117 protein-coding genes, 2 tRNA genes, 1 pseudogene and 1 riboswitch (2 of these 121 cut by a window edge) are annotated in these 110,883 nt (G+C 56.1%); of the genes and pseudogenes, 49 read left to right on the top strand and 71 right to left on the bottom strand.

Annotated features, from left to right (window positions below):
- The 11 genes from tmk to yceD all read right to left on the bottom strand — a co-directional run.
- Positions 1-147, bottom strand: partial view of a dTMP kinase gene (tmk, locus tag AC0TN7_RS19795; RefSeq protein WP_063144628.1) — the beginning only. Its footprint begins 495 nt before the window's first position; only the first 147 of its 642 coding nucleotides appear in the window; its start codon is at positions 145-147; the stop codon falls past the left edge of the window.
- The gene (yceG, locus tag AC0TN7_RS19790; protein WP_032650855.1) at positions 137-1,159 is read right to left on the bottom strand and encodes a cell division protein YceG; all 1,023 of its coding nucleotides are present in this window, start codon (positions 1,157-1,159) and stop codon (positions 137-139) included. The genes tmk and yceG overlap by 11 nt, the downstream gene beginning before the upstream one ends.
- Positions 1,160-1,161: 2 nt before the next feature.
- Positions 1,162-1,971, bottom strand: a complete 810-nt coding sequence (gene pabC / locus AC0TN7_RS19785) for an aminodeoxychorismate lyase (RefSeq protein ID WP_267216708.1) — start codon at positions 1,969-1,971, stop codon at positions 1,162-1,164.
- 120 nt (positions 1,972-2,091) lie between these two features.
- Complete coding sequence (gene fabF / locus AC0TN7_RS19780) at positions 2,092-3,333, bottom strand: beta-ketoacyl-ACP synthase II (protein ID WP_024909028.1); 1,242 nt, start codon at positions 3,331-3,333, stop codon at positions 2,092-2,094.
- Between the two features lie 91 nt (positions 3,334-3,424).
- On the bottom strand, positions 3,425-3,661 hold the full coding sequence (acpP, locus tag AC0TN7_RS19775; protein ID WP_003857954.1) for an acyl carrier protein: 237 nt from the start codon (positions 3,659-3,661) through the stop codon (positions 3,425-3,427).
- A gap of 154 nt (positions 3,662-3,815) precedes the next feature.
- Positions 3,816-4,550, bottom strand: a complete 735-nt coding sequence (fabG, locus tag AC0TN7_RS19770; protein WP_024909027.1) for a 3-oxoacyl-ACP reductase FabG — start codon at positions 4,548-4,550, stop codon at positions 3,816-3,818.
- A gap of 12 nt (positions 4,551-4,562) precedes the next feature.
- Positions 4,563-5,492 (bottom strand): ACP S-malonyltransferase, encoded by a 930-nt coding sequence (gene fabD, locus AC0TN7_RS19765; RefSeq protein WP_024909026.1) that lies wholly within the window; start codon positions 5,490-5,492, stop codon positions 4,563-4,565.
- Between the two features lie 15 nt (positions 5,493-5,507).
- Positions 5,508-6,461: a beta-ketoacyl-ACP synthase III gene (locus AC0TN7_RS19760; RefSeq protein WP_008500797.1), complete on the bottom strand. Its 954-nt coding sequence runs from the start codon at positions 6,459-6,461 to the stop codon at positions 5,508-5,510.
- A 6-nt stretch (positions 6,462-6,467) separates the two neighbouring features.
- A complete protein-coding gene (plsX, locus tag AC0TN7_RS19755) occupies positions 6,468-7,502 on the bottom strand; it encodes a phosphate acyltransferase PlsX (RefSeq protein ID WP_024909025.1) in 1,035 nt (344 codons plus the stop codon).
- Between the two features lie 80 nt (positions 7,503-7,582).
- Positions 7,583-7,756, bottom strand: a complete 174-nt coding sequence (rpmF, locus tag AC0TN7_RS19750; protein ID WP_003857964.1) for a 50S ribosomal protein L32 — start codon at positions 7,754-7,756, stop codon at positions 7,583-7,585.
- Positions 7,757-7,772: 16 nt separating this feature from the next.
- Complete coding sequence (gene yceD / locus AC0TN7_RS19745; RefSeq protein ID WP_014883375.1) at positions 7,773-8,294, bottom strand: 23S rRNA accumulation protein YceD; 522 nt, start codon at positions 8,292-8,294, stop codon at positions 7,773-7,775.
- Between the two features lie 140 nt (positions 8,295-8,434).
- On the opposite strand from yceD, the gene AC0TN7_RS19740 reads away from it, so the two are divergent.
- Positions 8,435-9,019, top strand: coding sequence for a Maf family protein (locus tag AC0TN7_RS19740; RefSeq protein WP_048990193.1), 585 nt, complete (start codon positions 8,435-8,437; stop codon positions 9,017-9,019).
- A 120-nt stretch (positions 9,020-9,139) separates the two neighbouring features.
- On the opposite strand, the gene rluC is transcribed toward AC0TN7_RS19740, so the two are convergent.
- The gene (gene rluC, locus AC0TN7_RS19735; RefSeq protein WP_024909023.1) at positions 9,140-10,087 is read right to left on the bottom strand and encodes a 23S rRNA pseudouridine(955/2504/2580) synthase RluC; all 948 of its coding nucleotides are present in this window, start codon (positions 10,085-10,087) and stop codon (positions 9,140-9,142) included.
- Between the two features lie 572 nt (positions 10,088-10,659).
- Here rluC and rne point away from each other — a divergent pair.
- Entirely contained in the window at positions 10,660-13,779 is a 3,120-nt protein-coding gene (gene rne, locus AC0TN7_RS19730) for a ribonuclease E (RefSeq protein WP_473702365.1), read from the top strand.
- Between the two features lie 41 nt (positions 13,780-13,820).
- On the opposite strand, the gene AC0TN7_RS19725 is transcribed toward rne, so the two are convergent.
- Positions 13,821-14,723: a LysR family transcriptional regulator gene (locus AC0TN7_RS19725; RefSeq protein WP_473702364.1), complete on the bottom strand. Its 903-nt coding sequence runs from the start codon at positions 14,721-14,723 to the stop codon at positions 13,821-13,823.
- Positions 14,724-14,868: 145 nt separating this feature from the next.
- On the opposite strand from AC0TN7_RS19725, the gene AC0TN7_RS19720 reads away from it, so the two are divergent.
- Positions 14,869-16,083: an MFS transporter gene (locus AC0TN7_RS19720; RefSeq protein WP_473702363.1), complete on the top strand. Its 1,215-nt coding sequence runs from the start codon at positions 14,869-14,871 to the stop codon at positions 16,081-16,083.
- A 75-nt stretch (positions 16,084-16,158) separates the two neighbouring features.
- On the opposite strand, the gene flgL is transcribed toward AC0TN7_RS19720, so the two are convergent.
- The 11 genes from flgL to flgB all read right to left on the bottom strand — a co-directional run bounded on the left by flgL (position 16,159) and on the right by flgB (position 26,055).
- A complete protein-coding gene (gene flgL / locus AC0TN7_RS19715) occupies positions 16,159-17,112 on the bottom strand; it encodes a flagellar hook-associated protein FlgL (protein WP_024909019.1) in 954 nt (317 codons plus the stop codon).
- A gap of 14 nt (positions 17,113-17,126) precedes the next feature.
- Positions 17,127-18,767, bottom strand: coding sequence for a flagellar hook-associated protein FlgK (flgK, locus tag AC0TN7_RS19710; protein WP_024909018.1), 1,641 nt, complete (start codon positions 18,765-18,767; stop codon positions 17,127-17,129).
- A gap of 75 nt (positions 18,768-18,842) precedes the next feature.
- On the bottom strand, positions 18,843-19,796 hold the full coding sequence (gene flgJ, locus AC0TN7_RS19705; RefSeq protein WP_024909017.1) for a flagellar assembly peptidoglycan hydrolase FlgJ: 954 nt from the start codon (positions 19,794-19,796) through the stop codon (positions 18,843-18,845).
- Positions 19,796-20,893: a flagellar basal body P-ring protein FlgI gene (locus AC0TN7_RS19700; RefSeq protein ID WP_024909016.1), complete on the bottom strand. Its 1,098-nt coding sequence runs from the start codon at positions 20,891-20,893 to the stop codon at positions 19,796-19,798. The genes flgJ and AC0TN7_RS19700 overlap by 1 nt, the downstream gene beginning before the upstream one ends.
- Before the next feature lie 12 nt (positions 20,894-20,905).
- Complete coding sequence (flgH, locus tag AC0TN7_RS19695; RefSeq protein ID WP_024909015.1) at positions 20,906-21,604, bottom strand: flagellar basal body L-ring protein FlgH; 699 nt, start codon at positions 21,602-21,604, stop codon at positions 20,906-20,908.
- Between the two features lie 57 nt (positions 21,605-21,661).
- Positions 21,662-22,444: a flagellar basal-body rod protein FlgG gene (gene flgG / locus AC0TN7_RS19690; RefSeq protein ID WP_008500810.1), complete on the bottom strand. Its 783-nt coding sequence runs from the start codon at positions 22,442-22,444 to the stop codon at positions 21,662-21,664.
- An 11-nt stretch (positions 22,445-22,455) separates the two neighbouring features.
- Positions 22,456-23,211, bottom strand: a complete 756-nt coding sequence (locus AC0TN7_RS19685) for a flagellar basal body rod protein FlgF (RefSeq protein WP_008500811.1) — start codon at positions 23,209-23,211, stop codon at positions 22,456-22,458.
- A 20-nt stretch (positions 23,212-23,231) separates the two neighbouring features.
- Positions 23,232-24,482 (bottom strand): flagellar hook protein FlgE, encoded by a 1,251-nt coding sequence (flgE, locus tag AC0TN7_RS19680; protein ID WP_024909013.1) that lies wholly within the window; start codon positions 24,480-24,482, stop codon positions 23,232-23,234.
- Positions 24,483-24,508: 26 nt separating this feature from the next.
- Positions 24,509-25,219 (bottom strand): flagellar hook assembly protein FlgD, encoded by a 711-nt coding sequence (gene flgD / locus AC0TN7_RS19675; protein ID WP_048990267.1) that lies wholly within the window; start codon positions 25,217-25,219, stop codon positions 24,509-24,511.
- A gap of 11 nt (positions 25,220-25,230) precedes the next feature.
- The gene (gene flgC, locus AC0TN7_RS19670) at positions 25,231-25,635 is read right to left on the bottom strand and encodes a flagellar basal body rod protein FlgC (RefSeq protein WP_008500814.1); all 405 of its coding nucleotides are present in this window, start codon (positions 25,633-25,635) and stop codon (positions 25,231-25,233) included.
- A 3-nt stretch (positions 25,636-25,638) separates the two neighbouring features.
- Positions 25,639-26,055, bottom strand: a complete 417-nt coding sequence (gene flgB / locus AC0TN7_RS19665; protein ID WP_023311135.1) for a flagellar basal body rod protein FlgB — start codon at positions 26,053-26,055, stop codon at positions 25,639-25,641.
- A 157-nt stretch (positions 26,056-26,212) separates the two neighbouring features.
- On the opposite strand from flgB, the gene flgA reads away from it, so the two are divergent.
- The 3 genes from flgA (at position 26,213) to flgN (ending at position 27,689) form a co-directional block, all read left to right on the top strand.
- Entirely contained in the window at positions 26,213-26,872 is a 660-nt protein-coding gene (gene flgA, locus AC0TN7_RS19660; RefSeq protein WP_024909011.1) for a flagellar basal body P-ring formation chaperone FlgA, read from the top strand.
- Between the two features lie 93 nt (positions 26,873-26,965).
- A complete protein-coding gene (gene flgM, locus AC0TN7_RS19655; protein ID WP_032639635.1) occupies positions 26,966-27,259 on the top strand; it encodes a flagellar biosynthesis anti-sigma factor FlgM in 294 nt (97 codons plus the stop codon).
- 4 nt (positions 27,260-27,263) lie between these two features.
- On the top strand, positions 27,264-27,689 hold the full coding sequence (gene flgN / locus AC0TN7_RS19650; RefSeq protein ID WP_008500818.1) for a flagella biosynthesis chaperone FlgN: 426 nt from the start codon (positions 27,264-27,266) through the stop codon (positions 27,687-27,689).
- 59 nt (positions 27,690-27,748) lie between these two features.
- Here flgN and murJ read toward each other — a convergent pair whose 3' ends face one another.
- From murJ to rimJ, 4 genes are all read right to left on the bottom strand, one after another.
- Positions 27,749-29,284, bottom strand: a complete 1,536-nt coding sequence (gene murJ, locus AC0TN7_RS19645; RefSeq protein WP_024909009.1) for a murein biosynthesis integral membrane protein MurJ — start codon at positions 29,282-29,284, stop codon at positions 27,749-27,751.
- Positions 29,285-29,413: 129 nt separating this feature from the next.
- Positions 29,414-30,337 carry a Gfo/Idh/MocA family protein gene (locus AC0TN7_RS19640; protein ID WP_267216712.1) on the bottom strand — a complete coding sequence of 308 codons (924 nt, stop codon included), beginning with the start codon at positions 30,335-30,337 and terminating at the stop codon, positions 29,414-29,416.
- Between the two features lie 2 nt (positions 30,338-30,339).
- A complete protein-coding gene (locus AC0TN7_RS19635; protein WP_024909007.1) occupies positions 30,340-30,990 on the bottom strand; it encodes a YceH family protein in 651 nt (216 codons plus the stop codon).
- Between the two features lie 9 nt (positions 30,991-30,999).
- Positions 31,000-31,584, bottom strand: coding sequence for a ribosomal protein S5-alanine N-acetyltransferase (rimJ, locus tag AC0TN7_RS19630; RefSeq protein ID WP_008500822.1), 585 nt, complete (start codon positions 31,582-31,584; stop codon positions 31,000-31,002).
- Positions 31,585-31,820: 236 nt separating this feature from the next.
- Here rimJ and mdtH point away from each other — a divergent pair, with 236 nt between their 5' ends.
- The 9 genes from mdtH (at position 31,821) to AC0TN7_RS19585 (ending at position 38,497) form a co-directional block, all read left to right on the top strand.
- On the top strand, positions 31,821-33,029 hold the full coding sequence (gene mdtH / locus AC0TN7_RS19625) for a multidrug efflux MFS transporter MdtH (RefSeq protein ID WP_024909006.1): 1,209 nt from the start codon (positions 31,821-31,823) through the stop codon (positions 33,027-33,029).
- A gap of 123 nt (positions 33,030-33,152) precedes the next feature.
- Entirely contained in the window at positions 33,153-33,713 is a 561-nt protein-coding gene (locus AC0TN7_RS19620; protein WP_045910186.1) for a lipoprotein, read from the top strand.
- 126 nt (positions 33,714-33,839) lie between these two features.
- The gene (pyrC, locus tag AC0TN7_RS19615) at positions 33,840-34,886 is read left to right on the top strand and encodes a dihydroorotase (protein WP_032650832.1); all 1,047 of its coding nucleotides are present in this window, start codon (positions 33,840-33,842) and stop codon (positions 34,884-34,886) included.
- A gap of 74 nt (positions 34,887-34,960) precedes the next feature.
- A complete protein-coding gene (gene dinI, locus AC0TN7_RS19610) occupies positions 34,961-35,206 on the top strand; it encodes a DNA damage-inducible protein I (protein WP_008500826.1) in 246 nt (81 codons plus the stop codon).
- Positions 35,207-35,480: 274 nt separating this feature from the next.
- Entirely contained in the window at positions 35,481-35,735 is a 255-nt protein-coding gene (gene bssS, locus AC0TN7_RS19605) for a biofilm formation regulator BssS (protein ID WP_008500827.1), read from the top strand.
- A 116-nt stretch (positions 35,736-35,851) separates the two neighbouring features.
- Positions 35,852-36,970 carry an N-methyl-L-tryptophan oxidase gene (solA, locus tag AC0TN7_RS19600; protein ID WP_473702362.1) on the top strand — a complete coding sequence of 373 codons (1,119 nt, stop codon included), beginning with the start codon at positions 35,852-35,854 and terminating at the stop codon, positions 36,968-36,970.
- Positions 36,971-37,029: 59 nt separating this feature from the next.
- Complete coding sequence (locus AC0TN7_RS19595; RefSeq protein ID WP_032645429.1) at positions 37,030-37,143, top strand: DUF2770 family protein; 114 nt, start codon at positions 37,030-37,032, stop codon at positions 37,141-37,143.
- 207 nt (positions 37,144-37,350) lie between these two features.
- Positions 37,351-37,917 (top strand): cytochrome b, encoded by a 567-nt coding sequence (locus tag AC0TN7_RS19590; protein WP_208763753.1) that lies wholly within the window; start codon positions 37,351-37,353, stop codon positions 37,915-37,917.
- Between the two features lies 1 nt (position 37,918).
- Entirely contained in the window at positions 37,919-38,497 is a 579-nt protein-coding gene (locus AC0TN7_RS19585; RefSeq protein ID WP_024909002.1) for a YceI family protein, read from the top strand.
- Positions 38,498-38,538: 41 nt separating this feature from the next.
- On the opposite strand, the gene trhO is transcribed toward AC0TN7_RS19585, so the two are convergent.
- Positions 38,539-39,588 carry an oxygen-dependent tRNA uridine(34) hydroxylase TrhO gene (gene trhO / locus AC0TN7_RS19580; protein ID WP_024909001.1) on the bottom strand — a complete coding sequence of 350 codons (1,050 nt, stop codon included), beginning with the start codon at positions 39,586-39,588 and terminating at the stop codon, positions 38,539-38,541.
- Positions 39,589-39,808: 220 nt separating this feature from the next.
- Here trhO and AC0TN7_RS19575 point away from each other — a divergent pair, with 220 nt between their 5' ends.
- The 3 genes and pseudogenes from AC0TN7_RS19575 (at position 39,809) to AC0TN7_RS19565 (ending at position 42,978) form a co-directional block, all read left to right on the top strand.
- Positions 39,809-40,735 (top strand): Kdo(2)-lipid IV(A) acyltransferase, encoded by a 927-nt coding sequence (locus tag AC0TN7_RS19575; protein WP_157188922.1) that lies wholly within the window; start codon positions 39,809-39,811, stop codon positions 40,733-40,735.
- Between the two features lie 140 nt (positions 40,736-40,875).
- Positions 40,876-42,093 (top strand): multidrug efflux MFS transporter MdtG, encoded by a 1,218-nt coding sequence (gene mdtG / locus AC0TN7_RS19570; protein WP_463726862.1) that lies wholly within the window; start codon positions 40,876-40,878, stop codon positions 42,091-42,093.
- 181 nt (positions 42,094-42,274) lie between these two features.
- Positions 42,275-42,978, top strand: a pseudogene (locus tag AC0TN7_RS19565) (integrase core domain-containing protein).
- A gap of 448 nt (positions 42,979-43,426) precedes the next feature.
- Here AC0TN7_RS19565 and AC0TN7_RS19560 read toward each other — a convergent pair.
- Positions 43,427-43,939: a DUF2778 domain-containing protein gene (locus AC0TN7_RS19560; RefSeq protein WP_343582610.1), complete on the bottom strand. Its 513-nt coding sequence runs from the start codon at positions 43,937-43,939 to the stop codon at positions 43,427-43,429.
- A gap of 544 nt (positions 43,940-44,483) precedes the next feature.
- On the opposite strand from AC0TN7_RS19560, the gene AC0TN7_RS19555 reads away from it, so the two are divergent.
- The 3 genes from AC0TN7_RS19555 (at position 44,484) to AC0TN7_RS19545 (ending at position 46,011) form a co-directional block, all read left to right on the top strand.
- Positions 44,484-44,987, top strand: a complete 504-nt coding sequence (locus AC0TN7_RS19555) for a hypothetical protein (protein ID WP_061715554.1) — start codon at positions 44,484-44,486, stop codon at positions 44,985-44,987.
- Positions 44,984-45,184 carry a hypothetical protein gene (locus AC0TN7_RS19550; RefSeq protein ID WP_048990092.1) on the top strand — a complete coding sequence of 67 codons (201 nt, stop codon included), beginning with the start codon at positions 44,984-44,986 and terminating at the stop codon, positions 45,182-45,184. The genes AC0TN7_RS19555 and AC0TN7_RS19550 overlap by 4 nt, the downstream gene beginning before the upstream one ends.
- A 452-nt stretch (positions 45,185-45,636) precedes the next feature.
- Complete coding sequence (locus AC0TN7_RS19545; RefSeq protein ID WP_023311118.1) at positions 45,637-46,011, top strand: MysB family protein; 375 nt, start codon at positions 45,637-45,639, stop codon at positions 46,009-46,011.
- A gap of 6 nt (positions 46,012-46,017) precedes the next feature.
- Here the strand turns inward: AC0TN7_RS19545 and AC0TN7_RS19540 are convergent, their stop codons facing one another.
- The 3 genes from AC0TN7_RS19540 to mdoG all read right to left on the bottom strand — a co-directional run bounded on the left by AC0TN7_RS19540 (position 46,018) and on the right by mdoG (position 50,403).
- Positions 46,018-46,245, bottom strand: a complete 228-nt coding sequence (locus AC0TN7_RS19540; protein WP_024908995.1) for a YceK/YidQ family lipoprotein — start codon at positions 46,243-46,245, stop codon at positions 46,018-46,020.
- 83 nt (positions 46,246-46,328) lie between these two features.
- Positions 46,329-48,857 (bottom strand): glucans biosynthesis glucosyltransferase MdoH, encoded by a 2,529-nt coding sequence (gene mdoH, locus AC0TN7_RS19535; protein ID WP_024908994.1) that lies wholly within the window; start codon positions 48,855-48,857, stop codon positions 46,329-46,331.
- Entirely contained in the window at positions 48,850-50,403 is a 1,554-nt protein-coding gene (gene mdoG / locus AC0TN7_RS19530) for a glucans biosynthesis protein MdoG (RefSeq protein ID WP_021240787.1), read from the bottom strand. The genes mdoH and mdoG overlap by 8 nt, the downstream gene beginning before the upstream one ends.
- A 254-nt stretch (positions 50,404-50,657) precedes the next feature.
- Between mdoG and mdoC the strand changes: the two genes are divergently transcribed.
- Positions 50,658-51,797 (top strand): glucans biosynthesis protein MdoC, encoded by a 1,140-nt coding sequence (gene mdoC / locus AC0TN7_RS19525; RefSeq protein ID WP_473702361.1) that lies wholly within the window; start codon positions 50,658-50,660, stop codon positions 51,795-51,797.
- Positions 51,798-51,830: 33 nt separating this feature from the next.
- Here mdoC and ymdB read toward each other — a convergent pair whose 3' ends face one another.
- The 5 genes from ymdB to csgB form a co-directional block, all read right to left on the bottom strand.
- On the bottom strand, positions 51,831-52,373 hold the full coding sequence (gene ymdB, locus AC0TN7_RS19520) for an O-acetyl-ADP-ribose deacetylase (RefSeq protein WP_024908992.1): 543 nt from the start codon (positions 52,371-52,373) through the stop codon (positions 51,831-51,833).
- Between the two features lie 106 nt (positions 52,374-52,479).
- Positions 52,480-52,800: a type 1 fimbrial protein gene (locus tag AC0TN7_RS19515; protein ID WP_024908991.1), complete on the bottom strand. Its 321-nt coding sequence runs from the start codon at positions 52,798-52,800 to the stop codon at positions 52,480-52,482.
- 164 nt (positions 52,801-52,964) lie between these two features.
- Positions 52,965-53,297, bottom strand: coding sequence for a curli assembly chaperone CsgC (gene csgC / locus AC0TN7_RS19510; protein ID WP_024908990.1), 333 nt, complete (start codon positions 53,295-53,297; stop codon positions 52,965-52,967).
- A gap of 61 nt (positions 53,298-53,358) precedes the next feature.
- Positions 53,359-53,811 carry a curli major subunit CsgA gene (csgA, locus tag AC0TN7_RS19505; RefSeq protein WP_024908989.1) on the bottom strand — a complete coding sequence of 151 codons (453 nt, stop codon included), beginning with the start codon at positions 53,809-53,811 and terminating at the stop codon, positions 53,359-53,361.
- Positions 53,812-53,852: 41 nt separating this feature from the next.
- On the bottom strand, positions 53,853-54,308 hold the full coding sequence (csgB, locus tag AC0TN7_RS19500; RefSeq protein WP_024908988.1) for a curli minor subunit CsgB: 456 nt from the start codon (positions 54,306-54,308) through the stop codon (positions 53,853-53,855).
- A 742-nt stretch (positions 54,309-55,050) separates the two neighbouring features.
- On the opposite strand from csgB, the gene csgD reads away from it, so the two are divergent.
- From csgD to csgG, 4 genes are read left to right on the top strand one after another with little or no spacing between them, the layout of a single operon-like run.
- A complete protein-coding gene (gene csgD, locus AC0TN7_RS19495) occupies positions 55,051-55,701 on the top strand; it encodes a biofilm master transcriptional regulator CsgD (protein ID WP_024908987.1) in 651 nt (216 codons plus the stop codon).
- 4 nt (positions 55,702-55,705) lie between these two features.
- Complete coding sequence (csgE, locus tag AC0TN7_RS19490; protein ID WP_024908986.1) at positions 55,706-56,095, top strand: curli production assembly/transport protein CsgE; 390 nt, start codon at positions 55,706-55,708, stop codon at positions 56,093-56,095.
- A gap of 23 nt (positions 56,096-56,118) precedes the next feature.
- Positions 56,119-56,532, top strand: a complete 414-nt coding sequence (gene csgF / locus AC0TN7_RS19485) for a curli production assembly/transport protein CsgF (RefSeq protein ID WP_032648919.1) — start codon at positions 56,119-56,121, stop codon at positions 56,530-56,532.
- Between the two features lie 26 nt (positions 56,533-56,558).
- Positions 56,559-57,392, top strand: a complete 834-nt coding sequence (gene csgG, locus AC0TN7_RS19480; protein WP_032648920.1) for a curli production assembly/transport protein CsgG — start codon at positions 56,559-56,561, stop codon at positions 57,390-57,392.
- A 43-nt stretch (positions 57,393-57,435) separates the two neighbouring features.
- Here csgG and AC0TN7_RS19475 read toward each other — a convergent pair whose 3' ends face one another.
- The 4 genes from AC0TN7_RS19475 to ghrA form a co-directional block, all read right to left on the bottom strand.
- A complete protein-coding gene (locus AC0TN7_RS19475) occupies positions 57,436-57,918 on the bottom strand; it encodes a DUF1097 domain-containing protein (protein WP_267216716.1) in 483 nt (160 codons plus the stop codon).
- 96 nt (positions 57,919-58,014) lie between these two features.
- Complete coding sequence (locus AC0TN7_RS19470; protein ID WP_202774424.1) at positions 58,015-58,569, bottom strand: TorD/DmsD family molecular chaperone; 555 nt, start codon at positions 58,567-58,569, stop codon at positions 58,015-58,017.
- A 21-nt stretch (positions 58,570-58,590) separates the two neighbouring features.
- Positions 58,591-59,328, bottom strand: coding sequence for a phosphatase (locus tag AC0TN7_RS19465; RefSeq protein WP_024908981.1), 738 nt, complete (start codon positions 59,326-59,328; stop codon positions 58,591-58,593).
- 84 nt (positions 59,329-59,412) lie between these two features.
- Entirely contained in the window at positions 59,413-60,351 is a 939-nt protein-coding gene (gene ghrA / locus AC0TN7_RS19460; protein ID WP_267216717.1) for a glyoxylate/hydroxypyruvate reductase GhrA, read from the bottom strand.
- 232 nt (positions 60,352-60,583) lie between these two features.
- Here ghrA and AC0TN7_RS19455 point away from each other — a divergent pair.
- Positions 60,584-60,671, top strand: a tRNA-Ser gene (locus AC0TN7_RS19455).
- A 132-nt stretch (positions 60,672-60,803) separates the two neighbouring features.
- Here AC0TN7_RS19455 and AC0TN7_RS19450 read toward each other — a convergent pair.
- On the bottom strand, positions 60,804-61,709 hold the full coding sequence (locus AC0TN7_RS19450; protein WP_024908979.1) for a LysR family transcriptional regulator: 906 nt from the start codon (positions 61,707-61,709) through the stop codon (positions 60,804-60,806).
- 109 nt (positions 61,710-61,818) lie between these two features.
- Between AC0TN7_RS19450 and AC0TN7_RS19445 the strand changes: the two genes are divergently transcribed.
- The 3 genes from AC0TN7_RS19445 to AC0TN7_RS19435 all read left to right on the top strand — a co-directional run bounded on the left by AC0TN7_RS19445 (position 61,819) and on the right by AC0TN7_RS19435 (position 63,602).
- Positions 61,819-62,679, top strand: a complete 861-nt coding sequence (locus AC0TN7_RS19445; RefSeq protein ID WP_267216718.1) for a pirin family protein — start codon at positions 61,819-61,821, stop codon at positions 62,677-62,679.
- A gap of 20 nt (positions 62,680-62,699) precedes the next feature.
- The gene (locus AC0TN7_RS19440) at positions 62,700-63,377 is read left to right on the top strand and encodes an isochorismatase family protein (RefSeq protein ID WP_024908977.1); all 678 of its coding nucleotides are present in this window, start codon (positions 62,700-62,702) and stop codon (positions 63,375-63,377) included.
- Positions 63,378-63,514: 137 nt separating this feature from the next.
- A tRNA-Ser gene (locus AC0TN7_RS19435) sits at positions 63,515-63,602 on the top strand.
- Between the two features lie 382 nt (positions 63,603-63,984).
- On the opposite strand, the gene phoH is transcribed toward AC0TN7_RS19435, so the two are convergent.
- From phoH to efeU, 4 genes are all read right to left on the bottom strand, one after another.
- A complete protein-coding gene (gene phoH / locus AC0TN7_RS19430; RefSeq protein WP_024908976.1) occupies positions 63,985-64,773 on the bottom strand; it encodes a phosphate starvation-inducible protein PhoH in 789 nt (262 codons plus the stop codon).
- Positions 64,774-65,272: 499 nt separating this feature from the next.
- Positions 65,273-66,556, bottom strand: coding sequence for an iron uptake transporter deferrochelatase/peroxidase subunit (gene efeB / locus AC0TN7_RS19425; RefSeq protein ID WP_090417395.1), 1,284 nt, complete (start codon positions 66,554-66,556; stop codon positions 65,273-65,275).
- Between the two features lie 5 nt (positions 66,557-66,561).
- Complete coding sequence (efeO, locus tag AC0TN7_RS19420) at positions 66,562-67,689, bottom strand: iron uptake system protein EfeO (RefSeq protein WP_024908974.1); 1,128 nt, start codon at positions 67,687-67,689, stop codon at positions 66,562-66,564.
- A 40-nt stretch (positions 67,690-67,729) separates the two neighbouring features.
- Complete coding sequence (gene efeU, locus AC0TN7_RS19415) at positions 67,730-68,563, bottom strand: iron uptake transporter permease EfeU (RefSeq protein ID WP_045908301.1); 834 nt, start codon at positions 68,561-68,563, stop codon at positions 67,730-67,732.
- 251 nt (positions 68,564-68,814) lie between these two features.
- On the opposite strand from efeU, the gene AC0TN7_RS19410 reads away from it, so the two are divergent.
- Positions 68,815-69,999, top strand: coding sequence for a NupC/NupG family nucleoside CNT transporter (locus tag AC0TN7_RS19410; protein WP_024908972.1), 1,185 nt, complete (start codon positions 68,815-68,817; stop codon positions 69,997-69,999).
- A gap of 70 nt (positions 70,000-70,069) precedes the next feature.
- Here the strand turns inward: AC0TN7_RS19410 and AC0TN7_RS19405 are convergent, their stop codons facing one another.
- Complete coding sequence (locus tag AC0TN7_RS19405; RefSeq protein ID WP_032648964.1) at positions 70,070-70,489, bottom strand: DUF3574 domain-containing protein; 420 nt, start codon at positions 70,487-70,489, stop codon at positions 70,070-70,072.
- A 113-nt stretch (positions 70,490-70,602) separates the two neighbouring features.
- Positions 70,603-72,111 carry a sodium/proline symporter PutP gene (gene putP / locus AC0TN7_RS19400; protein WP_473702360.1) on the bottom strand — a complete coding sequence of 503 codons (1,509 nt, stop codon included), beginning with the start codon at positions 72,109-72,111 and terminating at the stop codon, positions 70,603-70,605.
- Positions 72,112-72,534: 423 nt separating this feature from the next.
- Between putP and putA the strand changes: the two genes are divergently transcribed.
- Together putA and AC0TN7_RS19390 are read left to right on the top strand one after the other, a co-directional pair.
- A complete protein-coding gene (putA, locus tag AC0TN7_RS19395; RefSeq protein WP_473702359.1) occupies positions 72,535-76,497 on the top strand; it encodes a trifunctional transcriptional regulator/proline dehydrogenase/L-glutamate gamma-semialdehyde dehydrogenase in 3,963 nt (1,320 codons plus the stop codon).
- Between the two features lie 101 nt (positions 76,498-76,598).
- Positions 76,599-76,994, top strand: coding sequence for a lysozyme inhibitor LprI family protein (locus AC0TN7_RS19390; protein ID WP_061715563.1), 396 nt, complete (start codon positions 76,599-76,601; stop codon positions 76,992-76,994).
- Here AC0TN7_RS19390 and rutR read toward each other — a convergent pair.
- The gene (rutR, locus tag AC0TN7_RS19385) at positions 76,991-77,629 is read right to left on the bottom strand and encodes an HTH-type transcriptional regulator RutR (RefSeq protein ID WP_025912986.1); all 639 of its coding nucleotides are present in this window, start codon (positions 77,627-77,629) and stop codon (positions 76,991-76,993) included. The genes AC0TN7_RS19390 and rutR overlap by 4 nt on opposite strands.
- Before the next feature lie 245 nt (positions 77,630-77,874).
- Between rutR and rutA the strand changes: the two genes are divergently transcribed.
- From rutA to rutG, 7 genes are read left to right on the top strand one after another with little or no spacing between them, the layout of a single operon-like run.
- Positions 77,875-78,966 (top strand): pyrimidine utilization protein A, encoded by a 1,092-nt coding sequence (gene rutA / locus AC0TN7_RS19380; protein WP_023617762.1) that lies wholly within the window; start codon positions 77,875-77,877, stop codon positions 78,964-78,966.
- Positions 78,966-79,655 carry a pyrimidine utilization protein B gene (gene rutB / locus AC0TN7_RS19375; RefSeq protein WP_473702358.1) on the top strand — a complete coding sequence of 230 codons (690 nt, stop codon included), beginning with the start codon at positions 78,966-78,968 and terminating at the stop codon, positions 79,653-79,655. The genes rutA and rutB overlap by 1 nt, the downstream gene beginning before the upstream one ends.
- Before the next feature lie 11 nt (positions 79,656-79,666).
- Positions 79,667-80,053, top strand: coding sequence for a pyrimidine utilization protein C (gene rutC, locus AC0TN7_RS19370; RefSeq protein ID WP_125914085.1), 387 nt, complete (start codon positions 79,667-79,669; stop codon positions 80,051-80,053).
- A 7-nt stretch (positions 80,054-80,060) separates the two neighbouring features.
- Positions 80,061-80,861, top strand: a complete 801-nt coding sequence (gene rutD, locus AC0TN7_RS19365; RefSeq protein WP_417927211.1) for a pyrimidine utilization protein D — start codon at positions 80,061-80,063, stop codon at positions 80,859-80,861.
- A 9-nt stretch (positions 80,862-80,870) separates the two neighbouring features.
- A complete protein-coding gene (locus AC0TN7_RS19360) occupies positions 80,871-81,461 on the top strand; it encodes a malonic semialdehyde reductase (protein ID WP_407820510.1) in 591 nt (196 codons plus the stop codon).
- A gap of 9 nt (positions 81,462-81,470) precedes the next feature.
- Entirely contained in the window at positions 81,471-81,965 is a 495-nt protein-coding gene (gene rutF / locus AC0TN7_RS19355) for an NADH-dependent FMN reductase RutF (protein ID WP_023327078.1), read from the top strand.
- Between the two features lie 21 nt (positions 81,966-81,986).
- Positions 81,987-83,309: a pyrimidine utilization transport protein G gene (rutG, locus tag AC0TN7_RS19350; protein ID WP_417927209.1), complete on the top strand. Its 1,323-nt coding sequence runs from the start codon at positions 81,987-81,989 to the stop codon at positions 83,307-83,309.
- A gap of 73 nt (positions 83,310-83,382) precedes the next feature.
- Here rutG and AC0TN7_RS19345 read toward each other — a convergent pair whose 3' ends face one another.
- From AC0TN7_RS19345 to AC0TN7_RS19330, 4 genes are all read right to left on the bottom strand, one after another.
- Positions 83,383-83,904: a GNAT family N-acetyltransferase gene (locus tag AC0TN7_RS19345; RefSeq protein WP_417927208.1), complete on the bottom strand. Its 522-nt coding sequence runs from the start codon at positions 83,902-83,904 to the stop codon at positions 83,383-83,385.
- A 6-nt stretch (positions 83,905-83,910) separates the two neighbouring features.
- Positions 83,911-84,180: a type II toxin-antitoxin system TacA family antitoxin gene (locus AC0TN7_RS19340; RefSeq protein WP_008499829.1), complete on the bottom strand. Its 270-nt coding sequence runs from the start codon at positions 84,178-84,180 to the stop codon at positions 83,911-83,913.
- A gap of 61 nt (positions 84,181-84,241) precedes the next feature.
- Positions 84,242-85,159, bottom strand: coding sequence for a DMT family transporter (locus tag AC0TN7_RS19335; protein ID WP_473702357.1), 918 nt, complete (start codon positions 85,157-85,159; stop codon positions 84,242-84,244).
- 117 nt (positions 85,160-85,276) lie between these two features.
- Entirely contained in the window at positions 85,277-85,450 is a 174-nt protein-coding gene (locus tag AC0TN7_RS19330; RefSeq protein ID WP_024909630.1) for a con-10 family general stress protein, read from the bottom strand.
- A 391-nt stretch (positions 85,451-85,841) separates the two neighbouring features.
- Between AC0TN7_RS19330 and wrbA the strand changes: the two genes are divergently transcribed.
- On the top strand, positions 85,842-86,438 hold the full coding sequence (gene wrbA / locus AC0TN7_RS19325; protein ID WP_024909629.1) for an NAD(P)H:quinone oxidoreductase: 597 nt from the start codon (positions 85,842-85,844) through the stop codon (positions 86,436-86,438).
- A gap of 20 nt (positions 86,439-86,458) precedes the next feature.
- On the top strand, positions 86,459-86,686 hold the full coding sequence (locus AC0TN7_RS19320; protein WP_008499832.1) for a YccJ family protein: 228 nt from the start codon (positions 86,459-86,461) through the stop codon (positions 86,684-86,686).
- Between the two features lie 35 nt (positions 86,687-86,721).
- Here the strand turns inward: AC0TN7_RS19320 and agp are convergent, their stop codons facing one another.
- Complete coding sequence (gene agp / locus AC0TN7_RS19315; RefSeq protein ID WP_048989858.1) at positions 86,722-87,963, bottom strand: bifunctional glucose-1-phosphatase/inositol phosphatase; 1,242 nt, start codon at positions 87,961-87,963, stop codon at positions 86,722-86,724.
- A gap of 152 nt (positions 87,964-88,115) precedes the next feature.
- Between agp and AC0TN7_RS19310 the strand changes: the two genes are divergently transcribed.
- Entirely contained in the window at positions 88,116-88,559 is a 444-nt protein-coding gene (locus tag AC0TN7_RS19310) for a winged helix-turn-helix transcriptional regulator (protein WP_417927207.1), read from the top strand.
- A gap of 124 nt (positions 88,560-88,683) precedes the next feature.
- Positions 88,684-89,478, top strand: a complete 795-nt coding sequence (locus AC0TN7_RS19305; protein WP_417927206.1) for an SDR family NAD(P)-dependent oxidoreductase — start codon at positions 88,684-88,686, stop codon at positions 89,476-89,478.
- Between the two features lies 1 nt (position 89,479).
- On the opposite strand, the gene AC0TN7_RS19300 is transcribed toward AC0TN7_RS19305, so the two are convergent.
- Entirely contained in the window at positions 89,480-89,839 is a 360-nt protein-coding gene (locus AC0TN7_RS19300; RefSeq protein WP_024909625.1) for a winged helix-turn-helix transcriptional regulator, read from the bottom strand.
- Between the two features lie 100 nt (positions 89,840-89,939).
- Here AC0TN7_RS19300 and AC0TN7_RS19295 point away from each other — a divergent pair, with 100 nt between their 5' ends.
- Positions 89,940-90,689: an SDR family oxidoreductase gene (locus tag AC0TN7_RS19295; RefSeq protein WP_267216727.1), complete on the top strand. Its 750-nt coding sequence runs from the start codon at positions 89,940-89,942 to the stop codon at positions 90,687-90,689.
- A gap of 1 nt (position 90,690) precedes the next feature.
- Here the strand turns inward: AC0TN7_RS19295 and AC0TN7_RS19290 are convergent, their stop codons facing one another.
- The gene (locus AC0TN7_RS19290; RefSeq protein ID WP_048989864.1) at positions 90,691-91,194 is read right to left on the bottom strand and encodes a DedA family protein; all 504 of its coding nucleotides are present in this window, start codon (positions 91,192-91,194) and stop codon (positions 90,691-90,693) included.
- Between the two features lie 160 nt (positions 91,195-91,354).
- Positions 91,355-91,524, top strand: a riboswitch (M-box (ykoK) riboswitch).
- A gap of 60 nt (positions 91,525-91,584) precedes the next feature.
- On the opposite strand from AC0TN7_RS19290, the gene AC0TN7_RS19285 reads away from it, so the two are divergent.
- Entirely contained in the window at positions 91,585-92,586 is a 1,002-nt protein-coding gene (locus AC0TN7_RS19285; protein WP_029741838.1) for a magnesium transporter, read from the top strand.
- A 46-nt stretch (positions 92,587-92,632) separates the two neighbouring features.
- Here the strand turns inward: AC0TN7_RS19285 and AC0TN7_RS19280 are convergent, their stop codons facing one another.
- A complete protein-coding gene (locus tag AC0TN7_RS19280; RefSeq protein ID WP_024909621.1) occupies positions 92,633-93,709 on the bottom strand; it encodes a LacI family DNA-binding transcriptional regulator in 1,077 nt (358 codons plus the stop codon).
- A gap of 269 nt (positions 93,710-93,978) precedes the next feature.
- Between AC0TN7_RS19280 and AC0TN7_RS19275 the strand changes: the two genes are divergently transcribed.
- Entirely contained in the window at positions 93,979-95,244 is a 1,266-nt protein-coding gene (locus AC0TN7_RS19275) for a maltoporin (protein WP_061715573.1), read from the top strand.
- Between the two features lie 104 nt (positions 95,245-95,348).
- Here AC0TN7_RS19275 and AC0TN7_RS19270 read toward each other — a convergent pair whose 3' ends face one another.
- From AC0TN7_RS19270 to AC0TN7_RS19245, 6 genes are all read right to left on the bottom strand, one after another.
- Positions 95,349-95,591 (bottom strand): PTS sugar transporter subunit IIB, encoded by a 243-nt coding sequence (locus tag AC0TN7_RS19270; protein WP_073961589.1) that lies wholly within the window; start codon positions 95,589-95,591, stop codon positions 95,349-95,351.
- Positions 95,592-95,729: 138 nt separating this feature from the next.
- Entirely contained in the window at positions 95,730-97,787 is a 2,058-nt protein-coding gene (locus tag AC0TN7_RS19265) for a beta-galactosidase (protein ID WP_024909618.1), read from the bottom strand.
- A 29-nt stretch (positions 97,788-97,816) separates the two neighbouring features.
- Positions 97,817-99,019 (bottom strand): glycoside hydrolase family 53 protein, encoded by a 1,203-nt coding sequence (locus AC0TN7_RS19260; protein WP_024909617.1) that lies wholly within the window; start codon positions 99,017-99,019, stop codon positions 97,817-97,819.
- 2 nt (positions 99,020-99,021) lie between these two features.
- Complete coding sequence (locus tag AC0TN7_RS19255) at positions 99,022-99,873, bottom strand: sugar ABC transporter permease (protein WP_042715482.1); 852 nt, start codon at positions 99,871-99,873, stop codon at positions 99,022-99,024.
- Positions 99,874-99,884: 11 nt separating this feature from the next.
- Positions 99,885-101,189: a carbohydrate ABC transporter permease gene (locus AC0TN7_RS19250; protein ID WP_061715575.1), complete on the bottom strand. Its 1,305-nt coding sequence runs from the start codon at positions 101,187-101,189 to the stop codon at positions 99,885-99,887.
- A gap of 57 nt (positions 101,190-101,246) precedes the next feature.
- Entirely contained in the window at positions 101,247-102,461 is a 1,215-nt protein-coding gene (locus AC0TN7_RS19245; protein WP_024909614.1) for an extracellular solute-binding protein, read from the bottom strand.
- A gap of 321 nt (positions 102,462-102,782) precedes the next feature.
- On the opposite strand from AC0TN7_RS19245, the gene AC0TN7_RS19240 reads away from it, so the two are divergent.
- On the top strand, positions 102,783-103,898 hold the full coding sequence (locus AC0TN7_RS19240) for an ABC transporter ATP-binding protein (protein ID WP_167212583.1): 1,116 nt from the start codon (positions 102,783-102,785) through the stop codon (positions 103,896-103,898).
- Here the strand turns inward: AC0TN7_RS19240 and hpxK are convergent.
- The 7 genes from hpxK to hpxU all read right to left on the bottom strand — a co-directional run bounded on the left by hpxK (position 103,895) and on the right by hpxU (position 110,242).
- A complete protein-coding gene (hpxK, locus tag AC0TN7_RS19235) occupies positions 103,895-105,133 on the bottom strand; it encodes an allantoate amidohydrolase (protein WP_417927202.1) in 1,239 nt (412 codons plus the stop codon). The genes AC0TN7_RS19240 and hpxK overlap by 4 nt on opposite strands.
- Complete coding sequence (locus AC0TN7_RS19230) at positions 105,130-106,371, bottom strand: pyridoxal-phosphate-dependent aminotransferase family protein (protein WP_417927201.1); 1,242 nt, start codon at positions 106,369-106,371, stop codon at positions 105,130-105,132. Before AC0TN7_RS19230 ends, hpxK begins: the two co-directional genes overlap by 4 nt.
- Positions 106,372-106,384: 13 nt before the next feature.
- Positions 106,385-107,122, bottom strand: coding sequence for an amino acid ABC transporter ATP-binding protein (locus tag AC0TN7_RS19225; RefSeq protein ID WP_023327069.1), 738 nt, complete (start codon positions 107,120-107,122; stop codon positions 106,385-106,387).
- Complete coding sequence (locus tag AC0TN7_RS19220; protein ID WP_071789398.1) at positions 107,103-107,759, bottom strand: amino acid ABC transporter permease; 657 nt, start codon at positions 107,757-107,759, stop codon at positions 107,103-107,105. The genes AC0TN7_RS19225 and AC0TN7_RS19220 overlap by 20 nt, the downstream gene beginning before the upstream one ends.
- The gene (locus AC0TN7_RS19215; protein WP_024909609.1) at positions 107,759-108,424 is read right to left on the bottom strand and encodes an amino acid ABC transporter permease; all 666 of its coding nucleotides are present in this window, start codon (positions 108,422-108,424) and stop codon (positions 107,759-107,761) included. The genes AC0TN7_RS19220 and AC0TN7_RS19215 overlap by 1 nt, the downstream gene beginning before the upstream one ends.
- Positions 108,425-108,428: 4 nt before the next feature.
- Positions 108,429-109,211, bottom strand: coding sequence for a transporter substrate-binding domain-containing protein (locus AC0TN7_RS19210; RefSeq protein ID WP_008499846.1), 783 nt, complete (start codon positions 109,209-109,211; stop codon positions 108,429-108,431).
- A gap of 191 nt (positions 109,212-109,402) precedes the next feature.
- A complete protein-coding gene (gene hpxU / locus AC0TN7_RS19205; protein ID WP_023311063.1) occupies positions 109,403-110,242 on the bottom strand; it encodes a MurR/RpiR family transcriptional regulator HpxU in 840 nt (279 codons plus the stop codon).
- Between the two features lie 142 nt (positions 110,243-110,384).
- On the opposite strand from hpxU, the gene hpxW reads away from it, so the two are divergent.
- Positions 110,385-110,883, top strand: the start of a protein-coding gene (gene hpxW / locus AC0TN7_RS19200; protein WP_473702356.1) for an oxamate amidohydrolase. 1,085 nt of this gene lie beyond the right edge of the window; 499 of the gene's 1,584 nt are visible here — the first part of the coding sequence; it begins with the start codon at positions 110,385-110,387; the stop codon falls past the right edge of the window.

The following is a 110,883-nucleotide window of genomic DNA, read 5'->3' as shown; positions in this document are numbered from 1 at the left end:
CTTTTCAGCCAGCTGCGTGCCGCCCGGCTCGCGGGTAAATACCATGTCCGCCACGCCCAGCGCTTTTAGCGTATCCACCACCACGTTGCGGGCGGTAGTTTTACCCGCCCCTTCGAGTCCTTCAATGACAATGTATTTACTGCGCATTTTTTTCCTTAAGTGCCTTCAGATAGTCCTGAACAGAGCGATTGTGGCTGGCAAGGTTGGTGTTAAAGGTGTGTCCCCCTTTTCCATCAGCCACAAAATAGAGATACGGTGTTTTTGCCGGATGCGCGGCGGCTTTAAGCGACGCTTCGCTCGGCGTGGCAATCGGACCTGGCGGTAATCCGCTAATCACGTAGGTATTATACGCCGTTGGCGTCTCCAGATCTTTTCTTGAGATCTTGCCGGCATAGCTCTCGCCCATGCCGTAGATAACGGTAGGGTCGGTTTGCAGACGCATGCCGATGCGCAGACGGTTGATAAATACTGACGCCACTCGATCGCGCTCGGCGGCAACGGCGGTCTCTTTCTCGATAATTGAGGCCATGGTGACAAACTGGTTTTGATCTTTATACGGCAGCCCGTCCATTCGCCCTTCCCAGGCGGCATCCACGGCGGCGACCATTTTTTTGTGCGCCCGCTTAAGAATCGCCACATCAGTCGTGCCTGCGGTATACATCCAGGTGTCCGGCCAGAACCAGCCTTCCACCCACTCAGGATGCTCAAACTTGAGCACGTCGGCCACCGTCTGATAGCTGTCATCCTTCAGGGTATGCTTAATATACGGCGCATCGCGCAGCTGTTTGAGGTAATCGCTCAGGCGCATCCCTTCCACAAATCGCAGGGGGAACTGGGCTTCCTTGCCGCTTTCTAGCAGCTGCAGCATCTCTCTGACGGTCATTCCCGGCGTAAAGCGATAGGTACCGGCTTTGAAATGTGACAGCTCAGGCTCCACGCGCAATAACCACTGGAATACCCGTGGACGATTGATAATCTTGTCGCCATAGAGCTGTTCCCCAAGCGCCTGACGGCCGGTTCCCGCTTTCAGGGTAAAGATCGTTTCGTCTTTAACCAGGATCTTGCTGTCAGCCAGCTGGCGAACTTTCCATACGCCAGCTCCGCCAGCGACGCCCAGCGCAACGATGAGGATAAGGACAAAGCGCAACATTTTTTTCATGACTATCTGGTTTGCTCACATATCGGGGCTAAAAACTGAAACAGCTCGCGCGAAGACCAGCGTTGTTGGCCATACGCACGGACGGGTACAACAGGCATCAGCGCATTGCAGATGATGACTTCATCGGCAGTCTGTAGCGCGGCTTCTCCTGCGCTAACTTCGACAACGCGATAGCCAGAGCGTGCCAGCTGTTGCAGACAAAACTGACGCATTAACCCGTTTACGCCAGCGTGTTCCAGCGACGGAGTGAACACCTCTCCCCCCTGCCGCCAGAGTAAATTAGCCGCACAGCATTCCGTAATGAACCCTTCGCTGTCAAGAACCAGCGCCTCATCGGCGTTCGTCTGTTCAAGATGAGTACGAATGAGCACCTGCTCGAGGCGATTGAGATGCTTAAGCCCGGCCAGCATCGGGTTCCGTCCCAGTCGAACCGGGCTCAGCGTCAGCGTGACGCCGTCCTCTCGCCAGCGAGAATAATGCGCAGGATAAGCAGAAACGGAGAGAATACGCGTTGGGTTGATACACGATGCGGCGCTGTAACCCCGGCCACCACTGCCGCGGCTGATGATGACTTTGAGTACGCCGGTGTCCTTCCCGGTTGCCAGCAGGCACATTTCCTGGCGCAGTGTGTCCCAGTGCGTAAAGGGGATCATTAACTTTTCACAGCCATGCTGCAGACGTCGAATGTGCGCCTCCAGCAGGCAGACATCGCCATCCAGAATACGCGCCGTCGTAAAGCAACCATCACCGAACTGTATCGCCCTGTCGCTGGCAGGCAGCGTGTCCTGCTCAAGGCCATTGATTAAAAACATGGTGGCTCCTTATGCGTGGGCATTTAGTCTGGCAGGATGTCATGCAGCCGACAAGAAGATTAGGCTTAATAAAAAAGGCCCGGCAAGCGGACCTTTTTAAAAGCTATCGGGACGTCAGGATCAGATCTTTTTGAAGATCAGAGAACCGTTGGTACCGCCGAAGCCGAAGGAGTTACACAGGGTGTACTCCATACCGCTAACCTGACGCGCTTCGTGAGGAACGAAGTCCAGATCGCAACCTTCATCCGGGTTATCCAGGTTGATGGTTGGTGGAACAGCCTGATCGCGCAGCGCAAGGATGGAGTAGATTGACTCTACTGCACCCGCCGCACCCAACAGGTGACCGGTCATGGATTTCGTGGAGCTCACCATTACGCGGCTGGCAGATTCGCCGAAGATAGACTTAACCGCCTGAGCTTCCGCTTTATCGCCTGCTGGCGTAGAGGTGCCGTGCGCGTTCACGTAGCCAATTTGTGCTGGGGTAATACCCGCATCACGGATCGCGTTTTCCATCGCCAGCGCAGCACCCGCGCCGTTCTCAGGAGGAGACGTCATGTGATAAGCATCGCTGCTCATGCCGAAACCAACGATTTCAGCATAAATTTTCGCACCGCGTTTTTTCGCGTGTTCGTACTCTTCCAGTACGATCATGCCCGCCCCGTCGCCCAGCACGAAGCCGTCACGGTCTTTATCCCACGGACGGCTCGCCGCCTGCGGGTTATCATTACGGGTAGACAGCGCACGCGCCGCACCGAAACCGCCAACACCCAGCGGGGTACTGGCTTTTTCAGCACCGCCCGCAACCATAGCATCTGCATCGCCGTACGCAATAATGCGCGCGGCCTGGCCGATGTTATGTACGCCAGACGTACAGGCGGTGGCGATAGAAATGCTTGGCCCACGCAGGCCAAACATGATGGTCAGGTGACCTGCCACCATGTTAACAATCGTGGACGGAACGAAGAACGGGCTGATCTTACGCGGGCCGCCATTCATCAGAGATGTATGGTTTTCCTCGATCAGGCCAAGACCGCCAATCCCGGAGCCGATAGCGGCGCCGATACGGGTTGCGTTCTCTTCCGTAATCACAAGGCCAGAATCCTGCATGGCCTGAACGCCAGCGACAATTCCATATTGAATGAAGGCATCCATCTTGCGCTGTTCTTTGCGCGAGATGATCTCTTCACAGTTAAAATCCTTTACTAAGCCAGCAAATTTCGTTGCATAGGCGCTAGTATCGAAATGGTCGATTAGGCTGATGCCGCTCTGACCGGCAAGGAGAGCTTTCCAGGTGGACTCTACGGTATTGCCGACAGGAGACAACATGCCAAGTCCGGTCACAACTACACGACGCTTAGACACGTTTGTCCTCCAGGGAGGGATAAAAAAAGAGATTCGTGGGACTAAAAAAGATAAAACTCAGGCGGTCGAATGACCGCCTGGAGATGTTCACTTACGCCTGGTGACCGTTGATGTAATCAATGGCAGCCTGAACGGTGGTGATCTTCTCAGCTTCTTCGTCCGGAATCTCAGTATCAAACTCTTCTTCCAGAGCCATTACCAGCTCAACGGTGTCAAGAGAATCTGCGCCCAGGTCTTCAACGAAGGAAGCGGAGTTCACAACTTCTTCCTGCTTAACGCCCAGCTGTTCGCCGATAATTTTCTTAACGCGTTCTTCGATAGTGCTCATACTCTTAAATTTCCTATCAAAACTCGCTTTCGCGATGGTTTTCGTAGTGTATAAAATGTTGAAAAATTTGCAACTAAATCCCGGCAGTTCGTACCACGATTTTACGTTATTTTGAGGCCATTCGCCCTAATAACGCAAATATTTTTCATCGTGGTTAAACCATATACATCCCGCCGTTGACGTGGAGGGTTTCACCAGTGATGTAACCCGCTTCGTCAGAGGCTAAAAATGCAACCGCACTGGCGATTTCTTTAGGGTCGCCAAGACGACCCGCCGGAACTGCCGCCAGCGTACCCGCACGCTGCTCATCAGTCAGCACACGCGTCATGTCCGTTTCAATAAAGCCCGGAGCAACAACGTTTACCGTAATACCGCGGGACGCAACTTCACGCGCCAGCGACTTACTGAAACCAATCAGACCTGCTTTCGCCGCAGCGTAGTTAGCCTGACCAGCATTTCCCATGGTACCAACCACAGAACCGACAGTGATAATACGACCATGACGCTTTTTCATCATAGCGCGCATTACCGCTTTTGACAGACGGAATACAGATGACAGGTTGGTTTCGATGATATCGTTCCACTCGTCGTCTTTCATTCGCATTAACAGGTTATCGCGAGTGATCCCGGCATTGTTTACCAGAATATCCACTTCGCCAAACTCTGCGCGAATATTTTCCAGAACAGATTCGATAGATGCAGGTTCAGTCACATTCAGTACCAGACCTTTACCGTTTGCACCCAGATACTCGCTGATGGCCTGAGCGCCATTCTCGCTGGTTGCTGTTCCAATCACCTTCGCGCCGCGCGCAACCAGTGTTTCAGCAATTGCACGCCCGATACCGCGGCTTGCGCCAGTGACCAGGGCGATTTTTCCTTCAAAACTCATGGTATTCCTCTTTTATTGCGAGAGTGCCGCTGACATCGCTTCCGGCTCGTTAATCGCCGAGGCTGTCAGGGTGTCAACAATACGTTTTGTCAGACCGGTGAGGACTTTCCCTGGGCCGACTTCATACAGATGCTCAACGCCCTGAGAGGCCATAAACTCAACGGTTTTGGTCCACTGTACCGGGCTGTAGAGCTGGCGAACCAGTGCATCACGGATAGCTTCCGGCGTGGTTTCGCATTTCACATCGACGTTGTTCACAACGGAAATCGTCGGTGCGTTAAACGTAATTTTTTCCAGCTCAACCGCCAGCTTCTCGGCGGCAGGCTTCATCAGCGCACAGTGAGACGGCACGCTGACCGGCAGCGGCAGCGCACGTTTAGCACCCGCAGCTTTACAGGCCGCACCTGCACGTTCAACCGCTTCTTTATGGCCGGCAATAACCACCTGGCCCGGCGAGTTGAAGTTAACCGGAGAGACCACCTGGCCTTCAGCAGATTCTTCACATGCTTTTGCAATTGCAGCGTCATCCAGACCGATGATGGCAGACATACCGCCCGTGCCTTCCGGCACCGCTTCCTGCATGAATTTGCCGCGCAGTTCCACCAGACGTACCGCGTCAGCAAACGCGATCACACCGGCACACACCAGCGCAGAGTATTCGCCCAGGCTGTGACCCGCGAGCAGCGCGGGGGCTTTACCGCCCTGCTGCTGCCAGACACGCCACAGCGCAACGGACGCGGTCAGCAGCGCGGGCTGGGTCTGCCAGGTTTTGTTCAGCTCTTCGGCCGGCCCCTGCTGGGTCAGCGCCCATAAATCATAACCCAGTGCATCAGAAGCTTCACGGAAAGTCTCTTCAATGACCGGATAGGTTGCTGCCATTTCAGACAACATCCCAACGGTTTGAGAGCCCTGGCCCGGGAACACAAAAGCAAATTGCGTCATTTTTTATTCCTTATCCTAGAAACGAACCAGCGCGGAACCCCAGGTGAACCCGCCACCGAAGGCTTCAAGCAAGACCAGCTGGCCCCGTTTGATTCGTCCATCGCGTACCGCTTCATCAAATGCGCACGGTACCGACGCCGCAGAGGTGTTGCCGTGACGATCCAGCGTCACCACAACGTTATCCATCGACATGCCCAGCTTTTTCGCGGTCGCGCTGATGATACGCAGGTTCGCCTGATGCGGCACCAGCCAGTCGAGCGCGGAGCGTTCAAGGTTATTCGCTTCCAGCGTTTCATCAACGATGTGCGCAAGCTCAGTCACCGCCACCTTGAACACCTCGTTCCCTGCCATCGTCAGGTAAATCGAGTTGTCCGGATTAACGCGATCGGCGTTAGGCAGGGTCAACAGTTCGCCGTAGCTGCCATCAGCATGCAGATGCGTCGAGATGATACCCGGCTCTTCGGACTGCCCCAGCAGCACCGCGCCCGCACCATCACCAAAAATAATGATCGTTCCACGATCGGTAGGATCGCAGGTGCGCGCCAGCACGTCAGCACCGATCACCAGCGCATATTTAACGGCACCGGATTTCACGTACTGATCGGCAACGCTCAGCGCATAGGTGAAACCTGCGCACGCGGCAGCGACGTCAAACGCCGGACAGCCTTTAATGCCGAGCATATTTTGCACCTGGCACGCCGCGCTTGGGAAAGCGTGCGTGGCAGACGTCGTGGCGACCACGATCAAACCAATCTGTTCTTTATCAATGCCCGCCATTTCGATAGCACGCTGTGCGGCTTCGTAACCCATGGTCGACACGGTTTCGTCTGGCGCGGCAATACGACGTTCACGGATACCTGTGCGCGTGACAATCCACTCGTCAGACGTATCTACCATTTTTTCCAGATCGGCGTTGGTACGCACCTGTTTTGGCAGGTAGCTGCCGGTACCTAAAATCTTCGTATACATGTACGCTCAGTCACTTTTAGCTAATACAGATTCCAGGCGAGCGGCAATCCGCTGAGGGACTTGTCGCTGCACCGCCTGCACTGCCTGTTCAATCGCGACAGCAAATGCTCGCTGATTGGCGGCGCCATGACTCTTAATCACGATGCCGCGCAATCCTAACAGACAGGCGCCATTATACTGGTCGGGGTTGAGGTGACTGAATCGCCGCGTCAGGCTCTTTTGTAACCAACGCTTCAATAAAATCAGCCACCAGGCGCTTTTTTTGCCTTCTCCCTGAGATTTCAGCAGAGAAAGAAACATGCGCACGACCCCTTCCATGGTCTTCAACGTTACGTTTCCGGTGAAGCCATCGCACACCAGAACATCCGTTTTCCCCGTCAACAACTCATTGGCTTCGAGATAACCAATATAGTTGATGGAGGGAACCTGTTTGAGCAATTCAGCCGCTTCGCGAATGCTGTCCAGGCCTTTGGTCTCTTCTTCACCAATGTTCAGTAACGCAACACGGGGAGTGTTGATCCCGACGACTTCTTCTGCCAGCACCGATCCCATCACGGCAAACTGAGCCAGCATAGTACTATCACAATCGACGTTAGCGCCCAAATCGAGCACTACCGTTTTGCCCTTCTGCTGATGCGGTAACACCGTCACCAGCGCCGGACGCTCAATACCTTCTATAGGTTTGAGCAGTAATTTCGACAGCCCCATCAGCGCGCCGGTATTCCCCGCGCTGACGCAAGCCTGAGCTCGCCCTTCTTTCACCAGCTCCAGCGCTACCCGCATAGAGCTGCCACGACTATTGCGAATAGCCTGCGAAGGTCGGGCATCACTGGCAATAACTGACTGCGCAGGAATAATCTGCAGACGCGAACGTTGTTCAAAGTCAGCTTTTGCGAGTAATGGCGTGATTGCGTCGGGATTGCCGACTAAAAGAAGTGTGAGTTGCGAATTAGAATTCAGTGCCTGCAATGCTGCAGGCACTGTCACGGAAGGGCCAAAATCTCCCCCCATGACATCTAACGCCAGGGTTAGACGTGTCAAGGTATCGTCGCAGCCTGGTTCGGTAAATTCCCCGTTTGCACGGGGAAATCCTCACTAAGCCTAATCACGCTTGCGCGTGATTACTTAGTGATAACCTTGCGGCCGCGGTAGAAACCGTCAGCGGTGATGTGGTGACGCAGGTGTTTCTCACCAGAAGTCTTGTCTACAGACAGGCTGGTAACTGCAGTCAGCGCGTCATGGGAACGACGCATGCCACGTTTGGAACGGGTTGGTTTATTCTGTTGTACGGCCATGGACCTTACTCCTCAATTACTTACGCTTTAAGCTGGCTAATACGGCAAATGGGTTTGGTTTTTGCGCTTCATCAGGCAGTTCCCCAAAGACCATGTCCGCCTCGGACACTTCACAGTGTTCAGAATCATGCACCGGAACCACTGGCAAGGTGAGGATGATTTCATCTTCAACCAGAGCCAGAAGATCGATTTCACCGAATTCGTTAACCTCAATCGGCTCATACGCTTCCGGGAGTGCTTCAGCCTGTTCGTCAGAACGAACCGGACTGAAACAATACGTTGTGTGAACATGCTGTACAAACGGTTTCCCGCAACGCTGACACTCGAGCGTTACCGTCACCTTTGCATCACCGGTTAAAACGGCGAGACGCTGGTTATCGATAGCGAACGACATGGAGCATTCTACATCACTGTCCACACTGACTACGGATTCGGCAATACGCTCAGCCTGATCGGAAGTATAGATACCTTCGTAATCGAGGCGTTTTTGAGCCGTACGAACCGGATCAAGAGTCAGGGGTAATTTTACCTTTTGCATAGGGCGCGCATATTAACTTTGTAACGTCATAGAGTCAAAGAAAAAGGCAACCAGAGCTGCCTTTTGCCAATTATTCGCACACATTGCGGCCTGTAGTTTAAAATGGCTGGCATCGATACGCTATATCTGGTGATAAAAATATGCCAAATCTCGTCCTTGCTTCCACGTCTCCCTACCGCCGAATGCTGCTGGAAAAGCTCGGGATCCCGTTTGAATGCGCCGCGCCAGAGGTGGATGAGACGCCACAGCCGGGCGAGTCACCGCGCCATCTGGTGACGCGTCTTGCTAAAGAGAAAGCGCAGTCGCTGGCCACACGCTATCCTTCGCATTTGATTATAGGCTCCGATCAGGTTTGCGTGCTGGACGGCGAAATCACCGGCAAGCCCCATACGGAGGAGAACGCCTGCCAGCAGCTTCTGCGTGCGCGCGGTACTATCGTGACCTTCTATACGGGCCTGGCCCTCTTTAACTCCGCGTCAGGCCATCTGCAAACCGAGTGTGAGCCGTTCGACGTACACTTCCGCCATCTCAGCGAGCAAGAGATTGTGGATTATGTGCGTCGGGAACGTCCGCTGAACTGTGCGGGGAGCTTTAAAAGTGAAGGATTGGGGATTGCGCTGTTCGACAAGCTGGACGGTCGCGATCCCAACACGCTGGTGGGGTTACCGCTGATTGCCTTGTGTCAGATGTTAAGACGAGAAGAGTGTAATCCGTTGACGGTGTGACCTTCGCCGGGTGGCGCTGCTCTTACATGGGCCTACTACACTGCGGCCTGATGCCCTCTCCCACAGGGAGAGGGCGCAAACATTAAAAACGGCAACATTCGTTGCCGTTTTACGTTTACCTTAGCCGCGCAGAACCTTAAGACAGCGTTTCAACTGCTCGTCCAGCGGCGCCTCAATACGGATGACTTCACCGGTATTCGGATGGGTAAACTTCAGCGCTGCCGCATGCAGGAACAGACGCGACAGTCCCGTCCCCGCCAGCTGCTTATCAAACTCGCGGTCGCCATAGCGGTCATCAAAGGCGATGGGGTGCCCTGCAAACTGCGTATGCACGCGGATCTGGTGGGTACGACCGGTCACCGGACTGCAGCGCACCAGCGTGGCAAACTCATAGCGCTCTTCAACCTTAAAGCGCGTCTCAGACGGTTTCCCTTCCTGGCTCACGCGGACAATGCGTTCACCGCTTTGCAGGATGTTCTTCAGCAGCGGCGCCTGCACCACTTTTACATGGGACTGCCACTGGCCGCGTACCAGCGCCAGATAGTCTTTCTGCATCCCTTTTTCACGCAGCTGTTCATGCAGCGAACGCAGCGCGGAACGCTTTTTCGCCACCAGCAGTACGCCTGAAGTGTCACGGTCAAGACGGTGTACCAGCTCAAGGAAGCGCGCTTCCGGGCGCAGGGCACGCAGCCCTTCAATCACGCCGAAGCTCAGACCGCTACCGCCATGGACTGCCGTTCCTGACGGTTTATTGAGCACCAGAATGTGGTCATCTTCGTAAAGGATGACGTCGCTCAGGGCAGCCACTTTCTGCAGCTTTGGTGAAACGGTCTCTTCTTCACGCTCTGCCACGCGCACCGGCGGAATACGCACTTCGTCACCGGCTTCGAGTTTGTACTCGGGCTTCACGCGTTTTTTGTTAACCCGCACCTCGCCCTTACGCAGGATGCGATAAATCATACTCTTTGGCACACCTTTCAGCTGGGTGCGCAAAAAGTTATCGATACGTTGCCCCGCGTCATCTTCGGCGATGGCAACCATTTTTACGGCTGGAGTCTCTGTTTTCATGGGTGGCGATTCTAAATATCGTCAGCCATTAGCGCCACTCATTTTTCTATGCTTATATTTACTTTTATCCGGCCTGCTCCCCGTTTCGCGCAACCGATTTGGTGGTTATTAAACCAATCGCCATTCTGAAGTGAAGAAACTGTGAGTAACCGGGTGATAATTGGTAAAAGTCATCTTGCTATAACCCGGCGAGCAGTGGAATAATGAGGCTGTTTTCCGTGTTAAATCCTGGTTAAGTAAGGATGTTGACGGAATGACCAATTTTGTCTGACCGATCATCCACGCAGCAATGGCGTAAGACGTATTGATCTTTCAGGCAGTTAGCGGGCTGCGGGTTGCAGTACTTCCCGGTATAAGGATTGTTCTCTGGAGAGTTCTACCCAGGCAATTCCCCTGATAATTGCGCTGTGTTTCCGTATGAAATACAGGCAACCGACACTCTGCGCCTCTTAAGCGAGCGACAACCGTGAGGTTGGCGACGTGAACAGACACGAGGCCATCGGTTCATACCCCGGAAAGCGTCACCTTGCCCGCAGCTTTGTCGTCAATGTAAGAATAACGAGTAAGTTACGATGAAAAGAATGTTAATCAACGCAACTCAGCAAGAAGAGTTGCGTGTCGCCCTTGTGGATGGGCAGCGCCTGTACGATCTGGATATCGAAAGTCCTGGACACGAACAGAAAAAAGCGAACATTTACAAAGGTAAAATCACCCGCATTGAACCAAGCCTTGAAGCTGCATTTGTCGATTACGGTGCTGAGCGTCATGGTTTCCTCCCTCTGAAAGAAATCGCCCGCGAATATTTCCCTGCAAACTACAACGCCCATGGCCGACCAAACATCAAAGATGTTCTGCGTGAAGGTCAGGAAGTTATCGTTCAGATTGATAAAGAAGAGCGTGGCAACAAAGGTGCCGCACTGACCACCTTTATCAGCCTGGCAGGGAGCTATCTGGTGCTGATGCCTAACAACCCGCGTGCGGGTGGCATCTCTCGCCGTATCGAAGGTGATGACCGTACCGAGCTGAAAGAAGCGCTGGCAAGCCTTGAACTGCCTGATGGCATGGGGCTTATCGTGCGTACCGCGGGCGTGGGCAAATCAGCCGAAGCGCTGCAGTGGGACCTGAGCTTCCGTCTGAAGCACTGGGAAGCCATCCAGAAAGCAGCGGAAAGCCGCCCTGCTCCGTTCCTGATCCACCAGGAAAGCAACGTGATCGTGCGTGCCTTCCGTGACTATCTGCGTCAGGACATCGGTGAGATTCTGATCGATAACCCGAAAGTGCTTGAGCTGGCGCGCCAGCACATCGCCGCGCTGGGTCGTCCGGATTTCACCAGCAAAATTAAACTGTACACCGGTGAAATCCCGCTGTTCAGCCACTATCAGATCGAATCCCAGATTGAATCCGCCTTCCAGCGTGAAGTGCGTCTGCCGTCCGGCGGTTCTATCGTTATCGATACCACTGAAGCGCTGACCGCTATCGACATCAACTCCGCGCGTGCAACTCGCGGCGGCGATATCGAAGAGACCGCCTTCAACACCAACCTTGAAGCCGCTGATGAAATCGCCCGCCAGCTCCGCCTGCGCGACCTGGGTGGTCTGATTGTTATCGACTTCATCGACATGACCCCTGTTCGCCACCAGCGTGCGGTAGAAAACCGTCTGCGTGAAGCGGTGCGTCAGGACAGGGCGCGTATCCAGATTAGCCATATCTCACGCTTTGGCCTGCTGGAGATGTCCCGTCAGCGCCTGAGCCCGTCGCTGGGTGAGTCCAGCCATCACGTTTGCCCTCGCTGCTCCGGCACCGGTACCGTGCGTGATAACGAATCGCTGTCCCTCTCTATTCTGCGTCTGATTGAAGAAGAAGCGCTGAAAGAGAATACCAAAGAGGTTCACGCGATTGTTCCTGTGCCAATTGCCTCCTACCTGCTGAACGAAAAACGTGCTGCGGTAAGTGCTATTGAAGCGCGTCAGGGCGGCGTTCGCTGCATCATCGTGCCAAACGACCAGATGGAAACTCCGCACTATCACGTGCTGCGTGTCCGTAAAGGCGAAGAGACGTCCACGCTCAGCTACCTGCTGCCGAAGCTGCACGAAGAAGAGATGGCACTGCCTTCCGATGAAGAGCCAGCGGAGCGCAAACTGCCTGAGCAGCCTGCGTTAGCGACCTTTATCATGCCAGAAGCCCCACCGGAAGCGGCCCTGGAAAAACCTGCGGCTAAACCTGAAGCGCAGAAACCAGCAGCAGCGAAAGCCCAGCCGGCGCAGCCGGGTCTGCTGAGCCGCTTCTTTGGCGCGCTGAAGAAGATGTTTGCTGAAGAAGAAGCTCAGCCAGAACAGCCGAAGGAAGAGCCAAAAGCGGCCAAGCCTGAACGCCAGCAGGACCGCCGTAAGCGTCAGAACAACCGCCGCGATCGTAACGACCGTAGCGATCGTAATGACCGCAGCGAGCGTCGTGACAACCGCGACAACCGTTCTGAAAATAACGAAGGTCGTGAGCAACGCGAAGACAACCGTCGCAACCGTCGCGAGAAACAGCAGCAGAATGTTGAAGATCGTGAAATTCGCCAGCAGGCGGGCGATGAGTCTGAGAAGAGCAAACAGCGTGACGACCAGCAGCCGCGCCGTGAACGCAACCGTCGCCGTAACGACGAGAAGCGTCAGGCACAGCAGGAAGTCAAAAACCTGAACCGCGAAGAGCCTGTTGAACAGCAGGACGGCGAGCAGGAAGAACGTACTCAGGTTATGCCGCGCCGTAAGCAGCGCCAGCTTGCTCAGAAAGTCCGCTTCGCCTCCGAAGCAACCGAAGAGTCAGCCGTTGTCGCAGTTGAAACCCGCGAGAGCGCAACCGGCACGCAGCTGGCGAAAGTTGATCTGCCAGCGGTCGTTGAAAACAACGTTGAGCAGGATGAAAACGGTGAAAACCGTGATAACGCCGGAATGCCGCGCCGTTCACGCCGTTCCCCACGTCATCTGCGCGTCAGCGGCCAGCGCCGTCGTCGCTATCGTGACGAGCGTTACCCAACTCAGTCGCCAATGCCGCTGACCATTGCCTGTGCTTCGCCAGAAATGGCTTCCGGCAAAGTCTGGATCCGCTACCCGGTAGCGCGTCCGGAGCAGGTTGTTGAAGAACAGCCTGTAACCGAAGAGGTGATTGCACCTGCGGCAGCGGTAGAAGACGTTGTGACTGAAGCGGCAACCGTGGTTGAACCTCAGGTTGTTGAAACGGAAGCACCTCAGGCAGTTGAAGTCGAAACCACTCATCCGGAAGTAATTGCCGCGCCGGTTGATGCCGCACCGCAGCTTATTGCTGAAGAAGATGTCGTGGTGGCTGAGGAAGTTGCTGAAGAGGCTGAACCTGTAGCCGCAGTGGAAGACACCGCTGAAGCTATCGTTGAAACCACCACTGAAGAAGTCGTTCAGGACGTTGAGATTGAGGTTGAGGTTGAACCGGTTGTTGAAGAACCGAAAGCGCCTGAAGTGAAACCTGAACCGGTTGTCTCTGCGCCAGCCGCTGCCCACGTGGCGACAGCACCGATGACCCGCGCTCCGGCGCCGGATTACGTGCCAGAAGCTCCGCGTCACAGTGACTGGGTACGCCCGGCATTCAGCTTCGACGGTAAAGGCGCTGCTGGCGGCCACAGTGCAACGCATCAGGCGACTGCACCGGCAACGCGCCCGCAGTCTGTCGAATAACGACGCTGAAAGTAAAAAGCCGACCTTAGGGTCGGCTTTTTTTATGGCTGCTGCACGGGCCTTCTCATCCCGGAGACCTCCGGCATGACCTGCCGCATCAGCTCCAGAAAACGCCGCAAGCGTGCCGGATAATAACGGGACCAGGGGTAAACCAGATGCACCGGCAGCGCCGCTGGCTGCCACTCCGGCAGCAAATGCACCAACCGCCCTTCCCGAATATCATCCTGTACCGTCCAGCTGGATACCACCGCCACACCGAGACCGGTGAGCACCGTATTGCGTGCGACATACAGGCTGTCGGTGCTGAGGCGTGGCGTAATAGCAATCCGCGCGGTGGCGGGCGAGGCATCGTGAAAAAGCTCCACGTGGCGCTGGTAGAAAGAGCTGATCGCTATCCAGGGAAACTGCTGCAAATCTTCCGGCGTATTCACCGCCGGGAAGCGGGCCAGCAGTGCCGGAGAGGCGACTACCGAGCGCGGCACTTCCGCCAGCAGCACGGATACGGTCGCCGGATCGACCTCCACGCCCACCCGAATAGCGCAGTCAAGGTTGTCGCCGAGGAAGTCCGCCGAGCGATCGTTGAGCATCCACTCAATCGAAAGCTGCGGATAGCGTTGCAAAAATTCGGTTACGGGTTTCAGAAGCTGATCCTGACCAAACGCGTGGGGTGCCCGCACCCGCAGCACGCCTACGGGCTCATCTTCCATCTGCCCCACCTCATCTTCCAGCGCCAGCCAGCTGTCAATCACCCGACGAGCGTGCTGGTAGCAGCGTTCGCCATCATCCGTCAGCCGCGTCGTGTGGGTGGTGCGCAGTATCAGGCGCACCCCCAGCATGGTCTCCAGCGACTGTAGCCGTCTGCTCACCGTGGCCTGGGTGGTGGCCAGCTGCCGCGCCGCCGCAGAGAGGGAACCCGCCTCCACTATCCGGACAAACGTCCGCATTAGCTCCACCCTGTCTATACGCTCAGCTCTTTTCATTGCATTTTCACTTATACGTTCAACGTATAAGCGTTTTACCACCGGGCCCGCTACCTTCGCAAGGCGTACTGATAAAAAATAGCCGCACACGACGAATGAGGAACAACTTATGAACACAACAACGACTCCCCATGCTGTAAGCCGCTGGGTGATTTTTATGCTGGCTCTGGGGGCCGGTTTCAGCGTGGCATCAATCTATTACGCGCAGCCCCTGCTGCCGCTGATGGGTGCCGATCTGCATCTGAGCATTGAAGGTATGGGTCTGGTCCCAACGTTAACTCAGGCAGGCTATGCGCTCGGTATCCTGTTCCTGCTTCCCATGGGCGATCGCCACGACCGCAGGACGTTAATTCTGATTAAAAGCGCAGCGCTGGCGCTGTTTCTTCTCGGCTGTAGCCTGACCGGGCAGATCCATTCTCTGTTGCTGGCAAGCCTGCTCATCGGCATGGCCGCCACCATGGCACAGGATATTGTCCCTGCTGCGGCGATTCTTGCGCCAGAAGGTAAACAGGGGAAAACCGTGGGCACGGTAATGACCGGGCTGCTGATGGGTATCTTATTATCAAGAACCGTGAGCGGCGTAGTGGGCGAAGCGTTTGGCTGGCGCGTCATGTACCAGCTGGCGGCGGCGAGCATTGCGTTCATCGGGGTGATGATGTGGTTTGTGCTTCCCCGTTTTGCCATTCACTCCACGCTGAGCTATCCCGCGCTGATGCGTTCAATGGAACATCTGTGGCGTCGTTTTCCGGCGCTGCGCCGCGCGGCGCTGGCTCAGGGTTTTCTGTCGATTGCCTTCAGCGCCTTCTGGTCAACGCTCGCGGTCATGCTGCTGGAACGCTATCACCTTGGCAGTGCCGTAGCGGGTGGATTTGGTATTGCGGGTGCCGCCGGTGCATTAGCCGCCCCGCTGGCGGGTGGTCTGGCGGACAAACTGGGCGCAGGAAAAGTCACGCAGCTTGGTGCCGTCCTTGTGACCGTTTCATTCGCCCTGATGTTCCTGATGCCCGCGCTGAGCGTTCATGGACAGCTGATGCTGATCGCCGTCTCTGCCGTCGGGTTCGACCTGGGTCTGCAGTCCAGCCTGGTCGCTCACCAGAACCTGGTCTACAGCCTTGAACCGCAGGCGCGCGGTCGTCTCAATGCCCTGCTCTTTACGGTGGTCTTTATCGGGATGGCGCTGGGCTCCGCACTAGGCAGCAATATCTACTCGCTGGCTGGCTGGACGGGTGTGGTCGCGCTGGCGACAGTCAGTGGCGCCATTGCGCTGGCCATCCGTCTGATAGAAAGCGCGCGTGTCGCCTCCGTACCGGCAGAGGCCGCATAAAAAAAATGCCCAATCCAGACGGATTGGGCAGTAAAACATGCCCAGTTTCAAGACATGTTCCAAGAGGTCAAGATGTTATTTGTTCAGCTGGAACAGAGACATGCCCTGCATATCGCTAAACGCTTTATAAGACGCCTGCAAGGCCGCCTGCTGCATGGTGTAAGAGGAAATCGCTTCATTCCAGTCGACATCCACCAGATCACTCATCTGCTTAGTCTGACCCAGGGCGCGGTCATCTCCCAGCGTATCGAGTTTTTCCAGCTCGTTCATCTTGGTTCCCACATCCGCAACGACCGTCAGGACGTTGTTCTGGGCGTTTTTGATGCCGATCTGCGCATTGGCAATCACCTGGTTTTGCGCCGTTGCGGCAGCCGGATCGTTCTCAATCGGTGTCTTCAGGGACGCAATGGCAGAATCCAGGATTTTGAACATGTTGGTCTGGCCATATCCACCGCCCGGCAGCTGTTCCGCATTACTGGTAATGCTTTCGAAAATTTGCTGTCCGGTATGGCTAATGGTCATATTTCGCGCCGTATCAACCTGCTGCGAGATGGCCTCTGCGCCGCCGTTATAATCCCCGGTCACGGCATCAAACGGTGCGCTCTCGGTTTTGTATCCGGCGAAGATAAAGCGACCATTGCCATCCGTCGTGTTGGCCAGGTTCATCAGCTGATCGCGGATCCCCTGGATATCGGTCGCCAGAGAAAGACGGTCGTCATCGCTTAATGTGCCGTTGGACGCGTAAACTAACTTCTCGCGCACGCTTGAGATTGCGGTGTTCACCTGGGTTAACACGTTATCTTCCAGCGAGACCTTCTGCGTTGCAAAGGTACGCGCAAGCGCGAACTGGCTGTTTTGCGACTGAGATTGCGACAGAACGATGGCCTGCGACGCGGCGATAGGATCGTCCGAAGGACGGTTAACGCGCTTACCGGTGGACATTTGCTCACCGTAGCTCAGCCATCTGCTCTGGGAATCAGTGATCCCGCGCATGTTCTGCTCATACATCATCTGGGTGCTAATACGCATTATTCACCTCAACCTTAACGAATGTTGATAATTGCATCGAAGAGCGTACTGGCAGTCTGGAGAACCTGGGCGTTCGCCAGGTAATACTGCTGATAACGCTGCAAATTGCCATACTCTTCGTCGAGGTTTACCCCAGAGATGGTCTGCTGCTGCTTGATTAACTGCGTTTCCACATTGGCTTTCGTCTGGCTGCTCACCTTCAGTGACGCCGTGGTGCTACCGACGGTACTGACGAGAGAGGCATACGCATCGTTAAAGGTTTTATTTCCACCCACCACTTTGCCGTTTTGCAGATCGAGCAGTTTCTGGCCGTTACGGTTGTCACTTTCGCCGCCGTTCTGTACCGACGCCATCGCCAGTTTGGACTCGTCGCTGATCGCCAGATCCATGTTCATGATGACGTTGGAAACCGGCTTCACGGTGAAACTGTCTTTGGTATTTGCCGTACCGCTCACGTTGACGTTAAGGCCATCAAACGACAGATTACCGCTGGCATCCGGGCTCATCGTAAAGCTGGTTTTGTCTGATGTGCGGGTGACCGTCCAGTCAGTGCCGTTAAACTGCAGCTTATAGTCAGTCGCCTGGACCTGTTTGCTGTCCGCCACAGAGGCCGTAACAACCGCCGATCCGCCGTTCTTGCTGTTGGACAGCACCGCAGGAGAACCAAAGTTGAACAGCTTACCGCCCGCATCACCGTTTGCATCAAAACCAGCTTCATGCTGCGTGTTCATCGCATCGGCAAAGGCCAGCGCCATCTGGTTCAGAGTGTTACGCGCTTTATCCAGATCTTCATTACGGAAGGTCAGTAAACCGCCTAAAGAACCGGTGGTGATAAATTTCTCGGGGATCTCAATATTACCCGCCACGTCATCGACGTAGGCGACGGTCGTACGCGCCGGATCGGCGCTGGACTTCACGGCAGCCAGCTGGCTGGCTTTGCTGCCCTGCACCAGGCTGTAACCATTGCCGAGAGAGATATTAAACGTGCCGCTATCCTGTACGGAGACTTCCACGCCGACGATTTTGTTCAGTTCAGTCACAAGCTGATCGCGCTGGTCGAGCAGGTCGTTAGGCGAAGCCCCTGCGCCAACGCCGGTCAAACGAGAAATCTGATCGTTCAGATTCGCAATCTGCGTCGCGTAGTTGTTGATCTGAGATACGCTGCTTGAGATGGCGGTATTGACCTGCGTATCCTGGTCACGAAGATACTGATCGTTGGTTTTGAACTGATTGACCAGACCACCCGCTTTCCCCAGCACCGTCTGACGTGCAGCCGGGTCTTCCGCGTTGCTCACCAGGGTTTGCAGGCTTTTGAAGAAGTCCTGCAGCGTGGTGGAGAGCGAGTTGGTAGTATCGGAGAGCACATCGTCAATTTTTGACATCTGCTGATAGCGCGTCGTCAGGCCGCTGCTCTGCGTCTGCGCGGCGCGCAGCTGGTTGGTGATGAAGGCGTCATACTCACGCTGGACACCGGAGACATAGACCCCGTTACCCACCCAGCCACCGCCGGTCAGCGTGCTGTTAGATGCGCCCAGCACCGTGGTCTGGCGGGTGTAACCTGCCACGTTATAGCTTGAAATATTATTACTGACGGTATTGAGTGCCGACTGAGCAGCACTGAGGCCACTCATGGCGCTGTTAATCAAACTGGACATGGGGGTTCCTTTTATACGTTCAGACACGAGTCCTGATGAAGGTTATCGGCAACCTCCACCGGGACTTGAGAACTTTCAGAACAGATTTTCGATATCTGTGCTATAGGCTTTGCTGACCTTCTCGCCCATGGATTTCAGCTGCTGGATCATGCTGGTGAGCTTGCGTGCATAGTTCGGGTCAGTCGCGTAGCCCGCGTTTTGCAGCGCCTGAGCACCCTGCTCCGCCGTCGCCGCCTGCGTAACGGCGGTATAACGCGGATTTCGGCTCAGCAGGCCAACATAATCGGACAAGGCTTCCAGATAAGAGCTGTAGACGCGGAATTTGGCTTTGACCTTCACCGCCGCACCGTTCTCGTATTCGGTGGTCGTGATCTCCGTTGTCGGCCCCTTCCAGCTGGAGGTGGCCTTCACGCCGAAGATGTTGAAGCTCGGCTCGCCGTTTTCCTTGCGGATTTGACGCTGACCCCAGCCCGACTCCAGCGCGGCCTGCGCCAGAATCAGGTGATGCGGCACGCCGCTCTGTTCGCTGGCAAGGCGCGCAGGCAGAGAAAGCTGCGCCAGGAAGTCTTTGCTGTCACCGGAGAGCGGCTCATCGCCGCTGCCCGTGGCTTTTGGCATCGCTTTACGCACCAGCTGCGTCAGGGCCTGGTTCTGATAGCTGGTCACCGTTTCCAGGTCGAACTTCATCGGCACCTGCTGCGGCTGCTCCTGAGGCTGAATGCCCTGCGCGGCTTCGGTCTGTTTGACAATCATGTCAGCCAGACCGAGGCCTTTACCCGCAGTCATCTGCTGCGCAATCTGCTGGTCATACATGCTGGTGTAGAGACGCGTTGAATCACTGCTGAACATCCCGTCTTTCGGCAGGGTTTCGCGCATGCTTTTCAGCATCATCTGTACAAACATCCCTTCCACCTGGCGGGCGACCGGGCGGATATTCGCCGCCGGGTCTTTTCCTGCTTTGGTTTTCAGCTCGTTGAGCGACTGGGCGTCCCAGGCAGCACTGGTCAACAGTTTGCTATCGGTCAGCATTAGATGATTTCCAGTTTGGCGCGCAGGCAGCCCGCACTTTGCATCGATTGCAGGATGGACATCAGATCCATCGGCGTTGCCCCCAGGGCATTCAGGGCACGCACCACGCTGTTCAGGTTGGCGCTGGAGCGAACGCTTTGCAGTGACCCGCCGCTCTGACGCATATCAATCTGCGTTTGCGGCGTCACCACCGTCTGACCGCCACCAAATGGCGTAGTCGGCTGGCTCACGTTCGCGGAGCGGTTTACCGTCACGGAGAGGTTACCCTGCGCCACGGCACAGCTGTCGAGCGACACTTCCCGGTTCATCACCACCGAGCCGGTACGGGAGTTGATGATCACCTTCGCATCCTGGACCGGAACATTCACTTCCATATTCTGGATATCTGCCAGCATGCGCACCTGGTTGCTGCTGCCGGTAGAGGTACGGATCTGTACGGTGCGCGCATCAAGTGCCGTTGCGTTACCGTAGCCGCGGCTGCGGTTGATGGTATCGGCAATCTGCTGCGCCATCGTGAAGTCTTCATTATTGAGCTGCAGGTTGATGGTGTTGCCCGCGCCAAACTGGGTCGGCAGTTCACGCTCAATGATCGCCCCGTTGGTAATCCGTCCGCCGTTCAGCTGGTTCACCTGCACGCTGCTTCCGCCTGCGGATGCTCCCGCACCGCCGACCAGTATGTTCCCCTGCGCCAGCGCATAGACCTGGCTGTCGACGCCTTTCAGCGGGGTCATCAGCAGCGTACCGCCGCGCAGGCTTTTGGCGTTACCCATTGAGGAGACCACCACGTCAATGGTTTGTCCCTGGCGCGCAAACGCCGGGTAGGAGGCGGTGACCATTACCGCGGCCACGTTTTTCAGCTGCATGTTGGTTCCCGCCGGCACGGTAATACCGAGCTGGGAAAGCATGTTGTTCAGACTTTGGGTGGTGAACGGCGTCTGGGTCGTCTGGTCACCGGTACCATCCAGACCCACCACCAGGCCGTAGCCAATCAGGGAGTTTTCACGTACGCCCTGAACGCTGGTGAGGTCGCGAATACGGTCAGCCTGGGCAAACGTTGCCACCAGCGCGAGCGCCACGGCGAAGATCGATTTAAACATGGGTCACCTCGCTTACATCGGCGATAAATTAAGGAAGAAGCGCTGCAGCCAACCCATATTTTGCGCTTCATTGATATAGCCGTTGCCGACGTACTCAATGCGCGCATCCGCCACCTGGGTGGACGGAACGGTGTTGGTGCCGCTGATGGTGCGAGGGTTAACCACGCCCGAGAAGCGAATGAATTCAGTGCCCTGGTTGATGGCGATCTGTTTTTCACCCACAACGTGTAAGTTGCCGTTAACCAGTACCTGGTCAACCGTGACCGTCAGCGTACCGCTGAAGGTGTTGCTGGCGTTCGCGCCGCCTTTGCCGTTAAAGGTGTTGCCGCCGGACGCGTTCACATCAGCACGCGCGTTGCCGAACAGCCCTTCGAGATAGCGTGGCACGGTATCGAAGCCAAAATTGGTTTTGCCATCGCGGCTGGCATTCGCCGACGAGCTCTTGCTCGCGCTGACGTTTTCCTGCAGCACAATGGTCAATGTATCGCCGACGTTACGCGGGCGGCGATCTTCAAACAGCGGTTGATAGCCGTAATTAATCGGCTGCGCGGTCTGGAAAATGGAGCCGTTTACCACTGGCGCAGGGCCAGGAACGGGCTGGGCAGTCGTCGCACCCTGGACCAATGGTTTGGACGGGATCAAAGCACACCCGCTGAGGGTGACAGCCAGAACAGTCAGTATCGGATAACGAAACGCCGCGTTTTTTTGCATTGCCTTCATCTTCGAAAACAGGGAGCCGGCGCGGCGTTTACCGCACCGGGCTACACCTTAGAGTTGCGTCAGTTTCTGCAGCATCTGGTCGGTCGTCGACACTGCTTTACTGTTAATTTCATACGCGCGCTGAACCTGGATCATATTCACCAGCTCTTCCGCCACGTTCACGTTGGAGGTTTCAACATAGCCCTGGTACAGCAGGCCCGCACCGTTCAGGCCCGGGGTGCTCTCATTTGGCGTACCGGAGGATTGCGTTTCGGTGTAGAGGTTCTCACCAATGCTTTCCAGACCGGTATCGTTCATGAAGGTGGTCAGGTTGAGCTGCCCAACCTGAACCGGCGCGGCCTGTCCCTGCTGGGTCACGCTGACCACACCGTCACGCCCGATGGTGATGCTCAGGGCGTTGGCCGGGATGGTGATCGCAGGCTGGACCTGGAAACCGCCCGCCGTCACCAGCTGGCCGTTCTGATCGACCTGGAACGAACCGTCGCGGGTATAAGCAGAGGTACCGTCAGGCAGCTGCACCTGGAAGAAGCCCTGCCCTTTGATTGCCACGTCTTTACTGTTGTTGGTCTGAGACAGGTTGCCCTGACTGTGCAGACGCTCGGTGGCCACCGGGCGAACACCGGTACCGATCTGCAGGCCCGAAGGCAGCGTCGTCTGTTCAGAAGACTGCGCCCCCGGCTGGCGGATGGTTTGATAAAGCAAATCTTCGAAAACGGCGCGCTGACGCTTGAAACCATTGGTGCTCACGTTTGCCAGGTTGTTGGCAATCACGTCCATATTGGTTTGCTGGGCGTCCAGGCCTGTTTTCGCGATCCATAAAGAACTGATCATAAGGAGTCCTGTTAACTCATAGCCAGAAGTTGGTTAGCCTTGCCCGCGTTTTCATCCACGCTGCTGATGATCTTCATCTGCATTTCAAAGCGGCGGGCGCTGGCGATCATGTCGGTCATGGCTTCGACCGGCTTGACGTTACTGCCTTCCAGAACGCCGGACATCACGCGGATGCTCGGATCGGCCTGTAACGTGGCACCCCGCGTCGCCTGCGCCGCCTGGGTCAGACGGAACATGCCGTCATCGCCACGCTGCACCTCTTTGCCTTCCGCCTTAACCAGCTTCAGACGTCCGACGGGCGCAACGGTGTTGGCCGGGTCGCCCGGGTTCAGCGCCGAAATGGTGCCGTCCGCGGCGATAGTCAGCTCAGAGCCTTCCGGCACGGTCAGCGGACCCGCTTCCCCCATTACCGGATGCCCCTGAATCGTCAGCTGGCCCGTCGCGCTCACCTGGATGTTCCCGTTACGGGTATAGCCTTCGCTGCCGTCGGCCGTTTGCACCGCCAGCCAGCCGTCCTGCTGCAGGGCAACATCCAGCGGGCGTGAGGTATAGTCCATCTGCCCTGGCGTCATATCGGCGCCTGGGGTTGATGCCGTCACCAGCGTACGGGTTGGCAGGGAAAGCCCTTCTACCGGCACCGCGCGCAGCGCATTAAGCTGCGCGCGAAAGCCCGGCGTTGAGGCGTTTGCCAGGTTGCTGGCGGTAACGGCCTGCTGATTGAGCGTCTGGCTTGCAGCGCCCATCGCGGTATATATTGCGTGATCCATTGCGCTTTCCTGTTAGCCGCTTAACGCAGGTTAACCAGCGTGTTGAGGATCTGATCCTGGGTTTTGATGGTCTGCGCGTTCGACTGATAGTTACGCTGCGCGACGATCATGTTCACCAGTTCTTTACTCATATCCACGTTGGAGGCTTCCAGCGCGCCGTTGGTCAGCTTGCCGAAGTTACCGGTGCCTGCGGTACCCAGCAGCGCCACGCCGGAGGACTGAGAGGCAGACCAGACGTTGTCGCCTTCTGATTTCAGACCTTCGTTGTTGGCGAAGTTTGCCAGCACGATCTGACCCAGAACCTGAGACTGTTCGTTAGAGTAGCTTCCCACCACGGTGCCATCGTCGTTGATCTGGTAGCTCACCAGATCGCCTGGCTTGTAGCCGTTCTGATTGGTTGCCACCACGCTGTTCGCACCGGTGTTCTGCTGCATGGAGTTCAGGAAGCTCAGGGAGAAGGTCGCCGCCGTCGCACCGCTGACAGAACCCGTGGTGATGTTAATGGCCGGCGTGGCGTTTGGCGTTGCGCTCAGTACACCCGCAGCGTCGTAGTTATAGACACCCGCCAGGTTGCCGTTCGCATCAAAGTTCATCTGCGCCGCTTTCGCTGCTGTAGAACCTGCAACGCTGCCGTCCTGAGTGTAAAGATCCCATTTATTGTTGGCCGTCTTCACGTAGTAGACGTACATGTTATGGGCGTTACCCTGGCTGTCGAATACGGTCACGGTCCCTTTTTTGTTATAGGTGTCCGGGTTGGTCGCATCGAAAGGGGCAGTTTGAACAGGGTCGGTTGAGTTCAGGTTGATCTGCTGCGTCGCGGTGGTGGTCGATTTTGCCGCCATCAGGGTATTCGGGATAGTAATCGCCTGAGGGTTCGCACCGGTCTGAACGGTAGGCGGCGTACCCGCTACCGGGTAGCCCGTCAGCTGCATGCCCTGCATGTTCACCAGCGTACGGTTTTCATCCAGCTTGAACTGGCCGTTACGGCTGTAGAACACAGAGCCGTTGGAATCGACCATACGGAAGAAACCGTTCTGGCTGATGGCAACGTCCAGACCACGACCGGTGTTGGTGGTGGTGCCGTCGCTAAAGTCCTGAGTGATGCCCGCAACTTTCACGCCCAGACCCACTTTGGAACCGGCAAACATGTCTGCAAATGATGCAGAACCGGATTTAAAACCATAGGTCGCGGAGTTGGCGATGTTGTTGCCAATGACGTCCAGGTTGGTGGCCGCAGCATTCAGGCCGCTGACCGCTTGAGAAAAGGCCATGACTTACTCCTGATAAGTGATAAGGCTTAGATAATCTGCCGAACTTCGTCGAGTGTGGTGGAACCCGAGGTTCCCAAATCCAGTTTGTTGCCGTCGCTTCCTTTAATCACGCCCTGGACCAGCGCGAACTGCAGCGGCTGCGCTACCAGCTGGGTTGTCCCGTTGCTGGCGCTGATCGCTACTTTGTAGGAACCGTTTGGTGCTTTCGTGCCGTCGGTCAGGCTGCCATCCCACGTAAAGGTGTGAACGCCCGCCTTCAGCTCACCGATATCAATGGTGCGAACCACCACGTTATTGGCATCCATGATCGTTGCAGTCACCTTCTCAGCCGGCTGCTGGAGCTCAACGCCAAACGGCGTGGTCGTCGTGGTGGTATTGCCGTCGGTGGTGCTGGTGCCTGCCAGAATCGTGGTTCCCGGGATCATCACCCCGTGGCCAATCAGGCTTGCCGCCTGCAGAGACTGGGCGCTGTTAATCTGCCCAGAGACGGAACCGAGGGTGGTGTTCAGTTTCTCAATGCCGCTCACGGTACTGATCTGCGCAAGCTGCGTGGTCAGTTCGTTGTTCTGCATTGGGTTGGTGGGATCCTGGTTCTTAAGCTGCGCCACCAGCAGCGTCAGAAAGCTGCCCTGAAGATCGGCGGCGTTACTCCCCGTCAGGGAGTTAGAACCCGTCGTACTCTTGGTGTTGTTAACACCCGAGTTCGTAGGATCATTCACATTTACGGCGATGGACATGCATGTCTCCTTTACTGGCCGAGAGTGAGTGTTTTGAGCATCATGCTCTTCACGGTATTAAGCACTTCGACGTTGGCCTGGTAGCTACGGGAAGCCGACATGGAGTTCACCATCTCACCCACCACATCCACGTTTGGCATCTTCACGTATCCGCTGGCATCCGCGAGCGGGTTACCCGGCTCATACACCAGCCTGTCAGGCGCCTGGCTCTCTACCACATCAGACACCTTCACGCCGCCCGTCGCCGCGCCCGGCGCAGCATCGACCTGAAAGACAACCTGTTTGGCACGATAAGGCTGGCCGTCGGGTCCGGTGACGCTGTCGGCGTTTGCCAGGTTACTGGCAGCCACGTTCAGGCGTTTGGACTGCGCGGTTAACGCCGAACCGGCGATATCAAAAATATTCAACAAGGCCATCTATCAGTTCCCCCCCTGCAGGACGTTCATCATGCCTTTGATTTGTCCGCCGAGTACGGTCAGGCCCGTCTGGTATTTCAGGCTGTTATCGGCAAACTGCGTACGCTCCCGGTCCATATCCACGGTGTTACCGTCGAGTGAGGGCTGATCGGGAATGCGGTAAAGTAAATCGGTCGCTGGCGCGGTCATCGCCTGAGCAGGAATATGGCGAGAGGATGTCATGGCAAGTGCAACACCCGTTCCTTCGGCACGTCCACGCTCCATCACCTTTTTGAGTTCACTGGAAAAATCAATATCGCGCGCCTGAAACCCCGGGGTATCGGCGTTAGCGATGTTGGCGGCTAAAATCTCCTGCCGCTGGGCGCGTAAATTGAGCGCTTCCTGCTGAAAACGTAACGCGGCGTCGAGTTTATCGAGCATGTCTCCTCCGCTGATGGCAAAATTTCAGTTCACAGCTTAAATCTCACCCGGTCTCCCCTATCGACGGAATAAGCGCAAAATGCGTCGCTATTTATTGCGTTGATGCAAAACCACTGCAGGTAGAATTCATTCAACTCTGGAAACGGTGGAACTTGCGATGCAAACGTTAAAACGTGGCCTGATGGCAATTTTCTGGCTGTTTAGCCCGCTGGTGCAGGCTGAAGGCTTACAGGATCAGTTGACGGCTTTCTTTGCTGAGAAGCTGGCAGGCTTTAGCGATGACGTTACCGTTACCGTGCGCACGCCACCGAATCTGTACCCGACGTGTGACCAGCCTTCGTTCAGCGTGGTGGGGTTCACAAAGCTTTGGGGGAATGTAAACGTGCTGGCACGCTGCGCCAACGAAAAACGCTATTTACAGGTTGCAGTTCAGGCGACGGGCAATTATGTTGTCGCCGCCGTGCCCATTGCGCGCGGCAGCGTGCTGCAGACGAACAGCGTGACGTTAAAACGCGGTCGTCTGGATCAGCTGCCTCCACGCACCATGCTGGAAATAAACCAGGCACAGGACGCCGTCAGCCTGCGTGATGTTGCACCAGGCCAGCCGATACAGCTCTCAATGCTGCGCCAGGCATGGCGGATAAAAGCGGGCCAGCAGGTAATGGTGGTGGCCAACGGAGAGGGCTTTAGTATCAACAGTGAAGGGAAAGCGTTAAATAATGCCGCGGTGGCGCAAAACATCCGCGTCAGAATGTCCTCAGGCCAGGTGGTGAGCGGAACCGTCGATTCTGATGGGAATATTCTGATTAACCTATAATCTTTTTAAAGATTTCGCGGCGCGTGCCGATAAATATTCCACTAATGATGATGTCAGGCGCAAACGCCGCGAACCCTCGATGAGGACAACACTATGAGCATTGATCGTACATCAGCCCTGAAGCCGGTAAGCGCTGTACAACCTCGCGAAACGAATGACGCTCCTGCGCAAAAAACGCGTCTGGAAAAACCGTCAACGTCCAACAGCACCAGCGTGACCCTGAGCGATGCGCAGGCGAAACTGATGCAGCCAGGCACCAACGATATCAATATGGAACGTGTTGAAGCGCTGAAAACGGCTATTCGTAACGGTGAACTGAAAATGGATACCAGCAAGATCGCTGATGCCCTGATTCAGGAAGCACAGAGTTTCTTACAGAGTAACTAACCGTATGAGTCGACTGTCAGAAATACTGGATCAAATGACGGTTGTCCTGAACGACCTGAAAACGGTAATGGACGCTGAACAACAGCATCTCTCTTCCGGTCACATCAACGGCAGCGCGCTGCAGCGTATTACTGAAGATAAGAGTTCGCTTCTGGCGACGCTGGATTATCTGGAGCAACAACGCCGCGCTGAGCAGGATCCGAAGCGCAGCGCCAATGACGATATTATTGAGCGCTGGCAGACCATTACCGAAAAAACCCAGCACCTGCGCGATCTTAACCAGCATAACGGCTGGCTACTGGAAGGTCAGATTGAGCGTAATCAGCAGGCACTTGAGGTGTTGAAACCGCATAAAGAAACCGGACTGTACGGTGCGGATGGTCAGACAGCGACTGCGCGTATTGCGGGTGTGAAAAAGATTTCGATTTGACGCATCAGCGACAAATCATGCAGCGGGGAGCACCATAAGGTGAACTCCCCTTTTGGCGTTTATGCCGTCCGACGGGCAAACTCTTTCACTTTGAAGCCCAGCACCGCGAGCGTGGCAAAGTACGCCACCACCCCGACGCCTACCACGGCCATCAGCCGCATCAGACGGTAGGGCATGGTGCCCTGAGACCACTCCGGCATCACGTACATCATGCCGAGTAGCGCGGCAGACATCACCAGTACCGCCACGATCAGACGCACCAGGAAACTTCCCCAGCCCGGCTGCGGTGTAAAAATATCCTGCTTGCGCAGCTGCCAGTACAGCAGTCCGGCATTCAGACAGGCCGCCAGACCAATCGATAATGACAGGCCCGCATGCTTCAGCGGACCAATAAACGCCAGGTTCATCAGCTGCGTCATAATCAGCGTCACAATGGCAATTTTCACCGGCGTTTTGATATCCTGACGCGAGTAGAACCCGGGCGCCAGCACCTTAACGACGATCAGCCCCATCAATCCGACCGAGTAGGCAATCAGCGCGCGCTGGGTCATGGCGGCATCAAAGGCGGTGAATTTCCCGTACTGGAAGAGCGACACCGTCAGCGGTTTGGCCAGAATACCCAGCGCCACCGCGCTTGGCAGGGCCAGCAGGAAGCAGAGACGTAACCCCCAGTCCATCAGGCGGCAATACTCATCATGATTACCGCTGGCAAAACTTTTCGACAGCGACGGCAGCAGGATGGTCCCCAGCGCCACGCCCAGCACTCCGGACGGGAACTCCATCAGACGGTCGGCGTAGTACATCCAGGAAACCGAGCCGGACACGAGGAACGAGGCAAAGATGGTGTTGATAATCAGCGAGATCTGGCTGACGGAGACGCCGAGAATAGCGGGCCCCATCTGCTTGATGACGCGCATCGCCCCGGCATCTTTGAGATTGATGCGCGGCAGCACCAGCATGCCGATTTTTTTCAGATGCGGCAGCTGATACGCCAGCTGCAGCACGCCGCCCACGGTGACCGCCCAGGCCAGCGCCAGCACCGGCGGGTTGAAGTGCGGCGCAGCGAACAGGGCAAAGCCGATCATGCTGACGTTGAGAAACGTTGGCGCAAACGCCGGAACAGAGAAGCGGTTCCAGGTATTCAGGATCGCTCCCACCAGCGAGGCCAGCGAGATGAGCAGAATATAGGGGAAAGTAATGCGCAGCAGCTGCGAGGTCAGGGCAAACTTGTCGGCCGTATCGGCAAAACCGGGCGCGGTCACCATAATCACCCACGGCGCGGCCAGCATCCCGAGTACCGTCACCACCGCCAAAGCCAGCGTCAGCAGCCCGGAGACATAAGAGACAAAGACGCGCGTCGCGTCTTCACCCTGCTTGCTTTTATATTCCGCCAGGATAGGCACGAATGCCTGGGAAAACGCCCCTTCAGCAAAAATACGACGCAGCAGGTTCGGCAACTTGAACGCGACGAAAAAGGCGTCCGTGGCCATCCCTGCACCAAATACCCTTGCCACAATGGCGTCGCGCGCAAAACCCAGCACGCGGGAAAACATGGTCATCGAGCTGACGGCCGCCAGCGATTTTAATAAGTTCATTAACGTGAATTTCCAGAACCATACGGATTTGTAGGCCAGGTGAGCCTAAGCGCCACCCGGCAAAGCCAACAAGCGGCGCTTAGTCTAACCGGATTTCAACGAATTACTATCCGCAGATGTTACAGCGAGTTATTCGCTCATGGCCTCGCGCCAGAGCCTTTCCACAATGCGCTGCGCCATAATGGCCTGCTCACCGGACGTTTCAGGAACCGTCTGATTTTGCACGCTGGTGATAAAGTGGCGGGCACAACCGGCAAAACCGCGCTGTTCAAGCGTGCTCTGCCAGCCAGGGGCAGGCAGCGTCACCACGCCGCTGCCCTTCTCTTCCCGCCATTCACGCATGTCGGTTATGTCGTACAACGCGCCGTCGGTGACGGCCTGGACGGATTCACGCTGACTCCCCGCACGACGATGCATGCTGGTCGTGATCTGTAGATGGTCAATCGCGAAATGATGTTCGGCGTAGACCATTTCACCCTGCTCGTTCGTAAGTAGCGTGCCACTTTGCAGCTGTGCATTGCCGCTGGCGAGCCACAGCGCCGTATCCACAACGTGCAGATAGTCATCCAGCAGCGTGAAACGCAAATCGTTTGGCCCAATGCTGTCGGTACGGTGCTTATCCATCCGCAGCGAGGCGAGCGTGCCCGACTGCGCCTTCAGCTGTTGATAAAGCGGCGCAAAGCGGCGGTTGAAGCCCACCATCAGCGTCAGTTTTTTGCGCGCGGCCAGCTCAATCAGCCGTTCGGCATCCTGAACATTTTCAGCCAGCGGTTTATCCACGCAGACGTGAACCCCCAAATTGAGCAGCTCGCTCACCACCTGATAGTGGGTTGCCGTTGAGGTATGCACAAAAACCGCATCACACTCGCGGGCCAGATCCTGCAGGGAGGCAGCATACGGCATGCGCCAGGTTTCGCAGATACGTTCTGCCTTTTCTCGGGTGGGTGACCATGCCCCTTGCAGGGTCCAGTCCGTCGCCGCACCTAAAACAGGCAGCCAGGCTTTTTGCGCGATGCCGCCCAGCCCCACCACGCCTACGCGTAATTTTTTCACCGTCAGTCTCCTAAATGTGCCAGCAACGCATCCAGACGCTGTTTCAGCCCGGCGACCTCGTCTTCCAGCGCCTCTACGCGCGCGGCAAGGCTGTCATTGCTTGCTGAGGCTCCCGCGTCGCTCTCCACGGTAGCGACATCGACGTCACCGCTGAACAGATGCATATAGCGGCTTTCGCGTTTGCCCGGCTCGCGCGCCAGACGCACCACGTATGGACCGTCTTCGCGAGAAGCCAGCCCTTCCAGGGTCTGCTCGACCTCCTGCATATCGCTGAACTCATGCATACGGGAAGCGCGCGTGCGCAGTTCCCCCGGTGTCTGCGCCCCGCGCAGCAGCAGCGTGGTGATGACCGCCACTTCCGCACTGCTCAGCTTCAGGTCGCCAAATTCGGAGTTACAAAAGCGCTGTTCGTATTTGGTCACGCGGTTGCCGAAGCCGCTGACGGTGCGCAGATAGTGGCGTTTTACCAATGCATCGAGCACGTCCTGAACCTCATGCTCGCTGAGGTTCATCACCGGCTCGCGGTTGGTCTTCTGGTTGCAGGCCATGGTCACGGCGTTGACGGAGAGCGGATACTGCTCCGGCGTGGTGACCTGTTTTTCGAGTAAGCACCCAATCACGCGCGCTTCTGTACCGTTTAGCTGATACTTCATCATTTCTCCTTAACGACCTGCGGTCCAGTCCCGGGTGGTTAACGCCGTCAGAACGTGGTCGCGCCACTCTCCGTCTATCAGCAGATAGTCTTTGGCGTAACCCTCTTTCTCGAACCCTAAACGCGCCAGCAAATTGCCGCTGCGCTGATTATGCGGCATATAGTTCGCCATGATGCGATGGATATGCTGCGTGCGTTGCATATAGCGGATCGCCACCGTTAACGCCTCGTACATCAGCCCCTGCCCCTGCCATTTCTGGCCGATGGAGTAGCCAAGGTAGCAGGCGTGAAACGATCCCCGCACCACGTTTGAAAAATTGGCGATCCCGATAATCTCTTTCTCTTCAGGATCCAGCAGCGCGAAATAAAACGCGCTGCCCTGCTTGTGAAATTCCGTAATCATGCTGAGGCGCGCCTGCCAGCCGGAAGGGTAACAATGGCTCTCATCCCGAACGGGTTCCCAGGGTTTTAAAAACTGGCGATTCTCGGCGTAATAATCCGCCAGACGCCAGGCATCACGCTCATGCACCAGACGAACGACCAGCCTGTCCGTTGTCAGACGCACTTTTGGCACATTACTGCGATAGCCAAACATCGATACCACTCCTTCCCGTCACTTCTGCTTACCCATTAGCTTTACTATACCTGCGCCTGCGCCGTCTGTGAAAACAGTGACATACCATTTTGCCCTCTTTTCACACTTTTCGATGAGAACTCTCTATCAAAGCACCCTTTTGATAAAAAAATATTGTCGCGTTCAGGGGTGGGAAAAAACGCGGCGACACCGCAGAATGTTAGCGTGCTCACCATCTTATTTTCCCTGGAGGGAAAATGTCCCGCGTATCACAGGCCAGGAGCCTGGGTAAATATTTCCTGCTCGTCGATAACATGCTGGTCGTGCTCGGCTTTTTTGTCGTTTTCCCGCTGATATCGATTCGCTTTGTCGATCAAATGGGCTGGGCGGCATTAATGGTTGGCATTGCCCTGGGGTTACGCCAGTTTGTCCAGCAGGGGCTGGGCGTCTTTGGCGGGGCCATTGCCGACCGCTTTGGCGCTAAACCGATGATCGTGACCGGTATGCTGCTGCGCGCAGCAGGCTTTGCCACAATGGCGGTCGCCCAGGAGCCCTGGCTGCTCTGGTTCTCCTGTTTCCTCTCCGGTATCGGGGGCACGCTGTTCGATCCGCCACGCACCGCGCTGGTGGTGAAGCTTATTCGCCCGCAGCACCGCGGCCGTTTCTTCTCGATTCTGATGATGCAGGACAGCGCCGGGGCGGTTGTCGGCGCTCTGCTGGGAAGCTGGCTGCTGCAGTATGACTTCCGTCTGGTCTGCGCGGCTGGGGCGGTGCTCTTTATTCTGTGCGCGCTGTTTAATGGCCTGTTCCTGCCCGCCTGGAAACTGTCGACAGTCAAAGCACCTGTCCGGGAAGGGCTTGGCCGCGTCCTGCGCGACAAACGTTTTGTCACCTATGTGCTGACCCTGACGGGCTATTACATGCTGGCTGTGCAGGTCATGCTGATGCTGCCGATCATGGTTAACGACATTGCTGGCACGCCTGCTGCCGTTAAATGGATGTACGCCATCGAAGCCTGCCTGTCGTTAACGCTGCTTTATCCGATTGCCCGCTGGAGCGAACGGCGTTTTCGTCTGGAGCATCGCCTGATGGCCGGGCTGTTCCTGATGACGCTGAGCATGATGCCGATCGGCCTGGTGAACTCTCTCCAGCAGCTGTTTACCCTGATTTGCACCTTCTATATAGGGTCGATCATCGCCGAGCCTGCCCGTGAAACGCTGAGCGCCTCCCTTGCGGATGCGCGTGCGCGCGGCAGCTATATGGGTTTCAGCCGGCTGGGGCTGGCGCTTGGCGGCGCATTAGGTTACGCCGGGGGCGGCTGGTTGTTTGATGCCGGCAAAGCGTTAAACCAGCCCGAACTCCCGTGGATGATGCTCGGCGTGGTGGGCTTTATGACGCTCCTTGCCCTGTGGTGGCAGTTCAGCCAGAAACGCAGCGCGAGCGGCATGCTCGAGCCTGGCGCGTAGCCTTTCCCTCGGGCGGGAGTCCCTCCCGCCCCACTTCTCAGTTTTTTCTGCTGGTTTCTGCCCATTCACGCTGACATACTGGCGTAACAGGACAGAAGCGCCGATTTTTCGTTGAGGAACACTATGAAGAAAATTGTCTTAGCCGCGGCATTAGTTGTCAGCGGTCTGCTGGTTGGCTGTAACCAGCTCACGCAATATACCGTCAGTGAACAGGAAATTAATCAGGCGCTGGAAAAACATAACAATTTTTCTAAAGACATTGGCGTGCCGGGGCTGGCGGACGCGCATATCGTGCTCACGAATCTGACCAGCCAGATCGGACGTGAAGAGCCAAACAAAGTCACCCTGGCCGGTGACGCGGATCTTGATATGTCATCCCTGTTTGGCAATCAGAAAGCCAACATCAAGCTCAAGCTGAAGGCACTCCCCGTTTTTAACAAAGAGAAAGGGGCGATTTTCCTCCAGGAGATGGAAGTCGTCGATGCGCAGGTGTCGCCGGACAAGATGGCGCCGGTTCTGCAAACCCTGATGCCCTATCTCAACCAGTCGCTGCGTAATTATTTCAACCAGCAGCCCGCGTACGTCTTAAGCGAAGATAAAAGCAAGGGCGAAGCCTTGGCGAAAAAATACGCAAAAGGAATAGAGGTTAAGCCGGGTGAAATCATCATTCCTTTCACCGATTAACCTGAAGGGCGCTGCGGCGCCCTTTTTTTTACGGAAAAGTGTGCAAACGAAAACGTTTCCGCTTATGATTTGTGTCCGGCAAAAACAGCCATCCTTATGACTGATTCCTGACAAGCCGGAGCTTCCATGACTGCACAACCCCAGGTTCTTAAAATCCGCCGCCCTGACGACTGGCATATCCATCTGCGTGATGGCGATATGCTGAAAACCGTCGTGCCTTATACCAGCGAAATTTATGGCCGCGCGATTGTCATGCCTAACCTGGTTCCACCAGTCACCACCGTCGATGCCGCGATAGCCTATCGCCAGCGCATCCTGGATGCCGTGCCTGCGGGACACGATTTTACCCCGTTGATGACCTGCTATCTGACCGACTCGCTGGACCCTAACGAAGTGGAGCGTGGGTTTAACGAAGGCGTATTTACGGCGGCGAAACTCTATCCGGCAAATGCCACCACCAACTCCAGCCACGGCGTCACCAGCATTGATGCCATCATGCCGGTTCTGGAGCGCATGCAGAAACTGGGCATGCCGCTGCTGGTCCATGGTGAAGTCACGCATGCCGAGATTGACATCTTCGACCGTGAAGCCCGGTTTATCGAGACCGTGATGGAGCCTCTGCGCCAGCGCCTGCCCGCGCTTAAAGTGGTCTTTGAGCATATCACCACCAAAGACGCGGCAGAGTACGTGCGCGACGGCAACGATCTTATCGCCGCCACCATTACGCCGCAGCACCTGATGTTTAACCGTAACCACATGCTGGTGGGCGGGGTGCGCCCTCACCTGTACTGCCTGCCGATTCTCAAGCGCAACATCCACCAGCAGGCGCTGCGCGAGCTGGTTGCCAGCGGGTTCTCCCGCGCGTTCCTCGGCACCGACTCCGCGCCTCACGCCCGCCACCGTAAAGAGGCAAGCTGCGGCTGCGCAGGCTGCTTCAACGCCCCAACGGCGCTTGCCAGCTACGCGACCGTATTTGAAGAGATGAACGCGCTGGAACATTTCGAAGCGTTCTGCTCCCTTAACGGCCCGCGCTTCTACGGCCTGCCGGTCAACGACAGCTTCATCGAACTGGAGCGTAAAGCGAGCCACGTTGAGGAGTCCATTGCGCTGACGGATGACACGCTGATCCCCTTCCTGGCGGGCGAAACCGTTAACTGGACGGTAAAACGTTAAAAAATCAATGCCCCTTGTTGTCAAACCGATAATATACCTGTATAAATAAACAGTATATTACACAGGGGGCATTTATGCGTATTGAAGTCACCATAGCCAAAACAACTGTTCTGCCTGCCGGCGCGCTTGATGCACTGGCAGGCGAATTATCCCGCCGTATTAACAACACCTTTCCCGACAACGCGGGTGCCGTAACGGTGCGTTACGCCGCGGCGAACAACCTCTCCGTCATTGGTGCGGCGAAAGAAGATAAAGATCGCATCAGCGAAATCCTGCAGGAAACGTGGGAAAGCGCAGACGACTGGTTTATCACAGATTAATACTGCTCCCTCATTGTGTTTTTTTGCCGGGTCGCCCCGGCTTTTTTTTGTCTAAAAATACGGTAAGTTCAAATTAATTCGGCATCTTCTTTAAGAATCGTGAACAAGATGGTGTTTTATTGTTCGAACAATCCTAAAAAGCAGAAAAATGTGTTGCCACCTGTTTATTTTTCCCTTCGGAACCCTTATTACTTGGTATACTGAAGATGCTTTCAGAAAAACATGCATTGAACCTCAAAGCCGTTGTCTTCTAACACGCATTAAGGGGGTTATAATGGAAAAGAATAGTGAAGTGATCCAGACCCATCCACTTGTTGGCTGGGATATCAGTACCGTAGATAGCTACGATGCGCTGATGCTGCGTTTGCACTACCAGACCCCGAATCAACTCAACCGTGAAGAAGCGGAAGTTGGACAGACGCTGTGGCTAACAACAGACGTCGCCCGTCAGTTTATTTCTATTTTAGAGGCAGGTATTGCAAAAATAGAATCTGGCGACTATCAGGAAAATGAGTATAAACGGCACTAAGCTTATGCCCACTTTTCTCTCTACAGGCACCCTCGCGGTGCCTTATTTATTTCTCCCTTGTCTAACTCCGCGTTGTTAATTACTCTGCTAACAAAACGTCAGTTTATGAGATGCATATGAGATACGACTTAATCATTATTGGTAGCGGCTCCGTGGGTTCCGCTGCCGGTTATTACGCAACACAGGCAGGTCTGAAGGTCCTGATGATCGATGCCCACCTCCCTCCCCATGCGGAAGGCAGCCATCATGGCGATACCCGCCTCATGCGCCATGCGTATGGAGAAGGCGAGCGCTATGTCCCGCTGGTGCTTCGCGCCCAGACGCTGTGGGATGAACTGGCGAAGCAGACCGAAGAGCGTATTTTCGAGCGTACCGGGGTTATCAACCTTGGCCCGGCTCATTCGGAATTTCTTGCCGGCGTTGAGCGCAGCGCGAAAGCCTTTAATCTGGACGTTGAGAAGCTGGACGCAACGGGCATAACCGCGCGCTGGCCTGAAATTAGCGTCCCGGACGATTATATTGGCCTCTTTGAAGCCCACTCCGGCGTACTGCATTGTGAAACAGCGATCAAAACCTGGGTCGACCTTGCCGCGAAAGCCGGCTGTGCACAGCTGTTTAACTGTCCGGTGGAGGCCATCACCCATGACGAGAATGGCGTCACGGTAACGACCCTTGACGGCGACTATTCAGCCTCTCGCCTGCTCGTCAGCGCAGGAACCTGGGTCACTCGCCTGCTGCCGGAGCTGCCAATCCAGCCGGTGCGCAAGGTCTTCTCCTGGTTCCAGTCAGATGGGCGCTACAGCGCGCAGAATAAATTCCCGGCCTTCACCGGGGAATTACCGAATGGCGATCAGTTCTACGGTTTCCCTTCCGAGAAAGACGCGCTGAAAATTGGTAAACACAACGGGGGCCAGGCGATCACCTCCCCTGAAGAGCGTAAGCCTTTCGGCGCCTTTCCTCAGGATGGTTCGGAAGCCTTCTCATTCCTGCGGAATATTCTTCCGGGCGTCGGTGGCTTGCTGTATGGCGCAGCCTGTACCTACGACAACACACCGGATGAAGACTTCATCATTGATACGCTGCCCGGGCATGACAACACCCTGCTCATCACCGGGCTGAGCGGCCACGGCTTTAAATTCGCTTCCGTGCTAGGTGAAATCGCCGCGCAGTTTGCTCAGGGTATCACGCCGCAGTTTGATCTGACGCCCTTCTCACTCTCGCGTTTTAACGGATAATCCACACGGGCTCCGGACGTCCCGGGGCCCGGTTCACTCACACTGCATTACGGGGCGTTATGCGCAGGATCGTTAGCTTTCTGATGAATAATATTCGCGAGCATTTTATGCTCTATCTCTTATTGTGGGCGCTGTTGGCCATTATTGATTTTGTTTACATTGTATTTTACTGAAAAGCCTTACTGACAATAATTGACGTTAATTTATCTTTACTGAAACTCACCATTTCGCTTGCACGAAGAGATTGAATTAGCGTTAGCGATCCTTTTCAAAATTGCTGAAATAAATAAAATAAAAATCAATAGACAATTATTTCAGTTGCAATATCCCGCCTTCCCGTTCATTTTTACTTTCCGGTTAATTTGAAAATGGACATTCTGATGCAATTGCGTAACTCCTCCCGGCGCTACGGAATAATATCCATAGGTTTGCACTGGATATTTGCTCTTGCCGTCTACGGTATGTTTGGACTTGGGCTCTGGATGGTCACGCTCAGCTATTACGATGGCTGGTATCACCAGGCACCGGAGTTACATAAAAGCATTGGTGTCCTGCTGATGCTGGGCCTGGTTTTCCGCGTGATCTGGCGACATATTTCCCCACCGCCTGCCGCGCCGAAGACCCACAGCAAATTTACCCGCGTCAGTGCAGTCGCCGCGCATATTGCGCTCTATGCGCTGCTCTTCGCCATTCTGATTAGCGGATACCTTATCTCGACGGCGGACGGTAAGCCGATTAGCGTCTTTGGCCTTTTTGACGTCCCGGCAACGCTCAGCGATGCGGGCGCTCAGGCAGACACCGCAGGGGTCGTACACCTCTGGCTTGCGTGGAGCGTCGTGATCCTGTCCGTACTTCACGGGCTTGCCGCCCTCAAACACCATTTTATTGATAAAGACGATACGCTAAAGCGCATGCTTGGCCGCTCGTCAGTTGACTCTGGAGCATAAAATGAAAAAACACCTGCTGGGTATCGCCCTGGGTTCTCTGTTATTCACCGCCGGTTCCGCCGTGGCGGCTGATTATAAAATTGATAAAGAGGGCCAGCACGCTTTCGTCAATTTCCGTATTCAGCATCTGGGATACAGCTGGCTGTACGGTACCTTTAAGGATTTTGACGGCACATTCACCTTTGACGAGAAAAATCCTGCCGCCGACAAGGTCAACGTGACCATTAATACTAACAGCGTTGATACCAATCATGCTGAACGTGATAAACATCTGCGCAGTGGGGAATTCCTCAATGTCGGGAAATACCCACAGGCTACTTTCACCTCCACGGAAGTGAAAAAAGACGGTGATAAGCTGAATATTACCGGCAACCTGACGCTTAACGGCGTAACAAAACCGGTCACGCTTGATGCGAAATTACTGGGTCAGGGTGACGATCCGTGGGGCGGTAAACGTGCTGGTTTTGAAGCAGCGGGTAAAATTCACCTGAAAGATTTTAATATCACAACGGATTTAGGCCCGGCGTCTCAGGACGTGGAGCTGATTATTTCCGTTGAAGGTGTACAGCAGAAATCATAATAGATTCGCCCGGCAGGCTTTTGCCGTGCCGGGCGTTATTATCATTCCGGGTCAGGGATACCCAGTTTGGTATTCAGACGGCCGCGTGATTTATTGAAAATCTTGTTGCCGTTTTCACGTCCTGCACGACGGCGACGCTGTTCTTCTTCCGGCAGGATGCTCTCTTCGCTGCACAATTCGCTACAGCAGCCGTTAAACTTCTCGGCACAGGCCGGGCACTGAATAAACAGCAGATGGCACCCGTCGTTTTTGCAGTTGGTATGGGTATCGCACGGCGCGCCGCACTGGTGGCACTGGGCAATAACGTCTTCCGAGATACGCTCACCCATACGCTCGTCAAAGACAAAGTTTTTCCCGATAAAGCGTACCGGTAAACCCTGTTCACGGGCACGACGGGCGTACTCGATAATGCCGCCTTCAATATGCCAGACCTTATTAAAGCCGTTGTGCTTCATCCACGCGCTGGCTTTCTCACAGCGGATACCGCCGGTGCAGTACATAACGATCTTTTTATCTTTATGTTCCTGCATCATCTCAACCGCTTTGGGCAGCTGCTCGCGGAAGGTGTCGGCCGGGATTTCCATCGCGTTCTCGAAATGCCCCACTTCGTACTCATAGTGGTTACGCATATCAATGAACACGGCATCCGGATCGTCCAGCATCGCATTCACTTCCGCAGCCTTGAGATATTCGCCGACATCCGCCGGGTTAAACTCAGGATCGTCGATACCGTCCGCCACGATGCGTTCACGCACCTTCATGCGCAGCACCCAGAAGGATTTCCCGTCATCATCCAGGGCAATGTTCAGGCGTAAGCCGTCGAGGGCCGGATCGAAGTGATAAAGAACGTCGCGGAAAGCGCTGACTTTGCTTTCCGGTACGCTAATCTGCGCGTTGATGCCTTCACGGGCAAGGTAGACGCGTCCGAAGACGTTCAGGGCCGTGAACGCCTGATAAAGCGCATCGCGGGTTGCCTGCGGATCGTTGATCGTGAAGTATTTGTAGAAAGAGATGGTGGTGCGCGGTTCGGTTTCAGCCAACATACGCGCTTTTAACATCTCATTCGACACGCGGTTGTGTAACACTGGCATGGTGTACAGTCCTGGAATCGTTAGAGAGAATGAAAATCGGTCGGCATCATATAGCAAATAAAACTAATTTACATCCACACAATTTACGCTACATTTCACACACCCTGATTAATCAGGCTTAACAATTGCTGTATTCGTGCACGCTTCGAAAGCAGATATTTTGGCTACGTCTAAAAAAATGAGACACTAGCAAAACAGGACGTTTGAACACAGGAAAGACATGACCCAGTTACCAAAATTTACTGCCGCCCTTTTGCATCCCCGCTATTGGTTGACCTGGCTTGGCATTGGCTTTTTATGGCTCCTGGTACAGCTTCCCTACCCTGTAATTTTTCGGTTGGGTAAATTTCTGGGCCGTTTCGCGCAGCTGTTTATGAAGCGTCGCGCCAAAATCGCGTACCGCAATCTTGAGCTCTGTTTTCCGCAGATGAGCGAGACAGATCGTCACGATATGGTCTCGAAGAATTTCGAATCCGTCGGGATGGGGCTCATGGAAACCGGTATGGCGTGGTTCTGGCCAGACAAACGCATGGCCCGCTGGAGCGAGGTGACGGGAACCGGCATGGATCCGGTGCATACGCTTCAGGCCAACCAGACGGGCGTTCTGCTGATCGGCGTCCATTTTCTGACGCTGGAAATCGGGGCACGCATGTTCGGCATGCAGGCACCCGGCATTGGCGTTTATCGTCCTAACGATAACCCGGTCATCGATTTAATCCAGACCAACGGCCGCATGCGCTCCAACAAAAGCATGATCGACCGAAAAGATCTGAAGGGCATGATCCGCGCGCTGAAATCCGGTGAAGTGGTCTGGTATGCCCCCGACCACGACTATGGTCCGCAGGCCAGCGTATTTGTCCCCTTCTTCGCCGTTGACGAGGCCGCCACAACCACCGGCACCTGGATGCTGGCGCGGATGTCCAAAGCTGCCATCGTGCCTTTTGTTCCTCGCCGTAAACCGGATGGTTCAGGCTACGAGCTGATGATGCTGGAGCCGGAACTCGCGCCGCCGCTTGACGATGCAGAAACCACCGCGCGCTGGATGAACAGCGTTGTGGAGAAGTGCATCATGCTCGCCCCGGAGCAGTATATGTGGCTGCACCGCCGTTTTAAAACACGCCCACAAGGTACGCCGTCCCGCTATTAATCCTCATGCGGTCCTCAGGGCCGCATGCTGTTTTAGCTTTAAAAGCTCCCCCTCATTGCGGCAATCATAACCCAGGCGCATAATTAGCAGGCTTATTACTTCATGCTTCAGGTGCTCAGCACCTCATTATGCGGATTGTTATGTCACCCTCAGATGCCCCCATAAACTGGAAGCGTAACCTCACGGTTGCGTGGCTTGGCTGTTTTCTTACCGGCGCGGCGTTTAGCCTGGTCATGCCCTTCCTGCCGCTCTACGTCGAACAGCTGGGCGTGACGGGTCACAGCGCGCTCAATATGTGGTCCGGCCTGGTATTCAGCATCACGTTCCTGTTTTCTGCGATCGCTTCGCCCTTCTGGGGCAGCCTTGCCGATCGCAAGGGACGTAAAATCATGCTGCTGCGTTCGGCGCTGGGGATGGCCATTATCATGGCGCTGATGGGCGTGGCGCAAAACGTCTGGCAGTTCCTGATCCTCCGCGCGCTGCTGGGCCTGCTGGGGGGCTTTATTCCCAATGCCAATGCCCTGATTGCCACACAAATTCCCCGCCATAAGAGCGGCTGGGCGCTGGGCACGCTCTCAACCGGCGGCGTGAGCGGCGCCCTGCTGGGGCCACTGGCCGGCGGACTCCTGGCCGATAGCTATGGCCTGCGGCCAGTTTTCTTTATCACCGCCAGCGTGCTGTTCCTGTGCTTTATCGTCACCCTGCTCTGTATTCGGGAAAACTTCACGCCTGTCGCCAAAAAAGAGATGCTTCACGCCAGGGAGGTGCTGACCTCGCTTAAAAATCCCAGACTGGTGCTGAGCCTGTTCGTGACGACAATGATTATCCAGGTGGCTACCGGGTCGATTGCCCCTATTCTGACGCTGTACGTTCGCGACCTGGCGGGTAACGTCAGCAATATTGCGTTCATCAGCGGGCTGATCGCCTCCGTACCCGGCGTGGCGGCGCTGCTGAGTGCCCCGAGGCTGGGAAAACTGGGGGACCGGGTGGGTCCGGAAAAAATCCTGATCTGCGCGCTGGTGATTTCCGTCCTGCTGCTTATCCCGATGTCGATGGTGCAAACGCCATGGCAGCTGGGCGTCCTGCGCTTTTTGCTGGGTGCCGCCGACGGCGCGTTGCTGCCCGCCGTACAGACCCTGCTGGTCTACAACTCCACGAACCAGATTGCCGGGCGTATTTTCAGCTATAACCAGCCATTCCGGGATATTGGTAACGTCACCGGACCGCTGCTCGGGGCCGGGATCTCCGCCAGCTTCGGTTTTCGCGCCGTCTTTATCGTGACGGCGGGCGTCGTGTTGTTCAATGCCATTTATTCGTGGTTCAGTTTATCCCGCGCGTTACGGCCCGTGACGGAATAAGACGAACGCCTGAAGCTTATTTTCGCATTCATACTTGCAGAATCTTATATTCAGCTATTCTTTCCCTGAAACCTTCGGGAAAACAGGGAGACACTAATGACCATGTACGCTGACCTGCTCCTCGTTGATTAAGACACCGCGATGTAAGTAATGTCTTCATAAGCCACATGAGGACATCCCCATGAAGAAGCGTTTTTCCGACGAACAGATCATCAGTATCCTCCGCGAAGCTGAAGCAGGGGTCTCTGCCCGTGAGCTCTGCCGCAAGTACGCCATTTCCAACGCCACCTATTATACCTGGCGTAAGAAGCTGCTTGCCGAAGCCATGCTGGATAAGGAGGCTCTTCAGTGGCCCTGGGGCGAAAGTACTGACGACAGACCAGAAGCGGGAAGCCGTGGTATTGATGTGTGATGCGACCGGTCGCAGGATCAAGTGCCTGACCTGTGTGGACGACTTCACGAAGGAGTGCCTGACATTACCATCGCATTCGGGATTTCAGGCGTTCAGGTCACGCGTATTCTGGACAGCATTGCACTGTTTCGAGGCTATCCGGCGACGATAAGAACTGACCAGGGGCCGGAGTTCACCTGCCGTGCAATGGATCAATGGGCTTTTGAGCATGGTATTGAACTGCGCTTAATCCAGCCGGGCAAGCCAACGCAGAACGGATTTATTGAGAGCTTTAACGGGCGATTTCGCGATGAATGTCTGAATGAGCACAGGTTCAGTGATATCGTTCACGCAAGGAAAGTCATTAATGACTGGCGGCAGGATTATAACGATGTCGTCCACATTCAGCACTGAATTATCAGACGCCATCAGAGTTTGCAGCACGGTGGCGGAATGGAAAATGTGAAAGTAAACAAACCGACATTACTAACTGATGGTTGTATCTAATACGGGGGGCAGGTCAGGACGGTTATCGCATTGCCAATAACTTCATAAACAAAATCGTTAATAATATATTTTTCCATAAACTCACCTCATCTATTGTTGATGTATTTATTGTTATAGTCAGTAATTAAGTACCAAAAAACACCCTCACCATATACAGTGAGGGTACTTAATAAAATGAGGTATTAGCGATTGGCCTGAAACTTTCTTAGTACCAAACGTGTGAGCAAGAACAGTATGGTAGCGTAGATAAGTACCATCAGGATTAAGGCGATGAACCTTACCGGATCTGCATCAGCTTCATATGAACCACTCAGGCCGGAACCCAAAGTACTATAGGCGGTATCCATGACCCATTGCGTTAGTCCATTGAGAGGCTTACCGAAACTTGATAGCCACCATGCAAAGACAATACAGATACTGTATATGGCCGCATTCTTAACGAATCCTGCACTTCGCATAGTCGCTCCCCCCTTGCACATCAACATAACCATATGCCATCAATCCAGTCCTTGAACCTGGTACTTTAACCTTTTTAGTACGGAGCAACTGACTACGTACAGTATAGAAATCGGGTCGATTGACGAAAGTAATACACCCCTCAGAGAAACCAGAACCATCCGGCCTGAGTGGATGTAACCGGAAACTACCACGCGATACACCGTTAATCATTATGCTATCTGTCATGGTTTGAGCACTGAAGAGTGCAAACCATTCGGAGTGGTCATTACCTGTGATTGTATCAACGCCCCATGCCCGGATCTTATTCAATGTAGAGCCAGTTGGCCTATCAACTATCCAGTACCGTCCAGTAGGTATTGCACTGTTTGGTAAGTACGCACAGTTGGGATCATTGGTATATGGGTTTTGCCCACTGAATGCAGAGAAAGTTCCTATTCCATAGACGTGTAATTTGGCGTAGCCATTTTTATCAATGTCGTCGTATGTCATCCTCATTATTTGCATTTTGTTTTCCCTGCTGTTTGCATAGGGCGATTCTATCATGTGTCGAGTAATCGAACATCACCACTATAAGGTAGGTAAGTACGCGAAGGGATTCAACAGCCCGCAACCCTGACAAGGAGCAAGGCGACGCGTAATTACTCGCAAAGACTTTAGGTACGTAGTACCGACCCCAATCACTTTGATTCAGTACTATCATCTGTCGAGCAAAGTGAGTAATAACGCCTTGCGGGTTTTCGAGTACTGGCGTGACCTGCCTCCATCGGTAGATACATCTTGTTTATTATTCGGAGGTTTATTACTGTTATGTGGAATATGGATAGGGAGAAACATGGGAAGGATTCATGAGCTACAACTCGCTTATACTGAACAAACTTGATGCTGATCGCTACATGGCTAACCTGCTGGATAAAGCCTTGCTGGTGTTCAACAGCAAGCCGTACAACAGGCTCATTTAATATACTCTGGGGTGGAAAGGCTTTCGTGGTATAGCTCGTGCTTCCTCGACAACTACCAGGACGTATGTACACGTTTGAAGCAAGAAGATAAGAGGTTCTTGAAGGCTCTTGTAGTACTCGTAAAACATCATGACACTATAAGAGAGATGCTTGAAATCTATATCAACTATATGTTTGAAAATCTCTCAGACCAGCGCATCAGGAACATTACGTTAATCTTGTCTAAAGCAGGAGCTGGGTTTACAACTGCCACCCTTACCAAGTTTACCATTGCGTACACTATCGCTACGTTAGCGGCTTCAAGTCTTTCAATGCAAGTATCGATCTCCTCGGCACTCACCAAATGGTCAACGCGTGGTGTAGCTGCGGCGGGAATATATGGGTACGCACAGGTAGCTTCACAGGCTGCGGAACGTCTTTTATATAAACATAGTCGGTACTATAGAGATCTCTATAATCGTGATCTGGAAATGTTATACTTCCTGGTTGAACCAATAATTGATCGTGTTGACGTACACAACCAATACCAAAAAAGCGATAACGATATTGTTTCTGATATTCTTAGGATAGTACGATGAAAAAAATGTTTAGCGTGTGGTGGCAGGAATTAGTTAGGCTTGTTATGCAAGTTTATATACCTATTGGTTTAACTATTATTTTCGGTATGCTCGCCGTCACCTTTTGGGAAGATTATGCATTAATATCTACTGTTATATTCCTGATAGTTGCATTTATTGTCAGTGATCGTTTATTCAAACCAAAAAAGAAGCGTTGATATGGAATCAAGAAAAAGCCCCGCTTAATGGGCAATGCCGTTCAGTTAAGGAGCGGTTGACCGATTCTTTACCGCGGCACTATAACGGCTTCCACTACAGGGAGCCGTTTTCTTATGCCATTTCTCAACGACCTGCTCGTTTTCAGCGACGGTTCGCCCATGTCGTCTTCTGCCGCCATCGGAGATGTCAGTACTGGTGAATACCGTCAATCCAAAAACAATTAGAGCACATGTGTGGAGATCTGGAAGCGGTGTTCATAACAAAACGCCTCCAGCCATTAAGGCCGAGGGCAGTTAAGATGTCAAAAATCCGTTACGCGGTGAACTCTCGTGCCGCACCGCTTAAGTGGGCGGCATTGAATGCGTGACGTCTTATTTTCACATTCATACTTGCAGAATCTTATATTCAGCTATTCTTTCCCTGAAACCTTCTGGAAAACAGGGAGACACCAATGACCATGTACGCCACGCTGGAAGAAGCTATTGATGCCGCTCGTGAAGAGTTCCTCGCCGACAACCCCGGCGTTGAAGAAGAAGATGCTGACGTGCAACAGCTTAATATCCAAAAATACGTTCTGCAGGATGGGGATATTATGTGGCAGGCCGAATTCTTTGCCGATGAAGGTGAAGAAGGGGAATGTTTGCCGATATTGAGCGGTGAAGGTGCGCAGGCCGTCTTCGATGGCGACTATGACGAAATCGAACTTCGGCAGGAATGGCTGGAAGAGAACACCCTACACGAGTGGGATGAGGGCGAGTTTCAGCTCGAGCCACCGCTGGATACGGAAGAAGGTCAAACCGCAGCCGATGAGTGGGACGAGCGTTAATTTACGCTATTCGTAAGGGCCATGGCTGGCATCAATCGGCAGCAACAGCGTGTCGAAAATCAGCGAGAACGGCAGATCGAGCACGGTCAGGTAACGCCATGCGGAATCACGGAGATCCCATTTTACCCCCGGGTAATACTGATTACCGTGGCCTTGCCCTGGAATGGTGCGACTGATGATACTGCCGCAGCCGCTGAGCAGGCATGCCATCATGACGACGATGATTATTCTCATCTCTAACCTCTAAAAAAATACCGGCCTCGCAGCCGGTATTTTATCTGGCGGGTAGCGCTTCGCTACCCGCCCTGCTTAACGACTTACTTCGCCTTCAGTGCAAGCGGATTCAGCTTCACGCCCTTATAGTAGTTCACCCACGAAGAGTATTTCTCCGGAGCGGACCACACGCGGTAGTGAAGACGCGCCATGGTCACCGGGTCGCTCAACAGCACCAGTCGACGGTCGCGGTTGAGTTTTTCCGGGGTCTCGTTAAGCGCCTGCTCAACGTGACGATCGCGGGCAATCTCCAGCACCTGGCTGGCACGGTGGCGCGCAGTGGCCATCGCCGTTGCCAGAGCGTTGAATGACGGGTTAAACACGGCGTGCATAAAGCCATCATCCAGCGTGCGATTGCGGTTCTGCTCGAGATAACGATCGGTATCCACCAGAACCTGCGGCGGGGAATACTCTTCCGGGATCAGGAACAGTTTCCAGCGTTTGGTCCGCAGCCCCACCGTTGAACGGCTGGAGATCACGGAGACAAACGGCGACAGGATCAGCGAGAAGACAATCGGCGCCAGCCAGAACAGGAAGCGCAGATCCAGCCAGGCCATCCCGGCAGCCCACACCAGACCCAGCAGCAGCTGAGAACCGTGGCGCATAAAGGCTTCGCTCCACGGCGTGGAGTCGTCATCACGCTGCGGTGAGTTCCAGACCACTTCCCAGCCCAGGAACGCACTGACCACAAATACGGTGTGGAACAGCATACGCACCGGTGCCAGCAGCACGGAGAACAGCACTTCCAGCAGCAGTGAAAGGGTCACGCGGAAGAAACCGCCGTACTCTTTCGAGCCTTTGCACCAGATCAGGATGATACTGAGCAGCTTAGGCAGGAACAGCAGCACCATGGTGGAGGCAAACAGCGCAATCGCCAGCTCCGGACGCCACTGCGGCCACACCGGGAACAGCTGGCGCGGTTGCAGGAAGTATTGCGGCTCCGTCAGGGCATGGACCACCTGCAGCGCAGTGGAGAGCGCAAGGAACATAAACCACAGCGGTGCGGAGAGATAAGACATCACGCCCGTCAGGAACACCGCGCGGTGAACCGGGTGCATCCCTTTAACGAGGAACAGACGGAAGTTCATCAGATTACCGTGACACCAGCGGCGGTCACGCTTGAGCTCGTCCAGCAGGTTCGGCGGCAGCTCTTCGTACGATCCCGGCAGGTCGTAGGCAATCCAGACGCCCCAGCCAGCACGACGCATTAGCGCCGCTTCCACGAAGTCATGCGACAGAATAGAGCCTGCAAATGACCCCTCACCTGGCAGCGGCGCCAGCGCACAGTGCTCAATGAACGGCTTCACGCGGATAATGGCGTTGTGACCCCAGTAGTGCGACTCACCCAGCTGCCAGAAGTGCAGACCCGCGGTGAACAGCGGCCCGTAGACACGGGTGGCGAACTGCTGGCAGCGCGCATAAAGGGTGTCCATGCCGGACGCTTTTGGCGAGGACTGAATGATACCCGCGTTAGGGTTGGCTTCCATCAGACGCACCAGACCGCTCAGGCAGTCACCGCTCATGACCGAGTCCGCATCCAGCACGACCATATAGCTGTACTGATTACCCCAGCGACGGCAGAAGTCATCGATGTTACCGCTTTTACGCTTCACACGGCGGCGGCGGCGGCGGTAGAAGATCTGCCCTTCGCCCTGCACTTCTGCAATCAGCTCCATCCACGCTTTTTGTTCTGCAACGCAGATATCCGGGTTGTAGCTGTCGCTCAGGATGTAAACGTCAAAATGCTCCGCGTTGCCGGTCGCCTTTACGGACTCCCATGTCGCACGCAGGCCCGCAAATACGCGGTCAACGTCTTCGTTACAGATAGGCATAATCAGCGCAGTACGGTGCTCGGAATTGAGGGGTTCATCCCCGACCGTTGACGCCGAAATGCTGTATTTGTCACGCCCCATCAGCAGCTGCAGGAAGCCCATCAGCGCGGTCCAGAAACCGGCCGAGACCCAGCAGAAGAGAACCGCGAACAGCAGAAGGATGCCGCTCTGCAGAATATACGGCAGCAGCTGCATGAAGGAGACCCAGAGATCCTGGCCCATCATGTCCGTCGGGTTGATGAACGCCCAGCCCTGATAAGGCAGGATGGTTTTCATGTACCAGGTCGCGACGACCGTCTGCGCCAGCGTCAGAAGCAGCAGGATATAGCGACGGATGGTCCCCACGGTACGCCATTTCTGTTCGGACGCCTGCTCTTCTTTTGTCAGGCGCGACAGATAGCGCGGCGTCACATCACGCCCGCGCAGGCGATCCCAGAAGCGGCCCACCGGGTTGGTGCGCCATGGATCGGGGAACATTGAGGAACGCGTGGCCTTCGGCATCGCCTGCAGCTGATCGCGCCCTTCGTCGTCTTTAATCAACTGCCCTTCCGCCAGCGAGTCCGGCCAGGCCTGCTCCAGACGCGCCTTGACTGACCCGAGCGGCGTATCATCATCACGGGAAAACTGACGATGTTCACCATCCAGCGCGGTGTGAACCGCGCGGATGTCGCTCTTAGGCAGTGCCGCTTTTTCGATATCCGTCAGCGGCATGGCATCAATATATTCAGATGTATTATTCATTGGCAGGTAGCTGATAGCTCCAGGTTTCACTCAGCGGCTGATCGTTACTGACCAGCGCAGCACGCATTTCAGTGGTCTGTTTCGGATCTTTCACTTTCACGCGCAGGGTCAGACGCCAGCCTTTGGTTACCGGGTTGTAACGCACGGTATTCTCAACGATTTCACCGTTATCACCGATGCTGGCCTGAGCGGCAACGGCGGTGTCCGGCGACAGTTTCTTCATATCCTGGCCGGTGAAGTCCACGACAAACGCCACGGTCCCGTCAGGCTGACGGATAAGATTAGACTGCTTCACATCACCCGTTGAGCGGCGAGTCTGCATCACATACGCGTTATCCGGCGCATGCAGCTTATCTTCGTCGCGGCTGAAGGTAATGGTGTACTTGAAGTTCATCTCTTTACCGGCTTCCGGCAGCTGATCCGGTGTCCAGTAAGCGACGATGTTATCGTTGGTTTCATCGTTGGTTGGAATTTCTACCAGCTCGACTTTACCTTTACCCCAGTCACCGTTTGGCGTGACCCAGGCGCTTGGACGCTGGTCATAGCGATCGTCCAAATCTTCAAAGCGGGAGAACTGACGACCACGCTGCAGCAGGCCGAAACCTTGCGGGTTTTCCATTGCGAAGCTGCTCACCGCCAGATGTTTCGGGTTATTCAGCGGACGCCAGATCCACTCACCGTTACCGGCATGAATAGACAGACCGTTGGAGTCATGCAGTTCCGGGCGGAAGTTGGTTGCCGGTGACGGCTGGTTCGGCCCAAACAGGAACATGCTGGTCAGTGGCGCAACGCCCAGTTTGCCTACTTTGTCACGCAGGTAAACCTTGGACTGTACGTCAACCACCGTGTCACGACCCGGCATAATCACAAAGCGATAGGCGCCGGTTGCACGCGGGGAATCCAGCAGCGCATAAATGGTCAGACGTTTGTCCGTTGGTTTTGGACGCTCAATCCAGAACTCACGGAAACGTGGGAACTCTTCACCTGATGGCAGCGCGGTATCAATAGCCAGACCACGCGCAGAAAGCCCGTATACCTGCCCCGCGCCAATGACGCGGAAATAGCTGGCACCCAGCATGCTGACGATTTCGTCGTTTTTATCTTTGCTGTTGATCGGGTAAAGCACCTTGAAGCCTGCGAAGCCCAGGTCTTTCACCGTATCTTTATCGTGTTGCACATTGCCAAAATTGAAATAATCCGGGCTGTACTTAATCTTACGAACCGCTGTCGCCGTCACTTCATTGATGGCAACAGGCGTGTCGAAGTACATACCCTGATGATAAAATTCAAGCTTGAACGGGGTTTTGATATTGCTCCAGTACGCTTTATCGTGATTGAACTGGATCTGCTGATAGTCCGCATACTTCATGTCGCGGAAAACGGAGGGCAAGTTACTTTTCGGCGCTTCGTAGCTCTTGCCTGCCATCGATTTTGCCTGTTTTGCGACATCGTCGATGTTAAAGGCCAGTGCCGATGAGGTATACAGTGACAACACCACTGCAGCACCCAACCAACGCATTTTCATCATCTGTGGTTTATGTTTCATAATAAGTAAGCACTTCCCCCTTTGTGTGCTTATATCGATCCGATCCATTTTAATGGAAACTCAGGCAATCCGACAACATTATCACTGCTTTGTTCAGCTGCTGGCTCAGGGATTAAGCAAATGAAAGAACCCGCTATTCACTTTGCGTGCTTATCCTGGAGACAGGGTGTCGGTCTTGGTGTAGGGTTGCCTTCGAATGTAACCATTATGAGTCTTAGGGATAAGACGAAAAGTCTGAGAATGCACAACGTTATATGAGCACAACACCAACAGAACGTGAATATTTCCTCGACTCGATCCGGGCATGGCTGATGCTATTGGGGATCCCCTTTCACATTTCACTGATTTACTCCAGCCACACCTGGCACGTGAATAGCCAGATGCCCTCCTGGTGGCTGACGCTGTTTAATGACTTTATTCACGCCTTCCGTATGCAGGTGTTTTTCGTCATATCCGGCTATTTCTCTTACATGCTGTTTCTGCGATACCCGCTCAAGCGCTGGTGGAAAGTGCGCGTAGAGCGCGTGGGGATCCCCATGCTGACCGCCATTCCGCTGCTGACGCTGCCCCAGTTCATTATGTTGCAGTACGTGAAGGGTAAAGCGGAGAACTGGCCGAATCTGACGCTGTATGAAAAGTACAACACGCTGGTCTGGGAGCTGGTGTCTCACCTGTGGTTCCTGCTGGTCCTGGTGGTGCTCACCACGGTGAGTCTGTTGATTTTCAGCCGCCTGCGCCACCATCTAATTACGAAGGCCGACACCTTTTTCGCCAACGTTACGATGGGCAAACTGTCAGTGCTCTTCTTGCTGTTGGGGATTGCCTATGCCGCTGTGCGACGGACCCTGCTTATCGTCTACCCGCCGATTTTGAGCGACGGGTTATTTAATTTTGTGGTGATGCAGTCGCTGTTCTACATTCCGTTTTTTTTAATCGGCGCGCTGGCGTTTATTCATCCGAAGCTTAAATCGCTGTTTGTCACCCCGTCACCGTGGTGCGCGCTGGGAGCCACCCTCGCGTTCGCGGCCTATCTGCTGAATCAGCGCTACGGGAGCGGCGACGCCTGGATGTATGAAACGGAAAGCGTGATCACGATGCTGTTGGGCCTGTGGATGGTGAACGTAGTATTCGCGCTGGGCCACCGTTTGCTGAACTTTAAGTCCCACCGCGTGACCTACTTCGTTAATGCTTCGCTGTTTATCTATCTGGTGCATCACCCGTTGACGCTTTTCTTCGGGGCTTATATTACACCGCACATCGCCTCCAACACGCTGGGCTTCTTTACCGGGCTGGTGTTCGTTGTGGGGGTGGCGATCGTACTCTACGAAATCCATCTGCGGATCCCGCTGCTGCGTTTCCTCTTTTCAGGAAAACCGCAGGCGAAAGCCTCTTAGAACACGCGGCGCACCGGATGCGCCGCGTTTGTTTCAGCTTTCCAGCTCTTGTCTGCGCTGAGTTAGCAGCCGCTGATAAAGATGCGTGGTGTCGTCGTCGAAACAGACAAAAATCACCTTCTCCGGCAGCGGTTTTAACGACAGGTAGCGGTAAACGGTTTCTACGGCGATCGTTGCGGCGGCGGCCTTAGGGTAACCATACACGCCGGTGCTGATGGCCGGGAACGCCATCGTTTTATAGCCGTTGTCGGCGGCCAGCCGTAAACAGTTCCGGTAAGCCTCTTCCAGAATACTCGCTTCGTGCTGGTCCCCGCCATGCCAGACGGGCCCTACGGCATGAATAACCGCTCTGGCAGGCAGATTGCCCGCAAGCGTAATCACCGCGTGACCGGGAGGACATTCGCCCTGCTGTTGCCGCACGGTTTTACAGGCTTCCAGCAGCTGCGGTCCGGCAGCCCGGTGGATAGCCCCGTCCACGCCGCCTCCCCCCATCAGGGAGGGATTGGCCGCATTGACGATAACGTCGACGTGCATGGTCGTAATATCGCCATGAATAATGTCAATTTGCGGTTTCATAAAGCCCCTCTGCAACCCGCCTTTTTCTTAAGTGTATCGCAGAGGAGACCGGGAGAAAAAACTATCAGAAAAAATCCTCTTCCACCGCTGGGCGGGAGAGTGCGCATTAGCGATACTGGATTTCGACAACCGCGAGCGTTTTTTCAGGATTAAGGTATTTCATATTGAGCGTCGCCAGGTTTGAGTCACTCACTTTCCCGTTAAGCGCCTCTTCATAGCTCACCATACGCGTTTGCATACGGTTATTATCTGGACATGACATTGCAAACTGTTGCTTCTGGGGAGTGACTTCACAGGGGTCTGCGACAATGGCACCGCGAAAATGAATGACACCACCGTTCACAACTGTGGCCGAATAAGCCGGGATACTCAAAGCAGAAACGACCAGACCCAGACCTGCCGCGAGTCGAGCAAAATAGTTATTCATTATAGGTACTCCTCAATGAAAATCGTCCATGAGGGGTAAACGCGCTTCATTTATTACGGCAAACGAAGTCTCACGTTAAGGAACATAATGACCAGGTCCCTGATATCAGCATAGCTCAACGGCACAGACCCGCCACATTCGCAACATATTGATTTCATGAATATTTAGATCGAACTTCCCGCCGGTGACCACTGTTGTGATAAATGAAGCGATTTTCCATCTGAAACGGTGACCACGATTTTTACCGTGTCTCCTGCGTTAATATTTAAACTCAGGCGCATTAAATCAATCGTCTGATTAGCGGGTATAAAAAGGGTATTTTGCTGTCGGGACGAACTTTGTCCCCCCTGCCCTTCCCGAACAGAAACAATCTGAACCTGACAATTACATGATTGCGCCAGAGTGACCTGCGGAATAATGGTGGTCATGTTTTCCTGCTGCGACGTTTTGAACGTTATCTGGCTGGAAAGCGCGGCGAGTAGAATTAAGGTATTCATGATGAACTCCCGAAAAAAAACAGGGCTGATGCCCTGTTTTTTTGTAGCACAGATTTCAGTATCAGTACTGATGAGCTGTCGCGTGGTTACCAAAACCGATCTGGGTAACGTTAACAGTTGAGTTGGACGCAGTCTGGTCTACGAGTGCACCGTTAAAGCCGCCGGACTGGCTAACATTCATGACGGATTTTTTACTGTTCCACTGATCAAGTGTTGCACTGTTGCCAAACCCTTTTTGGGTCAGGTTGATTTTACTGTCATCAGAACCCTGACCAACGTCAGCGCCGTTACCGCCACCTGTCTGGCTAATATTCAGGACAGAATTTCTGGCGTCTGTTTGCAGAGCAACCGCGGAGTTACCGCCACCATTCTGATAAATATTCAGGGTTGAATTTGGGCCACCGTATCCGCCATGACCATGCCCATGACCCCAGCCATCCTGATTAATCAGACCAGCCATAGCACTACCAGAAACTACGATTGCTGCAAGCGCTGCCACTTTGAAAAATTTCATGGTAAACCCCCGTCGGATTGATTAAAGTCGTCGCGAAAGCGCTAATGTTGAATAACGTTAATCGCCATTTGCGACTGTTTCTGCACTACAACTGCGGTTTTCTGCGTACCGTACTGCGTAATATTTGCTCTATTACCCGACCCTTGCTGGATAATTTTCGCGCTATTACCGTATCCATCTTGCGTAATACCTGCATCATTCCCGTTACCGCTCTGATCGATCCAGGCTATATTGTAAGCCCCTGATTGATCGACTCTCGCTCTGTTGCCTGCCCCATCCTGGGAAACAATGGATAAGAGTTTTGAACCGTCCTGGCGAACCTGAGCGTCATTGAAAACGCCCCGTTGACCAATAATGGCTGCCTGATTTAGTGATGAAAGACTTAATTCGTTAACCGCAAAGTTATATTCAGCATTTGCCAAATCTGAATTAGCCGCGGTTACAAATCCAGGCGCACCCAGTAATGTAAACATCACAATTAACGATGTGTTTTTCATGTTGTCACCCTGGACCTGGCTATTTAATTACTCCATGTTTAAACGGCTCGTATGGTGTTAACGCGTCGTTACGGTGAAGAGTATGTCCGCTGAAACATTTTAAATATCTCACCCGCGCGGCTTATTTTTATTTTTCGGGTCACCACAAAGTCGTAATTTACAGTAAAAATCACTTTAATCAGGCCGGCTTATATTTTTTAATAAAGGTGTATTGTGAAAGAGTTGTACAACAAGACAAAGGCTGTCCACGCTTCCTCCCGGGTTGTTTAAACGTAACGGCAGGAAACATTTTTCTCAGTGCGTGACACGGAGCCTCTTTTCTTAAGCCAGACAGACGCTCATTCCTGGGCTTAGAAATCATCTGAAACTCATACTTAATTAGTGCTTTACAAAAATAACAAATATTCTTAATAATCATATCGTTAAAAATATTTGTATGATTTTTAAAATCTGTGCATCTCTATTTAGGTGTACAACTTTCTCATCAATTCTCACCATTCCAAACAATCAAATTTCACAAATTAATATTGATTTTTACGTTCTGTTACATGTTTAACACTTGCTTTAAACTTCGTAAAAGCTAGATTGAAATTAGATGTACGAAATTGGTTTTATATTTACCTCCCTGTGGAGGTTATGGTCTGATTCTACACACAGCAGTGCAACATCTGTCAGTACTTCTGGTGTCCTCTTTTAAACTGGAGGACAGCTGCCAGGTGCCAAAATAAAGTGGGGTTTCATCATGTATAATGAAGTCCATAGTTTACATGGTCATACATTACTGTTGATCACAAAACCTTCTTTGCAAGCGACAGCATTATTACAACATTTAAAGCAATCTTTATCACTGAGCGGGAAATTGCATAATATTCAACGTTCTTTTGATGATATTGCACCTGGCAGCATCATTCTTTTCGATATGATGGAAGCTGATAAAAAGCTTATCCATTACTGGCAGGATATTTTAAGCAGAAAAAACAATAATATCCGCGTGCTATTGTTGAATACGCCTGATGAATATCCTTTCAGAGATATTGAAAGCTGGCCGCATATCAATGGCGTGTTCTACGTCACGGAAGAAGAAGACCGGGTGGTAGAGGGGCTGCAAGGTATATTGCGCGGAGAGTGTTATTTTTCGCAAAAGCTTGCCAGCTATCTCATCACGCACTCCGGAAATTATCGCTATAACAGCTCAGAGTCAGCACTGCTCACGCACCGTGAGAAAGAGATCCTGAATAAGTTACGCATTGGTGCTTCAAATATTGAAATCGCCCGTTCGTTATTTATCAGCGAAAATACGGTAAAGACGCACCTTTATAATCTTTTCAAGAAGATAGCTGTGAAAAACCGAACTCAGGCGGTTTCGTGGGCAAACGATAACCTCAGGCGTTAATCACATGAAGCGCACGTTGAGTTGGATCGCCGCAGCGAGTTTCCTGCTCGCTGCTGGGAATCTGAAGGCCGTCGAGGTCGAAGTTCCCGGATTGTTAACAGACCACACTGTCTCATCGGTCGGGCACAGTTTTTACCGTGCCTTCAGTGACAAATGGGAAAGTACATACACGGGTAATATAACAATCAACGAGCGGCCCAGTGCACGATGGGGAAGTTGGATAACAATAACGGCTAATCAGTCCGTTATTTATCAAACGTTTTTATTCCCGACCAAAATGGACTTCGATAAAAACGTAGTCTTAGCACTGGCACAATCAGAAGACGCTATTAATCGCCTGCAAATAGATAAAGCCCTATTAAGCACCAGCGATTTAGCAAAAGACGAGTTCTAGCGAACCGATATGCGGAGGCTGTCATGCGTATTGCATATGCAGTTGTTTCGATAATGCTGATCACACCCATCAGCTGGGCCGGAAACATGACGTTTCAGTTCCGTAACCCTAACTTTGGCGGTAACCCTAACAACGGCGCGTTCCTGCTGAATGAAGCTCAGGCGCAAAACTCCTATAAGGATCCCAGCTTAAAGAATTTTAGCGTTGATACCCCGTCCGCACTGGATAACTTCACGCAGGCCATCCAGTCGCAGATTTTAGGTGGTTTGCTGACCAACATTAATACCGGTAAACCCGGGCGGATGGTGACCAACGACTTTATCGTTGATATCGCCAACACGGACGGACAGCTTCAGTTGAACGTGACCGATCGTAAAACCGGAAAAATCTCCACCATCCAGGTTTCCGGTCTACAAAACGATTCAACTAACTTCTGAACAACAACGAAATAAGGACAACAATCATGCAGCGCTTCCTGATATTTGTTGCAGTGTGCTTATTGAGCGGTTGTTTAACTGCTCCACCTAAAGAAGCTGCAAAACCAACATTAATGCCTCGGGCCCAGAGTTATCGTGATTTAACGCATTTACCTGCTCCAACGGGAAAAATATTTGTCTCCGTGTACAACATTCAGGATGAAACCGGGCAATTCAAACCTTACCCGGCAAGTAACTTCTCCACGGCAGTGCCGCAGAGCGCCACCGCGATGCTGGTTACCGCACTCAAGGATTCGCACTGGTTTATTCCGCTGGAACGTCAGGGGCTCCAGAACCTGTTGAATGAACGCAAAATCATTCGTGCCGCCCAGGAAAATGGCACCGTTGCGGACAATAACCGGACGCCTCTGCAATCTCTGGCGGCAGCGAACGTAATGATTGAAGGATCGATTATCGGCTACGAAAGTAACGTTAAATCGGGTGGTGCGGGAGCACGTTACTTCGGTATCGGTGCGGATACCCAGTATCAGCTCGACCAAATCGCCGTTAACCTGCGTGTGGTTAACGTCAGTACAGGCGAAGTGCTCTCTTCGGTGAACACCAGCAAAACCATTCTGTCTTATGAAGTTCAGGCAGGGGTATTCCGCTTCATCGATTACCAGCGTTTGCTGGAAGGTGAAATTGGCTACACCTCTAACGAGCCGGTCATGATGTGTCTGATGTCGGCCATTGAAACCGGCGTGATCTACTTAATTAACGACGGTATAGACCGCGGGCTGTGGGATCTGCAAAACAAAGCAGACGTGCAGAACCCGATACTGGTGAAATACCGCGATATGTCAGTCCCTCCGGAATCCTGACAGGAAGCGCATAAAAAAGGCGAGATGATTATCTCGCCTTTTTTTATTCACTCACTGCCGTGATGTTTTGCGCTTTTTCCCGCCGCGCCGCCAGCCATAGGCCGCTGTTTTTCATGGCATAGCCAAACAGCAGCCCCAGCGCCAGTGAAGGGACCACCAGCTTCCAGTCACCCTGCCCTGCAAAGGTCGCGCACGCCCCCATAAAGGTTCCCGGCACAAATGAAAGCAGCAGATGCTTAGCCTGGATGCACATTAAAAAGGCGACGACGCCCGTCATGACGTATCCCAGAATTTCCAGATGCGGCGCCAGCGCGCTGCCTTTCATGATCACCAGCGCCCAGATAACGCCGCTCATCAGCGTGCAGCCTGAGATAAAGAGCCCTTTTACGCCCCCCTGCGGACAGGCGAAATAGGCGGTACAGCCGAGGAATCCGGCCCAGCTGAGCAATCCGAGAGACACGGCTACCCATCCCCAGAGCCCGGAGAGAATACCTGTCGTTATTGCGATACAAAGTAATATGTTCATGGCGCGCATCTTAGCAGAAGCGCACCATAGAAATGAGATCATCAGCACATTACATGCAAAATGAATTGATGAGTTGCAGAATTTATGTGACTTAAATCACCCTTCGTTCTCTTCTTCCAGCTCATCCCACATTGCCGCGATAGCGTCGCGGGTCAGCGGCGCCAGCGTTCTCCAGAATGGCGAGGTGGCATGCGCTTCAACTTTACCCAGGAACGTCCCGACCCACGGCAGCAGGTACGTTTCGAACAAGGTTTCAATGGCTTCGTTCTCATCATCACCGGCGTTATCTTCAATCCAGGACGCTGCCAGCAGCAGCGTACCGATATGATCGGCTGGCGTATCGCTCAGCGGCATACCGCGGGTGGAGAGGAAAGCACGGACTTCCGCTTCCGTCGCCCCTTCCTGCCAGGCAGAACGGTATGGCGAAACGCGGCACTCATCGCCGACAAACAGAGCATTGTAGTCGGTCGCAATCTGCTGCATGTCGCAGCTTTTTTGCAGACGTTCCAGTAAATCATCCTGTTCCAGCGGCCAGTTCTGCGCCAGTTTACCTTCACGAATTAACGTAAAAAGTGGCACCAGCAGCGGGTCTTGCGGCTGGCGATAATAGAGCGTACCCAGCACGCGGCAGAGGATGGAAAACTCGTTCATTTTTTTTATTCCATTACACAATTAAAGATCGGCAAATTCGGCAATCGGTTCCATTCCGCGCGACTCAAGGAAATCGAGCATGCGGCGTGGGGTCACGTTCAGGATTTGCGCTTCCGGGAAGTTAACATCATTCAGCACTTTCAGGCACTCGCTGAAATCACCCAGCGTAAACGCGGTATGAGAGTCTGAGCCCAACGCCACCATGCCACCCGCATCACGCACGGCGGCCGCCACGGCGCGACAGTTGTCTTCGCTGCCCTTACGCGAGTGAACAAAGGAGGAGTTATTAATCTCCAGCGCCACGCGGTGTTTTGCTGCCGCCTGCGCGACAGCCTGAATATCAATCGGATACTTCGGGTTACCGGGGTGGCTGATAATGTGCACATTGCCGCTGGCAATAGTGGCAATCATCGCCGCGGTGTTGGTCTCTTTATCCTGAGGCGGGAAAACCGGCTCATGAAAACCGGCGAGGATAAGGTCCAGAGACGTCAGCATCGGGCCGGTGCAGTCGATCTCACCGTCGATATTTTTGATGTTCGCCTCAATGCCGCGCAGTATCCCAATGCCGTCCACCAGACGTGGCCAGATCCGCATATTCACAAAATGCCAGTAGTGCGGCGCATCCGCCATGTCCGGGCCATGATCGGTGATCGCGAACAGCTTAATACCTTTAAGCTTCGCCTGAGCGATATAATCATGGAGGTTGCTATACGCGTGGGTACTGGCGACGGTGTGCATATGCAGGTCAACGGGATACATCTCTTTCTCCTCTGCGGTTTTTCCAAAGGATAGCAGTTATCAGCGGCGAATATTAGCAAAAACCCGGCGAACGCCGGGTTTCTCTCAGTAGCCGCGCTTTCTGTCGACCTGCCCGGTGACCGCGTTGCCCTTTTCCATTTCGCAGATGGTATGGGATATATAGGCCACCGCTTCTGCCGGACGCGTCACGGCAGCCACGTGCGGGGTCATCGCGACGCGCGGGTGCTTCCACAGCGGGCTTTCCGCGGGCAGCGGTTCACGGCTATAGACATCCAGCATGGCGCCTTTTAGCTTTCCGCTGTCCAGGACCTTCAGCAGATCGCCTTCCACAACATGGACTCCGCGCGCCAGGTTCATCAGGTAGCTCTGATCGACGAGCTGATTGAGCAAGGTTTCATTGATGATCCCTACCGTTTCCGCCGTGTTTGGCAGCAGGTTGATCAGCACGCGCGTGCCGTTCAGAAAGGCCGGAAGCTCATCCGTTCCGGCAAAACTCTCGACGCCCGGATAGTCCTTGCGACTACGGCTCCAGCAGCGCAGGGGGAAGCCCCACGGAGCGAGTGCTTCTGCCACTTTTGAGCCCAGCACGCCCGCACCGAGGATGCCGATCGTAAAGTCTTCGCGACGGTACTCAGGCAGCGGCTCCCAGTGGGCCTGCTGTTTAAAGGCCTGATAGTCATCAAAGCGGCGGAACCAATGCAGCACCTGGCTCACGGCATATTCCTGCATTTGCTGGCCCATTCCGGTATCTTCGAGGCGGAACAGAGGGATCTCTTCCGGCAGCATTTCAGGGTGTGCCTTCAGTTTGCTCAGAATGGAATCCACCCCAGCTCCCAGGGCAAAAACGGCCTTCAGCTTGCGGCCCTGCAGCATCTCAACCGGCGGGTGCCAGACCAGCGCATAGTCGGCATGTTCATTATCGCCACGCTTCCACTCGCGAACGCGTGCGCCGGGCAGCGCCGCCGAAAGTGCGTCAATCCAGTAAGCGGTATCAAATGTAGGGTGATAGAAGAGAATATCCATAGTTATTCCTGCCTTTTATTGCGCTGTTTTGTTTTCATTTTCAAATGGATTGCCAGCATAACAAATTTATCAGGAAACCGCGTTGCTGATAAAAAAGACGCTTTCAGCACATTTAAGAATCATGTTGCCTGAAGTTTGTCTAAACGCGCTAAATTACTGAAAAAGTGGGTTGACGGCCGTTCGGCTTTTCCTTACATTAGCGCCCGTCCCGGCAACAACGGGATGACAATATGGTGAGGTGTCCGAGTGGCTGAAGGAGCACGCCTGGAAAGTGTGTATACGGCAACGTATCGGGGGTTCGAATCCCCCCCTCACCGCCATATTCGAGATGAGAGCTCGTACGAAAGTACGGGCTTTTTTCTTTTATATTCTCCGAAAGGGGGGATTCGAACCTTGAAACTCCCTGCGCTCTTTATGTCGGGTGGCGCTGCGCTTACCCGACCTACGAAAAGCTACTCTTCCACCATCTTCGCATACTCTTCAGTCAGAAAATCCACCAGCGTCCTGACCGATGGCAGCATGCCGCGCCGCGAAGGATAAACCGCGTGAATCACTTCCCGTCGGGGTTCCCACGCGTCCAGCACCCGTACCAGTTCCCCTGACGCAAGCTGATCCTTCACCATCAATATCGGCAACTGTACAACGCCCACGCCCGCCATCGCCGCTTCCCGCAGTGCCAGCATGTCGGTGGTAATAAAGCGCGGTGCGTAGTGGATCTCCGCTTTCGCCCCCTCTGGACCACTGAGCTCCCATTTATGCACCTGTTTACCGGCCCCCATACTTAATCCAGGCCATTCACTGAGCTCGGAAGGCATTCGCGGTTTACCCATACGTTCAATCAACTGCGGACTTGCCACCAGGCAATGCCCCCTGTCAGCCAGCACCCTTAAGACCAGATCGCTGTCATCAAACGGACGCGGACGCACGCGGATAGCGACATCAATACCTTCGCCAACAAGATCGACCCGACGATTGGTGGCCTCAAGCTGGAGATTAATCCCGGGGTAGCGCGCCATAAACCGTGCCAGCATCGGCCCCACGTGGACGTGCAGTAACGTGACGGGACAGGTGATCCTGACGACGCCGCGCGGCTCAGCCTGCAGCGCAGCAACGGCCTCCTCTGCCGCTTCTGCTTCTATCAGCATTGCCTTACAGTGCTGATAGAAAGTGTGCCCCACTTCCGTCACCGTAAACTGCCGCGTCGTACGCTGTATCAACCGTACGCCAAGCCGCTCCTCCAGCTGCGCGATCCTGCGGCTCAGTTTAGACTTGGGTTGGTCAAGCGCCCTTCCCGCCGCCGCAAACCCCCCGTAGTCCACCACCTTCACAAACCAGACGAAGTCATTGAGATCCTGCATAAGTCCTCATTGTTCTATTTTCGGAACAGTGAATGCCATTTTCACTATCTACCGGGATATTAACCCTGAATATAAGCTAATTACATCAACAGAACATCAGGAGTTAATCATGAAAAACGTAACAGGCGTTTATACCGCTCCTCGTCAGCACTGGGTTGGCGATGGTTTCCCGGTCCGTTCAATGTTCTCTTATCAAACCCACGGCGAGCCGCTGAGTCCGTTCCTGCTGCTGGACTACGCAGGCCCGTACACCTTTCCGGCAGATGGTGCGAAACGCGGCGTAGGCCAGCATCCTCACCGGGGTTTTGAAACGGTCACCATCGTTTATTCAGGTGAAGTGGAGCATCGCGACTCCACGGGTAAAGGCGGTGTGATTGGCCCCGGCGACGTGCAGTGGATGACCGCAGGCGCAGGTATTTTGCACGAGGAGTTCCACTCAAGCGCGTTCTCGCAGAAAGGCGGCGAACTGAAAATGATGCAGCTTTGGGTCAACCTCCCTGCGAAAGACAAGATGGCCGCACCGGGCTACCAGAGCATCACGAAAGCCGACATCCCGGTGGTGACGCTGCCTGACAACGGTGGAACGCTGCGGGTCATTGCCGGTCGCTACGACACGGTTACCGGCCCGGCGCACACCTTCTCACCGCTCAACGTCTGGGACATCGTGCTGAACCAGGGAAGTCATCTGGCGCTCAATCAGCCCGAAGGCTGGAGCACCGCGCTGGTGGTGCTTGAGGGCAACATCACGGTGAACGGTACCACTCAGGCAGGTGAAGCCCAGCTGGTCGTACTGAGTCAGGAAGGCGACAAACTGCACCTTGAGGCAAGCAGCGATGCAAAAGTGCTGCTGATGGCCGGCGAGCCGCTGAATGAACCCATCGTGGGCTATGGCCCGTTTGTGATGAACAGTAAAAGCGAAATCAACGAAGCCATTCGTGATTTCAACTCCGGCCGCTTCGGCCAGATCTGAACGTAATAAAGGAGAAGAAGATGTCTACACCTGCTAATTTTAATGGCTCCCGTCCGGTTATTGATGTGAACGATGCGGTGATGTTGCTTATCGATCACCAGAGCGGTCTGTTCCAGACCGTCGGAGATATGCCAATGCCAGAGTTGCGCGCTCGTGCGGCAGCGTTAGCGAAGATCGCGACCCTGGCGAAGATCCCGGTGATCACCACCGCGTCAGTTCCACAGGGACCGAACGGACCGCTTATCCCGGAGATCCACGCCAACGCACCGCATGCGCAATATGTTGCCCGTAAAGGTGAAATCAACGCCTGGGATAACCCGGAGTTCGTGGCCGCGGTAAAAGCCACCGGGCGCAAAACGTTGATTATCGCGGGCACTATCACCAGCGTCTGCATGGCCTTCCCGTCAATTAGCGCGGTGGCGGACGGGTACAAAGTATTTGCGGTGATTGATGCCTCCGGCACCTACAGCAAGATGGCGCAGGAGATCACCCTGGCGCGCGTGGTGCAGGCCGGTGTGGTTCCGATGGATACGGCGGCGGTGGCCTCTGAGATCCAGCGAACCTGGAACCGTGAGGACGCGGCTGAGTGGGCTGAGGTGTACACCCACATATTCCCGGCTTACCAGCTGCTGATCGAAAGTTACGGCAAAGCACAGGAAGTGGTTAAAAACAGCGAAGTGCTCGATTCTCAACGTTAATAACCCGTGCTGCGACAAGAGCTGATTAAGGCTTAACCGAACGCACACGAATACAGAAAATCTGCTTGACCGTTTTAGCGCAACTCCCTATAGTAGCGCCCCGTTGCCCCCCAAGCGGTCAGGCAGCAAAACAATATGGTGAGGTGTCCGAGTGGCTGAAGGAGCACGCCTGGAAAGTGTGTATACGGCAACGTATCGGGGGTTCGAATCCCCCCCTCACCGCCATATTTGAAGAAGAGCTCGCATGAAAATGCGGGCTTTTTTTTCACATGTTGCACGCCTGCGGGGGGATGAGAATCCCCGACCGGGGTTCGACAACTGGCGACAGCCAGTTGGACAGACTGAGAGCGTAGCGAACAGTCTGCCCGCAGGGCAAGCGAAGCGAGTCAATCCCCCCCTCACCGCCATATTTGAAGAAGAGCTCGCATGAAAATGCGGGCTTTTTTTTCACATGTTGCACGCCTGCGGGGGGATGAGAATCCCCCCGGTGCTATATGCAGCTCGATGCGGCCTGAGCCCCTCACCCTAGCCCTCTCCCCAAGGGAGAGGGGATAAAATGCACAAAAAACAAAGCCCGGTTTCCCGGGCCTTGAACACAACAGCAAACTCAATAATACGCTTGCAGCGTGCGCTGGCAGAGCGCCGAACGCACGCAGTCCTCTTTGGTGAAGCGTACCACCCCAATCATCTCATCTTCCTCAAAACGTGACATGGCGTCGCTCAGCCCGGATTTCACGCCGGATGGCAGGTCACACTGGGTAATATCGCCGTTAACGATAACCGTCACGTTCTCCCCGAGGCGCGTTAAGAACATCTTCATTTGCGCAGCGGTCACGTTCTGAGCCTCGTCAAGAATGACGACCGCATTTTCAAATGTACGTCCGCGCATATAGGCGAACGGCGCGATTTCCACCTTGCCAATCTCTGGTCGCAGGCAGTACTGCATGAAGGATGCACCCAGCCGCTTCACCAGCACGTCATAGACGGGCCTGAAGTACGGGGCAAACTTCTCCGAAATATCTCCGGGCAAGAAGCCGAGATCTTCATCAGCCTGCAGTACCGGACGGGTAACAATGATTCTTTCCACGTCCTTATGGATCAGCGCTTCCGCCGCTTTGGCTGCACTAATCCAGGTTTTCCCGCATCCGGCTTCACCGGTTGCAAAGATGAGCTGTTTACTCTCGATAGCATTCAGGTAGTGCGCCTGAGCCTCATTGCGCGCCACAATTGGAGAATTATCACGGCTGTCTCGGGCCATGCCAATTGCTTCTACGCCACTCATCTGCACAAGCGAGGTGACCGATTCTTCTTCACGCTGTTTATGGCTACGTGAATCCCGTCTCAGCACACGTTTTGCTTCGCGACGAGCTTTGATCACTGCTTTTTGTCTTCCCATGGATAGCACCTTGAGTTGTTGGTATTCATCACACGCGCCAGCTTCGGCACGATTATGCGCACGAACATCAGAGGGTTGGCTTCCTTGTAAGCCATTGCTTGCTTTATCGGATGACGATACGGAACAGCTACGCGCACCGTTCTGCACGTCGGTCGAATCAGATTCTTGAGGAAGGGGGGAGAATTTAGTGGTGAGGAAATCGCTGCCGGAGTCTGAGCCTCCGCGCCGGGTGCTGCGGTTGTTATGTTTACCTTGTCCAGTACAGGACGCAACCATTCGCGATCTCCATAGTGATTCAGCATCACTGCCGGGAACTACCGCTGTCTTATCTTAAGTACATCAGGAGTTATCACAAATGCAACATTTATTTTACCTGAATGCAACTTTTAAGACTGCACCTGCAGTGGATTCAGTCTTATATAGAAATATTACAGAAATATAACAACAAGATAGTCATATGAAAAAATAATGTCCCCGCGAACTATCGCAGGGACGATTATCAGGCTTCGATCAGCCCTTGAGCGAGGTACGCGTTACTGTCGCGCGCCCCTGGCAGGGCAAAGAAATAGCCGCCGCCGATAGGTTTAATGTACTCTTCCAGCGCTTCACCGTTGAGCCGCTTCTGCACGGTGAGAAAGCCCTTTTCCAGATCGTGCTGATAGCAGACGAACAGTAGCCCCATATCAAGCTGACCGGAGTTGGTCACGCCGAGCGAGTAGCTGTAGCCCCGACGCATCATCAGGCTCGACTGCGTCTCTTTGGTTCGCGGATTGGCAAGGCGAATATGGCTGTCGAGCGCAATTACATCGCCATTGGGATCGCGGGCGTAGTCAGGCACATCATGCTCGTTCTTCATACCGAGCGGTGCCCCGCTTTGCTTATCCCGACCAAAGATCGTCTGCTGCTCTTTCAGCGGCGTGCGGTCCCAGAACTCCACGTGGAACTGAATAATCCGCACCGCCTGATAGCTGCCGCCCACCGCCCATGCCGGTTCGCCCTGATCGGCAGTGACCCACACCACCTCCTTCATGAGCGCACCGTCGTGGCTGTCCGGGTTGGCCGTACCGTCCTTAAAGCCCAGCAGGTTCACCGGTGTCTCTTTTCCTTTGCTGCGGGCGGCGTGGTCCGAGATAAACCCTTCCCGCTTCCAGCGCACGCTCAGCAGATCCGGCGTGTGCTTGATGATGTCGCGCAGGGCGTGGATCACCGTGTCCTGGGTATTGGCGCAGATCTGCAGGAGCAGGTCGCCATGACACAGCGCCGCATCCAGGGAGTCATTCGGGAAGCGCGTCATTTTTTGCAGCGCCTTCGGCTTCTGTTTTGCCAGCCCATAGCGCGCGTCAAACAGCGATTCACCGAGCGAAACGGTAATGGTCAGGTTATCCGGGGCGATAAACGGCCCCAGAATGCCGGAGTCCATTGGCGGCAGACGCGGGTTCGGCGTATCGGGCGCCGGTCCACCGGCGGTAAGAAACGCGATGCGCGTCGTCAGCAGGCGGAACAGGCGTTCCAGATCGGCTTTATCGCTGGCCAGCGAATCAAAGGCCACCAGCATCATAGACGCCTGCTGCGGCGTCAGGATACCCGACTGATGCTCGCCATAAAACGGCTGCGTCTCCATGCGGGCATTGGGTGACAGCGTGCCGGGTGCGCTTTGCGGTTTCGCCGCATGCGCCACCGGACAACCACCGGCCAGAGCAAGCGCGCCCCCCAGCGCCCCTACTCCCTTTAACAACCGACGACGTGAAGGCTCAACCACGTCGTTCTCGCTATGCTTATTCATCGTGCTTAGTCCAGACCCAGTACGCCACGCAGCAGAGAGAGATCTTCCGCCAGGGCGGTGATCGGACCTTTCAGCGCGTTGCGGTCGGCATCGGTCAGCTTGTCGTAGGTCTCAAACCCGTCTTTGGTGCGGTACTTCGCCAGAATGGTGTCGACCTTTTTGAAGTTGGCATCCACTTTGGCCAGCAGCTCGCCGTTCTCTTTCTGCAGCTGAGGACGCAGCAGGTTAACAATTTTCTGCGCGCCGTCGACGTTGGCCTGGAAGTCCCACAGATCGGTATGGCTGTAGCGATCTTCTTCGCCGCTGATTTTGCTGGCGGCTACTTCTTCAATCAGCCCGGCCGCGCCGCCCACCACTTTTGACGGCGGGAAGGCCAGCTCGCTGATGCGCTTTTGCAGCTCCAGCACGTCGCTGTTCAGCTGGTCGGCATACTTCTCCATCCCTTTGGCAGAATTATCGCCGAACAGGGCTTTCTCCAGACGGTGGAAACCGGTGAATTTCGGATCGGCGGCTTTCTGCTCGAAATCATCTTCGCGGGCGTCAATGCTGCCATCAAGGTCAGAGAACAGCTCGGCGATCGGCTCGATGCGCTCGTAGTGCTGACGGGTTGGCGCATAGAGGGATTTCGCTTTTTCGATATCCCCGGCCTTCACCGCATCGGTAAAGGCTTTGGTTGCCGTCGCCAGGTCCGCCGTCTCTTTGGTAACGTAGGCTTTATACGCGGTAATCGCATCGCCCAGGCTCAGCACCGCAGCGCCTTTCGCCGCATCGGCCGTCGCTTCACCTTTGACGATCAGCTTCCCTTTAGGGTTGGTCAGCAGACCGCAGGTCATTTCATACTCGCCCGGCTGCAGGTTGGCGGTCATCTTCTGGCTGAAGCCAGGGGCGATATTTTCACGCTCTTCCACCACCAGAACGCCTTTCAGGATCTCCCACTCCAGCGCCTTCTGGCTGTGGTTCTGAATAATAAACTGGGTTTTACCACTGTTCACCGTGAGGGTCATCGGCTCACACTGCTTGTCGTTGACGGTGACCTTAACCTGTGGAACATCCGCGCCCCAGGCGGAGAATGCAGAAGCGAACAGCGCGGCAATGCCTGCGCATAACGCACTACGACGGAACTGAATTGCCATGACTCTTCCCTTTAAAAGTATGTTGTTACTCAATCAAAGATTACGGCGCAACGCGCGACGCCTGCGTGCCGGTACGCGGCGGCATTGCGAACAGCACCAGCGCCGGAACCAGATAGATAAAGTACATCGCCACTTCGCTGACGCTCGGCGTTTCCTGATAGCCGAAGATACCTTCGAGCAGGGTGCCGGTCAGAGAGTGCGTGGAGAGAACGTTGCTGAGGTCGAACGCCACGTCCTGGAAATGGTTCCACAGGCCCGCTTCATGGAAGGCGCGAATCGCCCCTGCCGCCAGACCCGCGGCTACCAGCAGAATAAACAGGCTGGTCCACTTGAAGAAGGCGCCCAGGTTCAGACGAATACCGCCCCAGTAGAGCAGGAAACCGAGCACCACGGCCGTGGCGAGGCCCAGCATGGCCCCCAGCGGCGGCCAAATCCCCACATCCTGCTGAAACGCCGCCAGCAGGAAGAAAACAGACTCCAGCCCTTCGCGCGCCACGGCGAAAAAGACCATCATAATGAGCGCCCAGCCGTGGTTGTTCCCCTTCTGTAGGGCGTTATCCACCGCCTGCTCCAGCTGCACCTTCACGTTACGGGAGACTTTACGCATCCAGAACACCATCCAGGTGAGGATCACCACCGCAATCACGGCGACGATACCTTCAAACAGCTCCTGCTCTTTCTGCGGAAACTCGCCGGTGGTTTCGTTGATGAGGACACCTAAGCCCAGGCAGAGCGCCGCGGCAAGGAAGACCCCGATCCACATGACGCCAATCCAGCGCCCGCGCTGGGTTCGCTTCAGATAACTGGCGATGAGGCTCACGATAAGGGCGGCTTCGAGCCCTTCACGTAACATAATGAGAAATGGAACAAACATGCCGACACCTTAAATGTTTATCGCGGTCAACTGATGCAAAGAAAGGTAAATTCCTGTGATAGTGATTATCATTACGGCAGAAAGAAACACAAGCGAAATGTGCGGTGTTTTGATAACGAGTTGTAAACGCCCAGCCTGATAATAGTTTCAGGTGTTATCGTTAAGTTTATAAGTTATAACGAAAATGCCCATTTACGCTGATTCAGGGCTGTGGCTAAATAACTGCCTCAAACACCTGGTGAAAATTAATTATGTTTAAGATTGTCCATTTCCTGCTGGCGCTGGTCATTATTCTCGCGCTTGCCTGGCTGGTGAGTTTCGACCGCCGAAAAATTCGCATTCGTTTTGTTTTACAGCTGATTGTCATAGAAATTGCTCTGGCGTTCTTTTTCCTGCACGCCGAAAGCGGTTTATTCCTGATTAAATACGTCTCAGGATTTTTTGAGTCGCTGCTCAAATTTGCCGGTGAAGGTACCAATTTCGTCTTTGGCGGCATGGGAGAAAAAGGGCTGGCGTTCATTTTCCTCGGCGTACTTTGCCCGATTATTTTTATTTCCGCGCTGATTGGTATTCTTCAGCACTGGCGGATCCTGCCGATTTTTATTCGGGTAATCGGTACGCTGCTGTCAAAACTGAACGGTATGGGCAAGCTGGAATCCTTTAACGCGGTGAGTTCGCTGATCCTCGGCCAGTCAGAAAACTTCATTGCCTACAAAGGCGTGCTGGGCGATCTCTCCTCTCGTCGTCTCTTCACCATGGCAGCCACGGCGATGTCGACGGTCTCCCTGTCAATTGTCGGCGCGTATATGACCATGCTCGACGCTAAATTTGTCGTCGCGGCGCTGATTCTGAACATGTTCAGCACCTTTATTATTCTCACGGTCATCAACCCGACGCGCCCGGAAGCGGAGCCGGATATCAAACTGGAAAAACTGCATGAATCGCAGAGCTTCTTCGAGATGCTTGGCGAGTATATTCTGGCCGGTTTTAAGGTGGCGATGATTATTCTGGCGATGCTGATTGGTTTTATCGCGCTTATTAGTGCCGTTAACGCCCTCTTCTCCAGCGTATTTGGCATGAGCTTCCAGCAGATCCTCGGCTATGTATTTTATCCCCTGGCATGGCTAGTGGGGATTCCGCTGAGCGATGCCTTAAACGCGGGCAGCATTATGGCAACCAAGCTGGTGGCGAATGAATTTGTGGCGATGATTGAGCTGCAAAAAATAGCGCACCAGATGTCCCCGCGCGGGCTGGGGATTTTATCCGTCTTCCTCGTCTCGTTCGCGAACTTCGCCTCCATCGGCATCGTGGCCGGGGCGATTAAGGGCCTGAACGAGCAGCAGGGTAACGTGGTATCGCGGTTTGGTCTGCGTCTGGTGTACGGCGCGACCCTGGTGAGCCTGCTGTCAGCGAGCTTTGCGGGGTTGGTGCTCTGATGCAATGCCGGGTGGCGCGCAGCGATCCCGGCCTGCAAAACAACAACGGCGGGAATTCCCGCCGTTTTCATTAAAACTGTACGCACACCGGCTGATCGACACGCATCACCGACTCCTGCGCGAAGCGTGATTTATAAATCCCGCGCAACGCTTCGATGTTCTTCTCGCTCTGCGCATCTTTACCGTGGATCAGCATCAACGCCTTGCTCGGTTCACGCGCCACTTTCCCGTCGTTCCCCAGCCACTGCCCGCGGGCATCAAACACCGTTAAGCCATCGCGGAAACGCGGCGTCACGTCCTGGTCAACAAACTGCTGCCATTCGTTGCTGGTGATCTGCGCCCCGGCAGGACGGTTTAAGCCGAAATAGAGCGTGGTTTGCTGCATCTGGTTATCCGCTTTGCAGGTTTCTACCGCCGCATGTTGCGATGGCGCGTTACAGCCCGCCAGCATCAATAATGCTGCCGCCATTAACCCTGTTTTGATTGTCATGCTTCGCTATCCTCATTGTTATAAGCACAGCGATATCAACGTAAATTGCAGAATTTAGCAAGAGAGGTTTATTCCCTCTCCCCTTTGGGGAGAGGGTTAGGGTGAGGGGAAAATTATTCCGGCTGCAGCTTAGACGGCGGTGCGGAGTGGTAGTGCGCGTCTGCTTCCGCAAAGCGTTTCTGCATGGAGGCAGACGGTGCTTTACCCAGCAGGCTGAAGACCACGATACCGATGCTGCCGAAGATGAAGCCCGGGATGATTTCGTACAGGCCCAGCCAGGCGAACTGTTTCCAGACGATAACGGTCACCGCACCGATAATCATCCCCGCCAGCGCGCCGTTACGGGTCATACGGGACCACATGACGGAGAACAGGACTACCGGACCAAACGCCGCACCAAAGCCCGCCCACGCGTAGCTCACGAGACCCAGCACGCGGTTTTCCGGGTTGGCCGCCAGCGCGATGGCAATCAGCGCCACCACCAGCACCATAAAGCGCCCTACCCACACCAGCTCTTTCTGGCTCGCGTTTTTACGCATGAAGGCTTTGTAGAGGTCTTCGGTGATCGCACTGGAGCAGACCAGCAGCTGGCAGCTCAGGGTGGACATCACCGCCGCCAGGATCGCGGAGAGCAGAATACCGGCAATCCACGGGTTAAACAGAATCTGCGCCAGCTCGATAAACACGCGCTCGGCGTTCTGGTTTACCGCGCCCGCCTGCGCCGGGTTATTGCTAAAGTAGGCAATACCGAAGAAGCCGACCGCACACGCGCCCGCCAGACACAGAATCATCCACGTCATACTGATGCGGCGCGCATGAACAATGGTGTGGTGAGAATCCGCCGCCATAAAGCGCGCCAGAATGTGCGGCTGACCGAAGTAGCCCAGACCCCAGCCCATCAGGGAGACGATAGCGACGAAGTTCAGCCCTTTCAGCATGTCGACGTTTTCGATGCTCTTCTGCTTGATCACTTCCAGCGAATCGCCAAAGCCGCCAACGGTGAAAATCACAATCACCGGGGTCAGGATCAGGGCGAAGATCATCAGGCTCGCCTGCACGGTGTCGGTCCAGCTGACGGCCAGGAAGCCGCCCACGAAGGTATAGAGGATGGTCGCCGCCGCACCGGCCCACAGGGCGGTTTCGTAGCTCATGCCGAAGGTGCTTTCGAACAGGCGCGCACCGGCCACGATGCCGGAGGCACAGTAGATGGTGAAGAAGACCAGGATCACCACCGCCGAGATAATACGCAGCACGCGGCTGTTATCTTCAAAGCGTCCGGTGAAGTAGTCAGGCAGCGTCAGGGCGTTGTTGTTGGCCTCGGTGTGCACGCGCAGGCGGCCTGCCACCAGCTTCCAGTTGATCCATGCACCGACGGTCAGACCGATGGCGATCCAGCTTTCAGAGATACCGGAGATGAAAATCGCGCCCGGCAGACCCATCAGCAGCCAGCCGCTCATGTCGGAAGCACCCGCAGAAAGCGCGGTCACCATTGGGCCTAAACTGCGTCCGCCCAGAATGTAGTCGTCAAAGTTTTTCGTTGAACGCCACGCCAAAAACCCTATCAGGATCATGCCAAATATATAAACGAGAAATGTCACCAGCATCGGTGTGCTAATAGCCATTCAAATTCTCCAAAAGTGTCGAGCGACAACCGTCCGGGTTGCCTTGTTATATGATCACCGGAACGTGGTGACGGTATCTTGTGTTTCGGTGAGGCGCGCTATCCTGCCGTATGCGCCCTCCGCTGACAAACGATTTAACACTGCATTTACATCAATTTCATCCCCGGCTTGATACGAGTTTCCTATAGGTTGCACTCGCTCACGCTTTTACGGGTTGCACCTTTTAAAAGTGTTAACTCCCGCATAAAAACAGGCTTCCCGGGACAAAGGCAGCACGTTTTTTCAGCTAACCATCCGTTAACAATTCATTCATTTCCGGGGTTGCAAACCAGGTCACATTTAACACGGTTGCACAAAGTTGCAACATGGTGGATATTTCACGCTAACGACCAAACACGATGAAAGCACAACAGGAGCTTTGGCATGGGTATGACCACCATGGGGGTTAAGCTGGATGACGCAACCCGCGAACGGATTAAGACCGCAGCAACCCGCATTGACCGCACGCCGCACTGGTTAATTAAGCAGGCGATTTTTAACTATCTCGAAAGACTCGAGAGCGACGAGGGGCTGCCGGAGCTGCCTGCCCTGCTGGCCGGTGCAGCGAACGAAAGCGAGGAAGCACCAGCCGCTGGCGACGAGAGCCATCAGCCGTTCCTCGAATTCGCCGAGCAGATCCTGCCGCAGTCCGTCAGCCGTGCCGCCATCACCGGCGCGTACCGTCGCGCCGAAACCGACGCCGTACCGATGCTGCTGGAGCAGGCTCGCCTGCCGGAAGCCGTTGCCGCCCAGGCGCACAGCCTGGCGTACCAGCTGGCTGACAAACTGCGTAACCAGAAGACCGCCACCGGCCGCGCCGGGATGGTTCAGGGTCTGCTGCAGGAATTTTCCCTCTCCTCACAGGAAGGCGTGGCGCTGATGTGCCTGGCAGAAGCGCTGCTGCGTATTCCGGATAAAGCCACCCGCGACGCGCTGATCCGCGACAAGATCAGCAACGGTAACTGGCATTCGCACATTGGCCGCAGCCCGTCGCTGTTCGTCAACGCCGCGACCTGGGGTCTGCTGTTTACCGGCAAGCTGGTCTCGACCCATAACGAAGCCAACCTGTCACGCTCCCTGAACCGCATCATCGGCAAGAGCGGCGAGCCGCTGATCCGCAAAGGTGTGGACATGGCGATGCGTCTGATGGGCGAGCAGTTCGTCACCGGGGAAACCATTGCCGAAGCGCTGGCGAACGCCCGCAAGCTGGAAGATAAAGGTTTCCGCTACTCGTACGACATGCTCGGCGAAGCGGCGCTGACCGCCGCCGACGCGCAGGCCTATATGGTCTCTTACCAGCAGGCGATCCACGCCATCGGTAAAGCGTCCAACGGTCGCGGTATTTATGAAGGCCCGGGCATCTCGATTAAGCTCTCCGCCCTGCACCCGCGCTACAGCCGCGCGCAGTACGACCGGGTGATGGAAGAGCTCTACCCGCGCCTGAAGTCCCTGACCCTGCTGGCGCGCCAGTATGACATCGGCATCAACATCGACGCCGAAGAGGCCGACCGTCTGGAGATCTCCCTCGACCTGCTGGAAAAACTGTGCTTCGAGCCGGAGCTGGCGGGCTGGAACGGCATCGGTTTCGTTATCCAGGCCTACCAGAAGCGCTGCCCGTTCGTCATTGATTACCTGATTGACCTGGCCAGCCGCAGCCGCCGTCGCCTGATGATCCGTCTGGTGAAAGGCGCCTACTGGGACAGCGAAATCAAACGCGCCCAGATGGAAGGGCTGGAAGGCTATCCGGTCTATACCCGCAAGGTCTACACCGACGTCTCTTACCTCGCCTGCGCGAAAAAGCTGCTCGGCGTGCCGAACCTGATCTATCCGCAGTTCGCCACCCACAACGCCCACACCCTGGCGGCAATCTACAGCCTGGCCGGGCAGAACTACTACCCGGGCCAGTACGAATTCCAGTGCCTGCACGGCATGGGTGAACCGCTGTATGAGCAGGTGACCGGTAAAGTGGCGGACGGCAAGCTGAACCGCCCGTGCCGTATCTATGCTCCGGTGGGTACCCACGAAACCCTGCTGGCATACCTGGTGCGTCGCCTGCTGGAAAACGGCGCGAACACCTCCTTCGTTAACCGCATCGCTGACACCACCCTGCCGCTGGACGAACTGGTGGCCGACCCGGTGCAGGCCGTAGAGAAGATGGCGGCCCAGGAAGGCCAGATTGGCCTGCCGCATCCGAAGATTGCCCTACCGCGCGAGCTGTACGGCAAAGGTCGCGTTAACTCGGCGGGCCTGGATCTCGCCAACGAACACCGTCTGGCATCCCTCTCCTCTGCCCTGCTCAACAGCGCATTGCAGAAGTGGCAGGCCAAACCGATGCTGGAGCAGCCCGCTGCTGACGGCGACATGCAGCCTGTTATCAACCCGGCAGAGCCAAAAGATATCGTCGGCTACGTGCGTGAAGCCACCGATGCGGAAGTGGATCAGGCGCTGGACAGCGCGGTGAACAACGCCCCTATCTGGTTCGCCACGCCGCCACAGGAGCGTGCCGCCATTCTGGAGCGCGCGGCGGTGCTGATGGAAGATCAGATGCAGTCGCTCATCGGTATTCTGGTGCGCGAAGCGGGTAAAACCTTCAGTAACGCCATCGCCGAAGTGCGCGAAGCGGTCGACTTCCTGCACTACTACGCCGGTCAGGTGCGCGATGATTTCGACAACGAAACCCACCGTCCGCTCGGTCCGGTCGTCTGTATCAGCCCGTGGAACTTCCCGCTGGCGATCTTCACCGGCCAGATTGCCGCCGCGCTTGCCGCAGGCAACAGCGTGCTGGCAAAACCGGCAGAGCAGACTCCGCTGATTGCCGCGCAGGGCATCAACATTCTTCTCGAAGCCGGCGTGCCGGCGGGCGTGGTCCAGCTGCTGCCGGGCCGCGGTGAAACCGTGGGCGCCAAACTGACCTCTGATAACCGCGTGCGCGGCGTGATGTTTACCGGTTCGACCGAAGTGGCCTCGCTGCTGCAGCGCAACATTGCCACCCGTCTGGATGCGCAGGGGCGTCCTACTCCGCTCATCGCGGAAACCGGCGGCATGAACGCCATGATCGTTGACTCCTCCGCCCTCACCGAGCAGGTGGTGGTCGACGTGCTGGCCTCCGCCTTCGACAGCGCAGGTCAGCGCTGCTCCGCCCTGCGCGTGCTGTGCCTGCAGGACGACGTGGCGGACCACACGCTGAAGATGCTGCGCGGCGCGATGGCCGAATGCCGTATGGGCAACCCGGGCCGTCTCACCACCGACATCGGGCCGGTGATCGACGCGGAAGCCAAAGCCAACATCGAAAACCACATTCAGACCATGCGCGCGAAAGGCCGTCCGGTGTTCCATGCGGTGCGTGAGAACAGCGAAGATACCCGCGAGTGGCGGACCGGCACCTTTGTGCCGCCTACGCTTATCGAGCTGGCGAGCTTCGACGAGCTGAAAAAAGAGGTCTTCGGTCCGGTACTGCACGTGGTGCGCTACAACCGTAACAACCTCAACGAGCTGGTTGAGCAGATCAACGCCTCCGGCTATGGCCTGACGCTCGGCGTACATACCCGTATCGACGAGACCATCGCGCAGGTAACCGGCAGCGCCAAAGTGGGCAACCTGTACGTTAACCGCAACATGGTTGGCGCGGTCGTGGGCGTGCAGCCGTTCGGCGGTGAAGGCCTCTCCGGCACCGGCCCGAAAGCGGGTGGTCCGCTCTACCTGTATCGTCTGCTGGCGAACCGTCCGGAGAACGCGCTGGGCGTCACCCTGGCACGTCAGGATGCGGAGTATCCGGTGGATGCACAGCTGAAAACCGTACTGACGCAGCCGCTGGAGGCCCTGATCGCCTGGGCGGAGAAACGTCCTGAGCTGCGTGCCGTTGCGCAGCAGTACGGCGAGCTGGCACAGGCCGGCACCCAGCGTCTGCTGCCGGGGCCGACCGGCGAGCGCAACACCTGGACGCTGATGCCGCGCGAACGCGTACTGTGCGTGGCCGATAACGAGCAGGACGCGCTGGTGCAGCTGGCTGCCGCGATGGCAACCGGGTGTGAAGTGCTGTGGCCGGACGATGCGCTGCATCGCGATCTCGCCAAACAGCTACCGAAAGCGGTCTCGGCCCGCATTCACTTCGCGAAAGCCGATGCGCTGCTGACGCAGCCGTTTGATGCCGTGATTTATCACGGTGATTCCGACCAGCTGCGCGAGCTCTGCGAGCAGGTGGCTGCCCGCAGCGGGCCGATTGTTTCGGTACAGGGCTTCGCCCGCGGGGAAACCAACCTGCTGCTGGAACGCCTGTATGTAGAACGCTCTCTCAGCGTCAATACCGCGGCGGCAGGCGGTAACGCCAGCCTGATGACAATCGGTTAATCGTGTAAACTTTCCCCGGTGGCGCTACGCTTACCGGGGCTACAAAACAACCGTAGGCCGGATAAGCGCAGCGCATCCGGCTTTTTTACACGGAGGGGATGATGAAAAGAGTATTTCTCGCAGGCGCAGCGCTGCTGCTGAGCGCCAGCGCGCTGGCCGACGAGTGCGACAAAGCGACCACCCAGCTTGAGCTGAATACCTGTAGCGCGCAGCAGTACCAGGCTGCCGACAAAAAGCTCAACCAGACCTATCAGGCCGCCATCAAGCGTGCGGCTGCCCCCCAGCGCGAGCTGCTGAAAAAGGCGCAGCAGGCGTGGATTGCCCTGCGCGACGCGGACTGCGCGTTTATCGGTTCGGGGACGGAAGGGGGAAGCGTTCAGCCGATGATCGTGAATCAGTGCCTGGCGGAAAAAACCGTGGAGCGCGAAGCGTTTCTGGCCTCGCTGATGCAGTGTGAAGAGGGCGACTTAAGCTGCCCTCTCCCACCGGGGAACTAACGCAGGCGGATCCCTTCAATAATCATCCGCTGCACGTTTTCCAGGGTGCTGTGGAAAAACGCTTCGTCCTGGAGCGTTTTTCCAGTCACCGCCTCGACCTGGGCCGCAAAGTCAGCGTAATGCTGGGTGGAGGCCCAAATCATAAAGATCAGATGATGCGGATCGACCGGGGCCAGTTTTCCGCTGGCCACCCATCCGGCGATAATGGCCGACTTATCGTCCACCAGCTGTTTTAAATCTCCGGTTAATTCCGCCTGCAACAGCGGCGCCCCCTGCAGCATCTCAAGACAAAACAGTCGTGAAGCCTGCGGGTAATCGCGCGACACCTCCAGCTTCAGGCGAATGTACTCCCTGATCGCCACCAGCGGGGCCAGCTCTTCGCGGAACGCTTTCAGCGGCGCCAGCCAGATATCGAGGATCTGCTGCATCACCGCGACATACAGCGCCTCTTTCGACGGGTAGTAGTAGAGCAGATTGGTTTTGGATACCCCGGACTGCTCCGCCACCTGCTCCAGGCGCGTGCCGTGAATACCAAACTGCGAAAAGGTCTCCAGCGCCGCGCTGAGGATCGCCTGTTTCTTAGCGCTCACCGCCTGCGAACGTTTACCTGGTGTTTTCACTGCGCCTTGTGTCATTCCCGCTCTCCTTATTCTGCGTTGCCCTCAGCATAGCAAAACCCCCGTCTCGCCACGACATCCTGCACTCCGATCGCGCATGAATGCCTGTTTTCTGTGCAATGTTTTTGACCAGTTAGTCCACATTTAATCGAATCAAACCACCAACTTCTGATTAACACATTAATAACAAAGCCATTTTCAAAACTGGCACTGCCTTTGCAAAAACACCGTTACACCTGCGACGTAATGAAGAGAGGTTCGTGATGAAAATTGGCGTATTTGTACCCATCGGCAACAACGGCTGGCTTATCTCGACCACTGCACCGCAATACATGCCGACCTTTGAGCTGAATAAAGCCATCGTGCAGAAAGCGGAGCACTACCATTTCGACTTTGCGCTTTCGATGATCAAGCTGCGCGGCTTCGGCGGCAAAACCGAATTCTGGGACCACAACCTGGAGTCCTTCACTCTGATGGCCGGGCTGGCCGCGGTCACCTCGCGGATCCAAATCTACGCCACCGCCGCCACGCTCACCCTGCCCCCGGCGATCGTGGCGCGCATGGCCTCCACCATCGACTCCATCTCCGGCGGGCGCTTTGGCGTCAACCTGGTCACGGGCTGGCAAAAACCGGAGTACGAGCAGATGGGGCTCTGGCCGGGGGACGATTACTTCTCGCGTCGCTACGACTACCTGACCGAGTACGTGCAGGTCCTGCGCGATCTGTGGGGTACCGGCAAAAGCGATTTCAAGGGTGACTTCTTCACCATGAACGACTGCCGCGTCAGCCCGCAGCCGTCGGTGCCGATGAAGGTGATTTGCGCAGGGCAGAGCGACGCGGGAATGGAATTCTCGGCGAAATACGCCGACTTTAACTTCTGCTTCGGTAAAGGTGTGAACACGCCTGCCGCCTTCGCCCCGACCGCCGCGCGCATGAAAGAAGCCGCCGACAAAACCGGGCGCGACGTGGGCTCCTACGTGCTGTTTATGGTGATTGCCGACGAAACCGACGACGCGGCGCGCGCGAAATGGGAGCGCTATAAGGACGGCGCCGACGAGGAAGCCCTGAGCTGGCTCACCGAGCAGAGCCAGAAGGATACCCGCTCCGGGGCGGATACCAACGTTCGTCAGATGGCCGACCCGACCTCCGCCGTCAATATCAACATGGGCACCCTGGTCGGCTCGTACGCCAGCGTTGCCAGAATGCTCGATGAAGTGGCGGCCGTTCCCGGGGCGGAAGGCGTCCTGCTGACCTTCGATGACTTCCTCACCGGCGTGGAGACCTTCGGCGAGCGCATCCAGCCGCTGATGCAGTGCCGCGCCCACATCCCTGCCGTCACGAAGGAGGTAGCGTAATGACAACCCTTAACGCACGCCCGGAATCCATCACCTTTGCGCCGGAGCAGAGCGCGCTGATCGTGGTGGACATGCAAAACGCCTACGCCAGCCAGGGCGGCTATCTGGATCTGGCGGGGTTCGACGTCTCCGCCACCCGACCGGTGATTGAGAACATTAAAACCGCCGTCGCCGCCGCGCGCGCTGCGGGGATGCTCATTATCTGGTTCCAGAACGGCTGGGACGACCAGTACGTTGAGGCAGGCGGCCCCGGCTCGCCCAACTTCCACAAGTCGAGCGCCCTGAAAACCATGCGTAAACGGCCCGAGCTGCAGGGCAAACTGCTGGCGAAGGGCGGCTGGGATTATCAGCTGGTGGATGAACTGGTCCCGCAGGCGGGTGATATCGTCCTGCCGAAACCGCGCTACAGCGGCTTTTTCAACACCCCGCTCGACAGCCTGCTGCGCAGCCGGGGCATTCGCCACCTGGTCTTCACCGGCATTGCCACCAACGTTTGCGTGGAGTCGACCCTGCGCGACGGCTTTTTCCTCGAGTATTTCGGCGTGGTGCTGGAAGACGCGACCCATCAGGCCGGGCCGGAATTTGCCCAGAAGGCGGCCCTGTTCAATATCGAAACCTTTTTTGGCTGGGTCAGCAGCGTCGCCGAGTTTTGCGATGCCCTGAATCCTCCGCTCGCCCGTATCGCCTGAGGAGACACACGATGCCGAAATCCGTAATTATCCCGCCGGGCACCAGCACGCCCATCGCCCCGTTTGTCCCCGGCACCCTTGCCGACGGCGTGGTGTATGTCTCCGGCACGCTGCCGTTTGATAAAGACAACAACGTGGTGTTTATCAACGACCCAAAGGCGCAAACCCGCCACGTGCTGGAGGCGATCAAAACCGTGATCGAAACGGCGGGTGGCACCATGGAGGATGTGACCTTCAACAGCATCTTTATCACCGACTGGAAAAACTACGCCGCGATTAACGAAATCTACGCGGAGTTCTTCCCCGGCGATAAGCCGGCCCGGTTCTGCATTCAGTGCGGGCTGGTAAAGCCGGAGGCGCTGGTTGAGATCGCCACCGTTGCGCACATCGCGAAGTGAGGCAGCCATGAAACTCTCCGTCTCACCGCCCCCGTATGAGGGTGCGCCCGTGGTGGTCCTTATTTCCGGTCTCGGCGGCAGCGGCAGCTACTGGCTGCCCCAGCTGGCCGCGCTGGAACCGGAGTATCAGGTGGTGTGCTATGACCAGCGCGGAACGGGCAATAACCCCGACGCCCTGCCGGAAGGGTACAGCCTGGCACAGATGGCGGACGAACTGGCCCAGGCGCTGGCTGAGGCCGGGATCGCGCGCTACAGCATCGTCGGCCACGCGCTGGGGGGGCTGGTCGGCCTGCAGCTGGCCCTCGACAGGCCCGACGCCCTCACCGCGCTGGTGTGCGTCAACGGCTGGCTGACCCTCAACGCCCACACCCGTCGCTGCTTTCAGATCCGCGAGCGCCTGCTGCATTACGGTGGCCCGCAGGCGTGGGTTGAGGCGCAGCCGCTGTTTCTCTACCCGGCAGACTGGATGGCCGCTCGCGCCCCCCGCCTGGAGGCCGAAGAGGCCCTGGCGCTGGCACATTTCCAGGGCAAAGCCAACCTGCTGCACCGGCTCAGCGCCCTGAAAAAGGCCGACTTCAGCCGCCACGCCGCACGCATCCGCTGCCCGGTCCAGATCATCTGTTCCGCCGACGACATGCTGGTGCCCTCTGTCTGCTCGTCTGAGCTGCAGGCAGCGATCCCGCACAGCCACAGCGCGGTGATGCGCCAGGGCGGACATGCCTGCAACGTCACCGAGCCGGACACCTTTAACACCCTGCTGCTGAACGGGCTGGCCAGCCTGCTGCACAGTCATGAACACGCTTTATAAGGAGCTGTAATGAGCGAAGCCATTAATCCCACCGCGCTGGAAACGCTGTTCACCGGCGCCCGCACCCATAACGGCTGGCAGGATATTGCCGTCAGCGACGAGACGCTGCGCGAAATCTACGACCTGATGAAATGGGGGCCAACCTCCGCCAACTGCTCCCCGGCGCGCATTGTGTTTGTGCGAAGCGCGGAGGGAAAAGAGAAGCTGCGCCCGGCGCTCTCCAGCGGCAACCTGGAGAAAACGCTCACCGCTCCGGTCACGGCGATTGTCGCCTGGGACAGTGAATTCTACGAGCGCCTGCCTGAACTGTTCCCGCACGGCGATGCCAGAAGCTGGTTTACCGCAAGCCCCGCGCTGGCGGAAGAGACGGCTTTTCGCAACAGCTCGCTGCAGGCCGGCTACCTGATTTTCGCCTGTCGCGCGCTGGGGCTGGATACCGGCCCGATGTCGGGCTTTGACAGACAAAGGGTCGACGAGGCCTTTTTCACCGGCACGACGCTTAAAAGCAATCTGCTGATCAACATTGGCTACGGCGACCCGGGCAAACTTTACGGCCGCCTGCCGCGCCTGACCTTCGACGATGCCTGCGGGCTGGCGTAAGGAGCGATGATGACGACACCGGATAAACAAACCTTTCGCGACGCCATGGCCTGCGTCGGCGCGGCGGTGAATATCATCACCACCGACGGTCCCGCGGGGATGGCAGGCTTCACCGCCAGCGCGGTGTGCAGCGTCACGGATTCCCCTCCCACCCTGCTGGTGTGCCTGAACCGCGGCGCGTCCGTCTGGCCGACGTTCAGCGAAAACCGCACGCTGTGCGTGAATACCCTGAGCGCCGGGCAGGAGCCGCTCTCAAACCTGTTTGGCGGCAAAACGCCGATGGAAGAACGCTTCGCCGCCGCCCGCTGGCAGACGGGCGACACCGGCTGCCCGCGTCTGGAGGATGCGCTGGCCTCGTTTGACTGCCGCATCAGCCAGGTGGTGAGCGTCGGTACCCATGACATTCTGTTTTGCGACATTGTTTCGATTATTCGCCACCCCGCGCCGCAAGGGCTGGTGTGGTTTGACCGCGGCTACCACGCGCTTATGCGCCCCGCCTGTTAACCCGCTCTAAGGAGACAGACCATGTTAGGATTTCCCCACTGGCAGTTGAAATCGACCTCCACAGAAGCAGGCGTGGTCGCGCCGGATGAACGCCTCCCGCTCGGGCAGACGATGGTGATGGGCGTCCAGCACGCGGTTGCGATGTTTGGCGCCACGGTGCTGATGCCGATGCTGATGGGGCTCGATCCCAACCTCTCTATTCTGATGTCGGGTATCGGCACCCTGCTGTTCTTTTTTGTCACCGGCGGGCGCGTGCCCAGCTATCTGGGATCCAGCGCCGCCTTTGTCGGCGTGGTTATCGCCACCACCGGGTTTAACGGCCAGGGGATCAACCCCAACCTGAGCGTGGCCCTCGGCGGCATCATCGCCTGCGGTCTGGTGTATACCCTGATTGGTCTGGTGGTGATGAAGATCGGCACGCGCTGGATCGAGCGCATGATGCCCCCGGTCGTAACGGGCGCCGTGGTGATGGCGATTGGCCTGAACCTCGCCCCGATTGCGGTCAGGAGCGTCTCCGCCTCGCCGTTTGAAAGCTGGATGGCGGTGATCACCGTGCTGTGTATCGGCCTGGTGGCGGTGTTCACGCGAGGCATGATCCAGCGGCTGCTGATTCTGGTCGGGCTGATTGTTGCCTGTCTGGTGTATGCCCTGCTGGCGAACGTTTTTGGTCTCGGCAAGCCGGTTGATTTTACCCTGCTGCATCAGGCCGCCTGGTTCGGCCTGCCGAAAGTGACCTCGCCCACCTTTAACGCTCAGGCGATGATGCTTATCGCCCCGGTGGCGGTGATCCTGGTGGCAGAGAACTTAGGTCACCTGAAGGCGGTCGCGGGAATGACCGGGCGCAGCATGGATCCGTACATGGGCCGCGCGTTCGTCGGTGACGGGCTGGCAACCATGCTCTCCGGTTCCGTGGGCGGCAGCGGCGTCACCACCTATGCCGAAAACATCGGCGTAATGGCGGTGACCAAAGTCTACTCGACGCTGGTCTTCGTGGCGGCGGCGGTGATGGCGATGCTGCTCGGCTTCTCACCGAAGTTCGGCGCGCTGATCCACACCATTCCGTCACCGGTTATCGGCGGGGCCTCAATCGTGGTGTTTGGGCTGATCGCCGTGGCCGGCGCGCGCATCTGGGTGCAGCATCGGGTCGATCTCAGCCAGAACGGCAACCTGATTATGGTGGCGGTCACGCTGGTGCTGGGCGCGGGCGATTTTGCCCTGACGCTGGGCGGCTTTACGATCGGCGGGATTGGCACGGCGACCTTCGGCGCGATCCTGCTTAACGCCCTGCTGAGCCGCCGGATGGCCGCTGCCCCGCAGGGCGAGGTGGTGCGTCAGGAGTCATGAAATCTCAATGTCGGGTGACGGCTATGCCTTACCCGACCTTTACGTTCCGTAAGAACACCCTAATGTCAGGAAATCACGCCTGCTCAAACAGTCGTTCGATAGATTTTGTAGGAAAGAAAAGAGAATGGCTGTTTTCACCCATCAGCGGAATAAAACCCTGCTTCAGATAAAATCGTTTTGCCCGGTCATTGAGTGCATCAACAAATATTCCGTGTACGCCCACCGCCTGCGATGCCAGATAGACAACCCGCATGGCATGCGTGACGAGCGTCGTTCCCCACTCCTGTCCCTGCAGGTCTTTATGTATCGCCAGACGTCCCAGCGTTACGCTCGGTACGTTGCTATAAGGGATCCGACGCTGCTGAGTCTTAGAAGGCAGCATCGCTTTTTCAAAACAGCTCCCAGACAACGTGTAATAGCCCAGGACTCGCGGACGATCGCGCTCTTTAAGCAGATAGCCTCGTAAAATACGCCCATTGTGCTGACGCACCAGATGTTCTGTGAGGAAGACATTTAGCGAGGGTTCGCCACAATCGAAATCCCTGAAATCATAATCTTTTCCCTCTGAAAACATTTCGACCGTGAGATTGTCCACGACGCTTCACTCCATGTTTCGAAGACGTTTTGCCGCTCGCTTCAGGCGTTCATTTGGCTCTGGCGGATTGTCGATGGCATCCATCACCGCATTCCATGATGCTTCGTTTAAGACGAGACGCCGATGCTGTTCGATGACCTCCGCAGCGCGCTCTGACGCACTGTTCACCATAAACTGGGTGATCGTTTGGTTCGTCATCGCCGCCGCTTCTTCAATCATTGTTTTGTCTTCGTCCGTTAAGCGAAGATCGATACGCTGTTTTTTAAGTGCTGGCATGATTTACTTCATCGTGTACGGTAATTATCCGTACACATCGTAGATAAACCCGTCTATTTTTTCAATCTAAACCTTCTTCAGCTGTCATATCGCTCACCTGGCTCCGACGTTTTCTGAGCTTCAACTCGCTCACCAGCACCCCGGCGACAATAAATGCCGCGCCCACCAGGGCCAGCAGCGGCAGACGTTCCCCGGCCAGTCGCCCGAAAATGCCCGCCCAGACCGGTTCACCGGTGTAAATGACCGTTGCCCGGGTCGGCGATACGCTGCGCTGCGCCCAGTTCATGGTGACCTGGATAATGGCGCTGAAAATACCCAGCCCCAGCGCCACCACGACCAGGCCGGTGGACATCGGCGGTATGGACTCGCCAGCCGGAACCATCGTCGCAAACGCCACCAGCGACGCGGTAGCGAGCTGCACCACCGTCACCCGCTTAACGTCCACCTTGCCCGCCCAGGCGCTGATCAGAATAATTTCCGCCGCAATCGCAACCGCCCCGACGAGGGTGATGATCTCGCCCGGCCCCAGCGCCAGGAGGTTGTTTTCCGGCCCGGCCAGCAAAATCAGACCGATAAACGCCAGCACGATGCCAATACAGGACATCAGACCGGGCAGCCGCCCCAGGCACAGCCACTGCAATAGCGGCACCAGCGGCACATACATCGCGGTGATAAACGCGGATTTGCTGCTGGAGATGGTCTGCAATCCCCACGTCTGCAGGCTGTAGCCCATCGCTATCGCGACACCAATGGCCACGCCGGCCTTCAGCTCTTTGAGCGTCAGACCCCGCAGCGTGTTAAGCGAAATCAGCCCTACGGCAAGCGCCGCCGTCGCAAAGCGCAGGCCAACGAAGAAGAACGGATCGCTGCGGGTCACCGCGTACTGAACGGCCAGAAACGTCCCGCCCCAGAACATGGTGATGAGAATGAGGATGGCTTCCTGCGGTTTTACGGAGAATTTAAAGCGTGAGACAGACATGCGGCACCAGCAAGTGAGAACAATTCTGTAGTGTGCGTTGCCTTTGGTTACAGTTCAATGTTGCAGAAATAAAAAAACCGCCGGGAGATCCCGGCGGCAGGGGTTCAACCCGGCGTGTTACTTACTGCTGCTGCCGTGGCTGTTTTTACCCCCTTTCTTGCCAGCTTCAGATGCGCGTTGCGGGTCATTCTTGAAGTTACCCCCGCTATGCTGGCCACCTTTACGGCCTGCTTCTGATGCTCTTTCACGGTCTTCTGCGAAATTACCTGAACCACCACGATGGTTTGCCATCTCTAACCTCCAGAATGTGAAACATTAGACATCATATTGCATTCAGTAAAAGAGGATTCTTTCACCTCGCAACACAAGGGCAGAGCCTTTATCTGTGCCGCGTGAAACTAAGCTTAGTGGAATGCCGCTATCCGGCAAGCCGCAGGTAATATTCTGCAACATGAACTCAGCCTTTCGGGTGAGATGACGCGACGGGGATGCATAAACCTTTCTTATCATTTTAAAAATCCGCACCGGGAAAGTTGTATCATTTTGCTACAAAGTCATTTTTCTACGCATGTTGTTATAAATCAAATAAATGGCGTTCATTTTTGCAGTCTGGCTGTGATGGCATATCTTTAAAAGAACGCAGCGATCCGCTGTCAGAAAAACCAACGAGGAGTGATGCAAAATGGCAAAAGTTCTGGTGCTCTATTATTCCATGTATGGACACATTGAAACCATGGCTCACGCGGTAGCAGAAGGTGCAAACAGGGTTGATGGCGTTGAGGTTGTGGTCAAACGCGTACCGGAAACCATGCAGGCGGAAGCCTTCCTGAAAGCCGGGGGTAAAACACAAAACGCCCCGGTCGCCACCCCGCAGGAGCTGGCGGATTATGATGCCATTATCTTCGGCACCCCGACCCGCTTCGGCAATATGTCGGGCCAGATGCGCACCTTCCTCGATCAAACCGGCGGACTTTGGGCATCCGGGGCGCTTTACGGCAAACTCGCGAGCGTATTCAGCTCTACCGGGACCGGCGGCGGCCAGGAGCAGACGATTACCTCAACCTGGACTACCCTTGCTCATCACGGGATGGTGATTGTGCCGATTGGCTACGGCGCACAGGAGCTGTTTGACGTTTCCCAGGTGCGCGGCGGTACGCCGTACGGCGCAACCACCATTGCCGGTGGGGATGGCTCACGTCAGCCAAGCAATGAAGAACTGTCTATTGCCCGCTATCAGGGTGAATATGTCGCGGGTCTGGCCAAAAAACTGAACGGCTAACACCCAACAGGAGGACAAGCATGCCAACTCAAGAATCCAAAGCTCACCACGTGGGCGAATGGGCAAGTTTACGCAACACCTCTCCGGAGATTGCCGAAGCTATCTTTGAAGTCGCGAAGTACGATGAAAAGCTGGCCGAGCAAATTTGGGAGGAAGGTAACGATGAGGTGCTGGTGCGCGCCTTCGAAAAAACGGACAAAGACTCGCTCTTCTGGGGCGAGCAAACCATCGAACGTAAAAACGTCTAAGCGTTTCCCCCCGCTATCACGCGGGGGGTTCTCCTTTACTTCGCCGCGTTATTCATCACCGCATTGAATTTGTCGACAGGACAGAAGCCGTTCGCATCTACCGGGCAGCCCTTCAGCTCCAGCGTCACGCGCTGTGCCGGAGACTGCAGCGAAAGCACGCTGGCGTTACGCAGTTGCTCTGAGCTCTGGTAGACATACTCAATTTTCATCAGCTCCTGGTTGGCATTTTTGTCGTGCCAGCGCTGGAAGACAATTTTGCCGCCAATCGGGGTGCGCTCCTGCTGATCGTGCAGCTGATAGGGTTTGAAATCCAGGGCGGTGAGCAGGGAAGCAATGTTCGAGTCATGCCCCACCAGCAGGGTGATCTTAGGTGCTTTCGCCTGGTCGGTGACCAGGGTTTTATCGATATATTTCACCAGCGGCTTCGCCACGTTTTGCGCCACCTCGGTGGAGGTAAACAGCGAATCCTGATAGCCGTTCTTCAGCTTCGACAGCACGCGCCACTGCTGGTCGGTTTTGATTTCACCCCAGGCGACCTGGTCGGCCGGGAAGCCTTCGTAATACTGCAGCGTGAACGCATCCACCAGCGAGTTGCCCACCTTCAGCGGCCCGGATACGCCAGGCTCTTTTTCATAGTCGGCGCTGAAGGTATCTTTCGCATCCGCCAGCGAGCAGACTTTTTTCTCCTTGCACGACGGCGAGTCGGCGTAGTTTGTCATCTGCTCCAGCAGCTTGTAGCTGTCTGCGAGCTGCATTTTCTGCCGCTCGGCCTCCATCGCCTTCAGCGCTTTTTCGCGGAATTCCGGTGAGTTGTCAGTAATCACCGGATTGAAGGTCGGATCCATGGTGCCCATTTTTTCCTGATGGTGCACGGGTACATCGCAGCCAGGGAACGCGCCGGTGATAAAGAACTGCGCGGTGGCGACGGTACGCTGCAGGCTGTTGGCATAAGCGTAAACGCTATCCGCCGCTGGACATTCTCCCGTCTTCACCATCCCCTGCTGCGCCAGCCACTCGCGCATGTAGTGGCCCATATACACTTCCAGCACGCCGCCTTTGGTGGTGAGCTGGCCGCCCGGCACTTCCCATTCCGGCCACTGCTTCGGCGTGGACTGCTCCAGCACGCTGCCGTTATTGGCGAGCGGCGCACGCAGGTTATGGCGACTCATGATTAAAACTTGCTCCAGCTGATACCCTTCCGGCGTCTCTTGCGCCTGCACGCCAAACGTTGCTGAAATGGAACCGGCGACTGCCAGCGCGAGTAGTGCTTTTCTCATCCCTAATTCCTCACTCGTTTTAAAATGTCGCGTTCAGTGTGACAGATTCGTCACAATTTTCCGGGAAGCATTTCTCAAACTGATGATTAACGTGCTTACGGTGTGTGCCAATTAGTTTTATAATAAAACCACACCCTGCCGGAGAATTCGCTGTGAAACGTACCCGCCTTGAAGAGAGCACCTGCCCCGTCGCCCGTTCGCTGGATATCATCGGCGACTGGTGGTCGCTGCTGATCGTCCGCGACGCGCTCCGCGGGATTAAACGCTTCGGCGAGTTTCAGAAAAGCCTCGGTATTGCGAAAAACATGCTGACCACGCGGCTGAAGCTGCTGGTTGATGAAGGCATTCTCCGGCTTCAGCCCGCGTCCGACGGCAGCGCCTGGCAGGAATACGTCCTGACCGAAAAGGGACGCGCCCTGCAAACCGTGCTGGTTGCCCTGTCCCAGTGGGGGAATGAATTTTTGTTTACTGAAAACGAATGCGGCACCGTGCTGGTCGATGCCGAACAGCGCAAACCCCTGCGCAAACTGGCGCTTATCGCCGACGATGGGCGCGAACTGACGCCTGAAGAGATCGTGGCTAAACTCCCCTCCTGACCGTCCCAACGGCAAAAGCACAAAATGATCGCCAATATGGTTGCATTATAAAACCAAATAGCAGAGAGTTAATTCAGTTTCATCTTGAAACCAAATAACCCACTTTGCTTTGAGGTAACACACGATGACTACGCAAATCACCACCGCCCTGATCACGGGCGCCTCCTCCGGGATTGGCGCCGTTTATGCCGATCGTCTTGCCGCGCGCGGTGCCAACCTGGTGCTGGTCGCTCGCCGCGAAGATCGCCTGAAAACCCTCGCCGCCGACCTGCGCGCACGCTATGGCGTGGCCGTCGATATTCTGGTGGCCGATCTTACCGATGAAGCCGGGATCCGCGCCGTGGAAGAGGAGCTGCGCAGCAATACCGCCATTGATACGCTCATCAACAACGCGGGCACCGCGCAGATGGCACCGTTCCTCGCGGGCGAGGTAGGGCAGCATCAGGCCATTAACACCCTGAACACCACGGCGCTGATGCGTTTGACCTACGCCATCCTGCCCCGTCTGGCGCAGAATAATCGCGGCACGCTGATCAATATCGCGTCCGTGCTGGCCCTGCACGTCCGGGCGGGAAGCGCGCTCTACAGCGCCACTAAGGCGTGGGTACTGAGCTTTACCCGTGGGTTACAGGAAGAATTTGCCGAGAGCAGCGTGCGCATTCAGGCCGTGCTGCCCGCCGCCACGGCGACGGAGATCTGGAGCCATTCAGGCGTCACGGTGGACGATCTGCCGGAAGGATCGGTAATGACCACCGACGATATGGTGGATGCGTCGCTGGCGGGTCTGGATCAGGGCGAACCGATCACCATCCCGCCGATGCATGATGCAGGCCTGTGGGAGCGCTACGAAGCGGCGCGCCTTGAGCTGTTTAGCAGCGCACGCACCGGCATTCCGGCACCGCGCTACGTAAAGCAGTAGCCTAACGCTGAAGCTGGTCGCCGTACTCGCTCATCCAGGCGGCCAGCGGCGAGAGCGCATCCTGCAGGGTTAACCCCAGCCCGGTGATCTGATACTCCACGCGCGGCGGGATCTCCGGGTAGACCGTCCGCGTCACCAGCCCGCGCTGTTCAAACAGGCGCAGCTGCTTCGTCAGCTCTTTCTGGGTGATGGGGGCAGCCGCCCGCAGCAGGTCGCCAAAGCGTACGGGCGTATTAAAGACAATCAGGCGATAGAGAATGGGGATCGCCCATTTGCCGGAAATCAGGTTCACAAACTGCGTCATCGGGCAGGTATACGCCTCAGATTTTTTTTCACAGCACTCCTCCAGCATTTCTGCCATAGCACACCTCTTGCCTCTTTAGTATCCATTTGGTACCTGGTTTCCTTTCGATACTAACGTTTCTATAGTGCTTTCTCCAGAGACATTTCAGGAGAAGAACATGGGTCGTTTAACCGATAAGTATACGTTGATTACCGGTGGCACCAGCGGCATCGGTCTTGCCACCGCGCAGGCGTTTATCGCCGAAGGGGCGCGCGTCGCCGTGACCGGACGCAACCCGGACACCCTCGCCGAAGCAGAGCGCATTCTGGGCGATAAGGCCTGGGTGATCCCAACCGATGCGGGCGATATCGCGTCGCAGAAAGCGCTGGCGGAAACCCTCGCCGCCCGCTGGCCGCGCCTCGACGCGGTGTTTCTCAACGCCGGCGACGTAACGCACGCGCCGCTGGAAGCCTGGCAGGAGGATGCGTGGGATCGCCTGATGGGCATCAACCTGAAGGGACCGTTCTTTTTAATCCAGGCGCTGCTGCCGCTGCTGAATAACCCGTCGTCGGTGATCCTCTGCGGCTCCGTGAGCGCGCGCATCGGCCTGCCCACCAGCAGCGTGTATGCCGCGAGCAAGGCCGCCCTGCTGTCGCTGGCGCGCACGCTGTCGGCGGAGCTGCTGCCGCGCGGGATCCGCGTCAACGGCCTGAGCCCCGGCCCGGTGGAAACCCCAGCCTTTACCAAAACGGGCTTAAGCGACGAGGCGCTTAACGCGATGATGGCGGACATCATCAAGCTGGTGCCGCTCGGCAGAATGGGCTCGACGACGGAGCTGGCAAAAGCCGCGCTCTATCTGGCCTCCGACGAGTCGAGCTACACGGTAGGAACGGAGCTGCTGGTGGGCGGCGGCATGGGGAGTTTGTAACTCAAAAGGCGCTGATGCCGGTGACGATGCCGACATACAGCGCCGCCCATACGCAGGCGGAAATCAGGCTGACGGCGTAGACCTTTGCTGCATTCAGCCTGAGCATCCCCGCCGCCAGCGGGACGATGTAACGCAACACCGCCAGAAATCGCGACGTAAAGAGCACGATGACACCGTTCTTTTGCAGCTGATGCTGTACCCGCAAGAACTTGTCGGCATGCTTTGAGGTAAAACGTGTGACCAGCCGGGTGTGCCCCATCAGCTGGCCGATATGGTAGTTCAGCACCGAGCCCGCCGTTGCCCCCAACACCACGGCCAGCCACGCCAGCGCAGGATGCATGCTCGCCTGGCTGACGGTCATGCCCGCCAGCAGCATCACCGAGGCGGGCGGCAGCACGGAGGAGATCAGCACCGTCGACTTGCTCAGCGCCATCATAAATAACAGCGCGAACAGATGTGCCGGATACAGCGCAAAATGATTCAGCAGATTATCAAACCACGCCATTTGCTTCTCCTCCGTTGATTATATAATCCTCCATTAGAAATGAATGACCTTAAATAAACCATCAACGCTTTATTAAATAAGATTCTCCTAAACCGTTCTTAAACATTATTTAATTTCCCGAGCGGCAATATCAAATAAGCGTATTATTTCCCTCGTTTTACAACGATCTCGTTATGGCGAGGCTCCTGTACAAATACACGTTATCGCTCTGGTAGGTTCGAGAGAATCGACACAGGGTAAAACAGGCACTGTCGAATCAAGGCTTTGTCAGTATAACTTCCCTCACGGGATACGGTGTACAGTGCTGAACCCAGGACGTGGGGATCTCCTCTTCGACATGCCCTGTCTTGCTCGCCCCTGAGAGATTTTATTATTCAAAGGGAATTCACTATGTCTTACGCTATTCACAACCAAAACCTGGCATTCAATGACAGCGCGATCGCGCAATATATGAATACCGATTTTATTGTCCTCGATATTTCATTATGCGTGGCGCTGGCGCGCGAGCAATTCTTCGAAAAATTAAAAGACGACGATATTCCGTCTCATATTTTTATTGAAGACAATGGCCGCCTGGCGGGCATGATTGCCGTGCGTAAATTGCTGCAGACCGCCGATACGGTACAGCCGGTGAAATCGCTGATGATTTCGCAGTTTTTGCAGGTCAAACCGGAGGATGAACGTGCCGACGTTGCCGGGCTGCTGGCGCACGGCGGCGCGGACGTGGTGCCCGTGGTCACCCACGGCAAGCTCGTCGGCTGTCTGACCGAGCGCGAAATCGCCCATCTGCTGGAAGATGACGTCACCGAGGATGCTCAGCTTCAGGGGGCGACGCTGCCGCTGGAGAAGCCCTATCTGGACACCAGCCCGTATAGCCTGTGGAAAAAACGCTCCGTCTGGCTGCTGCTGCTGTTTGTCGCGGAGGCCTACACCAGCTCGGTGATCCAGCATTTTGAAGAGGCGCTGGAGTCCGCCATCGCGCTGGCGTTTTTTATTCCGCTGCTGATCGGCACGGGCGGCAACAGCGGGACGCAGATCACCTCCACCCTGGTGCGCGCCATGGCGCTGGGGGAAGTGCGTCTGCGCGACGTTGGCCGCGTGCTGCGTAAAGAGATGACCACCTCGCTGATGATTGCCGCCACGCTCGGTATTGCCGGGTGCATTCGCGCCTGGATGATGGGGATTGGGCTGGAAATCACGCTTATCGTCAGCCTGACGCTGGTGTGCATTACGCTCTGGAGTGCGATTGTGTCGTCCGTCATTCCAATGGTGCTCAAGCGCTGCGGCATTGACCCGGCGGTCGTCTCCGCGCCGTTTATCGCGACGCTTATCGACGGTACCGGGCTGATTATCTACTTCAAAATTGCCCAGTACACGCTGGGGCTGGAGTAAGCTTGCGAGCACCTCATTCACGCACGTGATTGAGGTGCTCACTTCGCTACGCATCGCCGAGCTGATGCGCGATCTCACGCAGCTGCTGGGCAAGCGCCTGCAGGTTTTTCCCTTTCTCCCCTTTCGGCCCGGTGGACTGACGCACCACCAGACGGGCAGGTAAAATTGAGGACATGCGCTGGGCATTCTCTTCACCGCTGTCGAGAATGCGGCGCACCGCCTCTTTACCCTGCAGATCTAAATCCAGCGATACCGTCGTCAGCGCCGGGTAGAAGAATGAGCTTTCATAGGTGTCATCGTAGCCAATCACCGACTTCTCGCCCGGAATTGAAATCTGCTGCTGATGGAACGCGCTCAGCACGCCGAGCGCCATCTGGTCGTTCGCCACCAGCACGGCGGTAAACTGCGCCGTTTCCCGCAGCATTTGCAACGCTCCCGAATAACCGCTTTGCGCATCCCAGTTGCCGCGAATGACCGATGCTGGCTCCAGACCGTAGCCCTTCAGGGTCTCGATCCAGCTTTTCAGCCTCAGCTGCGCCGACACGGAAGACGCCGGCCCCGCCAGCAGGGCAATGTCGCGATGCCCCAGCTCGTAAAGATATTTGACGCTGGCGCGGGTGCCGTCCGCCGGATTAAACGAAACGTTAAACACGGAACTGTACGGGTCAACGTCGAGGAACAGGCAGACAATGTCGTCGTTGTCGGCGGCGATTTTCTGCGCCGCTTCAGCCTCCAGCGGCACGTTGATGATCACTTTGCTCACCAGCTGGGATTTCAGCTCGTTGATGGAGTCCTGGATGCTGTGGTTGACGTTCTCATCAATCATTGAGATCAGTACCTGGTAGCCTTCCACATTGGCATAGCGTTTCACCGCCGCCGCAACCTGCGAAGGCGCGTGCAGCGCCAGCGAAATGGTCACCAGCCCAACGGTCTGGCTCTGCTTGCCCACCAGCTGCTGAGCCAGTCGGTTGGGTACATACCGCAATAACTCTATGGATTTCTCCACCTTGATGCGCGTGGCGTCGGATACATTGGCAGATTTATTCAGTACCCTGGACACGGTCTGATAGGAGACGCCCGCATGGCGTGCCACGTCCTCTAACGTTGCGCTTTTCGACTTCATGGTCCGGTTCCTTATGTTGTTATGCGCTGATTGTAACAGGGGTGCTGAAAAAAAACGCTTACCACCCTCTCGCTGTGGGCATAACACCATCAAAAAGTATGACGCTCACAATGCCATAATTTGTGTCCGATCTCATTACTCGTAACAAAATTGTCTATTTTATTTGCAGTTAATCACACATTTCGGATCGCGCAATTGCCAGTTAACGGGTTTAGGCATTTTATGACAGCGGATTTGTGAACGTATTACAAAACAATAAGAGGGTTACAATGAACACGACGATCCGCTCTGTATCTGTTGCGTTGGCTGCCGCGCTGGCATCGCCTTCGCTGTTTGCAGCGTCTTCAGTACCGATTGATTTTCATGGATATCTTCGCTCCGGCGTGGGCGTCTCACGGGATGGTGGGATGGAGGAGTGGCAAAAAAACAAAATTGGCCGTCTCGGGAACGAGGCCGACACCTACGGCGAGCTGGAGCTGGGCTCCGAGGTATACAAAAAGAACGACGTCAGTTTCTATCTCGACAGCATGGTGAGCATGGTCTCAGACGGCTCCAACGACAATGAAACCACCTTAGATGACGATGCCCAGTTCGGCCTGCGCCAGCTTAACCTGCAGATCAAGGGGCTGATCCCCGGGGATCCCAATGCGGTGATTTGGGGCGGTAAGCGCTACTACCAGCGCCATGACCTGCACATCATTGATACCAAATACTGGAATATTTCCGGCTCCGGTGCGGGTATCGAGAACTACACGCTTGGCCCGGGCGCAGTCTCCGTTGCGTGGATCCGCGGCGATGCCAACGACGTGGACTACCGCGTGGATGGCGACAGCGACGTTAACATCAACTACATCGACCTTCGCTATGCGGGCTGGAAGCCGTGGGCGGGCGCGTGGACGGAAGTGGGTATTGATTACGCCATGCCAAACCCGACCAACAAGCAGAAAGAGTACGGCGGACTGTACGAGGCCGATAACGGCGTAATGGTCACCGGTGAGATCAGCCAGGATATGTTTGGCGGCTATAACAAGCTGGTGCTGCAGTACGCCAATAAAGGTCTGGCCCAGAACATGGTGTCACAGGGTGGGGGCTGGTACGACATGTGGAACTACGTGAACGACGCCACCGGCTACCGCGTGATTAACACCGGCTTAATTCCGATTACCGACAAGTTCTCCTTTAACCACGTTCTGACATGGGGCTCGGCAGACGACACCACGCAGTACACGGACAAATCACGCCTGGTATCGCTGGTGGGGCGCGCGCAGTATCAGTTCACCGAGTACGTGCGTCTGATTGGCGAAGTGGGCGGATTCTACCAGGAAGATACTTATACCGACGGCACTAAGTACAAGCAGAGCGGCGAGAAGTACACCCTCGCGCTGGGGCTGGCAGACGGACCTGATTTTATGTCGCGTCCTGAGCTGCGCGTCTTTGCCTCTTACCTGAATGACTCCGAAAAAGGGCAATCCTTCGAAGATGGCACCGCGAATAATACCTGGAACTTCGGTGTGCAGGTCGAGGCCTGGTGGTAAGTCGTAATTTATAATTTGCGTTAATCGTTATCGTATCTCCAGCAACCTGCAGTCTATTTTACTGCTTTGGGATAGCCATTACTTTGGCTATCCCTTTTTTATATTTACTGATTAAAATGTTCGTCTAATAATTTCCGTAATGTATCAGACTGCCTGCCGAATATAGCGTGCACCTGCTGGCCGATAATAATCACCCCCAGCGCCCCCTCATTCTGTATCGCCTGGGAATCGACCTTATTTAAATCTTTTACCGTCACGCGCAGGCGGGTAATACAGGCTTCGACGTGCTCGATATTATCGTCGCCGCCAAATGCCGGAATTAAACGCTGAGTAATTTGACTGTCCATAATACGCCTCTCTGTATGCAGATAAAAAAATGCCTGCTCGGGGAGCAGGCGTTTTGTGCCTTGTTGCCGGGTGGCGCTGCGCTTACCCGGCCTACGGGTTTTGTAGGCCCGTGCAAGCGCAGCGCCGCCGGGCGGTTCTTACGCTTTACGCCTGAGCACCCGACAGTCCCAGGGAAGCAGCACGATATCGCCCGCAGCGGCGGCATCGGTCATGCAGTCGGTATACCCCTGCGGCAGCGTGATGAGCTGCTGCTGGGCCGTGTAGTTCTGCACAAACACCCAGGCGGTTTCGCCATCCGTGCGCGCCGTCGCGACCACGCCCGGCGGGAAATCCCCCTCGACCGCGCGCGGCAGCGCCAGCTCGTCGATAATCCCGGCAAAGAAATCGCGCTGGAACGGCAGATCGTTACGCGACGCCACGTGCCACGCCTTGCCTTTGCCAAAGCGGTTGACCGTCACCGCAGGGCGACCTGCGTAGAAATCATCCCGGTAGGTCGCCAGCGCCTGCGCGGATTCAGTATGGATCAGCTCGCACAGATGCCTGACCTGATACGGCCCCTGCAGGCCCGCCGCATTGCCCGCCAGCCCCTGAACCAGGTTTCGCTCCCCCTCGCCCAGGCAGTCAATCTCTTCCGCCCAGATGCCGAGGAGCTTGCGCAGCGGGCCCGGGAAACCGCCGAGGTGGCAGAGATCGGTCTCATCCACTACCCCGCTCCAGTAGGTCGTCACCAGATGCCCGCCCGCGGCCACAAAGGCTTCCGCCCGCTCGGCGAAACCTTCGCGCACCATGTAGAGCATGGGGGCAATCACCAGCGCGTAGCGGCTCAGATCGCCGTCAGCGTCGATGACGTCGACCGCGATGCCCTTTTCCCAGAACGGACGATAGTGTTCGTTGACGGTTTTTTCGTACTCCAGCCCCATGTTGCGCGGGCCTTCGGCATCGTCCAGCGCCCAGCGGTTTTGCTGGTCAAAGATAATGGCCACGCGCGCGTCGGTGCGGCACCCCACCACCTCAGGCAGACGGGCCAGCATCTCCCCCAGACGCGTCACTTCGCGCCCGACGCGGGTATCAAGATGCCCCACGTGATCGATAATCGCACCGTGGAATTTCTCCACCGACCCGCGGCTCTTACGCCACTGGAAGTACTGCACCGAATCCGCCCCGTGCGCCACCGCCTGAACAGAGGAGAGAATATGCATCCCCGGCTTTTTCAGCTTGCTGGTCGGCTGCCAGTTGGTGGTGCTCGGCGTGGACTCCATCAGCACAAAGGGTTTACCGCCCTTCAGGCTGCGCATCATGTCGTGGTACATGGCGGTATAGCAGGCCAGCTGCGTTTCGTCTTTCTCCTTGTGCCACATCGGGTAGCTGTCCCAGGAGATGAAGTCGATCGCTTTCGCCAGCTGCCAGTAGTCATAATCGTAGAAATACTCCATAAAGTTGGTCGTTACCGGCAGGTCGGCATTGGCGGCCTTCAGCGGCGCCACTTCATGCTGGCAAAAATCGGTGACCTGCGCGGTATTGAAGCGGCGCCAGTCGAGATTCAGGCCGTGAATCGACACTTCCCCCTGCGGCGCGGGGGACTCAATTTGCGACCAGTCGGTGTAGGTATGGCTCCAGAAGGTGCTCCACCACGCATGGTTCAGCGCGTCGAGGGTTTTGTAGCGCGCCTTTAGCCAGTCGCGGAAGCGTTCCTGGCACAGGCTACAGTGGCATTCGCCGCCGTACTCATTGGAGATATGCCAGCCCAGCACCGCCGGATGATGCGAATAACGCGCCGCCAGCAGGCTGTTAATTTTCATCGTCTTTTCGCGGTAAACCGGAGACGACATGCAGTGGTTGTGACGCCCGCCGTGCAGCGCGGGGACGCGGTTGCGTCCGACGCGCAGCACTTCAGGATATTTTTGCGACATCCATGCCGGACGCGCGCCGCTCGGCGTAGCGAGAAATATATGAATGCCCGCCGCATAGAGTTTTTCAATAATGCTGTCCAGCCAGGCAAAATCATATTCCCCTTCCTGAGGCTCCAGTTTCGCCCAGCTAAATATCCCCACCGACATGACATTACATTTCGCCTGCTGCATCATGGCGATATCTTTTTCAATAATACCGGGGTAATTCTCCCATTGCTCCGGGTTATAGTCGGCGCCATGCAATAACGCCGCGACCTTTGGACTTAAAGGCGCAAATTTATTCATATTTAAAACGTCCTGAATGAAGATAAAAACTAGTTAAATACCGTGATTGACGGCAGCACTTTGCCCTGGCAATCAAATAACGCCTGATTCTCACGGGCATTACCCTCTTTCCACTCGTCATGGATATATTTCATGCCGGTTTTGGTGGCCCACGTGGTGCCCGGAACGGCAATCCAGGTCGGTTCCCAGTAAAAGATGCCCTTGCCGCGACGGTCAGGCACATCAATCACGGACTGCATTAAATCGTGAATATAGTCGTACTGACCCTGAACGGTGCCGGGATAGCCGCCGTCCTTTTCCTCTTTAGCCTGGAAGCTGTTCTCGGCGTTATCGCAGTTCTCCAGCGTATAGCCATAGGCCGCTTCCACCACAATCACGTCTTTGTTATAGCGCCTGCTGATGTCATCCATGTTGGTCTTCAGCGCGCTAATCGGGCCGTTCCAGTAGGTGTACATCGACAGGCCGATGATATCGAACGGCACGCCGCGCTTCGTGATTTCATCAAACCACCAGCGGAAGGTGTCATTTTTGGTGCCTTCAGCCAGATGCAGCATGATTTTCACCTGCTCGCCGTCGGTCAGGTTCTCCTTCAGTCCACCAATCGCGGCGTTGAGCAGCCCGGCCAGGCGGTCGAATTCGCCGCCGCCCTGCCCCCAGCTTTTCCCTTCCGGCCACAGCATGCCGCCGTTAATTTCGTTTCCTATCTGCACCATGTCCGGCAATACGCCCTCTTTCTTAAAGCGGGCAATCGTGTCGCGGGTGTAGTCATGAATTGCCGTTTTCAGCTGCGGGTAGCCCATCTTCTCCCAGGCTTTTGGCTTAAACTGTTTGCCCGGATCGGTCCAGAAGTCGCTGTAGTGGAAATCGAGCAGCAGCTTGAGGCCCTGCGCCTTTACGCGCTTCGCCAGCGCGAGGGTGTTTTCGAGATTATTACTGCCGCCGCCGTAGGTGTTGCCGTCGGCATCCTGCGGGTCAACCCACAGGCGCAGGCGCACGGTGTTCACCCCGTTAGCCTTCAGGATCGCAATCGCGTCCTGCTGCTGGCCGCTGTTGTTATAAAATTTGGCGCCGTGCTGTTCCGCTTCCAGCAGCGTCGAAATATCCGCGCCCTTGATAAAGTCCGCGGGCATGGCGTTAAAAGGACGCGTTTTCACCCCGTCCGCCGCAAACGCGCTCGCGGCAAGGCCGCAGGAGAGGCAAACGGCAAGTAAAGCAGGTTTGAGTCTTTTCATGATTATCCTTTGGTACTCCCGGAGGTCAGGCCGGAGACGAAGTATTTTTGTAATGCCAGATAGAGGATCGCTACCGGCACCGCAATCAACACCGCGCCTGCCGCGTAGGTGGTGTAGCTGGCACCCATTTTTTGCGCCACCAGGTTATAGAGCCCGATGGGTAAGGTGTATTTGTCCGGGGTGCGCAGAATCGTGCTGGAGAGGATGAAATCCCCCAGCGGCCCGGTGAAGGAGAACAGCGCCACCACCGCCACAATCGGCTTCGAAAGCGGCATGATAATTTCGATGAAAATCCGGAAATTACTGGCCCCGTCCATGCGCGCGGATTCATCCAGATCTTTCGGGATGGCGTCGAGGTAACCTTTCATCAGGTAGGTATTCATCGGGATCATGCCGCCCACGTAGATCAGCACCAGCGCCAGATGGCTGTTGATGAGGCCCAAAAGCTGCGACAGCACGAAAATGGCAATCAGCGCCGAGAACTGGGGGATCATCTGCAGGAGCAGGAACAGCATCAGCCCGTTCTGGCGTCCCTTAAAGCGAAAGCGCGAAAAGGCATAGGCGGTAAAGCTGACGCTGATGAGGGTCAGTACCATGGTCAGGAAGCTGATTTTCATCGAGTTCCAGTACCAGGTCATGTAGTTCACCTGGCCGTTAAACAGGTCGGCATAGTGCTGCACCGAAAAGTTCTCAGGAATAATTGAGGAGCTGAGCAGGCTATTACCCGCGTTAAACGACGCGCCGACCGTCCACACCAGCGGGTAGATGATAATCGTCGACACCAGCACGATAACCAGCCAGGAGAGCGAGAGGCGTACCCACTTCTCACGTTTAATACTTTGTGATTGAGCCATTGTTACGTCCCTTACGCCATGTCGTCGTTTTTGAAAGATTTGGTGGCGCGGAACTGCCACAGCGCCAGACCGACGACAAAGATCGACAGCAGGATAGTGATGGTCGCCGCAATCGCGTACTGCGACGACGACATGGTGAGCTTGTAGATCCACGACACCAGGATATCTGTCCCACCCGCATTGGACCCCACCACCGCTGGTCCGCCGTTATTGAACAGGTAGATGATGTTGAAGTTATTGAAGTTGAAGGTGTATTGGGTAATCAGTATTGGCGCAATGGAATAAAGCACCAGCGGCAGCGTGATGGTGCGCAGCTTGGTCGCACTGCTGGCCCCGTCCATGGTGGCGGCTTCGTACAGATCGTCAGGGATCGCCTGCAGCACGCCGGTGGTCATAGCAAAAACAAACGGGAAGCCGAGCCAGGTCTGCATCAGGATCAGCGCCGTTTTGGTCCAGAACGGATCGGTCATCCAGGCTTTCGGCGCAATGCCGAAGAAGGCCAGAATGGCGTTGTTTATCACACCGAAAGAGTCATTGAACATTCCGGCAAACACCAGAATGGTGACAAAACCCGGCACCGCCCACGGCAGAATGAAAATGGTGCGGATAAGCGGCTTAAAGCGCAGGTCTTTCTGGTTCACCAGGATAGCCAGCAGCACGCCCACGGTACATTGCAGCGTGGTGGCGAGCAGCGTCCAAACCACCGTCCACTGCAGGACGTCGAAGAAGGTTGAGCGCCAGATGGAGAGCGTGAAAATATTGACGAAGTTCTTAAACCCAACCCAATCCACCAGCTTAGCCGGCGGCGTGTGGTAAAGATTGTAGTTAGTAAAGGCGATGGCAAAACCGAACAGGATCGGGAAAACCACCACAAACACCAGCAGAATAAAGCCCGGCGTGATCATCAGATACGGAAAGCCGTCGCTTAGCAGCATCTGATACTGCTTACGCACGCTGTTTAGCCCCAGCCCTTCATCACGTTTTCGACCGTTAACCCAGGCATCGCGCATCGACAGGTAATACACCATCACGCCAAAGGCGGCGATCAGTACGCTAATGATCCCTTCTGCCAGCAGGAAGATGGAGTTATCCCGCGGCACTTCCTCCCCCAGCGTCACCAGCCCCCAAAGCCCTTCGCGCAGGAAATCGGCAAAAACGCCGATAAAACTGGCCAGCAGCACCAGGAAGATAACGCCCTTCAGCCACTGGCGGTGATAGAACTGGCCGAAGCCGGGGATGACCGCCAGCAGCAGGCCGGTCCAGGCGTGACGCCCGGCCCCGTGCGGTCTGGCAAAATTTTCCGGGATGATACTCACAGACAACTCCTTTCAATAAAACGGGAGAGTGGCCTCCCGTTCTGCGACGTCAGAAAATTACTGGTTGCTGGCCTGCATGGCTTCGATTTGCATCTGGACCTGTTTCTCTGCGCCGTCCAGCGCGGCTTTGGGATCCTGTTTGCCGGTCAGGCTCAGCTCCAGCGCGGCGTTGGCCGGCCCCCAGACTTCGCCCATTTCAGGGATACCCGGCATGGCGGTGGCTCGCGCGGCCTGCACCGCAACGGCGCTCGCCTTCTCGTCGTTCTTGATTACCGGATCGTCGATCATTGCGGTCAGCGGCGGGATCTCCCGCGTGGCCACGTAGCGGGTTTTCACGTACTGCGGCTTGTTGATGAATTCGATAAATTTCTGCGCCAGCGCTTTGTCCTTGCTCCAGGTGGAAACGACGTAGCCTTTCACGCCGAGGAAGGAGCTCATTGGCTTGCCGTCCGGCAGCGTGGGCAGCGGCGCCACGCCGTAGTTGATGCCTGCCGCTTCATAAGGCTGGAACGCCCACGGGCCGTTGATGACGGCTGCCGCTTTCTTTTCGGTAAACAGGGAGTCGATTGCGTTCAGGCCGTTGTCGCCGACTATCCCGGCAGGGAAAATCTCGTCAGCGTAGAATTTTTTCAGGTACGTCACGGCTTCTACCGCGCCCGGCTTGTTCAGGCCGACGTCGCTGGCGTTATAGCCGCCTTTATCGTTTTGACCGAAGATGTAGCCTCCCATCGGGGAGATCGCGCCCCAGCTGTAGTAAATCTGATCGAACTTGGCGAGCAGACCGTACTGGTTTTTTGCGCGCTGCTGTTTAGAAAAGTCATACCAGTCCTGCAGCGAGTTGAGCGGCTTGTCGATGAGATCTTTGTTGTAGATCAGCACCAGCGTCTCAACCGCTTTCGGCACGCCGTAGAGGGCGTTATCCATTTTGAAGGCGTTAATCGAGGCCGGGGTGTACTGTTCGGTCTGCTTATTGTCCAGATTCAGGGGGGTCAATAACCCTTGTACGACGGCGCCGCCCAGCTGATCGTTAGGAATGACCAGCACGTCCGGGCCAATGCCTGCCGGGCCGTCCAGGCGCAGTTTTTCCAGCTGCTGTGCGTAAGGGGTTTCCTGCACGTTGACCTTAACGTCGTACTGTTTTTCAAAGTCCGCGACCGCATCTTTAATACCGGACGACTTCTTGATGTCTTCCCAGACGTTAAGCTGCGCGGTAGCGTGAGCCTGAACCGCGAGCGTAGAGAGGATCAGAGCAGCGAGTATGTTCTTTTTCATTATCAACCTCATGTGAAGGTATAACAATTTTATGGTTGTTATTGCATCTGACGCCCTACAAACCCCGCTATACATCCTGTTAAAACTGGCGCTGTACGTATGACATCAAATGCCTTTGGTTGGCTATACGCTACCCTTCACATCATGATAACTCTACATAAAACTGCAAGTTGTGTGATCGTCATAACATTAATGGAATATCTGTATAGGGCGCATGAATGCTGGAAGTTATAGTCAAGGCAGACAAATTGCACCGTCCGGCCACGTTGAACGTGATTGTTATACGTAAAACATACCCGGCGGTTTACCTGGGGAACACTGATGTCGAACATACAATTGAGGAATGTCACCAAGCGCTTTGGCGACACCGTCACGCTCCACAACGTTAATCTTGATATAGAGGACGGTGAGTTTGCCGTATTCGTCGGGCCTTCCGGCTGTGGCAAATCCACGATGCTGCGCATGATTGCCGGGCTGGAGGAGATAAGCGAGGGTGAAGTGCTGATCGGTAACGAGGTGATGAACGACATTGCCCCTTCCCACCGGGGGGTGGCGATGGTCTTTCAGTCCTACGCGCTCTATCCGCACATGACGGTGGCCGAAAACATGGGCTACGGGCTGAAGGTGAATAAAGTGCCGAAAGATCAGATCCGCCATCAGGTCGAGATGGTCGCCAAAACGCTGCAGCTTTCTCACCTGCTGGACCGCAAGCCCAAACAGCTCTCCGGCGGCCAGCGCCAGCGCGTCGCGATTGGCCGCGCTATCGTGCGTAACCCGCGCGTCTTTATGTTCGATGAGCCGCTTTCCAACCTGGATGCCGAACTGCGCGTGGAGATGCGCCTGCACCTCGCTCGCCTGCACCAGGAGCTGAAAACCACCATGGTGTATGTCACCCACGACCAGATTGAGGCCATGACGCTGGCCGATAAAATTGTGGTCATGAACTACGGCAAAGTGGAGCAGATGGGCGCCCCGATGGATCTCTATTACAAACCGGCGAATAAGTTTGTCGCCGGGTTTATCGGTTCTCCGAAGATGAACTTTCTGCCGGCGACCGTTGAGGCCTGGCAGCCGGGCAAGTTCACCGTCAGGTTGTCGCAGCAGAAGTCGCTCACGCTCGCGATAACCACCACACCGCTGCAGCCGGGCAGCCAGGTTACGCTGGGCATCCGTCCGGAACATTTAACCACTGACCTTCACCGCGGCACGCGGCTGGAATTTAGCTGTGAAGTAGTGGAGCGGCTGGGGAACAATACTTACCTGTTTGGACAATGCTACGGCCATGACAACGTGAAGATCTTGCTGCCGGGCGACGTGAAGTTCGCGCCCTGGCAGAAGATAGACGTGGCCTTCGACGATCGCCACTGCATGGTCTTTGACGAGCAGGATGTCCGGGTGAGCGCGGATATCGAAGATGCGGTGCGTTCGGTGGCTTAACGCGCGCCACCGTCAGCCAGCTTTCTCACCGCCCGCCCAAACGCCTCAATCGCCAGGGCAACATCCTCAGCCATCACCGATTCCGCCGGATGGTGGCTGATGCCCCCTTTGCAGCGCACAAACAGCATGCCGACCGGCCAGCGTTCTGCCAGGGCGATGGTGTCATGCCCGGCGCCGCTCGGCAGCGATAATGAGCGCCCCTGCACCGACTCAACGGCCTGTCCCAGCAGATCCTGCAAACGCGCATCGCACGGCGTGGCGGCGATCCGGTAAAACTCCTCGGCGCTGAAGCGCAGACCGCGACGCGCGGCAATCGCCTGCGCCTGCGCCAACAGTTCAGCGAGCAGCGCGTCAAGCGGGGCATCCTGCGGGCCGCGAATATCCAGCGAGAGCGCAACCTCGCCGGGGATCACGTTGACCGCGCCGGGCACGCAGCGCAGCTCACCGACCGTCGCCACCCGGTTGCCGCCCTGCTGTCGGGTGGTGTTTTCGATCAGCACCATCCACTCGGCGGCGGCGGCCAGGGCATCCTTGCGGTGATTCATCGGCACGGTACCCGCATGCCCGGCCTCGCCGGTGAAGCGGCAGCTGAGGCGGCGCGCGCCGTTAATGGCTTCCACCACGCCCAGCGCCAGCCCTTCCTGCTCCAGACACGGCCCCTGTTCGATGTGCAGTTCCAGACAGGCGCTGAAATCGTCCTGATGACGTGCCGCGAGCGCCACGCGGGCAGGATCGAGCCCCGCCTGCACCATCGCCTGCGCCACGCTGATGCCATGAGCATCGCACGTCTCCAGCCAGCCCTGCGGCCAGGTGCCGGTGATGCCCCGGCTGCCTAACAGGGTGATCCCAAAACGGGTTCCCTCTTCGTCGCCAAAGCCGACAATTTCTATGGCCTGCGCCAGATGCAGACCCTGCTGGTGCAGGCTGTCCACCACTTCGATGGCGGTGAGCACCCCGAGCATGCCGTCGTAGCGCCCGGCGTTGCGCACGGTATCCAGATGCGAGCCGAGCAGCACCGCCTGCGCCCCTTCCTGCGCGCCTTCATAGCGTCCGCAAATGTTGCCCACGCTGTCCTGCCAGACGGTCATGCCCGCCTGGCGCATCCACTCCCCGACCAGCTGGTTGGCCTGCAGATGCTGCGTGGAGAGATAGACCCGTGTCAGCGCATCCGGGGTTTCGCTGATGGCGGCCAGCGCGTCGGCGCGCGCCATCACCCGCTCTGCCGCCGGGCTCATTGCGGCGTCTCGCGGCTATAGTGGTCCCACGCGGCCTGCATGGCGGCCCCCTGCGTGGTGGTGAATTTGAGGTAGTTCAGCACCGACTCCAGCGCGCTCAGGGTGGTCATCACGCAGTCCTTGCGCGCGTTATAGCCCATGGTGCCAATGCGCCACACTTTGCCGTGCAGCGGGCCAAACGAGGTGCCGATTTCAATCCCAAAATCCTCCAGCATCAGCTTACGCACCTGGTCACCGTTGACGCCCTGCGGGATCACCACGCCCAGCACGTTGTTCATCTTGTGCTTCAGGTCGCCGAAGGTCTCCAGCCCCATCGCCTGAATGCCCTTCAGCAGCGCATCGCCGTGCAGCCTGTGGCGGGCGATGCCGTTATCCAGCCCTTCCTGCAGGATCAGCCGCGCGCATTCGCGGGCGCCAAACAGCGCGGTAGTGGCTTCGGTGTGGTGGTTCAGGCGTTCCGGCCCCCAGTAGTCCATCACCATGCCGAGATCGAAGTAGTTGGAGTAGATCATCTCCTCGTCGCCGTCGCGGTGGGCGTCGGTGCGAATGCCCTCTTCCACGCACTTGCGGCGGCGGATCGCCTCTTCCATCCGCGCGCTAAGCGTGATCGGCGACGTGCCCGACGGGCCGCCGAGGCACTTCTGCATCCCGGCCGAGACGGCGTCCAGCCCCCAGGCGTCGGTCTCCAGCGCGTTACCGCCGAGCGACGCGGTGGCGTCGGTATAAAACAGCACGTCATAGCGGCGGCAGATGGCACCCAGCTCCGCGAGCGGCTGCAGCATGGTGGTGGAGGTGTCGCCCTGCACGGTCAGCAGCAGGCGCGGACGAATACGCTTAACCGCATCCTCGACCTGGTCCGGGGTAAACACCTCGCCCCACGGCACCTCGATGGTATGCACCTCCGCGCGGCAGCGGCGGGCAATTTCGCACAGCAAGTGGCCAAAGCGGCCAAAGACCGGCACCAGCACCTTATCTCCCGGGCGAATGGCGGAGACCAGAATGGCCTCAATTCCCGCACGGGAGGTGCCGTCCACCAGCATCGTCCAGCGGTTTTCGGTGCGGAACACCCCGCGGTAGAGCGCCATCACCTCGTTCATGTAGTGGGTCATGGCCGGATCGTACTGGCCGATCAGCTGGCTCGACATGGCGCGCAGCACGCGCGGGTCGGCGTTGATCGGGCCCGGCCCCATCAGCAGGCGCTGGGGCGGATTGATTTGCGGAAATTGTGCGATATCCATTGTTCAGTCCTTATCAGTTGAGGCCGCGCACGGAGGAGATGAACTGCTTCAGTTCCGTGGTTTGCGGGTTGGCGAACAGCGTTTTGCTGTCGCCCTGCTCCCAGACTTTCCCCTGGTGCATAAACACCACGCGGTCGCCCACTTCGCGGGCAAAATTCATTTCATGGGTAACCAGTATGAGCGTCATCCCCTCGGCCGCCAGCTGCTCCAGCACTTTGAGCACTTCGCCCACCAGCTCCGGATCCAGCGCGGAGGTGATCTCGTCGCAGAGTAACACTTTCGGCGACATCGCCAGCGCGCGGGCAATCGCCACGCGCTGCTGCTGGCCGCCGGAGAGGCTCGACGGGTAGTAATCCAGACGATCGCCGAGGCCAACCTTCTCCAGCATCTGCTGCGCCAGCGCCCGGCATTCGGCGGCGCTTTTTTTCAGCACCCGACGCGGGGCGAGCATCACGTTCTCCAGCGCCGTCATGTGAGGGAACAGGTTGAAGCTCTGGAACACCATCCCGACCGAGCGGCTGATTTCACGCGCCTGGGAATCCCGGTCGGTAATGGTCATGCCGCCCAGCTTGATGCTGCCGTCCTGATACCCTTCCAGGCCGTTGATGCAGCGCAGCAGCGTGCTTTTGCCCGATCCGCTGCGCCCGATGATGGAGATCACCTGGCCCATGTCGATATCCAGATCGACGCCCTTGAGCACGTGGTTATCGCCGTAGTACTTCTGCACCTGATTAATGGTGATGAGAGGCATTGAATTTCGTCTCCAGATAGCGGCTGTAGCGCGACAGCGGATAGCACAGAATAAAGTAGCCGAGCGCCACCAGCGCAAAGACCTTAAACGGCTGATAGGTTACGTTGGTCAGCATAGTCCCGGCCTTGGTCAGCTCGATAAAGCCGATAATCGACGCCAGCGCGGTGCCCTTGATCACCTGCACGGCAAAGCCGACCGTCGGCGCAATGCCGATGCGCAGCGCCTGCGGGGCGACCACGCGAAACAGGGTCTGGCCGAAGGTCAGCCCCAGACAGCGCGAGGCTTCCCACTGCCCTTTCGGCAGGGCGCGAATGCTGCCGTTCCAGATATCGAGCAGAAACGCGCTGGTGTAGAACGTCAGCGCCAGCGAGGCGGCGGTCCACGGCGAGACGTCGATGCCGAACAGCGCCACGCCAAAGAAGGCCAGGAACAGCTGCATCAGCAGCGGCGTGCCCTGAAACAGCTCAATATAGCCGCGGATGATGCGCTTCACCGCGCGCCCGCCGGTGAGGCGCAGCAGCAGGAGCGGCAGCGTCACCGCCGCCCCGCCGACGAACGCCACCAGCGACAGCAGCACCGTCCAGCGTCCGGCCAGCAGCAGGTTGCGAATAATGTCCCAGTCGGTAAAGGTGGTCATCATGCCTGCACCCCCAGCCATTTCCGTCCTGCCGCCATCATCAGCTGGCGCAGGGTAATCGACAGCGCTAAGTAAATCCCGGTTGTCACCAGATAAACCTCAAAGCTTAAAAACGTTCTGGACTGGATCAGGTTGGCGGCGAAGGTCAGCTCTTCATAGGAGACCTGCGATACCACCGACGAGCCGAGCATCACGATGATGCACTGGCTCACCAGCGCCGGGTAAATGCGCTGCAGCGCGGGCGGCAGCACCACGCGAATAAAGGTCTGCAGGCGGGTCAGCCCCAGCACGCGACCGGCCTCCCACTGCCCTTTCGGCGTGACCTGAATGCCCGCGCGGATAATCTCGGTGCTGTAGGCGCCCAGGTTCACCACCATGGCCAGCAGCGCCGCTTCCCCCGCCGTCATCTTCAGCCCCAGATTCGGCAGGCCGAAGACGATGAAAAATAGCTGCACCACAAACGGCGTGTTGCGGATGATTTCCACGTACGCGCCCCAGATGCGGCTGAACCAGGTGGTGCGTCCGCTGCGGATTGCCGCCCCGAAAATCCCCGTCGCCAGCCCGCCGACGGTGGCCATCACCGTCAGCTGAATAGTGACCCACAGTCCGGCCAGCAGCTCCGGCCAGTGCGGCCAGAGGGCTGAAAAATCAAGTTGCTCCGTCATCGGCTCAGGCGCCAAGGTTTGCCGGCAGCGGGGCCTTCAGCCATTGCTCAGACAGGCCGTTCAGCGTGCCGTCCTTGATGCCCTGCTCGATCAGCGCATCCACTTTTGCCTTCAGGGCCGGTTCGTTCTTCTTCAGGCCAATAAAGCACGGCGAGTCTTTCAGCATAAAGCTCGGCACCGGGGCTTTCGCCGCGTTCTGGCGCGAAATGGCTGCCACCACGAGGTTGCCGGTCGCCACGTACTGCACCTGTCCGGAGAGGTAAGCGGAGAGCGTAGTGTTGTTGTCTTCGTAGCGCTTCACGTCCGCGTCTTTCGGCGCCAGGCCGGTCAGCACCATGTCCTCCACCGCCCCGCGCGTCACGCCGATGGTTTTTCCGCTCAGCGCGGCGGCGTCCTTCAGCTCGGCGCCTTTCGGACCAAACACGCCGAGGAAGAACGGCGCATAGGCGCGGCTGAAGTCGATTACCTTCTCGCGCTCCGGGTTTTTACCGAGGCTGGAAATGACCAGGTCCACCTTGTCGGTTTGCAGGTACGGCACGCGGTTGGCGCTGGTCACCGGCACCAGCTGCAGCTTGAGCTTCATCTGTTTAGCCAGGTAGCGCGCCATGTCGATGTCGTAGCCCTGCGGCTGCAGATCGGTCCCCACCGAGCCAAACGGCGGGAAGTCCTGCGGCACGGCAATGCGAATGGTGCCGCGCTTCTCGATATCCTGAAGCTGGTCAGCCTTTGCCGGCAGCTGTGTGAAGAGGCATGCGGCCCCGGCCAGTGCAATCAACAATTTTTTCATGGTGCTTCCCCGTAACGTTAACATGAAACAAAAGATTCTTTTAGTGTGATTTTGCAACTAATGTGCCAGATAAGGCGAAGCGGGGAATTTTCTCTTAAAGCCTGATAAAACGTGGACGGGGCGAAAATACTCTCTATTTTCGCCCCGTTCAATTGCACCATTTCAATGCAAAGCACCAGCCTGATGCCCCATTATCGCTGTTCGAGTTCGTCCAGCTGCTGGTAGAGGGAGGCAATCTCGTGAATGCGCGGACGGCCTTTATCGAGAATTTCATGCAGGAAGGCGTTCGCCAGCAGGTTGATCAGACTGTTGACCGAGGAGTAGCTGTCATAGGCCGAGACGCTGTCCAGCGGGGCGCAGAGCTGCCAGCTCGCCAGCGGGAACAGGCTGTGCGCCTGCGGCTCGCACATCAGCAGCACCGGAATACCGCTGCTCTGAAGCTGCTGCATCAGCGGGCGGATAATGCGCGGGCGGCGGCGGAAGGCCATCATCACCACCAGATCGTCCGGCGTTAAATCCACCAGCTCCTCGCCCAGGCTCTGCCCCGGCTGCGGCAGGACCAGCACCTGACCGCGCGCCTGCAGCAGCTGCTGGCGCAGGTGCAGCGCCGCCGGATAGGCGTTACGCATGCCGATAATGACGATGCGCCGCGCCTTAACCATGCAGGCCATGGCGTCGGCAAACTGCTGCGCGTCGAGGGCATTGACCCACTGGGTCAGGTTCGCCATCTCCTGCTTATAGTGACGCGCCAGCAGCGTATTGCCCTGCACCGCATCGCGGTTATCGGTGAGCGGCATCCCGCTCTGGCGCAGGGTGCGCAGCTCGTCGCGCATGTCTTTATATTTCTCATAGCCCAGACGCTTAAACAGACGGCTGACCGTGGCTTTCGACACCCCGCTCAGCTGCGCCAGCTCGGCGCTGTTGTAGCTAATGAGATCGTCAAAATGGTCGAAAATAAAATCCGCCACCCGCTGCTCCTGCGGCGACAGCGACGGGTACTGTGCTTTCAGACGTTCATCCAGTTGTTCCATAGCGCCTCTGTAACTTTTGTTTCATCACATTTTGCCTTTCATTCTACCTTTCATTATACGTGCCAGTTTACTGAAACTTTTCTTTCAGAACTGGAACAGCTTTTGCAGCACCTTGTGACCTTCAGGGTTACGAGGACTCCTCATGCAAAGTAATGTCTCCACACACGGTATGGCGGTTGCGCCCCACCACCTCGCCAGCCAGAGCGCGCTGGCCGTGCTGCGCGAAGGCGGCAGCGCGATAGAGGCAATGGTCGCCGCGGCGGCCACCATTGCCGTGGTTTATCCGCACATGAACGGGCTGGGCGGCGATGGCTTCTGGCTTATCGTGCCGCCGGAAGGCGAACCTGTCGCCATTGATGCCAGCGGTGCGGCGGGATCGCGCGCGACGCTGGCCGCCTACGACGGGCTCACGCAGATCCCCCATCGCGGCCCCCGTGCGGCGCTAACCGTCGCTGGCACGGTGAGCGGATGGGACGAGGCGCTGAAGGTCTCGCGCGAGATGACCGACAGGGCGCTGCCGCTGGCTCGCCTGCTGGCCGACGCCATTGACTATGCGCAAAACGGCACGCCGGTCACAGCCTCTCAGGCCCACGCCACGGCCAGTAAATTCGACGAGCTGAAGGACGTTCCCGGCTTCGCGG

The sequence above is a fragment of the Enterobacter sp. PL_is511 genome, assembly GCF_055816065.1.
The sequence above is the reverse complement of the archived record's forward strand: the minus strand, read 5'-3'. Positions and strand labels throughout refer to the sequence as shown.

What these genes read in the sequence shown, in the direction of transcription:
- phoH (WP_024908976.1), bottom strand. Translation starts at nt 64,773, where the DNA reads ATGGGAAGACAAAAAGCAGTGATCAAAGCTCGTCGCGAAGCAAAACGT.
- agp (WP_048989858.1), bottom strand. Translation starts at nt 87,963, where the DNA reads ATGAGAAAAGCACTACTCGCGCTGGCAGTCGCCGGTTCCATTTCAGCA.
- AC0TN7_RS19360 (WP_407820510.1), top strand. Translation starts at nt 80,871, where the DNA reads ATGAGCGAAGCCATTAATCCCACCGCGCTGGAAACGCTGTTCACCGGC.
- acpP (WP_003857954.1), bottom strand. Translation starts at nt 3,661, where the DNA reads ATGAGCACTATCGAAGAACGCGTTAAGAAAATTATCGGCGAACAGCTG.
- rutG (WP_417927209.1), top strand. Translation starts at nt 81,987, where the DNA reads ATGTTAGGATTTCCCCACTGGCAGTTGAAATCGACCTCCACAGAAGCA.
- AC0TN7_RS19635 (WP_024909007.1), bottom strand. Translation starts at nt 30,990, where the DNA reads ATGAAGTATCAGCTAAACGGTACAGAAGCGCGCGTGATTGGGTGCTTA.
- AC0TN7_RS19210 (WP_008499846.1), bottom strand. Translation starts at nt 109,211, where the DNA reads ATGAAAAAATTGTTGATTGCACTGGCCGGGGCCGCATGCCTCTTCACA.
- solA (WP_473702362.1), top strand. Translation starts at nt 35,852, where the DNA reads ATGAGATACGACTTAATCATTATTGGTAGCGGCTCCGTGGGTTCCGCT.
- flgB (WP_023311135.1), bottom strand. Translation starts at nt 26,055, where the DNA reads ATGCTCGATAAACTCGACGCCGCGTTACGTTTTCAGCAGGAAGCGCTC.
- AC0TN7_RS19475 (WP_267216716.1), bottom strand. Translation starts at nt 57,918, where the DNA reads ATGAACATATTACTTTGTATCGCAATAACGACAGGTATTCTCTCCGGG.
- AC0TN7_RS19590 (WP_208763753.1), top strand. Translation starts at nt 37,351, where the DNA reads ATGCAATTGCGTAACTCCTCCCGGCGCTACGGAATAATATCCATAGGT.
- rimJ (WP_008500822.1), bottom strand. Translation starts at nt 31,584, where the DNA reads ATGTTTGGCTATCGCAGTAATGTGCCAAAAGTGCGTCTGACAACGGAC.
- ymdB (WP_024908992.1), bottom strand. Translation starts at nt 52,373, where the DNA reads ATGAAACCGCAAATTGACATTATTCATGGCGATATTACGACCATGCAC.
- rne (WP_473702365.1), top strand. Translation starts at nt 10,660, where the DNA reads ATGAAAAGAATGTTAATCAACGCAACTCAGCAAGAAGAGTTGCGTGTC.
- yceG (WP_032650855.1), bottom strand. Translation starts at nt 1,159, where the DNA reads ATGAAAAAAATGTTGCGCTTTGTCCTTATCCTCATCGTTGCGCTGGGC.
- efeO (WP_024908974.1), bottom strand. Translation starts at nt 67,689, where the DNA reads ATGGCAATTCAGTTCCGTCGTAGTGCGTTATGCGCAGGCATTGCCGCG.
- AC0TN7_RS19440 (WP_024908977.1), top strand. Translation starts at nt 62,700, where the DNA reads ATGTCTACACCTGCTAATTTTAATGGCTCCCGTCCGGTTATTGATGTG.
- AC0TN7_RS19300 (WP_024909625.1), bottom strand. Translation starts at nt 89,839, where the DNA reads ATGGCAGAAATGCTGGAGGAGTGCTGTGAAAAAAAATCTGAGGCGTAT.
- rutA (WP_023617762.1), top strand. Translation starts at nt 77,875, where the DNA reads ATGAAAATTGGCGTATTTGTACCCATCGGCAACAACGGCTGGCTTATC.
- AC0TN7_RS19540 (WP_024908995.1), bottom strand. Translation starts at nt 46,245, where the DNA reads ATGAGAATAATCATCGTCGTCATGATGGCATGCCTGCTCAGCGGCTGC.
- rutF (WP_023327078.1), top strand. Translation starts at nt 81,471, where the DNA reads ATGACGACACCGGATAAACAAACCTTTCGCGACGCCATGGCCTGCGTC.
- flgK (WP_024909018.1), bottom strand. Translation starts at nt 18,767, where the DNA reads ATGTCCAGTTTGATTAACAGCGCCATGAGTGGCCTCAGTGCTGCTCAG.
- flgE (WP_024909013.1), bottom strand. Translation starts at nt 24,482, where the DNA reads ATGGCCTTTTCTCAAGCGGTCAGCGGCCTGAATGCTGCGGCCACCAAC.
- ghrA (WP_267216717.1), bottom strand. Translation starts at nt 60,351, where the DNA reads ATGGATATTCTCTTCTATCACCCTACATTTGATACCGCTTACTGGATT.
- flgA (WP_024909011.1), top strand. Translation starts at nt 26,213, where the DNA reads ATGCAAACGTTAAAACGTGGCCTGATGGCAATTTTCTGGCTGTTTAGC.
- AC0TN7_RS19760 (WP_008500797.1), bottom strand. Translation starts at nt 6,461, where the DNA reads ATGTATACGAAGATTTTAGGTACCGGCAGCTACCTGCCAAAACAGGTG.
- AC0TN7_RS19280 (WP_024909621.1), bottom strand. Translation starts at nt 93,709, where the DNA reads ATGAAGTCGAAAAGCGCAACGTTAGAGGACGTGGCACGCCATGCGGGC.
- AC0TN7_RS19720 (WP_473702363.1), top strand. Translation starts at nt 14,869, where the DNA reads ATGAACACAACAACGACTCCCCATGCTGTAAGCCGCTGGGTGATTTTT.
- AC0TN7_RS19255 (WP_042715482.1), bottom strand. Translation starts at nt 99,873, where the DNA reads ATGGCTCAATCACAAAGTATTAAACGTGAGAAGTGGGTACGCCTCTCG.
- csgD (WP_024908987.1), top strand. Translation starts at nt 55,051, where the DNA reads ATGTATAATGAAGTCCATAGTTTACATGGTCATACATTACTGTTGATC.
- AC0TN7_RS19595 (WP_032645429.1), top strand. Translation starts at nt 37,030, where the DNA reads ATGCGCAGGATCGTTAGCTTTCTGATGAATAATATTCGCGAGCATTTT.
- pyrC (WP_032650832.1), top strand. Translation starts at nt 33,840, where the DNA reads ATGACTGCACAACCCCAGGTTCTTAAAATCCGCCGCCCTGACGACTGG.
- mdtG (WP_463726862.1), top strand. Translation starts at nt 40,876, where the DNA reads ATGTCACCCTCAGATGCCCCCATAAACTGGAAGCGTAACCTCACGGTT.
- AC0TN7_RS19340 (WP_008499829.1), bottom strand. Translation starts at nt 84,180, where the DNA reads ATGCCAGCACTTAAAAAACAGCGTATCGATCTTCGCTTAACGGACGAA.
- AC0TN7_RS19685 (WP_008500811.1), bottom strand. Translation starts at nt 23,211, where the DNA reads ATGGATCACGCAATATATACCGCGATGGGCGCTGCAAGCCAGACGCTC.
- mdtH (WP_024909006.1), top strand. Translation starts at nt 31,821, where the DNA reads ATGTCCCGCGTATCACAGGCCAGGAGCCTGGGTAAATATTTCCTGCTC.
- AC0TN7_RS19545 (WP_023311118.1), top strand. Translation starts at nt 45,637, where the DNA reads ATGACCATGTACGCCACGCTGGAAGAAGCTATTGATGCCGCTCGTGAA.
- wrbA (WP_024909629.1), top strand. Translation starts at nt 85,842, where the DNA reads ATGGCAAAAGTTCTGGTGCTCTATTATTCCATGTATGGACACATTGAA.
- AC0TN7_RS19245 (WP_024909614.1), bottom strand. Translation starts at nt 102,461, where the DNA reads ATGAAAAAGAACATACTCGCTGCTCTGATCCTCTCTACGCTCGCGGTT.
- pabC (WP_267216708.1), bottom strand. Translation starts at nt 1,971, where the DNA reads ATGTTTTTAATCAATGGCCTTGAGCAGGACACGCTGCCTGCCAGCGAC.
- AC0TN7_RS19290 (WP_048989864.1), bottom strand. Translation starts at nt 91,194, where the DNA reads ATGGCGTGGTTTGATAATCTGCTGAATCATTTTGCGCTGTATCCGGCA.
- AC0TN7_RS19270 (WP_073961589.1), bottom strand. Translation starts at nt 95,591, where the DNA reads ATGGACAGTCAAATTACTCAGCGTTTAATTCCGGCATTTGGCGGCGAC.
- AC0TN7_RS19465 (WP_024908981.1), bottom strand. Translation starts at nt 59,328, where the DNA reads ATGTATCCCGTTGACCTGCATATGCACACCGTCGCCAGTACCCACGCG.
- murJ (WP_024909009.1), bottom strand. Translation starts at nt 29,284, where the DNA reads ATGAACTTATTAAAATCGCTGGCGGCCGTCAGCTCGATGACCATGTTT.
- AC0TN7_RS19390 (WP_061715563.1), top strand. Translation starts at nt 76,599, where the DNA reads ATGAAAAGAGTATTTCTCGCAGGCGCAGCGCTGCTGCTGAGCGCCAGC.
- flgD (WP_048990267.1), bottom strand. Translation starts at nt 25,219, where the DNA reads ATGTCCATCGCCGTAAATGTGAATGATCCTACGAACTCGGGTGTTAAC.
- efeB (WP_090417395.1), bottom strand. Translation starts at nt 66,556, where the DNA reads ATGAATAAGCATAGCGAGAACGACGTGGTTGAGCCTTCACGTCGTCGG.
- AC0TN7_RS19330 (WP_024909630.1), bottom strand. Translation starts at nt 85,450, where the DNA reads ATGGCAAACCATCGTGGTGGTTCAGGTAATTTCGCAGAAGACCGTGAA.
- rutC (WP_125914085.1), top strand. Translation starts at nt 79,667, where the DNA reads ATGCCGAAATCCGTAATTATCCCGCCGGGCACCAGCACGCCCATCGCC.
- AC0TN7_RS19295 (WP_267216727.1), top strand. Translation starts at nt 89,940, where the DNA reads ATGGGTCGTTTAACCGATAAGTATACGTTGATTACCGGTGGCACCAGC.
- AC0TN7_RS19305 (WP_417927206.1), top strand. Translation starts at nt 88,684, where the DNA reads ATGACTACGCAAATCACCACCGCCCTGATCACGGGCGCCTCCTCCGGG.
- AC0TN7_RS19335 (WP_473702357.1), bottom strand. Translation starts at nt 85,159, where the DNA reads ATGTCTGTCTCACGCTTTAAATTCTCCGTAAAACCGCAGGAAGCCATC.
- flgM (WP_032639635.1), top strand. Translation starts at nt 26,966, where the DNA reads ATGAGCATTGATCGTACATCAGCCCTGAAGCCGGTAAGCGCTGTACAA.
- rutD (WP_417927211.1), top strand. Translation starts at nt 80,061, where the DNA reads ATGAAACTCTCCGTCTCACCGCCCCCGTATGAGGGTGCGCCCGTGGTG.
- dinI (WP_008500826.1), top strand. Translation starts at nt 34,961, where the DNA reads ATGCGTATTGAAGTCACCATAGCCAAAACAACTGTTCTGCCTGCCGGC.
- flgL (WP_024909019.1), bottom strand. Translation starts at nt 17,112, where the DNA reads ATGCGTATTAGCACCCAGATGATGTATGAGCAGAACATGCGCGGGATC.
- AC0TN7_RS19560 (WP_343582610.1), bottom strand. Translation starts at nt 43,939, where the DNA reads ATGACATACGACGACATTGATAAAAATGGCTACGCCAAATTACACGTC.
- csgB (WP_024908988.1), bottom strand. Translation starts at nt 54,308, where the DNA reads ATGAAAAACACATCGTTAATTGTGATGTTTACATTACTGGGTGCGCCT.
- csgG (WP_032648920.1), top strand. Translation starts at nt 56,559, where the DNA reads ATGCAGCGCTTCCTGATATTTGTTGCAGTGTGCTTATTGAGCGGTTGT.
- efeU (WP_045908301.1), bottom strand. Translation starts at nt 68,563, where the DNA reads ATGTTTGTTCCATTTCTCATTATGTTACGTGAAGGGCTCGAAGCCGCC.
- putA (WP_473702359.1), top strand. Translation starts at nt 72,535, where the DNA reads ATGGGTATGACCACCATGGGGGTTAAGCTGGATGACGCAACCCGCGAA.
- hpxU (WP_023311063.1), bottom strand. Translation starts at nt 110,242, where the DNA reads ATGGAACAACTGGATGAACGTCTGAAAGCACAGTACCCGTCGCTGTCG.
- flgH (WP_024909015.1), bottom strand. Translation starts at nt 21,604, where the DNA reads ATGCAAAAAAACGCGGCGTTTCGTTATCCGATACTGACTGTTCTGGCT.
- hpxK (WP_417927202.1), bottom strand. Translation starts at nt 105,133, where the DNA reads ATGAGCCCGGCGGCAGAGCGGGTGATGGCGCGCGCCGACGCGCTGGCC.
- AC0TN7_RS19215 (WP_024909609.1), bottom strand. Translation starts at nt 108,424, where the DNA reads ATGACGGAGCAACTTGATTTTTCAGCCCTCTGGCCGCACTGGCCGGAG.
- AC0TN7_RS19445 (WP_267216718.1), top strand. Translation starts at nt 61,819, where the DNA reads ATGAAAAACGTAACAGGCGTTTATACCGCTCCTCGTCAGCACTGGGTT.
- rluC (WP_024909023.1), bottom strand. Translation starts at nt 10,087, where the DNA reads ATGAAAACAGAGACTCCAGCCGTAAAAATGGTTGCCATCGCCGAAGAT.
- flgJ (WP_024909017.1), bottom strand. Translation starts at nt 19,796, where the DNA reads ATGCTGACCGATAGCAAACTGTTGACCAGTGCTGCCTGGGACGCCCAG.
- mdoG (WP_021240787.1), bottom strand. Translation starts at nt 50,403, where the DNA reads ATGAAACATAAACCACAGATGATGAAAATGCGTTGGTTGGGTGCTGCA.
- AC0TN7_RS19410 (WP_024908972.1), top strand. Translation starts at nt 68,815, where the DNA reads ATGTTTAAGATTGTCCATTTCCTGCTGGCGCTGGTCATTATTCTCGCG.
- AC0TN7_RS19575 (WP_157188922.1), top strand. Translation starts at nt 39,809, where the DNA reads ATGACCCAGTTACCAAAATTTACTGCCGCCCTTTTGCATCCCCGCTAT.
- yceD (WP_014883375.1), bottom strand. Translation starts at nt 8,294, where the DNA reads ATGCAAAAGGTAAAATTACCCCTGACTCTTGATCCGGTTCGTACGGCT.
- putP (WP_473702360.1), bottom strand. Translation starts at nt 72,111, where the DNA reads ATGGCTATTAGCACACCGATGCTGGTGACATTTCTCGTTTATATATTT.
- flgG (WP_008500810.1), bottom strand. Translation starts at nt 22,444, where the DNA reads ATGATCAGTTCTTTATGGATCGCGAAAACAGGCCTGGACGCCCAGCAA.
- csgC (WP_024908990.1), bottom strand. Translation starts at nt 53,297, where the DNA reads ATGAATACCTTAATTCTACTCGCCGCGCTTTCCAGCCAGATAACGTTC.
- bssS (WP_008500827.1), top strand. Translation starts at nt 35,481, where the DNA reads ATGGAAAAGAATAGTGAAGTGATCCAGACCCATCCACTTGTTGGCTGG.
- AC0TN7_RS19470 (WP_202774424.1), bottom strand. Translation starts at nt 58,569, where the DNA reads ATGAACGAGTTTTCCATCCTCTGCCGCGTGCTGGGTACGCTCTATTAT.
- AC0TN7_RS19225 (WP_023327069.1), bottom strand. Translation starts at nt 107,122, where the DNA reads ATGCCTCTCATCACCATTAATCAGGTGCAGAAGTACTACGGCGATAAC.
- AC0TN7_RS19240 (WP_167212583.1), top strand. Translation starts at nt 102,783, where the DNA reads ATGTCGAACATACAATTGAGGAATGTCACCAAGCGCTTTGGCGACACC.
- AC0TN7_RS19220 (WP_071789398.1), bottom strand. Translation starts at nt 107,759, where the DNA reads ATGACCACCTTTACCGACTGGGACATTATTCGCAACCTGCTGCTGGCC.
- rutB (WP_473702358.1), top strand. Translation starts at nt 78,966, where the DNA reads ATGACAACCCTTAACGCACGCCCGGAATCCATCACCTTTGCGCCGGAG.
- AC0TN7_RS19740 (WP_048990193.1), top strand. Translation starts at nt 8,435, where the DNA reads ATGCCAAATCTCGTCCTTGCTTCCACGTCTCCCTACCGCCGAATGCTG.
- AC0TN7_RS19515 (WP_024908991.1), bottom strand. Translation starts at nt 52,800, where the DNA reads ATGAATAACTATTTTGCTCGACTCGCGGCAGGTCTGGGTCTGGTCGTT.
- AC0TN7_RS19700 (WP_024909016.1), bottom strand. Translation starts at nt 20,893, where the DNA reads ATGTTTAAATCGATCTTCGCCGTGGCGCTCGCGCTGGTGGCAACGTTT.
- fabD (WP_024909026.1), bottom strand. Translation starts at nt 5,492, where the DNA reads ATGACGCAATTTGCTTTTGTGTTCCCGGGCCAGGGCTCTCAAACCGTT.
- flgC (WP_008500814.1), bottom strand. Translation starts at nt 25,635, where the DNA reads ATGGCCTTGTTGAATATTTTTGATATCGCCGGTTCGGCGTTAACCGCG.
- AC0TN7_RS19320 (WP_008499832.1), top strand. Translation starts at nt 86,459, where the DNA reads ATGCCAACTCAAGAATCCAAAGCTCACCACGTGGGCGAATGGGCAAGT.
- AC0TN7_RS19230 (WP_417927201.1), bottom strand. Translation starts at nt 106,371, where the DNA reads ATGGATATCGCACAATTTCCGCAAATCAATCCGCCCCAGCGCCTGCTG.
- AC0TN7_RS19620 (WP_045910186.1), top strand. Translation starts at nt 33,153, where the DNA reads ATGAAGAAAATTGTCTTAGCCGCGGCATTAGTTGTCAGCGGTCTGCTG.
- AC0TN7_RS19265 (WP_024909618.1), bottom strand. Translation starts at nt 97,787, where the DNA reads ATGAATAAATTTGCGCCTTTAAGTCCAAAGGTCGCGGCGTTATTGCAT.
- csgE (WP_024908986.1), top strand. Translation starts at nt 55,706, where the DNA reads ATGAAGCGCACGTTGAGTTGGATCGCCGCAGCGAGTTTCCTGCTCGCT.
- mdoC (WP_473702361.1), top strand. Translation starts at nt 50,658, where the DNA reads ATGAGCACAACACCAACAGAACGTGAATATTTCCTCGACTCGATCCGG.
- AC0TN7_RS19275 (WP_061715573.1), top strand. Translation starts at nt 93,979, where the DNA reads ATGAACACGACGATCCGCTCTGTATCTGTTGCGTTGGCTGCCGCGCTG.
- AC0TN7_RS19285 (WP_029741838.1), top strand. Translation starts at nt 91,585, where the DNA reads ATGTCTTACGCTATTCACAACCAAAACCTGGCATTCAATGACAGCGCG.
- rpmF (WP_003857964.1), bottom strand. Translation starts at nt 7,756, where the DNA reads ATGGCCGTACAACAGAATAAACCAACCCGTTCCAAACGTGGCATGCGT.
- AC0TN7_RS19725 (WP_473702364.1), bottom strand. Translation starts at nt 14,723, where the DNA reads ATGCGGACGTTTGTCCGGATAGTGGAGGCGGGTTCCCTCTCTGCGGCG.
- trhO (WP_024909001.1), bottom strand. Translation starts at nt 39,588, where the DNA reads ATGCCAGTGTTACACAACCGCGTGTCGAATGAGATGTTAAAAGCGCGT.
- mdoH (WP_024908994.1), bottom strand. Translation starts at nt 48,857, where the DNA reads ATGAATAATACATCTGAATATATTGATGCCATGCCGCTGACGGATATC.
- rutR (WP_025912986.1), bottom strand. Translation starts at nt 77,629, where the DNA reads ATGACACAAGGCGCAGTGAAAACACCAGGTAAACGTTCGCAGGCGGTG.
- AC0TN7_RS19260 (WP_024909617.1), bottom strand. Translation starts at nt 99,019, where the DNA reads ATGAAAAGACTCAAACCTGCTTTACTTGCCGTTTGCCTCTCCTGCGGC.
- AC0TN7_RS19450 (WP_024908979.1), bottom strand. Translation starts at nt 61,709, where the DNA reads ATGCAGGATCTCAATGACTTCGTCTGGTTTGTGAAGGTGGTGGACTAC.
- csgF (WP_032648919.1), top strand. Translation starts at nt 56,119, where the DNA reads ATGCGTATTGCATATGCAGTTGTTTCGATAATGCTGATCACACCCATC.
- flgN (WP_008500818.1), top strand. Translation starts at nt 27,264, where the DNA reads ATGAGTCGACTGTCAGAAATACTGGATCAAATGACGGTTGTCCTGAAC.
- fabG (WP_024909027.1), bottom strand. Translation starts at nt 4,550, where the DNA reads ATGAGTTTTGAAGGAAAAATCGCCCTGGTCACTGGCGCAAGCCGCGGT.
- AC0TN7_RS19550 (WP_048990092.1), top strand. Translation starts at nt 44,984, where the DNA reads ATGAAAAAAATGTTTAGCGTGTGGTGGCAGGAATTAGTTAGGCTTGTT.
- AC0TN7_RS19585 (WP_024909002.1), top strand. Translation starts at nt 37,919, where the DNA reads ATGAAAAAACACCTGCTGGGTATCGCCCTGGGTTCTCTGTTATTCACC.
- csgA (WP_024908989.1), bottom strand. Translation starts at nt 53,811, where the DNA reads ATGAAATTTTTCAAAGTGGCAGCGCTTGCAGCAATCGTAGTTTCTGGT.
- AC0TN7_RS19405 (WP_032648964.1), bottom strand. Translation starts at nt 70,489, where the DNA reads ATGACAATCAAAACAGGGTTAATGGCGGCAGCATTATTGATGCTGGCG.